This window comes from Paraburkholderia sp. RL18-085-BIA-A, assembly GCF_046027075.1.
Classification (GTDB): domain Bacteria; phylum Pseudomonadota; class Gammaproteobacteria; order Burkholderiales; family Burkholderiaceae; genus Paraburkholderia.
This window is the reverse complement of the sequence record NZ_JARESU010000010.1, coordinates 55225-170567: the sequence shown is the minus strand read 5'-3', so window position 1 is coordinate 170567 and position 115343 is coordinate 55225. Positions and strand designations below refer to the sequence as shown.

At 63.4% G+C, this 115343-nt stretch carries 97 protein-coding genes and 3 pseudogenes (1 of these 100 running past the window's edge); 56 read left to right on the top strand and 44 right to left on the bottom strand.

Going from position 1 to position 115343, the window contains the following annotated elements; genetic code table 11:
- Window positions 1-103 precede the first annotated feature (103 nt).
- From P0D89_RS10135 to P0D89_RS10115, 5 genes are all read right to left on the bottom strand, one after another.
- Entirely contained in the window at window positions 104-2785 is a 2682-nt protein-coding gene (locus P0D89_RS10135) for a beta strand repeat-containing protein (RefSeq protein WP_408376499.1), read from the bottom strand.
- An 818-nt stretch (window positions 2786-3603) separates the two neighbouring features.
- Window positions 3604-3990 (bottom strand): hypothetical protein, encoded by a 387-nt coding sequence (locus P0D89_RS10130; RefSeq protein WP_408376498.1) that lies wholly within the window; start codon window positions 3988-3990, stop codon window positions 3604-3606.
- A 395-nt stretch (window positions 3991-4385) separates the two neighbouring features.
- Entirely contained in the window at window positions 4386-5855 is a 1470-nt protein-coding gene (locus P0D89_RS10125) for a TolC family outer membrane protein (protein ID WP_408376497.1), read from the bottom strand.
- A 1-nt stretch (window position 5856) separates the two neighbouring features.
- Window positions 5857-7176 (bottom strand): HlyD family type I secretion periplasmic adaptor subunit, encoded by a 1320-nt coding sequence (locus P0D89_RS10120; RefSeq protein ID WP_408376496.1) that lies wholly within the window; start codon window positions 7174-7176, stop codon window positions 5857-5859.
- Between the two features lie 59 nt (window positions 7177-7235).
- Window positions 7236-9017: a type I secretion system permease/ATPase gene (locus tag P0D89_RS10115; RefSeq protein ID WP_408376495.1), complete on the bottom strand. Its 1782-nt coding sequence runs from the start codon at window positions 9015-9017 to the stop codon at window positions 7236-7238.
- A gap of 209 nt (window positions 9018-9226) precedes the next feature.
- Here P0D89_RS10115 and P0D89_RS10110 point away from each other — a divergent pair, with 209 nt between their 5' ends.
- Genes P0D89_RS10110 through P0D89_RS10085 form a run of 6 tightly spaced genes read left to right on the top strand, consistent with a single transcriptional unit; the run spans window position 9227 to window position 17273 of the window.
- On the top strand, window positions 9227-10432 hold the full coding sequence (locus P0D89_RS10110; RefSeq protein ID WP_408376494.1) for a glycosyltransferase family 4 protein: 1206 nt from the start codon (window positions 9227-9229) through the stop codon (window positions 10430-10432).
- Window positions 10378-11259 carry an ABC transporter permease gene (locus tag P0D89_RS10105; RefSeq protein WP_408376493.1) on the top strand — a complete coding sequence of 294 codons (882 nt, stop codon included), beginning with the start codon at window positions 10378-10380 and terminating at the stop codon, window positions 11257-11259. Before P0D89_RS10110 ends, P0D89_RS10105 begins: the two co-directional genes overlap by 55 nt.
- The gene (locus tag P0D89_RS10100; protein WP_408376492.1) at window positions 11256-12509 is read left to right on the top strand and encodes an ABC transporter ATP-binding protein; all 1254 of its coding nucleotides are present in this window, start codon (window positions 11256-11258) and stop codon (window positions 12507-12509) included. Before P0D89_RS10105 ends, P0D89_RS10100 begins: the two co-directional genes overlap by 4 nt.
- Window positions 12506-13810, top strand: a complete 1305-nt coding sequence (locus P0D89_RS10095) for a methyltransferase domain-containing protein (protein WP_408376491.1) — start codon at window positions 12506-12508, stop codon at window positions 13808-13810. Before P0D89_RS10100 ends, P0D89_RS10095 begins: the two co-directional genes overlap by 4 nt.
- Complete coding sequence (locus P0D89_RS10090; RefSeq protein ID WP_408376490.1) at window positions 13807-14838, top strand: glycosyltransferase family 4 protein; 1032 nt, start codon at window positions 13807-13809, stop codon at window positions 14836-14838. The genes P0D89_RS10095 and P0D89_RS10090 overlap by 4 nt, the downstream gene beginning before the upstream one ends.
- An 11-nt stretch (window positions 14839-14849) precedes the next feature.
- A complete protein-coding gene (locus P0D89_RS10085; protein ID WP_408376489.1) occupies window positions 14850-17273 on the top strand; it encodes a glycosyltransferase family 4 protein in 2424 nt (807 codons plus the stop codon).
- 55 nt (window positions 17274-17328) lie between these two features.
- On the opposite strand, the gene P0D89_RS10080 is transcribed toward P0D89_RS10085, so the two are convergent.
- The 4 genes from P0D89_RS10080 to P0D89_RS10065 form a co-directional block, all read right to left on the bottom strand.
- The gene (locus P0D89_RS10080) at window positions 17329-17562 is read right to left on the bottom strand and encodes a hypothetical protein (RefSeq protein WP_408376488.1); all 234 of its coding nucleotides are present in this window, start codon (window positions 17560-17562) and stop codon (window positions 17329-17331) included.
- A gap of 59 nt (window positions 17563-17621) precedes the next feature.
- Window positions 17622-18935: a tetratricopeptide repeat protein gene (locus tag P0D89_RS10075; protein ID WP_408376487.1), complete on the bottom strand. Its 1314-nt coding sequence runs from the start codon at window positions 18933-18935 to the stop codon at window positions 17622-17624.
- A complete protein-coding gene (locus P0D89_RS10070; protein ID WP_408376506.1) occupies window positions 18922-20694 on the bottom strand; it encodes a CHASE2 domain-containing protein in 1773 nt (590 codons plus the stop codon). The genes P0D89_RS10075 and P0D89_RS10070 overlap by 14 nt, the downstream gene beginning before the upstream one ends.
- Before the next feature lie 80 nt (window positions 20695-20774).
- Window positions 20775-22037 (bottom strand): FecR family protein, encoded by a 1263-nt coding sequence (locus tag P0D89_RS10065; RefSeq protein WP_408376486.1) that lies wholly within the window; start codon window positions 22035-22037, stop codon window positions 20775-20777.
- Between the two features lie 246 nt (window positions 22038-22283).
- Here P0D89_RS10065 and P0D89_RS10060 point away from each other — a divergent pair, with 246 nt between their 5' ends.
- From P0D89_RS10060 to P0D89_RS10040, 5 genes and pseudogenes are all read left to right on the top strand, one after another.
- Complete coding sequence (locus P0D89_RS10060) at window positions 22284-23063, top strand: Crp/Fnr family transcriptional regulator (protein ID WP_408376485.1); 780 nt, start codon at window positions 22284-22286, stop codon at window positions 23061-23063.
- A gap of 122 nt (window positions 23064-23185) precedes the next feature.
- A pseudogene (locus P0D89_RS10055) lies at window positions 23186-23503 on the top strand (ketoacyl-synthetase C-terminal extension domain-containing protein); the annotation flags it as partial.
- A gap of 237 nt (window positions 23504-23740) precedes the next feature.
- Window positions 23741-24208: pseudogene (locus tag P0D89_RS10050) on the top strand (GNAT family N-acetyltransferase); the annotation flags it as partial.
- A 162-nt stretch (window positions 24209-24370) separates the two neighbouring features.
- On the top strand, window positions 24371-25801 hold the full coding sequence (locus P0D89_RS10045) for a mannose-1-phosphate guanylyltransferase/mannose-6-phosphate isomerase (protein WP_408376484.1): 1431 nt from the start codon (window positions 24371-24373) through the stop codon (window positions 25799-25801).
- Between the two features lie 222 nt (window positions 25802-26023).
- On the top strand, window positions 26024-26416 hold the full coding sequence (locus P0D89_RS10040) for a carboxymuconolactone decarboxylase family protein (RefSeq protein ID WP_408376483.1): 393 nt from the start codon (window positions 26024-26026) through the stop codon (window positions 26414-26416).
- Between the two features lie 153 nt (window positions 26417-26569).
- On the opposite strand, the gene P0D89_RS10035 is transcribed toward P0D89_RS10040, so the two are convergent.
- From P0D89_RS10035 to P0D89_RS10020, 4 genes are all read right to left on the bottom strand, one after another.
- Complete coding sequence (locus P0D89_RS10035; RefSeq protein WP_408376482.1) at window positions 26570-26821, bottom strand: hypothetical protein; 252 nt, start codon at window positions 26819-26821, stop codon at window positions 26570-26572.
- A gap of 253 nt (window positions 26822-27074) precedes the next feature.
- Complete coding sequence (locus P0D89_RS10030) at window positions 27075-27752, bottom strand: HAD family hydrolase (protein WP_408376481.1); 678 nt, start codon at window positions 27750-27752, stop codon at window positions 27075-27077.
- A 158-nt stretch (window positions 27753-27910) separates the two neighbouring features.
- Window positions 27911-29353 (bottom strand): cytochrome-c peroxidase, encoded by a 1443-nt coding sequence (locus tag P0D89_RS10025; protein ID WP_408376480.1) that lies wholly within the window; start codon window positions 29351-29353, stop codon window positions 27911-27913.
- Between the two features lie 175 nt (window positions 29354-29528).
- Window positions 29529-31421 (bottom strand): phospholipase C, encoded by a 1893-nt coding sequence (locus P0D89_RS10020; RefSeq protein WP_408376479.1) that lies wholly within the window; start codon window positions 31419-31421, stop codon window positions 29529-29531.
- A gap of 393 nt (window positions 31422-31814) precedes the next feature.
- On the opposite strand from P0D89_RS10020, the gene P0D89_RS10015 reads away from it, so the two are divergent.
- From P0D89_RS10015 to P0D89_RS09990, 6 genes are all read left to right on the top strand, one after another.
- A complete protein-coding gene (locus tag P0D89_RS10015; protein WP_408368172.1) occupies window positions 31815-32135 on the top strand; it encodes a YXWGXW repeat-containing protein in 321 nt (106 codons plus the stop codon).
- 492 nt (window positions 32136-32627) lie between these two features.
- Window positions 32628-33188: an RNA polymerase sigma factor gene (locus P0D89_RS10010; protein ID WP_408376478.1), complete on the top strand. Its 561-nt coding sequence runs from the start codon at window positions 32628-32630 to the stop codon at window positions 33186-33188.
- Window positions 33185-33601 (top strand): hypothetical protein, encoded by a 417-nt coding sequence (locus P0D89_RS10005; protein ID WP_408376477.1) that lies wholly within the window; start codon window positions 33185-33187, stop codon window positions 33599-33601. The genes P0D89_RS10010 and P0D89_RS10005 overlap by 4 nt, the downstream gene beginning before the upstream one ends.
- Window positions 33598-34122, top strand: coding sequence for a periplasmic heavy metal sensor (locus tag P0D89_RS10000; RefSeq protein WP_408376476.1), 525 nt, complete (start codon window positions 33598-33600; stop codon window positions 34120-34122). The genes P0D89_RS10005 and P0D89_RS10000 overlap by 4 nt, the downstream gene beginning before the upstream one ends.
- A 73-nt stretch (window positions 34123-34195) precedes the next feature.
- Window positions 34196-35728: a DUF1800 domain-containing protein gene (locus tag P0D89_RS09995; RefSeq protein WP_408376475.1), complete on the top strand. Its 1533-nt coding sequence runs from the start codon at window positions 34196-34198 to the stop codon at window positions 35726-35728.
- Window positions 35729-35733: 5 nt separating this feature from the next.
- Window positions 35734-36879: a DUF1501 domain-containing protein gene (locus tag P0D89_RS09990; RefSeq protein WP_408376474.1), complete on the top strand. Its 1146-nt coding sequence runs from the start codon at window positions 35734-35736 to the stop codon at window positions 36877-36879.
- Window positions 36880-37156: 277 nt separating this feature from the next.
- Here the strand turns inward: P0D89_RS09990 and P0D89_RS09985 are convergent, their stop codons facing one another.
- Both P0D89_RS09985 and P0D89_RS09980 read right to left on the bottom strand, forming a co-directional pair.
- On the bottom strand, window positions 37157-37672 hold the full coding sequence (locus P0D89_RS09985; protein ID WP_408376473.1) for a flavin reductase: 516 nt from the start codon (window positions 37670-37672) through the stop codon (window positions 37157-37159).
- A gap of 87 nt (window positions 37673-37759) precedes the next feature.
- Window positions 37760-39154 (bottom strand): LLM class flavin-dependent oxidoreductase, encoded by a 1395-nt coding sequence (locus P0D89_RS09980; protein WP_408376472.1) that lies wholly within the window; start codon window positions 39152-39154, stop codon window positions 37760-37762.
- Between the two features lie 270 nt (window positions 39155-39424).
- Here P0D89_RS09980 and P0D89_RS09975 point away from each other — a divergent pair, with 270 nt between their 5' ends.
- Complete coding sequence (locus P0D89_RS09975; RefSeq protein WP_408376471.1) at window positions 39425-39994, top strand: helix-turn-helix domain-containing protein; 570 nt, start codon at window positions 39425-39427, stop codon at window positions 39992-39994.
- A gap of 141 nt (window positions 39995-40135) precedes the next feature.
- On the opposite strand, the gene P0D89_RS09970 is transcribed toward P0D89_RS09975, so the two are convergent.
- Window positions 40136-40510 carry a BON domain-containing protein gene (locus tag P0D89_RS09970; protein WP_408357555.1) on the bottom strand — a complete coding sequence of 125 codons (375 nt, stop codon included), beginning with the start codon at window positions 40508-40510 and terminating at the stop codon, window positions 40136-40138.
- A 419-nt stretch (window positions 40511-40929) separates the two neighbouring features.
- The gene (tnpA, locus tag P0D89_RS09965) at window positions 40930-41346 is read right to left on the bottom strand and encodes an IS200/IS605 family transposase (protein ID WP_408376470.1); all 417 of its coding nucleotides are present in this window, start codon (window positions 41344-41346) and stop codon (window positions 40930-40932) included.
- A 22-nt stretch (window positions 41347-41368) separates the two neighbouring features.
- Here tnpA and P0D89_RS09960 point away from each other — a divergent pair, with 22 nt between their 5' ends.
- The 3 genes from P0D89_RS09960 to P0D89_RS09950 are packed head-to-tail and all read left to right on the top strand — an operon-like array spanning window position 41369 to window position 43307.
- Window positions 41369-42586 carry an RNA-guided endonuclease InsQ/TnpB family protein gene (locus tag P0D89_RS09960; RefSeq protein WP_408376469.1) on the top strand — a complete coding sequence of 406 codons (1218 nt, stop codon included), beginning with the start codon at window positions 41369-41371 and terminating at the stop codon, window positions 42584-42586.
- 28 nt (window positions 42587-42614) lie between these two features.
- Window positions 42615-42803 (top strand): helix-turn-helix domain-containing protein, encoded by a 189-nt coding sequence (locus tag P0D89_RS09955; RefSeq protein ID WP_408376468.1) that lies wholly within the window; start codon window positions 42615-42617, stop codon window positions 42801-42803.
- Between the two features lie 15 nt (window positions 42804-42818).
- Window positions 42819-43307, top strand: a complete 489-nt coding sequence (locus tag P0D89_RS09950; protein ID WP_459252670.1) for an IclR family transcriptional regulator domain-containing protein — start codon at window positions 42819-42821, stop codon at window positions 43305-43307.
- 22 nt (window positions 43308-43329) lie between these two features.
- Here P0D89_RS09950 and P0D89_RS09945 read toward each other — a convergent pair whose 3' ends face one another.
- Window positions 43330-45135 (bottom strand): acyl-CoA dehydrogenase, encoded by a 1806-nt coding sequence (locus P0D89_RS09945; protein WP_408376466.1) that lies wholly within the window; start codon window positions 45133-45135, stop codon window positions 43330-43332.
- Window positions 45136-45400: 265 nt separating this feature from the next.
- Between P0D89_RS09945 and P0D89_RS09940 the strand changes: the two genes are divergently transcribed.
- The 6 genes from P0D89_RS09940 (at window position 45401) to P0D89_RS09915 (ending at window position 54356) form a co-directional block, all read left to right on the top strand.
- Window positions 45401-46174, top strand: a complete 774-nt coding sequence (locus P0D89_RS09940) for an SDR family oxidoreductase (RefSeq protein ID WP_408376465.1) — start codon at window positions 45401-45403, stop codon at window positions 46172-46174.
- 93 nt (window positions 46175-46267) lie between these two features.
- Entirely contained in the window at window positions 46268-47491 is a 1224-nt protein-coding gene (locus P0D89_RS09935) for an acyl-CoA dehydrogenase family protein (protein WP_408376464.1), read from the top strand.
- A gap of 180 nt (window positions 47492-47671) precedes the next feature.
- On the top strand, window positions 47672-49405 hold the full coding sequence (locus P0D89_RS09930; protein WP_408376463.1) for a long-chain fatty acid--CoA ligase: 1734 nt from the start codon (window positions 47672-47674) through the stop codon (window positions 49403-49405).
- Window positions 49402-50958 carry a class I adenylate-forming enzyme family protein gene (locus tag P0D89_RS09925; protein WP_408376462.1) on the top strand — a complete coding sequence of 519 codons (1557 nt, stop codon included), beginning with the start codon at window positions 49402-49404 and terminating at the stop codon, window positions 50956-50958. The genes P0D89_RS09930 and P0D89_RS09925 overlap by 4 nt, the downstream gene beginning before the upstream one ends.
- Window positions 50959-51050: 92 nt before the next feature.
- Entirely contained in the window at window positions 51051-51956 is a 906-nt protein-coding gene (locus P0D89_RS09920) for an SDR family oxidoreductase (RefSeq protein WP_408376461.1), read from the top strand.
- Between the two features lie 351 nt (window positions 51957-52307).
- Complete coding sequence (locus P0D89_RS09915) at window positions 52308-54356, top strand: putative Ig domain-containing protein (protein ID WP_408376460.1); 2049 nt, start codon at window positions 52308-52310, stop codon at window positions 54354-54356.
- Between the two features lie 441 nt (window positions 54357-54797).
- Here P0D89_RS09915 and P0D89_RS09910 read toward each other — a convergent pair whose 3' ends face one another.
- The 6 genes from P0D89_RS09910 to P0D89_RS09885 form a co-directional block, all read right to left on the bottom strand.
- Window positions 54798-55982, bottom strand: a complete 1185-nt coding sequence (locus P0D89_RS09910) for an ABC transporter substrate-binding protein (RefSeq protein WP_408376459.1) — start codon at window positions 55980-55982, stop codon at window positions 54798-54800.
- Window positions 55983-56061: 79 nt separating this feature from the next.
- Window positions 56062-56769: an ABC transporter ATP-binding protein gene (locus P0D89_RS09905; RefSeq protein WP_408376458.1), complete on the bottom strand. Its 708-nt coding sequence runs from the start codon at window positions 56767-56769 to the stop codon at window positions 56062-56064.
- Complete coding sequence (locus P0D89_RS09900) at window positions 56756-57520, bottom strand: ABC transporter ATP-binding protein (RefSeq protein WP_408376457.1); 765 nt, start codon at window positions 57518-57520, stop codon at window positions 56756-56758. The genes P0D89_RS09905 and P0D89_RS09900 overlap by 14 nt, the downstream gene beginning before the upstream one ends.
- Complete coding sequence (locus P0D89_RS09895) at window positions 57513-58523, bottom strand: branched-chain amino acid ABC transporter permease (protein ID WP_408376456.1); 1011 nt, start codon at window positions 58521-58523, stop codon at window positions 57513-57515. The genes P0D89_RS09900 and P0D89_RS09895 overlap by 8 nt, the downstream gene beginning before the upstream one ends.
- A complete protein-coding gene (locus P0D89_RS09890; RefSeq protein ID WP_408376505.1) occupies window positions 58520-59383 on the bottom strand; it encodes a branched-chain amino acid ABC transporter permease in 864 nt (287 codons plus the stop codon). The genes P0D89_RS09895 and P0D89_RS09890 overlap by 4 nt, the downstream gene beginning before the upstream one ends.
- Before the next feature lie 544 nt (window positions 59384-59927).
- Window positions 59928-61019, bottom strand: coding sequence for a porin (locus P0D89_RS09885; protein ID WP_408376455.1), 1092 nt, complete (start codon window positions 61017-61019; stop codon window positions 59928-59930).
- A 685-nt stretch (window positions 61020-61704) separates the two neighbouring features.
- On the opposite strand from P0D89_RS09885, the gene P0D89_RS09880 reads away from it, so the two are divergent.
- From P0D89_RS09880 to P0D89_RS09865, 4 genes are all read left to right on the top strand, one after another.
- On the top strand, window positions 61705-62019 hold the full coding sequence (locus tag P0D89_RS09880) for a hypothetical protein (RefSeq protein ID WP_408376454.1): 315 nt from the start codon (window positions 61705-61707) through the stop codon (window positions 62017-62019).
- A 627-nt stretch (window positions 62020-62646) separates the two neighbouring features.
- A complete protein-coding gene (locus P0D89_RS09875; RefSeq protein WP_408376453.1) occupies window positions 62647-63825 on the top strand; it encodes a quaternary amine ABC transporter ATP-binding protein in 1179 nt (392 codons plus the stop codon).
- Window positions 63818-64720, top strand: coding sequence for a choline ABC transporter permease subunit (choW, locus tag P0D89_RS09870; protein WP_408357544.1), 903 nt, complete (start codon window positions 63818-63820; stop codon window positions 64718-64720). The genes P0D89_RS09875 and choW overlap by 8 nt, the downstream gene beginning before the upstream one ends.
- A 7-nt stretch (window positions 64721-64727) precedes the next feature.
- A complete protein-coding gene (locus P0D89_RS09865) occupies window positions 64728-65726 on the top strand; it encodes a GlxA family transcriptional regulator (RefSeq protein WP_408376452.1) in 999 nt (332 codons plus the stop codon).
- A 22-nt stretch (window positions 65727-65748) separates the two neighbouring features.
- Here the strand turns inward: P0D89_RS09865 and P0D89_RS09860 are convergent, their stop codons facing one another.
- Window positions 65749-66831: a GlxA family transcriptional regulator gene (locus P0D89_RS09860; protein WP_408376451.1), complete on the bottom strand. Its 1083-nt coding sequence runs from the start codon at window positions 66829-66831 to the stop codon at window positions 65749-65751.
- Between the two features lie 322 nt (window positions 66832-67153).
- Between P0D89_RS09860 and P0D89_RS09855 the strand changes: the two genes are divergently transcribed.
- The 7 genes from P0D89_RS09855 to fdhA all read left to right on the top strand — a co-directional run bounded on the left by P0D89_RS09855 (window position 67154) and on the right by fdhA (window position 75600).
- Window positions 67154-68548 carry an L-serine ammonia-lyase gene (locus P0D89_RS09855; protein WP_408376450.1) on the top strand — a complete coding sequence of 465 codons (1395 nt, stop codon included), beginning with the start codon at window positions 67154-67156 and terminating at the stop codon, window positions 68546-68548.
- A gap of 64 nt (window positions 68549-68612) precedes the next feature.
- Entirely contained in the window at window positions 68613-69857 is a 1245-nt protein-coding gene (locus P0D89_RS09850; RefSeq protein ID WP_408376449.1) for a sarcosine oxidase subunit beta family protein, read from the top strand.
- A gap of 12 nt (window positions 69858-69869) precedes the next feature.
- Window positions 69870-70244: a sarcosine oxidase subunit delta gene (locus P0D89_RS09845; protein WP_408376448.1), complete on the top strand. Its 375-nt coding sequence runs from the start codon at window positions 69870-69872 to the stop codon at window positions 70242-70244.
- Window positions 70241-73243 carry a sarcosine oxidase subunit alpha family protein gene (locus tag P0D89_RS09840; protein WP_408376447.1) on the top strand — a complete coding sequence of 1001 codons (3003 nt, stop codon included), beginning with the start codon at window positions 70241-70243 and terminating at the stop codon, window positions 73241-73243. Before P0D89_RS09845 ends, P0D89_RS09840 begins: the two co-directional genes overlap by 4 nt.
- Window positions 73233-73889, top strand: coding sequence for a sarcosine oxidase subunit gamma (locus tag P0D89_RS09835; protein ID WP_408376446.1), 657 nt, complete (start codon window positions 73233-73235; stop codon window positions 73887-73889). The genes P0D89_RS09840 and P0D89_RS09835 overlap by 11 nt, the downstream gene beginning before the upstream one ends.
- 66 nt (window positions 73890-73955) lie before the next feature.
- A complete protein-coding gene (locus P0D89_RS09830; RefSeq protein WP_408357527.1) occupies window positions 73956-74219 on the top strand; it encodes a hypothetical protein in 264 nt (87 codons plus the stop codon).
- A gap of 181 nt (window positions 74220-74400) precedes the next feature.
- Complete coding sequence (gene fdhA / locus P0D89_RS09825) at window positions 74401-75600, top strand: formaldehyde dehydrogenase, glutathione-independent (protein ID WP_408357525.1); 1200 nt, start codon at window positions 74401-74403, stop codon at window positions 75598-75600.
- Window positions 75601-75728: 128 nt separating this feature from the next.
- Here fdhA and P0D89_RS09820 read toward each other — a convergent pair whose 3' ends face one another.
- The gene (locus P0D89_RS09820; protein WP_408376445.1) at window positions 75729-76724 is read right to left on the bottom strand and encodes a GlxA family transcriptional regulator; all 996 of its coding nucleotides are present in this window, start codon (window positions 76722-76724) and stop codon (window positions 75729-75731) included.
- Between the two features lie 468 nt (window positions 76725-77192).
- Here P0D89_RS09820 and P0D89_RS09815 point away from each other — a divergent pair, with 468 nt between their 5' ends.
- The 10 genes from P0D89_RS09815 (at window position 77193) to P0D89_RS09770 (ending at window position 89761) form a co-directional block, all read left to right on the top strand.
- Complete coding sequence (locus tag P0D89_RS09815) at window positions 77193-78467, top strand: serine hydroxymethyltransferase (protein ID WP_408376444.1); 1275 nt, start codon at window positions 77193-77195, stop codon at window positions 78465-78467.
- Window positions 78468-78485: 18 nt separating this feature from the next.
- Window positions 78486-79457: a dipeptidase gene (locus P0D89_RS09810; RefSeq protein ID WP_408376443.1), complete on the top strand. Its 972-nt coding sequence runs from the start codon at window positions 78486-78488 to the stop codon at window positions 79455-79457.
- 43 nt (window positions 79458-79500) lie between these two features.
- On the top strand, window positions 79501-80037 hold the full coding sequence (locus P0D89_RS09805; protein ID WP_408357517.1) for a DUF5943 domain-containing protein: 537 nt from the start codon (window positions 79501-79503) through the stop codon (window positions 80035-80037).
- Between the two features lie 69 nt (window positions 80038-80106).
- Window positions 80107-82170: an oxidoreductase gene (locus tag P0D89_RS09800; protein WP_408357515.1), complete on the top strand. Its 2064-nt coding sequence runs from the start codon at window positions 80107-80109 to the stop codon at window positions 82168-82170.
- A 2-nt stretch (window positions 82171-82172) separates the two neighbouring features.
- Window positions 82173-84122 carry a (Fe-S)-binding protein gene (locus tag P0D89_RS09795; protein WP_408357513.1) on the top strand — a complete coding sequence of 650 codons (1950 nt, stop codon included), beginning with the start codon at window positions 82173-82175 and terminating at the stop codon, window positions 84120-84122.
- Between the two features lie 4 nt (window positions 84123-84126).
- Entirely contained in the window at window positions 84127-85305 is a 1179-nt protein-coding gene (locus P0D89_RS09790; RefSeq protein WP_408357511.1) for an electron transfer flavoprotein subunit alpha/FixB family protein, read from the top strand.
- Window positions 85302-86093 (top strand): electron transfer flavoprotein subunit beta/FixA family protein, encoded by a 792-nt coding sequence (locus tag P0D89_RS09785; RefSeq protein WP_408357509.1) that lies wholly within the window; start codon window positions 85302-85304, stop codon window positions 86091-86093. The genes P0D89_RS09790 and P0D89_RS09785 overlap by 4 nt, the downstream gene beginning before the upstream one ends.
- Window positions 86094-86166: 73 nt before the next feature.
- The gene (locus P0D89_RS09780) at window positions 86167-87471 is read left to right on the top strand and encodes an aromatic ring-hydroxylating oxygenase subunit alpha (protein WP_408357507.1); all 1305 of its coding nucleotides are present in this window, start codon (window positions 86167-86169) and stop codon (window positions 87469-87471) included.
- A 33-nt stretch (window positions 87472-87504) separates the two neighbouring features.
- Window positions 87505-88758, top strand: coding sequence for an FAD-binding oxidoreductase (locus tag P0D89_RS09775; protein WP_408376442.1), 1254 nt, complete (start codon window positions 87505-87507; stop codon window positions 88756-88758).
- Between the two features lie 145 nt (window positions 88759-88903).
- On the top strand, window positions 88904-89761 hold the full coding sequence (locus P0D89_RS09770; RefSeq protein ID WP_408376441.1) for a glycine betaine ABC transporter substrate-binding protein: 858 nt from the start codon (window positions 88904-88906) through the stop codon (window positions 89759-89761).
- A 46-nt stretch (window positions 89762-89807) separates the two neighbouring features.
- Here P0D89_RS09770 and purU read toward each other — a convergent pair whose 3' ends face one another.
- Together purU and P0D89_RS09760 are read right to left on the bottom strand one after the other, a co-directional pair.
- Window positions 89808-90692 carry a formyltetrahydrofolate deformylase gene (purU, locus tag P0D89_RS09765; RefSeq protein ID WP_408376440.1) on the bottom strand — a complete coding sequence of 295 codons (885 nt, stop codon included), beginning with the start codon at window positions 90690-90692 and terminating at the stop codon, window positions 89808-89810.
- 139 nt (window positions 90693-90831) lie between these two features.
- Window positions 90832-91752, bottom strand: a complete 921-nt coding sequence (locus P0D89_RS09760) for a LysR family transcriptional regulator (protein WP_408376439.1) — start codon at window positions 91750-91752, stop codon at window positions 90832-90834.
- A 109-nt stretch (window positions 91753-91861) separates the two neighbouring features.
- Between P0D89_RS09760 and P0D89_RS09755 the strand changes: the two genes are divergently transcribed.
- Both P0D89_RS09755 and P0D89_RS09750 read left to right on the top strand, forming a co-directional pair.
- Entirely contained in the window at window positions 91862-92503 is a 642-nt protein-coding gene (locus tag P0D89_RS09755) for a glutathione S-transferase family protein (protein ID WP_408376438.1), read from the top strand.
- A gap of 33 nt (window positions 92504-92536) precedes the next feature.
- Complete coding sequence (locus tag P0D89_RS09750) at window positions 92537-94588, top strand: pyridoxamine 5'-phosphate oxidase family protein (RefSeq protein ID WP_408376437.1); 2052 nt, start codon at window positions 92537-92539, stop codon at window positions 94586-94588.
- Between the two features lie 51 nt (window positions 94589-94639).
- On the opposite strand, the gene P0D89_RS09745 is transcribed toward P0D89_RS09750, so the two are convergent.
- The gene (locus P0D89_RS09745; protein ID WP_408376436.1) at window positions 94640-95554 is read right to left on the bottom strand and encodes a LysR substrate-binding domain-containing protein; all 915 of its coding nucleotides are present in this window, start codon (window positions 95552-95554) and stop codon (window positions 94640-94642) included.
- 242 nt (window positions 95555-95796) lie between these two features.
- Between P0D89_RS09745 and P0D89_RS09740 the strand changes: the two are divergent.
- The 4 genes and pseudogenes from P0D89_RS09740 to P0D89_RS09725 all read left to right on the top strand — a co-directional run.
- Window positions 95797-96210 (top strand): annotated as a pseudogene (locus P0D89_RS09740) (integrase); the annotation flags it as partial.
- A gap of 540 nt (window positions 96211-96750) precedes the next feature.
- Window positions 96751-98484, top strand: coding sequence for a pyrroloquinoline quinone-dependent dehydrogenase (locus P0D89_RS09735; protein WP_408357491.1), 1734 nt, complete (start codon window positions 96751-96753; stop codon window positions 98482-98484).
- Window positions 98481-99101 (top strand): c-type cytochrome, encoded by a 621-nt coding sequence (locus tag P0D89_RS09730; RefSeq protein ID WP_408357489.1) that lies wholly within the window; start codon window positions 98481-98483, stop codon window positions 99099-99101. Before P0D89_RS09735 ends, P0D89_RS09730 begins: the two co-directional genes overlap by 4 nt.
- Before the next feature lie 15 nt (window positions 99102-99116).
- Window positions 99117-99779, top strand: a complete 663-nt coding sequence (locus tag P0D89_RS09725) for an ankyrin repeat domain-containing protein (RefSeq protein WP_408357487.1) — start codon at window positions 99117-99119, stop codon at window positions 99777-99779.
- Between the two features lie 46 nt (window positions 99780-99825).
- Here the strand turns inward: P0D89_RS09725 and gph are convergent, their stop codons facing one another.
- The 5 genes from gph to P0D89_RS09700 form a co-directional block, all read right to left on the bottom strand.
- Window positions 99826-100521 carry a phosphoglycolate phosphatase gene (gph, locus tag P0D89_RS09720; protein WP_408376435.1) on the bottom strand — a complete coding sequence of 232 codons (696 nt, stop codon included), beginning with the start codon at window positions 100519-100521 and terminating at the stop codon, window positions 99826-99828.
- Window positions 100515-101333 (bottom strand): HAD family hydrolase, encoded by an 819-nt coding sequence (locus P0D89_RS09715; protein WP_408357482.1) that lies wholly within the window; start codon window positions 101331-101333, stop codon window positions 100515-100517. The genes gph and P0D89_RS09715 overlap by 7 nt, the downstream gene beginning before the upstream one ends.
- A 145-nt stretch (window positions 101334-101478) precedes the next feature.
- A complete protein-coding gene (locus P0D89_RS09710) occupies window positions 101479-101901 on the bottom strand; it encodes an ExbD/TolR family protein (protein WP_408357480.1) in 423 nt (140 codons plus the stop codon).
- The gene (locus P0D89_RS09705; protein ID WP_408357478.1) at window positions 101892-102653 is read right to left on the bottom strand and encodes a MotA/TolQ/ExbB proton channel family protein; all 762 of its coding nucleotides are present in this window, start codon (window positions 102651-102653) and stop codon (window positions 101892-101894) included. The genes P0D89_RS09710 and P0D89_RS09705 overlap by 10 nt, the downstream gene beginning before the upstream one ends.
- Before the next feature lie 35 nt (window positions 102654-102688).
- Window positions 102689-103486, bottom strand: a complete 798-nt coding sequence (locus P0D89_RS09700; protein WP_408376434.1) for an energy transducer TonB — start codon at window positions 103484-103486, stop codon at window positions 102689-102691.
- A gap of 162 nt (window positions 103487-103648) precedes the next feature.
- Between P0D89_RS09700 and P0D89_RS09695 the strand changes: the two genes are divergently transcribed.
- Window positions 103649-104746 carry a YVTN family beta-propeller repeat protein gene (locus P0D89_RS09695; protein ID WP_408357474.1) on the top strand — a complete coding sequence of 366 codons (1098 nt, stop codon included), beginning with the start codon at window positions 103649-103651 and terminating at the stop codon, window positions 104744-104746.
- Between the two features lie 24 nt (window positions 104747-104770).
- Here the strand turns inward: P0D89_RS09695 and P0D89_RS09690 are convergent, their stop codons facing one another.
- Window positions 104771-107122 (bottom strand): TonB-dependent receptor, encoded by a 2352-nt coding sequence (locus P0D89_RS09690; RefSeq protein ID WP_408357472.1) that lies wholly within the window; start codon window positions 107120-107122, stop codon window positions 104771-104773.
- 181 nt (window positions 107123-107303) lie between these two features.
- Here P0D89_RS09690 and P0D89_RS09685 point away from each other — a divergent pair, with 181 nt between their 5' ends.
- Complete coding sequence (locus P0D89_RS09685; protein ID WP_408357470.1) at window positions 107304-108353, top strand: histidine kinase; 1050 nt, start codon at window positions 107304-107306, stop codon at window positions 108351-108353.
- Here P0D89_RS09685 and P0D89_RS09680 read toward each other — a convergent pair.
- The 9 genes from P0D89_RS09680 to fhcD form a co-directional block, all read right to left on the bottom strand.
- Complete coding sequence (locus tag P0D89_RS09680) at window positions 108323-108985, bottom strand: response regulator transcription factor (protein ID WP_149672070.1); 663 nt, start codon at window positions 108983-108985, stop codon at window positions 108323-108325. The genes P0D89_RS09685 and P0D89_RS09680 overlap by 31 nt on opposite strands.
- Window positions 108982-110229, bottom strand: coding sequence for a pyrroloquinoline quinone biosynthesis protein PqqE (pqqE, locus tag P0D89_RS09675; protein WP_408357468.1), 1248 nt, complete (start codon window positions 110227-110229; stop codon window positions 108982-108984). Before pqqE ends, P0D89_RS09680 begins: the two co-directional genes overlap by 4 nt.
- A 4-nt stretch (window positions 110230-110233) precedes the next feature.
- On the bottom strand, window positions 110234-110524 hold the full coding sequence (gene pqqD / locus P0D89_RS09670; protein WP_408357466.1) for a pyrroloquinoline quinone biosynthesis peptide chaperone PqqD: 291 nt from the start codon (window positions 110522-110524) through the stop codon (window positions 110234-110236).
- Window positions 110521-111279 (bottom strand): pyrroloquinoline-quinone synthase PqqC, encoded by a 759-nt coding sequence (pqqC, locus tag P0D89_RS09665; protein ID WP_408357464.1) that lies wholly within the window; start codon window positions 111277-111279, stop codon window positions 110521-110523. Before pqqC ends, pqqD begins: the two co-directional genes overlap by 4 nt.
- A gap of 64 nt (window positions 111280-111343) precedes the next feature.
- A complete protein-coding gene (gene pqqB, locus P0D89_RS09660; RefSeq protein WP_408357462.1) occupies window positions 111344-112282 on the bottom strand; it encodes a pyrroloquinoline quinone biosynthesis protein PqqB in 939 nt (312 codons plus the stop codon).
- A complete protein-coding gene (locus P0D89_RS09655) occupies window positions 112279-113295 on the bottom strand; it encodes an alpha/beta fold hydrolase (RefSeq protein ID WP_408357460.1) in 1017 nt (338 codons plus the stop codon). The genes pqqB and P0D89_RS09655 overlap by 4 nt, the downstream gene beginning before the upstream one ends.
- Entirely contained in the window at window positions 113292-113858 is a 567-nt protein-coding gene (locus tag P0D89_RS09650; protein WP_408376433.1) for a cytochrome b, read from the bottom strand. Before P0D89_RS09650 ends, P0D89_RS09655 begins: the two co-directional genes overlap by 4 nt.
- Before the next feature lie 59 nt (window positions 113859-113917).
- A complete protein-coding gene (locus P0D89_RS09645; RefSeq protein WP_408357456.1) occupies window positions 113918-114763 on the bottom strand; it encodes a formylmethanofuran dehydrogenase subunit C in 846 nt (281 codons plus the stop codon).
- On the bottom strand, window positions 114760-115343 hold the 3' portion of the coding sequence (fhcD, locus tag P0D89_RS09640; RefSeq protein ID WP_408357454.1) for a formylmethanofuran--tetrahydromethanopterin N-formyltransferase. Its footprint extends 376 nt past the window's final position; only the last 584 of its 960 coding nucleotides appear in the window; its start codon lies beyond the right edge, outside the window; its stop codon occupies window positions 114760-114762. Before fhcD ends, P0D89_RS09645 begins: the two co-directional genes overlap by 4 nt.

Here is a 115343-nt window from a genome sequence, read left to right as displayed (position 1 = left end):
TTTTCATTAAAGCGAAAAACCCCGCCTCCTTGTGAGAGACGGGGCTCATCCTGCTTTCACCGACACCGCTCACTTACGCGAGCGGTGCATTCGGGAATACAGGTTAGGCGATATGCAGAACGCCAGCACCTGCTGCCGTGCCAATCGACGAAGCACTCACGCCAACCAGTTCGACAACGTGCGTGGAAGCTGCACCCAACGTGCCGCCGTGCGTCGATTCGACCACGTAGGTATTGCCACCGTTGACGAACGCTGCAACCGTGTCGATAGCGCCGACCACAACCTTCTCTGCTGCGCTGATGAGCTGCGCAACCGTCGCCGTCGAAAGTGCCGAGCCTGCGAACGTAATCAGACCGCTCGAGGTTGTCGCCGTCAGGTTTGCCACGCCGGTTTGCGCTGCGGTGAACGTGGTGGCCGTTGCAATCGTTTCAGTACCGGTGCCACCCGCTGCCGAGAACTTCAGGATGTCAGACGTAGCAGCAGTCGCGCCGACCGCGAAGTTGTTCACCAAGGTGAACGCGCCCGTACCGCCGTCGACGAAGGCACCGTCAGCAATGCTGATGGTGTCGGCGGCAGCGTGAGTTCCCAGCGTGATGGTGGCGTTGCCCGTGGTCGCAGTAGTCAACGCACCGGTGGTAATAGTGCTGCCACCCTTCGTGTTGGCCGACAGGTCAATGACGTCACCAGCAACTGTAGAGTTCTGCAGCGTGATGGTGTTCGCGCCAACCGAACCCTTGACCGCGATGGCATTCGTCGTTGCGAGCGATGCATCCAGCGTGAACGTGCCCGACAGGCTGTGAGCATCGATGACGGAGTTAGCGATCGGGGTCACTGCACCCGTCGCCATCGAAGCGGAACCAACGCCGTCGAACGTGATGCTCGATGCCGAGCCCATGTGGGTCAAGTCGGTGATATTCAGAGTGTCGCCAGCATTGGCCACGTGGAACGCAACGTTCTCGACGCCTGCAACCGTCAGCGAACCCAGTTTCACGACGGACGAACCGGCAACGGCACCTGCCGAGACGCTGTCGTTCACCGTCACGTTGAGCGTGTCGATTTGACCGACCGTGGTCGCACCCTTGATGCCGAGCGTCAAACCATTGGCCGAATAGTCAATCGTGCTGCCTGCACCGGCCGTAGCGTTTGCAGAGTTCCCGATGGTTACGCCGACGCCCGAGGCCAGGTTGGTCAACGACGTAGCCGCAGCAGCACCAACCGTATCATTCACGACAGCGGCCGTGATGGTATTGGTCGCAGCCAGCAGGCTCGCGTCCTGGGCAACACCGCTCTCGACTTGCAAGGTGTTAAAGCCTGTGTACAGCTTTGCGAGCGCTGCAGTGGCGATGTCAGCGGTATTGGCAACGTCCAGCGTGTTGCCCGTACCCGTGCCTGCGTTGATAGATGCGCCCGTGGCGGACAGCACGCCACCGGTCGTCACGAAGTTGTTTTTCGCGCCGCCGACAAACGTAGTGAACGTGGTAGGGTTGGCGAGGGTGACCTTAACGCCGCCCGCAGTCATGCCGGAAGCGTCAACCTTTGTAACTGCGGCGCCAAAACCGCCGGAGATGTCAACCTGGGCCGCAGCACCCGTAACGGTAATCGTTTTCAGAGCCGCATCGGTAATTGCACCAGTGGTCAGGTTCGTTGCGGCGTTGATAGTGAGCGCCGTATCGGTCGCTGCCAACGTCAACCCGCCCAGCTTGTTAGCTGCGCCGGTCGAATTCACCGTCGTCGACGTAATACCGGCGCCGTTAATGGTGGCAGTGCCCGCTTCCTTCACGCCACCCGAAAGATTCAACGTAGCGGCCGTAGCGCCAGCAACATAAGTTGCAATCAACGTCCCGTTGGCAAGCGTACCGTTACCGACGATACCAGCGCTCGCACCCGCAGCCAGGTTTTGAACAACGACGTCACCAGTGCTGGTTGAGTTGACAGCCGTTACACCAGCGATTTTCGATGCATCGAGAGTCGTGGCGTTAGTACCCGAGATACCCGTGTTGCGGATGTTGACCGTTTGGATACCCGAAATTTGGGCGCCTGCGGTAGCGTCAAGGGTTGTACCCGTGTTGGTAATGTTCAGCACGTTACCGGTGCCGTTGCCCTGGATGATGTCAGCCGATGTAAGCGTGTCACCGGTAGTGCCGGGCGTGGCGGTCGCCGAGAAAGCGTTGAACACGGTGTTTCCAGCCGCTGCGCCAACGGCGTTATCCACACCCGTAGTGAGCGTGACCGTCTGTCCGACCGTGCCCGTACCGATGTTCGCGATCGTCGTCGGCAGAGCGGCCGTTGCCGATGCTTCCGTCGTGGTGTCGACAACCGCCGCCACTGCCGCACGAGCGTTGTTCGATGCTGCGGTGCCCGAGTAAGCGATCTCACCAGCAGCCGACTGGCTCAGCGCCGTGGTGAACGCGTCAGCGTAGCCCAGCTTCGCGGCCAGTTCCGTCGCATCCGTACCGGTCGCGCCGTTGTAGATGTTCAGAGCGACCGAAGCCAGCGTGAATGTACCGTTGACGATGCCGTTCACATAGAAGTTCAGGCCGGTCACGTCAGCAGAACGACCGAACAGCGTTTGATAGATCGCGTTGACTTGCGCTGCGGTGCTCGAGCCGCCATACAGAGCGGTCGACTCAGCCGAGTTGCCAAATGCATTGATGATCGTGTTCAGGTTGCCGTTAGCAGCGGTCAGCTGGTTGACCCAAAATTGCTGACCTGCCGGGTCAGCAGGGCGGCCATAGTAGGCCAGATATGCTTGTTGTACTTGTTCAGCGAAGGACAGTGCGGCCATTTGAACATTCCTTAAATAGTTGTCTAATCACACGTGTGACGCGTTGGCAGATCTATGCAGTGGCCGGGGCGACTTACCTACAATTGGCAATAAGCCTTGGCCACCGCACACTGACAACGCACGGCGGATTTTCCATGCCCCGAAGCAAGCAATGTGTGATGTGGCTCACAAATTTGCAAATAGGTAAGAAAAGTTGCGTGCGTAACGTATGACGTCATCAAACGAAGGAAGTCCAGGCGGGAAGATGCCCCATCCTGAGAGGGATGCAGGCCTGCAGAGTGGGGAAGCGGCAGGAAAGTACGGGGGAGAAGTAGGGAGCACCACCAATCTGATGTGAACAAATTGATGGCGGTGCTACAGGGTTCCACCAATCCAAGCTGGAGATCAAATTGGCAGGGATACTGCTATGGCCGCTTGTATCCTGACAAGCAAAGCTACGATAACGTATCCAGCAAGGACGAATTGTGACCGTTATCACATTTCGAAAGGTCGCGACTATTCCTGTTCGTGCGTCAAATCCTTTAGCCAGGCACATCGCCGAAGCGGGGCTGCCTTGCCGCTACTCAGGCCGCCGGTGGCAACAAACTGTCGCCGCGTGCAAGGCAGCAGCAGCCAGGAACCGGCTGAGGATCGATACGCCGACAGAAAGACATCCAACAACGCGTCCCCCTCGTCAGCGTCATCGCGCAGCGTCGCGCGTGCGAGGCGATGCAGGGTATGCGGTGACGCCTTACCAATGAACGAGGGAAGGCCGGAAGCTAACGGATCCTGCCTGGCGCGAGAAGCGATGGCTTAACGAAATTGCCTGTCGCGCGATGTTAGTTGCCGACGAGACCATAAGCACCGAGGAAAAAGTGGCTCGACAGCTCCGGTGCGTCCTTCTCGGCAGCGTCTGGCCTGGAGGCATGCTCCGCGGACACCTGTGAGCCGGCCGTCGGCGCCTGCTCTTCAAGCGCCTGGCTCGCTTGCGAGTGTTCCAGCGCGCCCGCGAGCTCGCGGATCAGGTCCACTATCCGCTCCTGCTGCATCAGGTAGTGTCGGGTTGTCGATGAGCAGACGCTATGGTCCGACTCGTCAGCCACGAACAGGGACAGGCTCACATGGCTCGGTTCGGAGGCCGGCTCAATGGTCCAGTCGACGATCCAGCGTCGGGGACTGTATCGCTTTCGGGCCGCCTTTGCCTTCCTGTTTGACGGGGATGTCATAGATCTAGTTCGGTGAGTGCGTGGCAGCCGACTTGTGAACTGTTCAGTTGCCGTGCCAGGACATCACCTAATTTAGTGCAGATACCGACGGAAGATTGTGCGGGCAAGCACAATCTTCAAAGTTAATTGGAGAAGCATCGGTTCAAAGAAGCCAAGGAGGCCGCTTGTGTCTGCTTGTGTCTGACTGGCGGGCGCAGAATGTCACCCGATCAGATGAGGGATGAGCGCAAGAGTAGCAGATCGACATCGTCGCCGATCAGTTCCGCCTGCTGGTTGTCAATGGGGCCCGCCTCAACGGGCGCCTGCCTCATTAGCCTCGAAAGGCGGGCCGCGCTGGCAGGCGCATTGCCAGAAACCGTCTCCCTGCGTGACCTGGGGGATACGGTTGTCACTATTCAGTGTATGAGCGGCATCGGATTGGCGGCGTTCGCAAGCTGGGCAGTGGGAACAAACCACTGCGCAATTCCGTACAGATCCTGCGGCGACAATATCCCTGCTGCACGTTTGAGTTGCAGTTCGGCCAGCAGGAACTGATAGCGCGTGCGCGCCAGATCCCGCTTGGCCTGGTAGAGCTGTTCTGTCGCCGTCAGTACGTCCAGGTTCGTGCGCATGCCGGCCTGCACACTTTTCTGGGTCGCCGTAATCTGCAGGGTTGCGGACTCCACCGCGCTCCTGAGCGCATCGATGCGTGTCATGCTGCTGACGCACGCGTTGTACTGCTTGCGTAAATCAAGTAGCACCTTGTCGGTCTTGTCCTGCAAGTCGAACTGCGCCCGTTCGTAGTTTGCCTGCGCTTGTTGCGACGACGCCTGCACAAGTCCGCCCGAATACAGCGGTATTGTTATTTCCACTCCGACCGCTTTGGTCAGATAACGCGTGCCGATGGCATCCAGTGTGCTGGACTGGCTCTTCCCTATACTGGCGACAAGGTCCACGCGCGGATAAAAGCCCGCACGTACAATTTTTACCTGCTGCCCCGCTGCCTCAACAGAGTGCCGTTCAGCGATCAGTTGGGCATTATTCTCAAGGGCAATATCCCGCCATTCGTCGAAGCCGAGGGGCGAGGGTAGCGTCGGTTGATAGTTATCCCTGAGCCGGTCAAGGCCGGCGATGTCCAGCGACGCGGGCAAGCCTGTCAGCGCCTCAAGCGTATGCGCCGCGTTGTCGACATTGTCTTGCGCGTCGGCCACATCTGCCTGTGCCAGCTCCGCCTTCGACTTTGTCTCGAGGATGTCGGTGCGCGTGCCTTCCCCGTTTCTGAACATGGCTACGTTGCCCGCGAACTGCTCATCAAATGCCTTTTTCTGGGCAGTAGCAAGTAACAGCTGCTCCTGAGCAAACACGGTGTCCGTATAGGCGCCCAGCACACGTACCAGCAGTTCCTGCTTGCGGTCATCAAACGTCGCATCGCCAGCCAGTGCGGTTGCCTTGCCGTATCGGTAACGCGCAATGCCTTCGAAGTTGATCAGGGATTGCCGCAGCGAAACACCCTCGGAATACGACCCGTAGATCTGATGGGAGAAGTCGAATGGTGGCGGCTGTCCGAGATTCGTTGTATTGGTCACATCGCGGTATTTCGAATAATTCGCCGACACGTTCGGTAGCAGGTAGGAGCGGCCGATCGCAACGTTCGCGTCATCGGCTTCCTTCTGCTTCGCCGCTGCGGCGAACACAGGATCGTGGCCTAGCGCTGCCTCATAAACTTCAGCGAGACCAAGCGCGTGCGCCGCCTGCGGCGCGATGAGCGCGGCGCCGAGCGATATCGCAAGCGCGATGGCGTGCAGTCGTGGGCCGGTGCGGGTAACCCGGCGCGAACCGGCGGAGAACGACCTGCTCCCCAGCAGGGCTATAAGTACACCTTGCACGTCAGTCCTCCGACAATGCGGTGTGCGACCGATCGATGATCGGCTTGAGCAGATAACTCAGCATCGAGCGCTGGCCAGCGTTGACGAACATTTCGACTGGCATGCCAGGCTTCACGTTCAGGTTCTGTAATAGTTTCATGCCCTGCGGCGTGACCTTCGCGCGCACCCGGTAGTAGGGGGCGCCCGTGTGATCGTCCACCAGACGGTCGGCGGAGACGAAGGTCAGCATCCCGGGTATTTTTGGCGTGCTGTTCTGGTTGAATGCGGTAAACATCATGTCGACCGGCATGTCCTTGTGAACCTTGTCGATCAGGTTGACCTGCAACTGGCCTTCGACTTCCAGCGGCTCGCCACTTGGCACCACCTCCATGAGCTTTGCGCCCGCTGCGACCGTGCCTCCATTGGTGAAGACGTTCACGCCCACAACTGTTCCGTCGACGGGAGAGCGGACCTCGGTGTTGGCAAGTTCGAACTCGCTTTCTGCGAGACGACTTTTCAGCGCCTCTGTATCGCGCTGCACCTCACTGAGCTGCGTGCGTACGTCTTTCATATAGTCTTCCTGCAACTGCGTGATGTGCAGGCGTGCTTCGGCCATCTGGCTCGCCAGCTGTCCGGTGCTACCGGTCTGCCGGGAAATGTCGCTGTTGAGCGCGGCTTCCTGGCGTTCAAGATCCTGCAGTTTGCTGCGTGGCACGTAGCCTTCGCCCGCGAGCCGCCGTACGCCGGCCAGTTGATCCTGTAGCGTTCTGCGCTCGGCCAGTTGCTGTACCTGTGAGTCGCTCTGACCAGCCAGCTGTGCACGATAGCCGGCAATGTTCTCGAGCAGCGCGCCGATTGACGCCTTGAGTGCCAGTCGGCGTGAAATCAGCAGTTGCTGCTGTAGCCTCACGTCGTCTTCAGCTTCCTCGTTATGGGCCGCCACCCGGTCCATCAGCTCGGGCGGAAATGCGATGTCCTTCATATTCGTCGCCTCGGCGACGAGGCGCGCTTTCGTTGCCAGCTCCGTCAGATATTGCGCCCAGATGGTGGCGGCCTGGGACCTCGTCTGGACGTCGTTCATCCTGACGAGCACCTGCCCGGCCTTCACTTCGTCGCCATCCTGCACGAGAATGTCGCGAATGATGCCGCCGGTCGGATGCTGGATTGTCTTGCGGTTACCTGCAACGACAACTGTTCCCTGAACTGCCGTACCTTTGCTAAGGGGCGCTAATGAGGCCCACAGGAGCGAACCTACAACGCCCACCAGAACGACGGTCCAACCGAGTTTGACGTATCGGGATTCATCGACATCGACAACGGGCGGCAATGCGGTGCCGAGCACCTCGACAGCAGGCACCGCCGCTTTCTTGCTTGAGAAATTGAACATGGAAACCCTGCGGGTCAGACTGTTTCGTTCGCCGTTTCGGCGGCGGACGGTTGATGGTTGTCGGGCTGAGCCGTTCTCGCAGCGGCCGGTTCTGCGGCGGCTGATTGTGCCGGGGCGTTCTGCAACGCCGCGAGCACGTGCGGGGTCGGGCCGTACATCCTGAGCTGGCCTTCTACCAGAAGCAGCAGCTTGGTGGTTGCCGCAATGATGCTCGTGCGATGGGTAATCAGTACAACTGTCTTACCGGCGTTGTGCAGACGCTCAATGGCGTGCTTGAGTGCTGCCTCGCCTATCTCGTCCAGATTTGAGTTAGGTTCATCGAGGACGATAAAAGATGGATCGCCATATAGCGCACGAGCAAGACCGATACGCTGTTTCTGACCTCCGGAAAGCCCCGCACCCCGGTCGCCAACCAGCGTGTCGTAGCCCTGCGGCAAACGCAGGATCATCTCGTGAACGCCCGCGAGCTTCGCCGCTTCGATGACTTTCTCTGATTCGATCTGGCCAAAGCGCGCAATGTTCTCGGCGATCGAGCCGCCGAACAGTTCAATGTCCTGCGGGAGATAGCCGATGTGCGGTCCAAGCTGGTCCTTGTCCCACTGGTAGATGTCGGCTCCGTCAAGCCGCACCGTCCCGACAGCGGCGGGCCATACACCCACCATGAGCCGCGCAAGCGTTGACTTGCCGGACGCGCTCGGCCCGATCACGCCCACGATGTCGCCCGCGTCGATCGTGAAAGACAGGCCATGCACGACAGGCAGACGTGAGCCCGGCGCCGCCGCGCTCACTGCCTCGAGTGTCAGGCGGCCTGCCGGGGGCGGCAGGCTCATGCCAATACGGCGCGCCGGATTGTTTTCGAGCAGTTCCACGAGCCGGTCGTACGCGCTTCTCGCGCCACTCCACTGGCGCCAGACGGAGATCACCAATTCCAGTGGGCCCAGCACCCGGCCCATCAGGATCGAGCCGGCGATCATCATGCCAGGCGAGACCTTGCCGTCGATCGCAAGCAGCGCGCCAACTCCCAGCACAAGCGACTGCAGGGACAGGCGGACGAATTTCGTCACATTGCCCACCATCGCTGCTTTCTCGCTGGCTTCAGCCTGCCTTGCCAGAAATCCGGCGTTGAGTACCGACCACCGGGACATCAGGTTGGGCAACATGCCCATTGCTTCGATGACTTCGGCGTTGCGCAGGTTCGCAGTGGCAAGCGAACTGGAGCGGATCGACAGGGCGGTTGCTTCGGCCAGCGGACGGCGTGAAACGCGCTCGTTGGCGATGGCGAGCGCAATGAGAACCACCGAGCCGGCTAGCGCAAAAACGCCGAGCCATACGTTGAAGATGAAAATGACGGCCAGATAGATTGGAAACCACGGGGCGTCGAAGAACGCAAACAATGCGTTGCCCGTCACGAACTGCCGGATCGTGGTCAGATCGTTTAGCGACTGGCCAGCGTTGACTCCCTGCTGTTTAAGGTTCGTTTCAAACGCAGCCGTATACACGCGGCTATTCAGATGCATGTCAAGCTTGCCGCCCACCCGGATCACAATAAAGCTGCGTACATACTCGAGCACGCTTGAGAACGCATACATCCCCAGCATGATCAGTGTCAGCATCGCCAGCGTGACGCCGTTTCGGCTGGGCAGGACACGGTCGTAAACCTGCAGCATGTAGATTGACGGCACGAGCATCAACAGGTTGATGAGCATGCTGAAGATACCGATAGTGCGGAACACGCGACGGTAACCCAACAGCGCCTGAATGATCTCGTTCGACGGTACCCGGACTTTCTTTGTCATTTTTATGTTGTCGCGCTGGCTGATCGCGACACCTCTCGACTGGTCTGCTTTCTGATCTGTTAGCTATTCGACACCACTGCGTCGACCCCTTGCGACGGCGCTCATTCTGATCGATCAAGACCGCGAAAAATGTGATGGCCGTCACATCATTTTGGGAAAACAAGCCGGATACTTGCGCTGCTTCCAGAATCCCCTATTGCAGGCAGTAGATGCTCCAAAAACATGACTCTGACGCCCAGCTCGATATTGCGATGGGTGGGCGTGCGTTACTCACGCCACTGACCGGTATCGGACAATATGCGTCGCATCTCGCCCGCGAATTCGTTGAGCGGGGGCACAACGTGCGGTTTTTCTATGGGACGCATTGGTCTGCATCGCGTGAGGCGGGCGGTACCTCTCCATCCGCCGAGGTGATGGGAGCGAGGTCGTGGCGTACGGTGGTCGCCGGGAACGCCAAGCGCTTTGCGCGCAGATTTGTTCCCGGCATCTACCGTTTCATGCCGCATGTCGAACAGCATCGCTTCGATTCAGGCATACGACGGCAGCGTGCCCCGCAGGTCTACCACGATCCGAACTTCATACCGTTCCGGTTTCGCGGTCCCACTGTTATCACTGCGCACGACGTATCCTGGGTGCGCTATCCCGAGTATCATCCGGCACCTCGCCTTGCGCTTCTGCGCGCAAACTTTCCTAGGGCTCTCGAGCGAGCGGAAAGGGTTATCGTCGTATCGGATTTTGTGCGGGATGAATTACAGACCTGTTTTCCGGTCGCACGCGAGAAAATCCGAGTGGTGCATAACGGCGTTTCGACGCGCTTCCGGCCGCATTCGTCGGAGACGACCCGCGACGTGCTGGCGCGTCATGGCCTCGTGCACGGGCAGTACTTTGCGGCAGTGGGCACGCTCGAGCCGCGCAAGAATCTGAATACTGCGCTCGCCGCACATGCACGCCTGCCAGCCAAGGTGCGTTGCAAGTTCCCGCTTACCCTGATTGGCGTGGAAGGGTGGCTGACTGACTCCCTGCACGCCGCACTCGACCACGGATTGCGCGAGGGCTTCGTACGCAAACTAGGCTATGTATCCGACGATGAGCTTCCGCTCCTGATCGCGGGCGCACTCGCGATGGTGTATCCGTCAGTGTATGAGGGGTTCGGATTGCCAGTCGTTGAGGCCATGGCGTCCGGCGTCCCGGTGCTGTGCTCGACGGCTCAGGCTCTGCGGGAAGTGGCGGGCGAGGCTGCTATCATGCGCGACGCAGCCGATGTCGAGGGGTTTACCGAGGCCATGCAGGCATTGATCGACGATGGCGGGCTGCGCGAACGGCTAATCGCAGCCGGAAGCGCCCGTGCGCGCTGCTTCAGTTGGCAACGTACCGCCGACGAAACCTTGGCCATTTATCGTCAGATCATCGCCTGAGAACTTCAGACAGCGCAGGTGTCGGGTCCACTTCCAATCTGTTCATGCATACATTAAGAACCAGCCTCGCGCATGTGCTGCTCCTCTCGCGCCAGGATCTCATAGACCGGCACCGCGAGAATGCGCTCGGCGCCGCGTGGCTGCTGATCCAGCCTTTGACGTTTGTGGTGCTGTTCAGCACCGTGTTTTCCCGCTTCATGCGCACTCGAATTGGCGCGGATGCGGATCCCTATCTGTATACGGTCTATCTGATTGGCGGTCTTCTCACGTGGAATCTCTTCGCCAACCTGCTGAACCGGCTTACGCCTGTCTACGGCTCAAAGGCACACCTGATCCGCAAGATCAGCGTGGACTTGTGGGTCATGCCGCTTCATATCGTGATTGCGGAGTGGGTGGTGTACGGCATCACCATGGCATTTTTCGCAGTATTCCTGATGATTATCGGTCACCCGATTGGCGTGCAATGGCTGGCACTTCCCTTCATCGCGCTGTTGCTCAGCGCATTTGCCTACGGAGTCGGCATCATTCTGGGTACGCTCGACGTATTCATTCCGGACATAAAGAATGTCCTTAACGTGCTCCTGCAGTTTGCTTTCTGGCTGACACCAGTCGTCTACCTCGCCTCGATCCTGCCGCCCTGGGCCGCGAGGGCGCTGCACCTGAGTCCCATCTTCTGGGCTATCGATGCCGTGCATGGCATCATCGTGTGGCATCAGTATCCGCCGGTGAAGGAACTGATCGGGCTCGCTCTGGCCGCGTGCGCCAGTCTGCTTGCGAGCCGGCTGTTGCTGCGCCGTCTGCAATCCGAACTGAGGGATATGCTATGACAGTTCGTGTGCAGAGTGGGTTGCCGGTGCTGGAGGTCCAACGGCTATCGAAGCGTTTTAAAGTCTACAACCGGACCGCCGATCGCCTTGTTGAAGGCCTCTTCGGAAAGGCGCGGCATCGCGTGCACGTTGCACTCGAGGATGTTTCGTTTTCGCTCGGACAGGGGGAGGCGATTGGCGTGCTCGGACAGAACGGTGCAGGCAAATCGACCCTGCTCAAACTGGTGAGCGGTGTGCTGATGCCCGATGCGGGAACGATCGCGCGCCGTGGGCGGATCGCGGGCCTGCTGGAGCTGGGTACCGGTTTTGACGGCAGACTGTCGGGTCGCGAAAATATCGCGGTGAATGCACGACTGATCGGCATGACCAGTGCGGAAATCGAGGAACGATTCGACGCGATCGTCGCTTTTTCGGAACTCGCCGGCTTCATCGATGCGCCGCTGCGGACCTATTCTTCCGGAATGATCATGCGGCTCGGGTTTGCGGTGGCCATTCACGCGGACCCTGTCTGCTTCATTGTGGACGAGGCGCTGGCAGTGGGCGATGCACGGTTCCAGCAGAAATGTCTGAAGCGCATCCGGGAGTTCCGCGATAGTGGCGGGTCCATCCTTTACGTGTCTCACGACATCAATTCGGTGAAGCTGCTCTGCGATCGGGCAATTTTGCTCTCGGACGGTAGGATCGCCTTTGACGGCTTGCCTGATGAGGCCGCGCAGATCTATTACCGGTTGATTGCGGGCATCGACGACGAGACGCCGCACACGGATGAGTCGACGCCGGATTCGTACGGGGCGTTGCGCACCCGCATCCGGAACGTGCTGCTGTCAAACCGGTTCGGACCCGCCATGCGTTTTGCGTCGGGTGAAGAGATCACGATCGAGCTCGAATGCGAGTCAAGCCAGACTGCCCAGCTTTCGGTAGGCATCCTGATTCGCGATCGTTTCGGTCAGGACGTGTTCGGCACCAATACGGCCCTGTTGCGCAAGGACGCGCAGTTCTCGGCGGGCAATAGTGTTTGTTGCCGCTTCTCGTTGCCGTTGAATTTCGCTCCCGGCAAATATACGGTGACCGTCGCATTGCATTCGGATGATACCCACGTGCATGACTGCCAACACTGGTGGGATGCCGCCGCGGCCTTCGAAATTGCTGGTTTCAGCGACGTGCCCTTTTCCGGACTGTGCTACGTGCCGGTCCGCTTTGATCAATACCCCGTACGGGATTTCGCAGAACCCACGTTACAAGAACCATGACAAACGCAGTACTTCAAGATCTGATTGCGCGTGTCAAGGCCGAGGCAGCCGCGCATGCTTCTCCTGATGACACGGGCGTCACGCTCACCATGGATCGTCCGATCTACGAATCTGAACCAGCGCCGGATGCCGCCGATCTTGCCGATAGGGGCGCCATCGAACGCCTGTTCGTCGTCGACAACCCTGAGTTTGTCCGCGCCGCCTATCGGCTTCTGCTAGGGCGGGAGGCTGACGAAACAGGCCGCGCCAATTATGTGAGCCAGCTCGCGCGCGGGGCGAGCCGGCTCGTCGTGCTGGGGCGCCTGCGCATGTCGCCAGAGGGGCGTCGCGCTGCTGTGCCGGTGACGGGGTTAAAGGCCGTCGTCGCGGTGACGGCGGCAGATCGCCTGCTGCGCCGCGCGGGATTGGGGGCAGTCGCCTTGCGTGTCGGGCGATATGCCGACGGACTGTACGCGCGGTATGTGGTCAGGCGTTCGCTGCTCGCATGGCGAGGCCGCTTCGAAAACACCGTCGGGGTTGTGCTGCGACATGGCCAGCAGGTCGAGCAGCTGTCGCGGCGTCTGATCGATATACGTGAGGAACTGGTACCCACGCCCGTGGTGTCGCCAGAAACAATCGACACCTATTACCTCGCGTTCGAAGACGCCAATCGTGGTAGTCGCGACAGTGTGCTCGCGAAACTCGCGATTTATAGCGACTGGCTTGCGACATGTGTGCCGCATGCAGAGGGATTGACGCATCAGATCGTGGATATCGGCTGTGGCCGGGGTGAGTGGCTGTCGTATGCACGGCAGAACGGTCGCGACGCGATTGGCATTGATGTCAACCGAGTGATGGTGGATGCCTGCCTCGCACAGGGACTGAATGTACGGTGCACGGACGCACTCACGTACCTGCGCCGCCTGCCCACCGGGTCGGTCGCCGCGGTCACCGGCTTTCATATCATCGAGCACCTGCCGTTTGACTATCTGTTCGCCCTCGTGCAGGAGAGCTACCGCGTGCTGGTGGAGGGCGGCTCAGTACTGTTCGAGACGCCGAATCCGGAAAACGTGCTGGTGGGTAGTCACACGTTCTATCACGACTTCACGCACCGCAATCCGGTCACGCCGAGCGCGATCTCGTTCCTGCTGAAGTATCACCGCTTTGAAGCGATTGACATCATCCGCAGCAGCCCTTACCCGGAAGAAGCGAAGGTGCCAGGTAATGATCCCCTCACGGAGCGCGTCAATGGGCATCTGTGCGGTCCGCAGGACTTTGCAGTCCTGGGGCGCAAGCAGTCCGCAGCAGAGGTTCAGGCGTGAAGATTCTAGTGACGGCCAACCTCGTGCCGTTCATGCACGGGGGCGCTTCATATCACATCGCCGGCGTGGTCCGTGCGTTGCAGCAGGCAGGGCACGATGTTGAGCTGCTACGCCTGCCGTTCCGGTTCTCGCCAGAACAAGACATCGTGCGAGCGATGGAACACGCGGCATCGCTTGATTTTGTACGCCCTAACGGCGTCACAATTGATCAGGTCATTAGTCTGCAGTTCCCAGGCTACGGGCTCGCGCATCCCGATCACCGGGTATGGGTGATGCACCAGCACCGCGCCGTCTACGAACTGTACAACGCCTCGCAAGCCTCAACTGAGCTGACCCGGCTGCGTGAACAGGTGATCGCGTTCGATAACGTTGCACTCTCTCGTGCGAATCGCGTGTTCGCCAATTCGCGGCGCGTCGCCGCGCGGCTGCACGATTTCAACAGGATTGCCGCGACGCCGCTCTACCATCCGCCGGCGCAGGCTGAGTCGTTCCGGTGCGAAGCCGCGTTGCCCTACGTATTCTTTCCGAGCCGTCTCGAAACCCTCAAGCGCCAATCGCTACTGATCGAGGCGGCACAGCGCATGCGCTCGTCGCTGAAAATCCTGCTTGCCGGCGAAGGTGGTCAGCGCGATGCGCTCGCCGCGCTTATCGAACGCCACGGTGTCAGCGATCGCGTATCGCTGATCGGGCATGTTACCGAAGCCGAAAAGCGTGCCTTTTACGCGCGTGCGCTGGCCGTCGCGTTTCCGGCTTTCGACGAAGACTATGGATACATCACACTGGAAGCCATGCTGTCGTCAAAGCCTGTCATCACGTGCACCGACTCTGGTGGCCCGTTGGAGTTCGTTCGCCATGGCGACACAGGCTGGGTAGAAACGCCGGACGCCGACGCACTTGCAAAACGCCTCGACTGGCTCGCGGGGCATCCGCGTGAGGCCGCCGATGCGGGGCTTCGTGGCCGCGAAGCTTACCGGGCGGCGGATATCTCGTGGCGTCACGTTGTCGACGCGCTTACCCAACCTCTTTGACCCGGTTTTCCATGAGAATTGCCATTGTTGCGCCGAGCCCGGTCCCCTTTGTGATCGGCGGTGCAGAGAACCTGTGGTGGGGCCTGCTCGATGCGCTGAACGCGCGCCCGGGGATTCAGGCGGACCTGCTGAAGGTGCCAAGTCCCGAGCGAAGCATGGGCGAGCTGCTGGCCAGCTATCGTCATTTTTCCCGGCTCGACCTTAGCCACTTCGACCTGGTCATCAGCACCAAGTATCCGGCATGGGCGATCCGGCACCGGAATCATGTGCTGTATCTTCAGCATACGCTGCGTGGACTGTACGACTGCTACCCGCCCGGCATGGCGACGCACTTCGATCAGGACGTCCTGCTCTCACTTGGCATGCCGGTGCGGATCGTAGACGCACTGGCCAACTGTCGTGCAGCAGACGTCGAGTTTGACGATCTGCTCGATGCGCTCGACGCGGCCTGGCAACGCTCGCCGCAAACGCCGTGCTGGGCTTTTCCTGGCCCTGTGACGCGTGCGGCCATCCGTCTGCTTGACGCAGTGGCAATGCGGCCCGACCGGATCGTGCACTATGCGGCGATCTCCCGGGTCGTCGCGGCGCGCGATGGCTATTTCCCGGCGGGTGTGAAGGTTGCGGTACATCATCATCCGACCAGCCTTAAAGGTCTCGCACCCGGGCCACAGCAGACCCTGTTCAGCGCAAGCCGTCTTGATCCGGCCAAGCGGATCGATCTCATCATCAAGGCCTACAGGCAGAGTGGGGTAGACATGCCGCTCCACATTGCAGGCAGCGGACCCGATGAAGCACGGCTGCGCGAGGCGGCGGCCGGTCATAGCGGTATTCGCTTTCTCGGGCGGGTTCCTGACGCAGTGCTGGCGCAGGAGTACGCGCGGGCAGTCTGCGTGCCGTTCGTGCCACGTGATGAAGACTACGGTCTGATCACCCTCGAAGCGATGCTTTCGGCAAAACCGGTCATTACCACAACGGATTCAGGCGGTCCGCTCGAACTGATCGAGCATGAGCGCTCCGGGTTCGTCGTCGAGCCCGACGCCGAAGCGCTGGCGGGAGCGATGCAGCGTGTCTGCGGTGATCTGCCTCGGGCACAGGAAATGGGGCTGGCTGCCCGCACGCGCGTGGCGCACCTGGACTGGAACAGCCTGTGCGATACGTTGCTCGCGGCAGGGCGGCAACCCGCCTCAGGCAACCAGAGAGCTGGCGCCGCGACACAGGCTGCGCCCAGCGTTGTCATCCGGCGTGCCAAGCCCATTCTCGGGGTCCTCAATACCTATCCCATTGCGCCGGTGATCAGTGGCGGCAAACTACGCCTGCACGGACTATATTCGCGTGTTGCCGAACAGTTTCAGGTGCAATTCGTCAATCTGGCGCCATCGCATCTGCGCGGCGTGCGCAGCCTTGCTGCCGACTTCAGCGAGGAACTGGTGCCGAAATCGCAGGCATTCGCCGAGGCCGAGCAACAACTGGAGAACGCGCTCGGTGCTTCCGTTGAAGATCTGGCGGCGGCGCTGCATCCGGGCACAGCGCCCCAATGGCTCGACGCCATTGATGCCTTGGCACGTCGCGCCGACCTGATCGTGTGTTCCCATCCCTACACCATGCCGGCGTTGCGAAAGGTCTCGTCCCGGGCTTTTGTCTACGAAGCGCACAACGTCGAAGTGGATCTCAAGGCGGATATTTATGGCTCGCATCGCTGGGCGATCGATCAGGTGTCGGCGCTGGAACGGCGCGCCGTGCTCGACGCGGCACTCGTGACCGCATGTTCGGCCCAGGACCGCGAGCGCATAGTTGGACTCTATGGGGTAGAAGACGATGGCGCGAAGCTGATTGTCGTGCCGAATGGGATCGATGTCACCGCAACGCGTTTGCGTACTGCCGCGCAGACACAGAGTCGCCGCTCGGCGCTTCGCGTGGCGCACCCCCTCGCGCTCTTCATGGGTAGCGCTCACGGTCCGAATATCGATGCCGCTCGCCTCGTCATCGAAGCGGCCGCACAGTTGCCCTCGGTCCATTTCGTGTTGCTGGGTTCGGTCTGCCACGCCGTCGAGGCATGGGAGCGGCCGGCGAACGTCGGCCTTCTGGGCGTCGTAAGCGATGCGGAAAAAGCCAACTGGCTTGCCATCTGTGACGTGGGTCTGAACCCGGTGATTTCAGGATCAGGAACAAACCTGAAACTGCTCGAATATGCAGCAGTCGGCCTGCCTGTGGTGAGCACCGAGTTTGGTGCACGCGGCCTTGGTTACTGCGCCGGCGAAGAATATGTGTCGGCTGATGCAGATGCTTTCGCGGAAGGCATCGATGCGATGTTGCAGCTGACGCAGGCAGAACGCGATTCCATGGTGCATAACGCCCGCCGTCGCGTCGAAGCGCAGGGAGACTGGGCCGCCATTGCCGCAGCCTATTCGCAGACGCTCGCGCAGATTCTCGAATAGGCACGCAGAGCAGACGGGTCGGGACCGTTACCCGACCGGTCTGAAGTGTTGCTCTTTACAGCAGATAGTGGCTCAACGGCAGCAGCCCGTCAGGCTGGCCGACCACCGCAATTTCTACCGTGGCTGTCGGACCTGTGGACTGCGCCAGGGCCGCGTGGGTGACCTCGTGCAGCAGGCTGTCGACCGAGTCATACGACTGCTGGTGAAGCAATCCTTGCCATTCCAGGCAAACAGACCGGTCTTCGGCGGTGGCCGCCGGTGTCTGCAGAACGCTGATCGAGCTTTTCATGGAGGAGATGTGACGATAAAGTTGCCGCTATTCTAGCGATTCCCGCAGCGATTGTCGCGTCAGTACGTCCAGGACAGACCGAGCGAGCCGTTGTACACGGTATAGGCGAACAGCGAAATCGAGTCGGAAACTCGCTGTGCCGAGACCTGCGCATAGAGCGACCAGCCGCGAATCACCGGATAAGTGTAGCGCAGCGCCGCTGCGTGTACTGTCTGGTGCTGGGTGAGACTGCCAAAAAATACCGGATCGTAGGCGGTCGCGTCATTCAATGTCCGTTGTTGCAGTATGCCTTCGAGATGGCCATGACGATCCATATCGTAGTCAAGTGACAGCCACGCTGAATAGCCGCGCTGCGTCCCACCCGGGCGGCCGCCATGCGGCCTGTCCCACGCTGGCCCGACAAACAGTTGTATCGATGTGCGTTCGCCCACCTGCGCCTGGAAGGCGGCACGCACTGCGAAGTACATGGCATCGTAAAGTGAATTGCCGGGATAGACGGAGTCCACGACCGTCAGGTCCACTCCGCTGCGCGCGAGCACCGGCCGCCATGCTGCCGGTGGCAGCCAGAAGCCACCGTGCCATCCCATGTCACGCTGATAGAGGCGCGTGCCGAGCCACAGCATGTTCGTCGTGAGCTGGTTATACAACTCGCCTTGCCGTAAACTCTTTCTGTCGGCGACCCCGACTGTCACCGCGCGCTGGTCGAAATTGTGCAGACTGCGGTACTGGCGGTCTGAAAGTCCCGCGATCAGTTCCAGGCCCGGCACTGCCGCAATGGGCAACTCGCCCTGCACGGCGGATTCGATGTACTGGTCACTGTGTGGGAGGCTTTCTGGCGCCAGGCTAAGCGAGCTCAATGGTGCGTCCGGCGCGAAGGTCACGATTGGATCTGATGGCCCGAAGTTCGCGTTCGACGTCACGCCGGCTCCGACGCTTGCCGTTAGCTGCGGCCGTGGTCCCGCCGGCGTGCAGGTGTTCGCCTTGTAGTAGGTGATCAGCTTTCCGATTGCGGGCGGCACCTCATATTGCGCCTCGATACGGGCGAGTGTCCTGAGCGACAGGGTCCGTTCCCCCAGTTGGCAATACAGTATTGCAGCATCGAGCAACGCGCCCGCCTGGCGGGGATCACGCTGCACGAGTTCGTTCAGCAACGCGAGTGCGCGCTCCCGATGGCCGTCGCTGATCGCGGCCTGCGCCTGGGCCTGCAGATCGTCGTTGATGGTCTGCTCAAAGGTGTTCCCAGGCGTTTGTGCTATCGCGTGCGGCGCAAACAGGCCCATTGCGGCGCAGATTGCACAGACTCCCAGCGCGAGGATTGCGCGCCCTGCGCGGCCCGGTGGCAGCGCAGGGATGCGCTGCCTAGTGAATGGCATGGAGCTCGCCTTCGTGCTTCGTATAGAGCTGCTCAGCAGCATTGCGTCCGCGCAGTGTTGCCTGGGCGCATGCCTGCAGGCGATGACGTCCCGTCTGTCGTGCCGTTTCCTGTCCGATCAGCAGACTGGTTTCCAGGGTCCTGGCGTATTCCTGGAGTCGTGACGCTACGTTGACCGTATCGCCAATCGCGGTATATGACTTGCGGAACGTCGAGCCTATTTCACCGACCACGGCCATGCCACTGTTGACCCCGATGCGCACCCGGATCATCCTGCCGTCGAGGACGGGCGGTGCACTGCGGTTAAGCTCCTTCATCTCGCGCAGCATCGCCATTGCGCAATCGAGCGCACGATCGGCGTGGTCAGACTGGGCTAGAGGTGCCCCCCAGAATGCCATCAACGCGTCGCCCATGTATTTGTCCAGCGTTCCGTGCGTCTGATGTACGCAATCAGTCAGGCGGGTCAGAATGACATCGGTCATCGTGGCGAGCTGCTCGGGAGGCATCTGCTCGGCAAGGCGCGTGTAACCTTCAATATCGACAAACAGCACCGAGATCTGCCGGCGCTCAGGTTTGAAGGTGGTGAGACCGCGTTGCCGGATAATTTCGCGCAGCACCGTGGGGGGCAGGTAACGGCTGAAGCGACGTTCGAACGAGCGTATTGCCGCCTGAGAAGAGATCCATTCAACGGGCGCCTGAACGAGCAGGAATGCCGCGGCGGGAACCAGCGGCAACGCTGCCAGGCCCGCAGGCACGGTGCGCGTCCAGGCGAGCAGCACAAGCCACAACAACGTTGCCGTAACCAGTGCGACAAGCGCGATGCTCGCGCGTTGCACCCGGAACAGCACCGCAAACGCGACAATCGAGCAGGCAGTCCATGCCATCGGGAGCCATGCTGCCGGCGGCGGAGCGCCTTCGCCTGATCCGAGATCGAGCATTTCGCCCAGCAGTTCCGCATGCACGATGACCGCAGGCAGCCACGGGTCGATTGGCGAGGCGACGTGGTCTGTGAGTCCGAGCGCCGACGAGCCGACCAGCACATAACGTTTCGCGAGTAGTGCGGACGGGGCCGTCTGGGCGAGCACATCGTAAGCGGATACCACGTCGAGTGACTGGACCGGATGTCTGAACGGGACGTGCATCAATCCATGCGAGTCGACGGGCAACCTGCCGATCGGCATCACGGCCGACTGTCCACCAGCGCGGCAATGCATCAATTGCCACGCAAGCATCGGGTAGACTGCGTTCCCATACCGGATCAGCGGGGCAATGGAACGTACTACGCCGTCGAGACTGGCGTGTGGCGTGACATGGCCGACACAGACATCGGTCGCGTCAAAGAAGTTGCCCACAAAGCCCGAAGCTATCGGTGCGTGCGCCGCTTGGGCACCTGCAGCGAGCGCGCCACCGATGTGGCCTGCATGAGGCGCATCGGCGTCGCCGGACAGGGCGAAAGCCTGGGCAAAGACGAGCGGAAACTGATGCGCGACAGCGAGCAGCGCGTGGTCGCCCTGGGGCGATCCCGCTTCAGGAAACATGACGTCCAGGCCAACGGCTTTGGCGTGATACTGCACGAACAGATTCTGTGCAAGCCGCGCGATGACAGCGCGCGGCCACGGCCATGGCCCGATCGCCTCCAGCGAGCGCTCGTCGATGTCGACGACCGCGATGCGCTGGTCGGGTCGGGCGCTAAGCAATTGCACCTGCCGCCAGTCGTCAATCGCGTACCCGAGCCGGCGGTAAAGCTCGGGCGACCACACGCCGCTCGCCAGCAGACACGCTGTCAGTGAAACCAGTCCGAATATCGTGAGGCGGATGCGGTCAAGCGTGGTCAGGCCTGCTATCGAGACCACTGCGTCGCTCCGACCGCGGTATTCTTCCCGTCCAGAGCCTGCAGGAACAGGTACCCGGCCTGCGTTGCATTCCTGCCTGCGAGCGCGCCCAGAATGGCAGCCTGCGAGCCATAGTCGCTGCGCAGCGTGCCATCAGGGCCCACGCCACCGTGTGCCGAAATCCCATAGCTCGTGCCGTTCGCACTGAGACTAAGGTTCGTCTGGAAGGTACCGGCGCCGAAATTGATCGACAGGAACGGATTGCTGATCTGCGCCTGGGTCGCTGCGCCCGTTGCGGTATTCATCACATAGGCACTGGACGCCTGCAGACCAAATGTAAACGTGCCGTACGCGGGCATCACCATGTCCGTCTGCGGGGTGCGTGTCATGGCGAAAGGTGCAATCAGACCCACCTGATCGCTGCCTTGCTGGAGCAGGGCGGCCAGTGTCGTATCCGCCTGTGCGGAGGCAAGCGGCGCAAAGCGCCCCCAGAAGATCTGCTGTGACTCGGGCGGTTGGACAGGAGCAGGGGCGGGTGGCGGTGCGACGGGCACGGGCGCCGGTGCCGTCGGGGCGACGGGCGCTGTCAGCTGAAAGTTCAGCTCTGCCGGCGCAACACCGGGATTGACCGGCGGCTGCGTGGTTGCCGCGCGCGCGCTGTTTTCCTCACTCTTCAGTGCGGTGGCCGCCCCCTCCGGCATCAGCCCCGGGAGTGCCGAATCAACCACGACGGGGCGAGCGCTGCCGCGGTACACCTGCAGCATGGCGTTGGGCTGCCCGGCGAACAGTTGTGCCGCAGACGCTCCCTCGCACGGGCCAGTACCCGTTTCTGCGCAGCTGGCACCGAGTGGCGTCATCACAATGCCTCCGCTACGCACGTCGGCGCGTGTCACGTTGGCGTCGGTAAACACCGTAAAATCGGTGCCTCGCACACCAAGCGCAGCAACCGGCGTATTCATCCGGTAGTGGTCGCGGGCCGCCTGAGCGCCCGTGCCGGATATCTCCCTCACCACGCCCTTATGCAGCGACAGTTTGATCACTGTTTTGTGCGCATCCGCAGGGTCATATTCGTATCGCTCGAACGTTAACGACGAATCCGGCCGCACGCTGATGAAGCCGTGATCGACCGTTGTGATATACACGTACCCATCTGCGCCCGTCTCGACCGTATCGCCCTCTGCAATGGCGGCACCCCTGGCAAGAGACACGCAGCTGGTCTGCGCGTGTTGCGCACACGCCTGGCCAATCACGACAACTGCATTGCCCAGCATCGCAGGCTCCGCGTATGCGGCTCCCTGCAGGAAAAAAGCTGCGCCCAAAACGAATTGCAGTGCGGCCGCTTCCGGCCCCCGTATCATGCGTTTATGCATCTATTTTTTTCCCGATATCCGCCATGCAGTGCGGTCGGCGCAATCATCAGCCATATTTTGTCTGCAAGATGTGACGGTCGTCACAGATATCCATGCAAAGTGCGCCTATTGTCTGTCCGAGTCTAAGCCGGGGAAAACAATCAAGAGATGTCGACAGAAGATGGAACGATCAACAATGGCCCGTTAAAGGCAACCGACCTCCTGAAACAACAGAAACTGCTACGCAACGTAGCAGACGATGTCATTGAAGAGACCAGCCGCCATATCCGCTATCGCCGCTTCAGCAAACGGGAATTCGTCGTCCATAAGGGCGATGCGGGTTCGTCCCTGCTGATGTTGATGTCAGGCCGTCTGCAGGTCATTGCGCTCTCGGAAGACGGCCGGGAGGTCGGACTGAATTTTGTTGAGCCAGGCGACTACTTCGGCGAACTGTCAATTATTGACGGCGGTCCCCGCTCGGCTTCGATCATCGCGACGACCGAATCGGTCGTGGGGTTTTTGCCAAAGCCTCAGGCACAGGAACTGTTTTACCGCAACCCGGCTGTTGTGGAGGCGCTTTTGCAACGGTTGTGCCGCACCATCCGACAGGCATCGAACTACCGGTCGATGCTCGGTCTCACCCGCGCGTATTCAAGGGTGTATTCGGTGCTGGAAGCGTCGATGCGAAAAAGCGCTGGAGACCTGCTGACGATCGAGAATCTGCCAAACCAGCAGGCGATAGCGATCATGGCGAATGTGAGCCGCGAAACGGTATCGCGAGCCATCCGCTCGCTTATCGACGGACAGGTGGTCGAACGTGACTATCGACGCCTGATCGTGCGCAATGCCGCCATGCTCGCCAAGCTTGCAAGGGGAGAGGCGGAGCTGCAACTGCGTGCGAAAGCGATGGGCGAAGGCACGGACGCCCAACAGCAGCCCATATCATGAAAGCACGGAGACTGTCCCGGATGGTATCCGACCTGAAAAAACGACACCTCCAACAGATGCCTTTCGAGTGACAGACGTGATGCACGTTTCACAAGGCGATTCTGTGCCTGAATCACCGCGCGGTGCCGAAGACGCTGCGTTTCGAAACGCCCAATCCGGCGATAGATTTCGTCGGCGGCCGACTGCGCGTCGTCGATCGTCTGACTTCGCTCGATAACGACGGACAGCAACTCGTGATCGGCGTCAACTCGTTTGGCTTCAACGGCACGAATGCACATATCGTGCTGCGCGAACCGCCGGCAGCTGCGACTGGGGCCGGTGCTCACGCCATGGCAGCCGCAAGCGAAACGGCACTGCTGCCCCTCATCCTCTCGACCCGTTCCGCAGCCGCGCTGCCGCAAACCGCGGCACGCTATCTGCCTTCGCTCGACAACGGCACGCCATGGAATACGTTGGCCGCCAATGCGGCGCATCGGCGCCAATGGCTCAAGCATCGCGCAACCGTCGCGCCGTCGACGCTGCCCGAAGCACGCGCGGCACTCGGCGCGCGGGTTGCGCCGGCGACGGATCACACAGAACCGGCACTCATGCAAGGCGATACTCTCGGCCACGACACACGTCTCGTGCTGGTGTTCTCCGGCAACGGCTCCAGTGGGCAGGCACGGGCAAGCAGTTGCTCGTATCGGCGCCACCGCGCTGCTGTTGCCGGCGACGATCAGGTGGCCGCGGTACTCGCGGTGCACGACGGCCGTCTGACCCGGTTCGACGATCCTCACGTCGCGCTGATGCTGCTGCTGTTTTTTGGTGTGCGCCGCACCGTTCGCATGCTGTTGCGCGGGCTTGTGCTGGAGAGCGAATTGCCGGCGCCGAAGTCGTCGCAATCGCTGATCGCCCATTGCGCGACGCGTGAGCCGATGCGCGGCACCGGGGTGTTTAGTGCGCTTTTCACCAACGCGTTGCATGCAGGCTCAATGGATGGCGACGGCGGCCGGCAGATCGTATTGGATGTGCTGGTCAGCAATACGCGCGCATACGATCTGTATCGACGTTTGGGGTTTGTCGAATTGCCGCGCCGTGGCCCGGTTTCGCCGCGATTGCCGCGTGAACTTGAATCGGTACGGATGGGGTTTGTGGGAAGGGGATGAGCGGTGGTTCGAGGTTAAGCCTGGTCAATGTGATTCAGAAATCGGCGTGCGAATAGAAGATGTAATGCCGGTACGGTTCGAGAGGCTCCGTCAGCAGAAGTAGTGCCGTCGGAGTGATGTACCAATGTCCGTTAAAACAATAGGTAGAAAGGAAGTTAGACGATGCACATTCATCCGGTGATTCTTTGCGGTGGAAGCGGGACGCGACTGTGGCCGATGTCGCGCGGTGGCTACCCTAAGCAGTATCTCAAGTTGACGAGCGAAAATACCCTGATTCAGCAGACCGCATTGCGCCTGCGAGGAATCAACGACAGTTCATCTCCGATCGTCGTTACGAATACTGAGCAGCGCTTTCTGGTTGCCGAACAGTTGCGTGAGGTCAATGTCAAGTCGTCGGCGATCGTACTTGAGCCGGTGAGCCGCAACACGGCGGCAGCTATCGCGGTGTCGGCGCTTCTTGCCATGCGCGACACTCCCGATTCATTGCTGCTCGTTTTGCCGTCCGATCACGTGATTGCTGGCGAAGCGGCCTTTGTGAAGGCGGTCGAGACAGGCGCGCAGATCGCGAAAGATGGCTACCTGGTGACCTTCGGCATTACTCCGACTGAACCGCACACAGGCTACGGATACATTCGTGCGGGCGCCGAACTCGTCACAGGCGCAAAGACGTTTGCGGTCGATACATTTGTCGAAAAGCCGGATGCGGCGACGGCGGAGCGCTTCCTTGCAGATGGCGGATACTACTGGAATAGTGGCATGTTCATGCTGAAGGCCTACACGTACATGGAGGAACTGCGCCGCCACGAGCCCGAAATCGCTGCACAGGCGGAGCTTTCACTCGAGGCCGGTCAGCACGACAACGACTTCGTACGCCTCGATGCGCAAGCCTTCTCCGCCTGCCCGAACATCTCCGTCGATCATGCAGTGATGGAGAAAACGAAGCGGGCGGCGGTCGTTGCGGTAGCTGATCTTGGCTGGAATGACATCGGCTCCTGGACCGCGCTTGCTGACATTGCGGAGCGCGATGCGCAAGAAAATGCATTGATCGGCGATGTGTTGACGGATGCCGTGACCAATTCGTACATACGCGCGGAACATCGCCTCGTGGCGGCGATCGGTCTGGATAACATCGTTGTCGTTGAAACTGCGGATGCTGTGCTCGTCGCGCATCGCGACCAGGCGCAGGATGTGAAGAAGATCGTTGCGCAATTGAATGAAATGGGGCGCCACGAATCCGTCACGCACCGTCGTGTGGTGCGCCCATGGGGTTCGTACGAAGGCATCGACAGCGGCGACCGCTTCCAGGTCAAGCGCATCGTCGTCAGCCCAGGGGCGCAATTGAGCTTGCAGATGCATCATCATCGCGCGGAACATTGGATCGTGGTGAAGGGCACCGCACTCGTCACGAACGGCGACAAGGAAATCATCCTGACCGAGAATCAGTCGACTTACATCCCGGTGGGAGTTACGCATCGGTTGCTGAACCCGGGCATGATTCCGCTGGAGTTGATCGAAGTGCAGTCGGGCGCCTATCTGGGCGAGGACGACATTGTGCGTTTCGAAGACACCTATGGACGTGTAGCCAAGGCTTAACGGAGTTCGCTTCACTCGTTTTCGTAGGTTTAGCATGCTTACCGAGGCCACCCGTCGCAAGACTGGTGGCTTTTTTACTCCCCGGCATTTGCCATGCGTATTTTCCGCCAAACACAACCCAACCCACACCCGCTAAACTGAACGACATCCTAGCCCGCAATAGCCGGCCGCAGCCTACCTACGCATAATGCCGCTATTTCCCATCCCCCGATCGGAGGACCCATGACCCAGCCCAAAGCCGTCGAATACTCCGCCGCACCGCCCGAAGTCAAAGCCGTCTACGACGACATCAAGCGGACCCACCAGGTCGACGACGTCAACAACTTCTGGAAGTACATCGCGCAGCATCCACCGACGCTCGCGCGCACATGGGACAGTTTGAAAGACGTGATGGCGCCTGGCGCACTCGATCCGTTGATCAAGGAACTGCTTTACGTCGCGGTGAGCGTGACGAACAACTGCGGCTACTGCGTCGCGAGTCACACGGCCGCCGCACGCCGCGCGGGCATGACCGACGAGATGTTCAGCGAGCTGATGGCAGTAGTTGGGATGGCTAACGAAACCAATCGTCTCGCGGTTGGGTATCGCGTGCCGATCGACCCGGCTTTCGAGTAAAGCCACGATCGCAAACTCGCCAACGGCGTGCGCCGCGAAGCAAGACAAGCAAAAGCAAACCAGAACAAAGCAGGCACCCGCCGAAGATCGGAAGCGCCATAAGCGGAGCCTGCTTCGCAACTTTCACATACCGAGGTGTCGAGTACGCGCCGCTCACATCGGCGTAATCACTCCCACCGGATACACAGGCGGGTGCCCGTAAGGCTTCAGCACCGGGCCGCAACCGACGTGAACCGGCGGGTACCCGCCCCAGCCGGGGTGGACGAAAACCGGCGGCACGACACCGCCGTTGCATCCCTCGGGGGCGCCACGCGTGATGTAGGCAATGCCGCCGCGCACGGATTGCGACGCCGCATGGTCGAGTTCGTCGAAGCGGGACAGGTCTTTAAGGATCATGGTTGTCATGGTGGATCTCCTGGAAGGTTGGATTGGCAACGAGCCCGGGCAATGCCGCGCTCACGCATTCCATTCGCACACACCATGCCATGCGCCGCAAAAGCGGCGCGGGCTTCACTCAACGCAAACGTGCGCGCGCAAAGTGATAGCCACGAACCAACTTGCGAAGCGCCGGTGTCGTGACGGCGCCGACATTTCTTCTCACGATTCTCACGAACGCTGAACCGCGCGCTCGATTCCACACATCAAAGAGCGTTCGACCTCAGCCCGTGGTGAGCCCGCGCCATTGCGCGAGCAATGCGGGCAATTCGGCCATGTCCTGAAAGACGTGCAGCGCGGTCGCGCTGCTATGGCCGAGTTCCGCCGGACAATAGCCGAACACGGTCGCGCCGGCAGCGACGCCCGCGGTCGCGCCCGTCACCGTGTCCTCCACCACCGCACAACGTTTCGGGTTCACGCCCAACGCGGCGGCGGCCGCCAGATACACATCGGGAAACGGCTTGCTGCGAGGCAATTCGTGACCGCTGAAGATGCGTCCTTCGAAGCAGTCGAGAATGCCGGCCTTGGCCAGCTGCAATTCGACCTTGATCCGGTCGGCGCCGGACGCGACCGCGATGCGTCCGTCCAGCACGCTATGAAGCGCTCGCACCGCCGACGCCGCGCCCGCAATAGCCGGCAACTCGTGATCGAGCGCCGTATTGCGGCGCTCGCGAAACTGCATGAGCCAGTCGGAGGTGATCGCAAAGCCGGTGCGTGCCTCGATCAGCGGCGCTTCGTCCTTGACCATCTTGCCGACGAAAATGCGCATCGTCTCTTCGACGCTCAATTGCCAGCCCAGCTCGCCGAGCATCTCGGTCAGCACGCGGTTGGTGATGGGTTCGGAGTCGACGAGCACGCCGTCGCAGTCGAAGAGTACGGCGTCGAAGGGGAAATCGGCCATCGGGCGGGGTAGGGATAGAGGTCGCGGAACCGGCAAGGATACCTCACCGGCTCGCGCGCCGCCGCGCCAAGGCTATGCGATCGCCACACCAAGGCCACGCAAAACCGCGCGAAGGCAGCGCAATGACAACGTAACCCCGCCTTCACGCGATCACATCCTCATTCCTTATACCCGTCGCTCAGCGTCTTCATGAATGCGATGATGTCCTGAATATCCTGATCGGTCATCGCGGGTTGGTCGCCGAACTTGCGGTCCAACGGTGCGTCTGCGGAATCGATGTTGGCCTGATACTGACGCGGCAGATCGTTGTACTTCTGCACCTTGCCCGACGCATCGCGCGGATAGATCTTCTCGGGCTCCGTATTGCGCAGGTTGTAGAAGTCCATCACCTGCTTGAGGTCGTGGTACACGCCGTTGTGGAAGAACACGTGGCGCGTGGCGACGTTGCGCAGCGTTGGCGTCAGGAACATGCCGCAGTATTGTGTGAGGTCCTTCACGTCGGAGCGGAATGGGCCGCACACGCCCATGTCGTAGAACTTCGGATCTTTGTTGAGCGGGAGGTTGCGGTTGCGCGGCACGCCGAGCGCTTCGTATTGCGTATCGGTGAACAGCGGCGGCAGGCGGTCGAGGGTCGGCTTGCTCAGGTGGCAGCCGGCGCAGTTTGCCTTGTCGGGATCGTTGAACAGGCGGAGTCCGCGCAGCTCGGCCTGCGTCAAGCGCGCGTGGCCTTGCAGCCAGTAGTCGTACTTGCTGGTGAACTGGTGGAACGACGCGTCTTCGAACTGGTAACGGCCCACGGCGAACATCGCTTCTTCAACCAGCATTCCGGGCCGGTTCACGATCGAATCGCCAAAAAGTTTCTTGAACTGATCCAGATACGGCGCATTTTCCAGCTTGCGCGCGACATCCGCGACGCTCGGGTTGGCCATTTCGACAGGATTGGTCAGTGGACCGATCGCCTGGTCCTGAAGGGTGCTCGCACGACCGTCCCAAAACAGGCCGCCTTGCGGCACCATCGCGGGCGCCGCCGGCGCGACGCCGGCCGTCTTTACCGCGCGCTGCACACCCGTCGCGCTTGCCGCGGCCTGCTGTAGCGTAACCGGCGCGGCGTCCATATCGCTCGCGTCGGGACCAATGCTGAACGGTGCCTGCCGGTACAGGTAGGCAAGCGATGGTGGCGGCCGGTAGCCCGCTTCGGTCATATGCGGACCGCCGAGTTGGACTGCCAGGTTGTTCGGCGGGCCGTAGGCATGTTCGGGGCTATGACACGACGCGCACGACTGCTTGCCCGATGCGGACAGTGACGCATCGTAGAAAATGTTGCGGCCGAGCTGTGCAACGGCGCTCAAGGGCGCGGGCGGGGGAATCAGTAGCTGAACCGGCTGTGGATTGGCGCCGGTGATGTCTTCGACGATGGTGCCGATCGCGAGCGGCATACGCTCCGGATAAGTTACCGCGTAAGCGGCAAAGGCGGCGCATCCTGCCGCGAGGACGGCGACTGTCCATCCCACGGCGCGGCCTGGCGATCGCCTGGCGGCGCTGGCGTTCGAATCGTTGCCGGCGGGCAGGGTAGGCGGCAGGGTGTTCGGGCGAAGGCTCATGGCGATTGTGACAACAAGGGATAAGGCCATAAAAAAATGTCGAGCCGGTACGGTTTGCGTACGGGCTCGACACGAGTTACGGCTTGGGGCGCTTCCCGCGCAGTGGTACGGCATGCACGGCACACAAGGGTGCCGCGCCCCGCGTGCTACGGGAAGCCTGTTTCATGACTGCCGGTCAGTTCGCCGGTGCTGCGGCGAGCTTGGTGCCGAAAGTCGGATCGAGGAACACCGTCGGTGCGTTGCCCGTACCGGTCAGGTTCAGCATGCTGCGGATATCGCCTGCAGTTGCATCGAACGATGCGTTGCCGAGGCGCGTGCCGCCGAGCCAGTTGTCTTCGATGAACTTGACGACAGACGCCTGGGTAATCTGCGTATGGTCGACGAAGTTCGTCTTGGCCCAGGGCGACACCACCACGAACGGCGTACGCGTAGCCGGGCCGCAGCGGCCGTTCACAGCACCGCCATTCACACCGAGTGGCTGCGTGGCGCCAGCGCCGTTACACTCCCCCGCGGCGGTCAACTGGTCAGCACCCTGGAATACCGGCTTGGTCGTCGCGCCGCTGTTGCTCGCCGTGATCGCCAGCGACTTGTCGAACGACGAGTTCAGGATCTTCGGCGCCTGGTGGTCATACCAGCCGTCCGAGTCGTCGTAGGCGATGATGACAGCGGTGTTCTTCCAGTCCGGCTGTTGTTGCAGGAAGTTGATCACCTTCACGACAAATTGCTGTTCGTCGAGCGGGTCCGAATTGCCCGGGTGGCCGTCACCAACAGCGGGGGCCTTCAGGAAACTGACCGACGGATAGTTGCCGGCCTTCACCGCGGTGAAAAAGTCATCCACGTCGTACTGGTGGTGAACCGGCGTTGCCGTGTTGTCCAACGTCGGCTCGGTGAAGCCGATCATCGCCGTGGACGTCGGACGCTGGTGCGTCGGGTTGGCGGTCGACGGGAAGTACTGGAACCACGCGTGATGCTGAACGTAGTCGGCCGGGGAGCTGTTGAGCACCGACGAGAACGTCGAGCGTTTGCAGCTCGTCGTGCCATTCGGGTTCATGGTCGACAGGTTGAAGCCGCCCATGAAGCCGCCCCACGTGATGTTCTTCGTGTTCAGCAGGTCGCCGATATTCTTGACTTTAGGCGAGAACTGCGCCGCCACTGTGCCCGTGCTGTCGGATTGATTCGTACAGAGGTCGCCAGCCGGGTCGAGGTCACCGATCAGCGTGAAGCCGCCTTGACCGTCGATGATCGCATTGCCGCTCGGTGACGAGCTGGTGCCCGAAACGGCGGTGCCGGGGGTCGTATCCGTCGTCGACGTGGTCTTGAACATCTGGATACCGTTGTTCTGGCCAGAGACCACCTCGACCGCGCCGGGCGTCGACGGACCGAACGTGTCGGTCCACGCGTTATCGCTCATCGCGAAGTTCTGGGCGTAATTCCACATCCCGGTGACGGTATTGCCGTCGAAGTAGCCGAGCACCTGCGCGGCGGAGCCGAAGGCGCCGGTGCTGCCGCCGACGACGGTGGCGGCCGACGTGAACAGCGGGAACCCGTCCATCTTGTCGTTGTCGTCAGCCAGCTGTTCCGGGCCGTAGCTGTGGTTCTGGCTCTTCGTATTGGCTTGAGTGCGGTCGAGGCGGAACGGTTGCGCCAGGGCGGAGGTCAGCGTGACGCCGCCAACGTTCGGCGGCGTCGTCGCCACACCGTTGACCGTCGCGTTCGCGACGTTCGGTGACGTGGCTGCCGCATTCGGATTGGCGGTGGTCAACAGGCCGGCGTGCGCGAGCGTATTGATGTCCGTCTGCGTGTTCGCGGCGGGGGTGAATTGCGGTTCACCGTTGCCGGTCGGGGCGTTCGGGTAGGTCGCGAAGTAGTGATCGAACGAGACGTTCTCGCCGAAAATCACCACCACGTGCTTGATCGGCGTGGCCGTTGCGACAGCGTCCTGCGCCGAGACGGCCGGCGTCGATGCGCCGGTCGGCGCGGACGCGGTCGAGCTGACGCTATTGCTGCCGCATGCAGCGAGCGTGAGCAGCGCGGCAAACGGAATGGGTAACAGGGTTCTACGGAACATGTGACTGGCTCCAGATTCGACTTCGCCGTTCAGCGTTTCCATCGACAAGCGTGTGGATTGCGCTGGGGGGATATTGTTAGAAATACAGCTAGTGCTTTTACCGCTTAAAACTGCGCGCATTGAACCATTCAATGGTGAATATTTCGGGGCGTAAACATTACGTTGGCTCTCGTTCGCCATTCATTTGTATAACCCTTGCTGTCGTTACGCTGACGCGGGTTCATTCATCGGGTCTCTCATCGGCTCATTCGGCAAGCCTGTTTTCGCCGTCACGCAGCGCGTATTTCCACGCGTTTTCTTCCAGCGCCAATCGCAGCGACGGATTTTTTCCGCTGCTGCGTTCAAGAAGAAACGGAGCCGCTTCGGGCTTTGCATCTAATGGGAGAAACCAATATGAAATCGAGTCGACCGCTTCGCTTTCTGGGCTCCATGCTGGCCGCCTCGCTGTGGGGCGCCGTCATGCTGACGGCCGCGCCCGCGCTGGCTCAGGCCGTGATCGTCGCGCCGATGGCGCCGCCGACGCCGCGTGTGGAAGTCGTCCCCGCGCCGCGCGCCGGCTATGTGTGGGATCAAGGACGCTGGCGCTGGGAGCACGGCCGTTATGTGTGGGTGCAGGGACACTGGCAGCCGGTGCGCATCGGCTATCACTGGGTGCCGGGGCACTGGGCGCAGCGCGGGCCGAACTGGCGCTGGGTGGAAGGGCATTGGGCGTGAACGGGGCGTCCCACGACGCCGTGCGACGCGCTTTGGCGCTTTGCATCACGCTTCTCGTCATTCAACCAGGCAGGCTGCCGTGAAAATGCTCGCAATGATTCTGCTGGCGGTCTCGCTCGCCGGCTGTGTGGTCTACCCGGCGCGGCCGGCCTACTATCGGCCGGCGGTCATCGTATATTGATCGCGACTGGCGCAGCGCGTAGTGCTCTGCGACTCGCCGTTCGCGTGTGCCGTTCGATGCGGTGCGCCTGCAACGATCTGTTAGAGGTGAGACCAACGTGAGTTGCATCGGAAGGAGCCGCGGCAAGTGAACCACGTTCGTTCCATGAGGCGACGCGTCGGGGCGGTCCGGTGCGAGCGCGCGCGAGTCATGCGGCCATGGCCTCGGCTGCATGGGTTCGGGGCGCGCGGGTTCGAGCTTCGGCAACCCGAACCGCAACGCCCGAGACCATCCACCCGCCGCCCCCCACTCGCGCGCTGGAGCGCCACGCCTTGAGCGATCGCGATCCCGACGCCGAGCTGATCGAGCGGGTCGGCCGCCAGGACCCGGCTGCGGTGCGTTCGCTCGTCGCGCGTAAGTTGCCGCGTCTGCTCGCCCTCGCGATGCGCATGCTGGGCGACCGCATGGAAGCGGAGGACGTCGCGCAGGAAGTGTTCGTGCGAATCTGGAAACAGGCGTCGCTCTGGCGCGAAGGCGACGCGAAATTCGACACCTGGATTCATCGCGTCGCGCTCAATCTCTGCTACGACCGTTTGCGCGGCCGGCGCGAAGACCCGCGCGACGAACTGCCCGAAGAGGCCGATCCCGCCGCGCCGCCCGACGCCCGTCTCGAAGCGCGCGCGCAGGACGAACGGGTGCGCGCCGCGCTCGCCGCATTGCCGGCGCGGCATCGCGAGGCACTCGTGCTCAGCTACTACCAGGAGATGTCGAACATCGACGCCGCGGCCCTGATGGGCATCACCGTCGATGCGTTGGAAAGTCTGCTGGCCCGCGCGCGCCGCAATCTGCGCGCTCAACTGGCCGGCAGCGGCCTTAGCAAGGACAAGTCATGACGCCCGAAAGATTCCATCAGATCGTTCAAGCCTACGGTGCCGATCCGCGTCGCTGGCCGTTGCAGGAGCGCGCGGCGGCAGAAGCCTGGGCGAGCTCGCATCGCGCGGAAGCAGACGCGGTGTTGAGCGACGCCGCCAGCATCGACGCGTGGCTCGCAGCCGACAACATCGATCCGCCGGGCATGGCGTTGCAGCAACGCATCGTCGAGCGCGCGCCGCTGCGGCGGCCGGCGGCGCGGCGGCGGCTGTGGTGGTCGGGCGCGGCGGTCGCCGGTGTCGGGCTGCTGGGCGGCGTGGCCGGCGCGTTCGCGGTGTCGTTCTTCGTGCTGACGGAGAACGCGCTGCCGCTGCACGAATCCTCTTATTTAACTTCGAGCTTCGGTGGCACGTCCGCCGATTGGAGCGGCGAATGAACGGCCGGTCGTGGAAAGTCGTACTAGTGGCGTCGCTCGTGCTCAATGTGTTCTTGCTGGGCGCGATCCTCGGAGGTGCTTATCAATGGTACGCAGCGCACGGCGCCAACGCGCCGGTGCTCGCGCAACAGCGCGCGCTGCGCTTCGCGGCGCAGACGTTGTCCGCCGAGCGGCAGCAGAACTTTATCGACGGCCTGAAGAATGCGCGCCGCGAAGGGCGGCAGTTTGCGCGCGAGGGACGCGATGGGCGGCGCGAGGTGCTGCGCGTGCTCGCGGCGCCGCAACTCGATCGCGCGGCGCTGGATGCCGCGCTGGCCCGCACGCGGGCGGCCGACAGCAGTCTGCGCGCGCAGATGGAAGGCAGCGTGGCGGATTTTGCAGCGACGCTGTCGCCCGAGGAGCGGGTGCGGTTCGCCGAGAGCCTGAAGTTGCGCGGGCAGTGGCGTGAGCCGGCGGCGGGCAATGCGCAGAATCAGGCTAGCCGGGCAAAGCCGGCGTCGGGCGAAACTTCGGGTGATTGAAAAAAGACGCACGGGCGCGACGGATTATCGACGGGCGGCCGTTTAACACATATCCGATGCCGAAGAGGGGGGTATGGCTAACTCACCGAACCTGAACGCAGCGGCGATTGCGCTGAACCGCTTCGGCCTCGGCGCGCGTGCCGACGACGCGCCGCCCGCCGATCCGAAGGGCTGGCTGCTCGCAGAGTTCGAGCTATATCAGCCACGGCCGGCCGCGTGGGCGAGCCAGCCCGACTCGGTGGCGTTGTCGACCGAACTGGCGCAGCAGCGCATGCAATTCAGTCAGCAGGCGCGGCAGAATCCGGCAGAGAGCGCGGGTGTCAATCAGGTGGGAGCGGCGAGCAGTGCGTCCGCGGCTGCGCAAACCAATGCTCAGATCAGCGCACAATCCAATGCCCAAACCGCGAAGCAAGCCGAACGAAAAGCCCTGCGTGGCGAAATACTCGACATGTACCGCGCGTCGGTGAATGCGCGCGTGGCGAGCGCGTTGACCACACCGGCGCCGTTCGTCGAACGCCTCGTGCATTTCTGGTCCAACCACTTCGCGGTCTCCGTCGAGAAAGCCGGCGTCGCCGCGCTGGCCGGCTCGTTCGAAGCGGAGGCGATCCGCCCGCACGTGCTCGGCCGCTTCGAGGACATGCTGGTGGCGGTCGAACGTCATCCGGCCATGCAAGTGTTTCTCGATCAGACTCGTTCGGTCGGGCCGGACAGCATGGCGGCGCTGCGCGCGGCGCAACGCAACCCCGAGCGCAAACGCGGTCTGAACGAAAACCTCGCGCGCGAGATCATGGAACTGCACACGCTCGGCGTGCGCAGCGGCTATAGCCAGGACGACGTCACCGAATTCGCGCGCGCGCTGACCGGCTGGAGTCTCGCCGGCAATCCCGGCAATGCGGGCAACCTCGCCAACCCAAACCGGCGCGGCATCGAGCAGAACGCCGCGCCCGGCAGCTTCGTGTTTCGCGCGGCGCTGCACGAGCCCGGTTCGCGGACCATCATGGGACGCAGCTACGACGAACCCGGCGAAGCGCAGGCGCTCGCGATCCTGCACGATCTCGCACGCGCCCCGGCGACGGCACAGCATATCGGCGTCAAGCTGGCGCGCCACTTCGTCGCCGACAATCCGCCGCCGGGCGTGAGCGAACGTCTTGCGAATGCATTCGAGCGCAGCGGCGGCGATCTGCCGACCGTGTACCGCGCGCTGCTCGATACGCCGCAAGCGTGGTCGCCGACTGCGGTGAAGTTCAAGACGCCGTGGGAGTGGACCATTTCTTCGATGCGCGGACTCGGCTGGCAGGACCTCGGCAATCTGCAAAGCGCGCCGATTCTCACGCAGCTCGGCCAGCCGGTGTGGCGCCCCGGCTCGCCCGCCGGTTACGACGACATCGCGGCGAGCTGGGCCGCGCCCGATGCGCTGGTGCGCCGGGTGGAAATGGCGCAGCGTTTCGCCGCGCGCGTCGGCGACCGGCTCGACGCCCGCTCGCTCGGGCAGACCTTGCTGGCCGGATCGCTGGGTGAGCCTACGGCCACGGCTGTAGCACGTGCGGAAAGCGCGTCCACGGCGATCGCGCTGCTGCTGGTCTCGCCGGATTTTCAACGGAGATGAATGCCATGCTGTCACGCCGCAGTTTTCTGAGCGTCGCCGCCGCTGGCGCCGGCGCATTGCTCGTGTCGCCGCGCATCGCGTTCGCGAGCGTCGCCACCGATCGCCGTTTCGTGTTCGTCATTCAGCGTGGGGCCGCTGATGGGCTGAACATCGTCGTGCCCTACGCCGAACCCGCCTATGCGACGCTGCGCGGTGCGCTCGCGATCGATACGTCGAACGCAACCAGGCTCGACGGCACCTTCGCCTTGCATCCGGCGCTCACGCAGACCGCCGCGATGTACGCGAACCGGCAGGCGCTGTTCGTGCACGCGGTGGCGTCGCCTTATCGCGACCGCTCGCACTTCGACGGGCAGAACGTGCTGGAGACGGGCGGCGCATCGCCGTATCAGGTCAAGGATGGGTGGCTCAACCGGCTCGTTACGCAACTGCCCGCCACGCGAGAAAACGCGATAGCCTTCGCGCCGACCGTGCCGATGGCGCTGCGCGGAGCGGCGGCGGTGACGTCGTATGCGCCATCGGCATTGCCGCAAGCGCCCGACGATCTGCTCACGGGGGTCTCGCAACTCTACGAGCAGGACGCGCAATTGCGCCCGCTGTGGGAGTCGGCGATGACGGCGCGTGGTCTCGCAGGCGACGCCAGTGCGCGTCAGGACCCGGCGAGCCTCGGCAAGCTCGCGGCCGGCTTTCTGTCACGCGACGATGGTCCACGGATCGCGATGATCGAAACCGGCGGGTGGGATACGCACAGCGCGCAGAATGCGCGCCTCGCGAATCAGCTGAAAGCGCTCGACGCGATGCTCGCGGCGTTGCGTGACGGCATGGGCCCGTTGTGGAACCGCACCACCGTGCTGGTGGCCACCGAGTTCGGCAGGACTGCCGCGGCCAACGGCACGGGCGGCACCGATCACGGTACGGCGTCGGCGGCGATGGTGCTGGGCGGTTCGGTGCAGGGCGGACGCGTGATCGCCGATTGGCCGGGTCTTGCGTCGCGCGAGCTTTACGAAGGGCGCGACCTGAAGCCGACGACTTCGCTCGATGCGTTGATCGCCGGCACCGCGAGCGAGAGTCTTGGGCTCGATCCTCAGCGCACCGCGTCGGCGCTGTTTGGGAAAGCAGGGGGAACGCCGCTGACGGGTGTTGTGAGCGTGTGATGGTGGTGCGTGGAGTGTGATGCGGGTAGGGTCGCGGCTGATGGAAACTGGGTGGACGGGTGGCGTCGTTTTCCGATTTCGGGTTTTACGGCCTGTGGTTGTCGGCGAATGTGATCGAAGCTGCGCAAGCACTGACAAGCACAACTCCACCTTCAACATGTCCGCGTAGCGCATCCGCAGAACGAAAAGTAAACGCTTCTAGCAGAACAATTACGTCACGCCGCTAACGTGGCCTTGCCTTTGAATCAACCACGATTTCAACGGCAAGCGCCCCACTTCAGCCGCACGCATGATGCGTCGCATGCACCGAACGCTCGCCAACCCGGTGATAGCGCCGCCCAAAATAAATCAGCCCATCGCCAGCGCCATGCGTATGCGCTGCTCTTACCGCGCAGAAGAACACCGTATGCGTGCCTACCTCCGTGACCGATTCAATCTCGCAGTCCAGCGACGCAAGCGCGCCATGTAGCACCGGCGCGCCGGTCACGAGCCGGTCCCATTGCGCGGCGGCGAAGCGTTCCCCGATCGGCAGCTTGCTGGTCGCGAAGTGCGCGGCGAGCGTCTGCTGTTCCGCGCTCAGCACGTGCACGCAGAGCTTGCCGTTGCGTCGGAAAGCCGCGTTGTTGCGGCTGCTGCGATTGATGCAGACGAGCAGGGTAGGCGGCTCGTCCGTCACGCCGCAAACCGCCGACGCAGTGCAGCCGGCGAGACCCGCGTCGCCATCGCTCGTGATGATGTTGACGGCGGTGCCGAGCCCGGCCATGGCGTCGCGGAAGGTGCGCTTGTCAAGCATGGGAAGCCTCTGCTGAAAGATCGGCGTGTCGTTGCGACGTTGCGTGCCGCACACACGACACAAAATTAAACATGCGCGGCAACGGCATCAGTTCGATACGTCGCCCGTTGCGGCCTCGGCGCAAGCCGGCGAGCGAAACCGCGCCGCCGTGTGAGTCGACGGCAAACGCGGGTGGCCGAACAGCTTCTCGCGCAACGTGCCGTCGCGATACGCGCGCTTGTACGCGCCGCGTTCCTGCAGCAGCGGCACGACCAGTTCGATGAAATCCTCGAAGCACTCGGGCGCCACCGTGCGCGACAGATTGAAACCATCCACGCCGGTTTCCTCGGTCCACGCGATCAACTCGTCGGCGATGCGTTCGGCCGACCCGACGAGCGGCGTCTGCCGGCTGCCGAGCACCATCTGTTCGAGCAACTTGCGTTTGGTCCACTGCGGACCGGCGGCGCGCGTCATCGCTTCGACGTTCGACACGATCGCCTGGCTCTTGCCGGTTTCGATCGGCTCGTCGAGGTCGTAGCGCGCGAAGTCGATGCCGAGCGACGCCGCCGCATGCACGAGCGCCGCTTCGGAGCTGACATAGCGCCGGTACTCCTCGTACTTCTCCTGCGCGTCGCGCTCGGTGCGGCCCGTGATGACCGTTTGCCCGAGCAGCACCTTGATGTCGTCCGCGCGCCGGCCGCCCGCGACCGCGTGGGCGCGAATGTCGTCGACGATCGCTTTCACCGCGGGCTTCGCCTGGCCGTTGACGAACACGCACTCCGCGTGCGCCGCGGCGAACCGTTTGCCGCGCGCCGACGAGCCGGCCTGATACAGCACCGGCGTGCGTTGTGGCGACGGCTCGCTCAGATGCAGCGCGTCCACGCGGTACTGCTTGCCGTGGTGATGAATCACATGCACCTTCGCCGCGTCCGCATAGACGCCGCGCACTTTGTCGCGCAGCACCGCGTCGTCTTCCCAACTGCATTCCCACAGTTTGTAGACCAGCTCCATATATTCGTCCGCGAGGTCGTAGCGGTCGTCGTGCGCCATCTGCCCGGTCAGGCCGATCGCGCGCGACGCGGTGTCGAGATAGCCCGTCACGATGTTCCATCCGACCCGGCCGCGCGTCAGATGATCGAGCGTCGACATGCGCCGCGCGAACAGATAGGGTTGCTCGACCGAGAGGTTCGACGTCACGCCGAACGACAGATGACGCGTGACCGAGGCCATCGCCGGAATCAGCAGCGTGGGGTCGTTGACCGGCACCTGCACCGCGCCGCGCAGCGCCGCGTCGGGGCTGCCGCCGTACACGTCGTAGACGCCCACCACGTCGGCGAAAAAGATGCCGTCGAACAGGCCCGCTTCCAGCGTGCGGGCGTAGTCGGTCCAGTACTGAAGGTCCGTATAGCGAGTGGACTGATCGCGCGGATGGGTCCACAAGCCTTGCTGGATGTGGCCTACGCAGTTCATGTCAAATGCGTTGAGTACGATTTCCTTCGGCATGGTGTCTTCCGGCTGAATGGACAAATCATTACGATTTGCCTACGAATTGACGAATGATGGTTTGCCCGCGGCGCTGAGCAGCGCTTGTGCGCCGAGCTGGTTCGTTTAATATAGTGGACGAAAAATCACTATGCAAGACACAGTTTCGTCTTCTGCGCGCGATGCCTGAGGGATACCTGCCTGATGCCTGAGCCCCGGCGAGCCGCGCATTAAAAGCCGCACCGCCTCGATATAATTTTGCGGTACTCACTTGTTCTCGACGACCCTCTCATGTCCGAATCCACCGCCATCGATCTGACCCAGGCCATCTCCGCGCGCGTGAAGACCGAGCGCGAAGCGCGCAACTGGTCGCTGAGCGAACTGGCGGAGCGCTCGGGCGTGTCGAAGGCGATGATCAGCAAGATCGAGCGCGGCGAGGCGAGCCCCACCGCGACGGTGCTCGGGCGTTTGTCGGGGGCGTTCGGGCTGACCTTGTCGACCTTGCTGGCGCTCGCCGAACAAACCGGCGAGCGGCTCGTGCGCCACGCGGATCAGTCGCTCTGGCAGGACCCCGAAACGGGCTACACGCGGCGGCGCATTTCACCGCCTACCGGCGGCGTGCTGGAGTTGCTGGAGATCGAATTGCCGGTGGGCGTGAGAGTGCCTTATCCATCGGATGCATTCGTGTTTCAGCATCAGCAGATCTGGGTCACGCTAGGGGTGTTGACGTTTCGCGAGGGCAGCCAGACTTACCGGCTCGAAGCGGGGGATTGTCTGCAACTCGGCGCGCCGGTCGAGTGCGAGTTCCTCAACGCGGGCGATGAGGTGTGCCGCTATGTCGTCGGCCTCGTTCGACGCTGAGGATTTCAACTATCGGGAAAATCGGCAAAATCAGCCAGATCGGGAAAGCGGGCGGCGCCCTATGTTCGCGGTTCGCGATGTACTCTTCGCAAGCCGCGACTCGCGGCGCCACCCGAGGTCATTCAATCGACCGTTGCGCGTTCAACCACCACCACCGCCGCCCTGCACGCCAAGCGTGATCTTGTTGCTCACCGACGTCACGCCGGGAACGCCTCTCGCCACGTCCGCCGCCTGCTGAATCATTGGGCCTTCCGGCACCGATCCGGTCAAGGTCACCGCGCCGCCGCGCGCTCGCACGAACACGTTCGATACGTTGAAGCCCTGCGTTCTCGACAGCGCGCGCCGCACGTCACGGCCTAGCTTGCGGTCGGATGCACGAGTCGATTTGGCATTGGTGGCCGGCGCAGCCATCGCGCCCGACGCCGCCATGGCGTCGCTGGTCTGGGCATAGGCGCTGGAGGCGGTTGCCACACACAACGCGATACCGAGCGCCTTCAAAAGATTGACTGTTTTCACGTTTTTCCCATCCTCGATAAGTTGATGTCGCTTCGTTGCATGCAAAAAAACGCGCGCTTGCGAGCAAGTCGTGGCCCACGTGGAGCGTCCGTCTTATAGAAGAGTGATGCCTCCGCGCTCCCGGCGCGCTTAAACAATACTCCAGCCAACGCGCTCACGCTGGAAAAACTGATGCGGGTGTTGCATCGACAGACATGCCGGTGCTCGCGCACTTCAGTCGTCAACAGTCCGGATTAAATGTGTTTCAAGTTTCAGACTATAATTCCGCAGCCCGGATCAGCCTCGATCCGGCCTCACGGTTTGTCGTTCAGATGCAACCGTTTCGCGGGAGCGCGTTCCGTTTTGAGCACGTGCGCGGCAACCTTCTCCCTTCAGGGGAGGAAGGATAGCGCGGACGCCATAGGCGTCCTTCTTGGGCCTTAGTGCGGCGTTCGCTGTTGCTCGATGTACTGGCGGATGACATTGATCGGCGCCCCGCCGCAGTTACCGGCGAAATACGACGGCGACCAAACCGCGCCGCCCCACAGCTTGCGCCGGATGCTCGGGTAGTTCTTCTTCCGGATCATACGACTCGAAACGCCTTTCAGGCTGTTCACCAGTGCCGATACGGCGACCTTGGGCGGGTAGTTCACCAGCAGGTGTACATGGTCGTCTTCGCCATCGAACTCGACTAGCGCGGTTTCGAAGTCGGCGGACACACTCGTGAAGACGCTGCGCATATCGTCGAGGATCTCTTTCGTAAAAACGCCACCCCGGTACCTGGTGACAAAGACCAAATGCACGTCCATCAAGAACACGCAGTAGCGTCCGTGTCGAATATCGTTGTCTGTGGTCATAGCCCCAATTATGATCGTGTCTATGGAACGACTCCAGGCCTTCAAATTCGAATTGATGCCGACCGCCGGGCAGGTGCGCAAGATGCGCCAGTTCGCGGGCGCGTGTCGGTTCGTCTATAACAAGGCGTTGGCGCTCCAGAAGGAAAACCACGCGGCCGGTGGAAAGTTCATCGGCAAGTTTACGATGAAAAAGTGCTTCACTGAATGGCGCAACAGCACGGCTACTCCGTGGCTCGCGGATGCGCCGCGCCATCCTGTCGACGAGGCGATTCTCGACCTTGATCGTGCGTTCCAGAACTTCTTTGCTAAACGCGCCGACTTCCCGCAGTTCAAGCGCAAGGGGAAGTCATCCGACAGTTTCCGCTATCCCGATCCCAAGCAGATCAAACTGGATCGCGAGAACGGCCGCATTTCGCTGCCGAAGCTCGGCTATATCCGCTACCGCAACAGCCGCATGGTACTCGGCGGGGTACGCAGCGCGACGGTATCGCATCGCGCCGGCAAGTGGTACGTGTCGATCCTGACAAAACGCGAGGTCGCGCAGCCGGTGCCGCACGGCGCGGCGGTCGGTATCGACGTCGGCGTGGTTCGCCTCGCGACCATGAGCGACGGCACGTTCATCGCACCGCTCGCGAGCTTCAGAAAGCACGAGCAACGCCTCGCGAAATATCAGCGCCGCATGTCGCGCAAGGTCAAGGGCTCGTCGAATTGGAAAAAGGCGAAGGCCCGCGTGCAGCGTATCCACGCTTGCATCGCGGACGCCCGCAAAGACTTCCTGCACAAAGCATCGAACACGATCAGCAAAAACCACGCAATGATTGCCGTCGAAGACTTGCAGGTGCGCAACATGAGCAGATCGGCGAGCGGTACGCTCGACGCGCCGGGGCGCAATGTCCGCGCCAAAAGCGGGCTCAATAAGTCGATTCTGGATCAAGGCTGGTTCGAGTTCCGCCGCCAACTCGAATACAAAACCGCATGGCGCGGCGGTTTCTTTGTCGCCGTCCCAGCGGCCAACACGAGCCGCAGGTGCCCATGCTGCGGCCATGTGTCGACCGACAATCGGCGCACGCAAGCCCTGTTCGCGTGTGTGGGCTGCGGTCATGAAGCAAACGCCGATCACGTCGGCGCGATCAATGTTTTAGAGCGCGGACAGCGCTTGTTAGCCTGTGGAGAAACGGCGCAGTCAGGCCGCTCGAAGAAGCAGGAACCCGCCGAAGCAGCCAAAGCCATTGCGGCTTAGATGCAGTAGGAATCCCCGTCCTGAAGGCGTGGAGGATGTCAACAATCAGGAACTGGCCTTGCGTTGCCGGCTGCCCAAGTCGACAGTCTCGCGCCTTACTCACACGCTGACGCTGCTCGGCTACCTGATTCAACTGAAGGAGAGCGGCAAGTACCGGCTCGGCACCGCGTCGCTCGCGCTCGGCAGCGCGATGCTGGCGCGTCTGGACGTGCGCTAGATCGCGCGGCCGGTGATGCACGAGCTGGCCGGCGTGTCCGGCGCGACGGTGTCGCTCGGCACGCGCGACCGGCTCTCGATGATCTACGTGGAAAATTGCCGTGGCTCGGTGGCGCTCACGCTGACGCTCGAAGTCGGCTCGCGCATTCCGGTGGCGACCTCCGCGATTCGCCGCGCGTGGGTCGCGGCGATTCCCGAGCACGATCGTCTGAACTTCATGGAGCAGGTGCGCGAGCTCGACCACGTCGCGTGGCCAAAGACGCGGCGCGGCATCGAGAAGGCGTTCGATGATTACCACACGCTCGGCGTGACAACCTCGTTCGGCGACTGGCAGAATGACGTGAACGGCATTGCGCGCGCGTTCCAGCCGGGCGGCGAACTGCCGATCATGGCGATCAACGTGGGCGGGTCGTCCTTCAAATTCTCGAAAGAGTTTCTGCTCGAACAGGTGCGGCCACGCCTGATCGACGTGATCACGCAACTCGAAATCGCGCTGTTGCATTGAGCGGCCGCGCGATCTTCATCTTCTAGAACCACTGCGGCGCCATCTCGAGCGTGGTGTCGTCGAGACTGCGCAGCGTCGCGAGCATCAACGCGACACGCGGCAACTCCCAGCGGAAGAACCATTGGCAAGCGTGCAGCTTGCCGCGATAAAAGTCCGCGTCTGTTTGATCGCGCGCGCCGGGCAGGGCGGCGCTCGCGACGATCGCCTGTTTCAGCCAGGTCCACGCAATCACGATATGGCCGAATGCTTCGAGAAAGGCGTTGGCGTTCGCTAGCGCGCGTTCGGTTTCATGAGCCAGCGTGGGCACCAGGGCTTCGACCGTCAGGCTCAGATCGCGCCACGCATGGTCGAGCGCTTGCGCATGAGCATGCAGCGGCGCGTGGCTGCGCGCCGCGTCGAGCGTGTGCTGGATATCGCGCGCCAGCAGGGCGAGCGCGGCGCCCTGTTTCATCACGACCTTGCGGCCCAGCAGGTCGATCGCCTGAATGCCGTGCGTGCCTTCGTGAATCATGTTCAGCCGGTTGTCGCGATAGAACTGTTCGACCGGGTACTCGCGCGTATAGCCATAGCCGCCGTGAATCTGGATCGCGAGGCTGTTCGCTTCGAGGCACCATTGCGACGGCCAGGATTTGACCACCGGCGTCAGCAGGTCGAGCAGCAGCGCCGCGTCGGCGCGCGCGGCGTCGCTCTCGCCGGTGTGCTGTTCGTCGACGAGACGCGCCGCATACAGGCAGAGCGCGTAAGCGCCTTCCACATAGGCCTTTTGTGCAAGCAGCATGCGGCGCACGTCCGCGTGTTCGATCAGCGGCAGTTGCGGATCGAGCGGATTCTTGTTGTCGGGGCGGCGGCCTTGCGGCCGCTCGCGTGCGTAGTCGAGCGAGGCCAGGTAGCCGCGATAGCCGAGCATCACGGCGCCAAGGCCCACGCCGATGCGTGCCTCGTTCATCATGTGGAACATGTAGGCGAGGCCGTGATGCGGTTCGCCCACCAGCTCGCCGACGCATTCGCCATGTTCGCCGAACGACAGCATGGTCGATGTCGTGCCGCGCCAGCCCATCTTGTGAATTAGCCCCGCCAGCGCCACGTCGTTGCGTGCGCCGAGGCTGCCGTCGTCGTTGACGTGGAATTTCGGCACGGTGAAAAGCGATATGCCCTTGACCCCCGGCGGCCCGCCGGGAATGCGCGCGAGCACCAGATGGACGATGTTCTCGCTCAATTCATGATCGCCGGCTGAAATGAAAATCTTGTTGCCGCGAATCGAATAGGTGCCGTCTTCGTTCGGCGTGGCGGTGGTGACGAGATCGGACAGACTCGAGCCCGCTTGCGGTTCGGTGAGCGCCATCGTGCCGAATGCGCGGCCTTCGAAAAGCGCTTGCAGGTACTTGCGTTTTTGCGTAGCACTGCCAAAGAGTTCGATCACGTTCGCATTCGCGGTGGTCAGCATCGCGTAAGAGGACGCCGCGATGTTGGCGCTCTTGAAGAGCGACAGGCACGCAAACGAAATCAGCGACGGCAGCTGCATGCCACCCCATTCGTAGTCTTTCCCCGCGGCGAGAAAGCCGGTGCCGCGCAACGCGTCGAGCGCCTCTTTCACTTCATCCGGCATCGAGACCCGTTGCCCGTCGAATTGCGGTTCGTGCTCGTCGAGCAGGCGGTTGTGCGGCGCGAACTTTTCGACGGCCACCGCATGCGCGGTTTCGAGTGCGGCGCTGAAGGTCTCGCGGCTGTGGTCGGCGTGGCGCGCGCGCCGTGTGAGCGTCTCGGCCTCGAGTACCTCGAATAGCTGGAAATCCAGATCACGCGTGTTGATGATCAGCGCATCTTGCATGGAAGTCGACCTCGTCCAAAGTTAAGCCGCTATGCAGAACAACTGCGCGAGGCACAACAAAACGTGGGCTGAGACCCGGCACAGTTCGATTGAACAAGCGCGCTATGCGGGTAATCCCGATAAGCCACACAGCGGCGATGCGTGTCAGTTTATATTGAAATCGAATGATCGTGCTTTTATTTACACGCGAAATTTCGGCACGTATGATGGTCGACAAATATGGAATCCGAATCTGCATAGCAGAACACACTGGAGGAGCGACGCGATGTCTGTGAAAGACCTGTTTCAGCTGGACGGCAAGGTTGCCTTGATTACCGGAGGTTCACGCGGACTCGGTCTGCAAATGGCCGAAGCGCTCGGCGAGATGGGTTGCCGCGTCGCGATCACCGCGCGCAAGGCCGATGAACTCGCCGAGGCGAAAGCGCATCTGCAGGGTCGTGGCATCGAGGTGCTGACCGTGGTGAACGATCTCCAGCGCTTCGAGGGAATACCCGGTCTCGTCGACGAAGTACTAGGCGTGCATGGCCACATCGACATTCTCGTGAACAATGCGGGCGCCACGTGGGGCGCGCCGGCCGAGGACTATCCCGACGAAGCGTGGCATAAGGTGATGAACCTGAACGTGAACGCGCCGTTCTTTCTCGCGCGCGAAGTCGGCAAGCGCAGCATGATCCCGCGGCGCGCGGGCAAGATCGTCAACATCGCGTCGGTGGCGGGGCTCAAGGGCTCGCCGCCGGGCATGAACACAATCGCGTACAACACGTCGAAGGCCGCGGCGATCAATTTCACGCGCGCGCTGGCAGCCGAATGGGGCAAGTACAACATCAACGTGAACGCAATCTGCCCGGGCTTTTTCCCGTCGAAGATGTCGGCGGGGCTGCTCGACAAACTCGAAGACACGATCGTCTCGCGCACGCCGTTGCAGCGTCTGGGCGGCGATGAGGATCTCAAGGGTCCGGTGGTGTTTCTCGCGAGCGAAGCGTCGCGTCACATTACTGGCCAGCACTTCGCGGTGGACGGCGGGTCGATCATCGTCTGAGGCGAGGCGTACCGTTTCAGATCGCAGTGATCGCAGCGACTAACGCGCAGCGTGCCCGCGCTGCGCTTACGCAAAAAAACCAGGAGACGCCGCATGGATTTTCAGCACTCGGACAAGGTCAAGAGTCTGCAGAAACGCCTGAATGCTTTCATGGACGAGCATGTGTATCCGGCCGAAGCGGTTTTCGACGCGCAGATGGACGCCGCGCGCGAGTCCGGCAACCGTTGGCAGCCTGCGCCGGTGATCGAGCAATTGAAGGAGAAAGCGAAGGCCGCCGGTTTGTGGAACCTGTTTCTGCCCGAGTCGAAATACGGCGCGGGTCTCACGAACCTCGAATACGCGCCGCTGTGCGAAATCATGGGGCGCTCGCACATCGGCGCGGAACCGTTCAACTGTTCCGCGCCGGACACCGGCAATATGGAAACGCTGGTGCGTTACGCGAGCCCCGAGCAGCAACAGCAATGGCTGCTGCCATTGCTCGACGGCACGATCCGCTCCGCGTTCGCGATGACGGAGCCGGAAGTGGCGTCGTCGGACGCGACCAATATCGAAGCGCGCATCGTGCGCGACGGCGATCACTACGTGATCAACGGCCGCAAGTGGTGGACCTCGGGCGCGAACGATCCGCGCTGCCAGATCCTGATCTTCATGGGCAAGTCCAATCCGGATCATCCGAACCGGCACCAGCAGCAGTCGATGATCCTGGTGCCGATGGCAACGCCCGGCGTCAAGGTGCTGCGCCACCTGCCGGTGTTCGGCTACGACGACGCGCCGCACGGCCACGCCGAAATCGCTTTTGAAAACGTGCGCGTGCCGGCGAGCAACATGCTGCTCGGCGAAGGGCGCGGCTTCGAGATCGCGCAAGGGCGGCTCGGACCGGGCCGCATTCACCACTGCATGCGGCTGATCGGGCGCGCCGAACGCGCGCTCGAAGCGATGTGCCGCCGCTCGCTCGAACGTGTCGCGTTCGGCAAGCCGCTCGCGGATCAGGGCGTGACGCGCGAACGGATCGCCAACGCGCGCATCATGATCGACCAGACGCGCTTTCTCGTGCTCAATGCCGCGCACAAGATGGACACGGTCGGCAACAAGGACGCGCGCCAGGAAATCGCGATGATCAAAGTGGCCGCGCCGAACATGGCTTGCCAGGTGATCGACTGGGCGATGCAGGTGCACGGCGGCGGCGCGGTCAGCGACGACTTCGGCCTCGCGCGCGCGTACGCGAGTTCGCGCACGCTGCGTTTCGCCGACGGCCCCGACGAGGTGCATCGCAATGCGATCGCGAGCATGGAGCTGGGGCGTCATCTCGCGCATTGAACGCGCGTGAAATCCATCGGCGCCGTACATGGCGAGCCGATTGTAGAGCTGTATCCAGCGCAGAACCTGGAGCGCAGCGCCGAATCACGCACGAAATCCAGTGCGTCCGCCCGCGTGGCGGACGCGAACGAAGCGCGCGGCAACCGAGAAGCGCGCCCGACAGTCAAGCAGGAGACGCCTATGAACGAACGCCATCATCCCCATTGGCCGCCGCAAGTGCCGTTGCATCTGACGCTGCCGCAGACCAACATTTTCTACAACGCCGAAGTCTCGGCGGCGCGTTTTCCCGACAAGCCGTTTATCGTCTTTTACGACACGCCGGTTTCGTTCGCCGAGTTCAAGGACGAAGCCGAGCGGATCGCGGGCTTCCTGCAGCACGAGTGCCACGTGAAGGCGGGCGACCGTGTGCTGCTCTACATGCAGAACAGTCCGCAATGGATCATCGCCTACTACGGCATTTTGCGGGCGAACGCGGTCGTGGTTCCGGTCAATCCGATGAACATGAGCGTCGAGCTGGCGCACTACGTCGAGGACAGCGGCGCGACCACGATCATCGCGCCACAGTGCCTGTTCGCGAACGTCGAACCGCTGATCGGCAACGGCCCGGGGCAGGGGCTCGAACACGTGATCGTCGCGACATATAGCGATTACCTGAAGCGGCCGTCGCCGATTGCCGTGCCGGAGTTCGTCGCGGCGCCGCGCAAGACCTTCGACATCGACGGCGTCACGTCGTGGCAAGCCGTGCTCGAACGTCGCATCGCGCCCGGCCCGCTCACCACCGGCGCCGACGATCTGTGCGTGATGCCTTACACATCGGGCACCACCGGCAAGCCGAAAGGCTGCATGCATACGCATCGCAGCGTGATGAGCACGCTGCTCGGCGGCTGCGTGTGGTTCTCGGCGCCGCCGGACGGCGTCTATCTTTCCGTGCTGCCGTTTTTTCACGTCACCGGCATGCAGGGCGGCATGAACAGCGCGGTCTTTTCCGGAGCCACGATCGTGGTGCTGGCGCGCTGGGATCGCGACGCGGCCGCGTTATGCATGCAGAAATATCGCGTTACCGCGTGGCAGTCGATCTCGACGATGATGGTCGACTTTCTGTCGAACCCGCGCCTCGCCGAATACGATCTGTCGAGCCTGTCCGGTGCGCGCGGCGGCGGCGCGGCGATGCCGGACGCGATCGCCAGAAAGCTCAAGGCGCTGACCGGGCTCGATTATGTCGAGGGGTACGGCATGTCCGAGACGATTGCCGGCACGCACATCAATCCACCGCATCGTCCGAAGCCGCAGTGTCTTGGCATTCCCGTGTTCGACGTGGACTCGCGCGTGGTCGATCCGATCACGCTGCAGGAACTGCCGCAAGGCGAAACGGGCGAGATCGTCGTCAACGCGCCGCAGGTGATGCAAGGCTACTGGCGCAATCCGAAGGCGACCGAAGAAGCGTTCATCGAACTCGACGGCAAACGCTTTCTGCGTACCGGCGACCTTGGGCATATCGACGAGGACGGCTATTTCTTCATGACCGACCGCCTCAAACGGATGATCAACGCGTCCGGCTACAAGGTCTGGCCGGCCGAGGTCGAGGCGCTGATGTACCGGCACCCGGCAATTCAGGAAGTATGCGTGATCGGCGTGAAGGACGAGAAGCGCGGCGAGACCGTCAAGGCGCTAGTGGTCCCCAACGCCGCGCATGCCGGGACGATCGGCGCTCAGGAGATCATCGACTGGGCGCATGAGCAGATGGCGGCGTACAAGGCGCCGCGCATCGTCGAGTTCGTCACGTCTCTGCCGAAGTCGGGCAGCGGCAAGATCCTGTGGCGCATCTTGCAGGAAGAGGACGCGGCGCGCACAGCTGCGGCGAGCGGCGGCAATCAAGGGAATGCGGGCAACAGCAGTGGAGGCGCGGCGCGATGACATGGCTCGAACCCTTGCTCGACGAACCGTTCGTCTGCATCACCGACATGTTGCGCCGCTTCGCCAAAGAGCGCGCTGTGCATCCGGCGTTGATCTGCGGCGGCGAAGTCGTCACCTACGCGGCGCTCGATGCGCGTGTCGACCGGTTTGCCGCCGCGTTGCAGCGCGACGGCATTCAGCCGCGCGACGCGATCGCGCTGTGCGCGGCCGCGTCGGTCAACTACGTGGTGGCGTTTCTCGGCGGCTTGCGCGCGGGGGCGGCAGTCGCGCCGCTTGCGCCTTCGTCGAGCGCGGCGAGTCTCGTCAGCATGATCGGCAACTCGGGCGCGCGGCTCTTGTTCATCGACGCCGAGGTCAAGCGTCTGCTCGAACCAGTCGCCGTTGAAATCGGCGCGGTGCCGGTCGCGCTCGACGGTCACTCCGGCAACACCGCGCTCGACGCGTGGCTCGCGCCGGACCGCGCAGCGCCCGCAGCGGTGACGATCGATCAAGCGTGGCCGTTCAACATCATCTATTCGTCCGGCACCACCGGCACGCCGAAGGGCATCGTGCAATCGCACGGCATGCGTTGGGCCTACGCGGTGCGCAGCATCCAGCGCGGCTACGGACCCGATGCGACGACGCTGATCTCCACACCGCTGTATTCGAACACGACGCTCGTGAGCTTCATGCCGACGCTGACCTTCGGCGGCACCGTCGTGCTGATGCCGAGGTTCGAGGCCACGCGCTATCTGGAACTGGCGCAGCAGCACCGCGTCACGCACACGATGCTCGTGCCGGTCCAGTATCAGCGCCTGATGGCGCATCCGGATTTCGACCGCTACGACCTGTCCAGCTTCCGGGCGAAGTTCTGCACCAGCGCGCCGTTCGCGGCCGGCATCAAGGCGGATGTGGTGCGCCGCTGGCCCGGCAAGCTCACCGAGTACTACGGGATGACCGAAGGCGGCGGATCGTGCCAACTGGAGGCCGACGAATGGCCGGCCAAGCTGCATACGGTCGGGCGGCCGATGGAAGGGCACGACATCCGCCTGATCGACGAACTCGGCAACGAGGTGCGGCCCGGCGAGGTGGGCGAGGTCGTCGGCCATTCGCCGGCGATGATGACCGGCTACTACCGCCAACCCGAGAAGACGGCGGAAGCGGAGTGGCACGACCCGAGCGGCAAGCGCTTCATTCGCACGGGCGACATGGGCCGCTTCGACGAGGACGGCTTTCTGACGCTGCTCGACCGCAAGAAGGACATGATCATCTCGGGGGGCTTCAACGTGTATCCGAGCGATCTCGAAGCCGAAGTGCGCCAGCATCCGGACGTCGCGGATGTGGCGGTAATCGGCGCGCAATCGGAACAATGGGGCGAGACGCCGGTTGCCTTCGTAGTGCGCCGTCCGCACGCGCGAATCGACGCGGACACGCTGCTCGCGTGGGTCAATGCGCGGCTCGGCAAGATGCAGCGTCTTTCCGCGCTGAGCTTTGTCGACGGCTTTCCGCGCAGTCCGATCGGCAAGGTACTGAAGCGGGAATTGCGCGACCGGTTCTATCCCGTCGCGCGCTAGCCGTACTTGTCGCACCAGGCGCACTGGTGCAAATCACCTGCGCGCAATCGCAAGAAAAACCCACACCAACCTAAACATTGGGACGACAACGCATGGACGATTTTGCAGGCAAGGTCGCGGTGATCACCGGCGCGGGCTCCGGCTTCGGGCGCGCGTTCGCGAGGCTCGGCACGAAGCTCGGCATGCGGCTCGTGGTGGCCGACGTACAGCAGGACGCGCTCGACGAAACCCTCGCCGAGGTCAACGCGGCCGGCGCGCAGGCGATCGCGCGCCGCGTGGACGTGGCGAAGGGCGGCGAGGTCGACGCACTGGCGCACGCCACGCTCGACGCGTTCGGCAGCGTGCATCTGGTGTTCAACAACGCGGGCGTGGGCGGCAGCGGCGGGCTAGTGTGGGAGAACACCGAGCGCGACTGGCAATGGCTGCTCGGCGTCAATCTGTGGGGCGTGATTCACGGCGTGCGCGCATTCACGCCGCTGATGCTGGAGGCCGCGAAACGCGATGGCGGATATCGCGGGCACATCGTCAATACGGCGTCGATGGCGGGGCTGCTCAATCCGCCGATGATGGGGCCGTACAACGTGTCGAAGCATGCGGTGGTGTCGCTGACGGAATCGCTGTATCAGGATCTCTCGCTTGTAACGCAGCAGGTGGCGTGCTCGGTGCTGTGTCCGTACTTCGTTCCGACCGGCATTGCCAAAGCGCATCGCAACCGCCCGGCCGAACTCGCCAACGATACGCCGCCGACTTTGTCGCAACGCGCGTCGCGCGCACTCAGCGAGAAGGCGGTGAGTTCGGGGAAGATCAGCGCGGAGGAGGTCGCGGCGATGGTGTTCGATGGGATTCGTGCGGAGCAGTTTTATATCTTCTCGCATCCGAATGCGCTTGGCGCCGTGAAGACGCGTGCGGAGGATATCATGACGCCGCGTAATCCGACTGATCCGTTTGCTGAGCGGCCACAGGTGCGGGAGCAGATTGTTGAGGCGTTGAAGGGGTGAGAGGAAGGGGGCGGGTGGAGTTCGTTCGGATTCGGCGGTTGACGCTCGCAATGCATGCCGCATCGCGGGAATCGTGCTTGTGAGGCATTGGCGAGGCATTGGACGCATGTCGACCCGAACGGACGGTGGGCCGGGCGCGACCTGATCGGCAGCTTTTAGCCATTCGGCGACGCCTGGTTTAGTGCGGCGCGGGTAGGCGTTTTCAATGGTTTCGATCGCACAGGTGTTGACTGCATGATTCAGGGAGGGGCGCCAGGACCGAGTTTCGCTAATAGTATGAAAAAAACTTCCCTCGGAGGTGAATTGACTGACTATTCTTGGTAAGGATAGAGGGATGGGAGGGAAACAGAAATGAAAACCTCAAGCACCCGAGCACTGGTCGGCAGCCTCTTCCTTCTCATTGTGGCCCTGTTCGTCACCCAGTTTTCCGGCTGCAGTGGGGATGAGTTGTCTAATCCAACTCAGCTCATTCGGCCTTTTGCACTCCGGTATGCCGATGGCTCCGTGGTATATCCGGTAGGCCAGCCCATCATTCCGAACGAGCCCAGTGTACGCGGACAGGCGGTTTCATACTCCGTTGAGCCCGCACTCCCACCCGGCCTGACGCTCGACCCTCACACGGGTGTCATTAGCGGGACTCCCTCTTCCGCTACTGTGGCGACCATTTACGTCGTGAAGGCCACGAATTCACAAGGGTCAGCTACCGGACGTCTCCAGATCGAGATATCTGACCACGTACTCGCCCCGGATGGCCTGAGCTATCCTGTCGTGTCTGCAATCTACGAGGCACACCAGGCGATCCTCCCGAACACGCCTGTCACTACTGGAGGGGCGATCACTGAGTTCACTGTTAATCCGGGCCTCCCATCGGGCCTTTCATTGAACCCTCAGACCGGTGTCATCAGTGGGACACCCTTGGTCGCCCAACCGGCAACGCAGTACACGGTAACCGGCGCCAATTCCGCGGGAAACGTTCAAACGAATATCTCCATTGCGGTTCAGCAACAGGTGGTGCCTCCCACAGAGCCTCCCTCATCGGCGGTGCCTCCCACAGAGCCTCCTCCCGTGCAGGTGGTGCCTCCTTCCACGGTTGCCTATACCGATGCTGTGTACGTCGTGGGTCAGCCCATTGTGCCTAATGTGCCGACGCTCACGGGTGGGGTGCCCACACAGTTCGCGGTCAGCCCGACCCTCCCTGCCGGTCTCGACCTCGATAACGTGACCGGTGCTATCACGGGTGTGCCGACTGCCCCGCAAGCCGCAACCCAGTACACGGTGACGGCGTCCAACCCGGCAGGTCAAGCCCAGACCACCCTGAGCCTGACTGTGACAGCTGCTGGTACGTGGACGCCTTCCGGCAGTCTGAATAATCCCCGCGTGACACATACAGCATCGCTGCGACTTGACGGCACAGTGCTGGTGGCAGGCGGCTTCAACACCGGCACCTCACGCGCCCCACAGATACTGGGCGCTGTGGAAAGCCGCACCCTGGCAGGAATTTGGCTCAATGCCCAGGCAATGAGAGCACAGCGCTTCCTGCACACGTCTACCACGCTTCAGGATGGCCGAGTGCTAGTCGTGGGTGGCGCGGGAGCCAGCGGCAGCGGAGTGACCTCGGTCGAAATCTTTGACACGCAATGGAGCATAGCGGCCCCCACAACAGTAGCCCACGTGAGTCACACCGCAACCCTTCTCAAGGATGGTCGGGTCCTTGTTGTAGGGGGGAACAATGGGAGCAGCACTACTACTGCCGTGGCTGAACTCTACAATCCCGGCACAGGCACCTGGACACAGGTTGCTTCCCTGAACACGGCCAGGGCCGCCCACACGGCAACCCTGCTTGCGGACGGCCGTGTTCTCGTCGCAGGTGGGGAAAACAACACTACTGGGAAACTGGCCTCTGCGGAAGTGTATGACCCGATCGCCAATACCTGGACGGCAGTACCCGACATGAGCCAGGATCGTGCATTCCACACGGCATCATTGCTCGCCGATGGCACCGTCCTGGTTGCGGGCGGCAGCTCCGGCGCTTCCGGATTCCCGACCAATCAGGTGGAGTTGTTCAACCCGCAGACCATGAGCTGGCAACCCATGCCGCCCATGGTGACCCGTCGTGACTCACACACCGCTACCGTCATGCAGAATGGCCAAGTCGTCGTTGTAGGTGGTTCAGACCCCATCTCCGGTGCCGTGCCGTCAGTGGAGATCTTCGACCCCGCCAGCGGACAATGGCTGGCTGCGGCCTCCATGGCAAACAGCCGCACCGCTCACACTGCGACGCTCCTGCCTGACGGCCGCCTGCTCGTCGTAGGTGGCAAGGGAGCCGATTTCCTTGCCAGTTCGGAAGTGTTCGACATTTCTCAGAGTGGCACGCAGGCCGCCGCAAACGTGGGCCCTTAAGGACGGTCTGCTCCGCGCAAAGTGATGCTGAAAAGCGTCGACGATTCAACGACGATCGAGATATGGACGCAATCAGCCAGATCCGTTGGTTGGGAGTAAGCGAACCCCCGTAGCAACCGGACGTTCCCGATCGCGTGGCCGCACACAGAGACGTGCGTCCGGTCGAGCCAGGACCCAACCCCCGTCGTTCACGCGGGGACCGATATCTGCCGAGGCCGACATTTAAATGTCCGCGTGGGAGCGCGAATGAACGACCGCAGATGGCCCGTGGGCATCTTGCGATCGTCAATTGTTCCGCACAGCAACTGTTGCATCGCCAGAGCCGAAATCGACCGCAGAATCCGGATATCCGTTTCGCTTCAGGTTTCAGAGGCTCACGCGTCAAACAAAAACAGGCGCCGTGACCACCATGGCGCCTGTCTTACACACCACCCCAAACCCTCACTTCGCCGCAGTCAACGAACTCAACGCCGCCTGCTTCAACTGCCCACCCTGAATCACCGCCGCAAGCGGATTGCCGATCACGAAGCCGCCGTGGTCATCCACACCCGTCACGCTTTGCGGATTGTTCTGCGGCGGCAGCGCCTTCACGGCCTTGTCGAACTGATTGCGGATCGCGGTCGCGTCGCTGACGCTGCCGGCCAGTTTCATCGCAAGCGCGGTCGCGTAGACCGCCGTGTAGTTCAGCGCCACTTCCTGGCTCGGATCGCGTCCGCCGTGAGTCTTGCGGAACCGTTCGACGAAGGCCTTCGCGTTCGGCGTCTGATCGTCGGCGAGCGGCAGCACGCCGATCGCGCCGTTCAGCGGCGCATAGCCGCTCGTCACCTTGGCCACCTCATCGAGCTTGGCCTGATCCATCACGATGAAGCCGCCCTTGAAGCCCAGTTCGCGCGCCTGCTGCGCGACCAGACCGGTCGGCTCGGACGGTCCGCCGATGAACAGCACATCCGGTTTGGCCGCGAGCACGCGGCTCACGCCGCTGTAGAAATCGGTGGCACGGTTATACGACATCGCGTTGTCGGCGACGACCGTGCCGCCGGCCGCTTCCCATGCGGGCTTGAACGCGGCAACCCAGACCTTGCCGTAGTCGGTGTCGGTGGCGGCCAGCGCGACCTTCTTGCCGTAGGTCGCCATTTCATACTTGATGAACGAGTTCAGATACGACGTGAACGCGGGCGGAATGCGCACGGTCAGCTTGTTGCCGCGTTCGCTGATCTGCGGGACGCTGGTGTATGACAGCAACAGCAGCTTCTGCTGCTCGTTGCTGGTCTGCACCGCGAAGCCGCCGCCCGAATGCGGTACGAGCACCACCGCAGCCTGCTGTTCCTGCGCGAGACGCCGCGCGTTGATCGCGGTTTCGCTGGGGTTGTACTTGTCGTCGAGCGGCACGATCTCGAACTTGATCTTCTTGCCGGCCACCTCGATGCCTGCCTGGTTGACATCGGCTGCGGCCATCTGCATGCCGTCGAGGACTTCCTGGCCGTACTTCGCCGCGCCACCGCTCAACGGGCCCGAGAAGCCGATGTGCACCACCTGCTGCGCCATCGCGGCGCCCGCGCTCATCAGCGCGGTCGTGGCGACGGCCGCAACCAGTCCGGCGCGACCGCACAAGCGTTTGATCGTCATATGTGTCTCCTTGAGAAGGTTCGAATGCTGGAATGCACCGCGCGGCAATGCGACGAATGCATCGAATGCATATAAAGCGTCAGCCGCCGACGTACGCGCGCCGGATCGCTTCGTTCTTCATCAGGCTCGCGTGATCGCCTTCTAGCACGATGCGGCCGTTCTCGATCACATACGCGCGGTGGGCGATCTTCAGCGCCGCGAACGCGTTCTGTTCGGCGAGCAGCACGGTCGTGCCCGCGCGGTTGATCTGCTGGATCACGTCGAACACCTGCTTGACCACCAGCGGCGCGAGTCCGAGCGACGGCTCGTCGAGCAGCAGCACCTTGGGCCGCGCCATCATCGCGCGGCCGATCGCGACCATCTGTTGCTGGCCGCCGGACAGCGACCCGGCCGCATGGTCCCGGCGCTCGGCGAGCAGCGGGAACAGCGCGAACACCTGGTCGAGATTGCGCTGATTGCCTACCTTGTCGCCGCGATGCACGTAAGCACCGAGCGTGAGGTTCTTCAGCACCGACATGCCGGGGAACAGCTTGCGTCCCTCGGGGCACTGGATCACGCCGCTGCGCACGATCTGCGCGGGCGTCATGCCGAGCAGCTCGCGATTGCCGAAGCGCAGGCTGCCGCCCGCCGCGCGGCGCAAACCGCTCGTCGCCAGAAAGATCGAGCTTTTGCCCGCGCCGTTGGCGCCGAGCAGCACGACCAGCTCGCCGTCGGCGGCGTGCAGATTGATGCCGTCCAGCGCGCGAAAACTGCCATAGTCGAGCGACACGTTGTCAAACTTCAGCATGCTCGCTCCCCAGGTAAGCGTCGATCACGGCCGGATTCGCGCGAATCTCGACGGGCGTGCCCGCGGCGATTTTCTTGCCGTAGTTCAGCACCATGATGCGGTCCGCGAGCTTCATAATCATGTTCATCTTGTGTTCGACGAGGCACACGGTCACGCCGTGTTTCACCAGCTTGCGGATCAGTTCGGCGAGGCCTTCGGTCTCTTCGGGATTCACGCCGCCGGCCGGTTCGTCGAGCAGCATCAGGCTCGGTCCGGTGGCGAGCGCGAGCGCGACGGCCGCTCGCTTGCGCTCTTCCTGCGAGATGTCGCCGGCCATTCTTGTAGCGATCGCGGACAGGCCGACGAAGTCGAGCGCCTCGCGCGCCTTGTCGCGGCACACGCGTTCCTCGTGCTTCAGTCGCTGCGAATGCGTGAGCACGTCCCACAGCCCCGAGCGCGTGCGCAGACGGTGGCCGACGATCAGGTTGTCCAGCACGCTGGCCCGGTCGAACAGCGCGGTGGACTGGAACGTGCGCGCGACGCCGAGGCGCGCCATCTGGTCGGCGCCGAGCTTCGTCACGTCCTGGCCTTTGAAGCGGATGCGGCCCGTGCTCGGCAGGTGAGTGCCGCTGATCAGATTGAAGAAGGTGGTCTTGCCCGCGCCGTTCGGCCCGATGATCGCGTTGATCTTGCCGGCTTCGATGTGCGTGCTGACGTCGTCGACCGCGACGAGGCCGCCGAAGCGTTTGCTGAGCGAATCGATTTCAAGCATGACCGTCGCCTCCCGTGGGTTGCGGCCGGCGCGCGGCCATGTCGCCCGAGGGCGCCGCGCGATGCGCGCGCCGGACCTTGCGCGCCTGATACAGACCGACGATCCCGTTGGGCAGAAAGATCACCAGCACGATCAGGATCGGCCCGAACACGACGAAGCGGTACTCCTGCAAAAACTGCAGATACTGCGTGAGCCACGGGATCATCAGCGCGCCGAGCAGCGGACCGGCGAGCGTGCCGATGCCGCCCACCAGCATGTACATGGTCATGTCGAACGTGTGTTCGACGCCCGCCAGATCCGGGCCGAGAAAGCGCACCGCGCCCGCGTACAGTCCACCCGCGAACCCCGCATAGACGACCGACAGCACGAAGGCCAGCACCTTGTTGCGCATCAGGTTGATGCCGAGCGATTGCGCGAGCCCGTCGCTATTGCGGATCGCCATGAAGGTCCGCCCGAGCAGCGAGTCGACGATGCGATGCATCAGCCATATGCCGAGCACGAGGAAAGCGAACACCAGGTAATAGAGCGCGCGCGGATTCTCGAATGAGACGAGGCCGAAGCCCGACGGCGCCGGAATGCCGATGATGTCCGCGACGCCATGCGTGAGCCCGTCCCACTTCTCGATCACGAGAAACATGATGTAGCCCACGCACAGCGTGAAGATCGAAAAGTAGTGACCGCGCAGCCGCAGCGATACGAGGCCGACCAGCGCGCCGAGCACCGCGACCACCACGCCGGACGCGATGAACGCGAGCCAGAACGGCACCTGATGATCGACGGTGAGAATGCCGACCGTGTACGCGCCCACCGCCATGAAACTGCCGTGCGCGAGATTGAACTGCCCGGTGTAGCCGGTGATCAGATTCAGCCCGACGGTAGCCAGCGCGAAGATATACGCGGTGGACATCACGGTCAGCATGTAGTCGTTGGTGGCGACGAACGGAAATGCCAGCCCGAGCACGAACAGCAGCGTCCACCCCGGTTTGCCCTCGAGTAATTTCATGATGCGCGCAGTTCCCTGGTGAAGAGCCCCTGAGGACGAACCGACAGAATCACCACCAGCAGCACGAACGCGATGATGTCCTTGTAGTCGGTCGAGATGTAGAACGCGCCGAAGCTCTCCGCCATGCCGATGATCAGCCCGCCGACGATCGCGCCCGGCACGCTGCCCATGCCGCCGAGAATGATGATGACGAAGGCCTTCAGGATCACCAGTTGGCCCATGGCCGGATAGACCAGGTTGATCGGCGCATAGAGCGTGGCGGCCACCGCCGCGAGCAGGCCCGAGATGCCGAAGGTGAGCATGGTCACCCGGTTCGCGTCGATGCCCATCAGCGACGCGCCTTCGCGGTCCTGCGCCATCGCCACGATGCTCGCGCCGATCACCGTGAACTTGAGGAACAGTTGCAGCAGTACGACCAGCGCGAACGCCGCGCCGATGATCAAGAGCCGCTGGAACGGCGCGCTCACGTTCCCCAGTTCGACGATGCCCGCGTAAGGCGTGGGCATGCGGTGAAAGCCGGCGCCCCAGATCGCTTGCGCGCCGGCTTCGAGAAACAGCAGCAGGCCGATCGCGGCGATCATCGGATGCAGTTCCGAGGACTTGCGCAATGGATGGAACACCAGCCGCTCGGCGAGGATGGCGAGCAGCGCAACCGCGAGGCCGGAGCCGATCATCGCCAGCCAGTAGTTGAGGCCGAGCCGGTTCATCAGGTAGAACGACACGAATGCGCCGACCATGTAGAACGCGCCGTGCGCGAAGTTCGGCACCGCGAGAATGCCGTAGACCAGCGTGAGGCCGAGCGCGACGAGGCTGTAGATGCCACCGAGCGTCAACCCGTTGAGGACCTGCTGCAAGAACATATCCACGCTTTGACACCTCCAGCCAGGCACACGGCGTGAGCACGGCCCCGGCTTCAGGGGATGCCGCGCGCCTGATTTGCGGACGGGACAACAGCCGCTGCTCGAACCAGACGACGGTTGCCGACGGTTGAAAACACGCCCAGGGGGCGCTGACTTTTTAGACGCGATGTGCGGTGGTGCGGGACAAATTTGGCACGGGCGTTCTCTTTTCGTCAATAGGGTTTTGCATTCGCTCGTTCTGCATTGCAGATTATTAGGGAAGTCACTGAGACGGAGGATGAGGTGCGTGGGAGGGTTGATGCGAGTTGCCTCAATGTTGGAAGAGGCGCGCGGGGATTTGCTTTCGGCGCATATCGACGTTCTGGAAAAGGGTTGCGGGAGAACCTTGGGCAATGCCGAGAGCGTGCTGGCCAATTTCTTTGAGCGCATGTCACGGTTCTGCCATGCAGAAGCTCAACCGGCTCGCCGCTTCACGCTTCGCCGCCCGCATCACGCGATGCGCCGCACGCGCGGCCCACCACGTGCCTCATGCGCTCGCCAGCAACTAGAACGTGTGGCGGATGCCGACGTTCGCGCCTGCCGTCGTGCCGGTCGGCAGATTCAGCGCGTTGTTGACCGAGAGTCCGTTGTGCATCGCGCCGTGATTGGTCACGAAGCCGACCTGCGCATACGTGATGGTGGCCTTCGACAGCGCATACGTCATCCCCGTCGATGCCAGCACCGAATTGTTCGACGAGTCGTTCCCGTCGCGCGTGACCCACACGCCCGCGTCGACGTTCAGCGCCGGTGTGATCCGGTAGCTCGCGCCACCCGAAAAGACGCGGCTGTTGAACGAGCCCGCGACCTTGTATTGCACATACGACGCTTTCACCGTCAGGTCGTTGAACACGTAGCTCGCACCGAGCGCGCGGCCGTTGAATTCGACCACGCTCGGCACCGGGATCGACGCGGCGCCGCCGCCCGCGTTGCCGCTATAGAGCGCGGCATCGAGGGTCAACGAACCGAGGTGGTAGCGCAGGCTCGCCGAGTACTGGCGGCCGGCCTGGAAGTCGCCCGCGGCGCCGCCGAGCGCCAGCAGCGCGCTGGCTTGCAGCCCGGCAATTTCCGGCGAGGTGTACGAGATGCCGTTGGGGTTGAAGAGGCCCGTAACAAAAACGTTGTTCAGGTAGGTGACGAGTCCGCTGCCGAAGTACGCCATCTCGCGCGGGTCGAAGTCGTAGACCGCAAGGAAGAACGGCGAGAACTGCAAGCCGGCCTTGACCGTGCCGAAGCGGCTTTCCACGCCGACATAGGCGAGGCGGCCGAACAGGTTGCCGTTCGAATTGCTGAACGCGCCGTTCGCGACGCTGAAGCCGCTTTCGAGCTGGAAGATCGCGCGCATGCCGCCGCCGAGATCTTCCGCGCCGCGCATCCCGAAGCGCGAGCCGGACATGCCACTGTCGGTGAACGAGTACTGATGACCGGCGCTCTCGCCGGTCGTGGTGTTGAGCGTTTTATTGGTGTAGAGCAGCGACGCGTCGACGATACCGTACAGCGTGACGCTGCTCTGCGCATGCGCGCTGTGGGCCGCGCCCAGCGCGCATACGCCCATCAATCCGAGAATGGCTCCAACCCGATTGCGATGACTTGCCGGCATGCTGCGTGTCTCCTTGTTTTTTGGATTCGACTGGGCAATCTGTTGCGAGCTGCGGTTTCAATGGACAACAGCACGCCCTCGCAATCTGATAAGGGATGCGAAATATCGGCGATGCTGGTTTGTACATCTGTTGAATGCGCCGCGCGCTCGTGTCTCCCTTCAAGCGGCGCCCCAGTGCTGCGACGCGCTCATTGCCTGGATATTCGCGCACTGAATGCAGGCGCAATTTGGCACGACCGTTCGTACTATGTCAACGGGGTAGATCACGATTCGGACTGCAATGCAGTCGAGAATAGGGAAAACACCTGGCGCACACCTTTGACGCTTATTTGTTTGGATAAGCGCTTGTAATAAAGGGAATAGTTGGGAAGGTGGCGTTTGGCGAAGGTGTTGTCGGGTATTTGGTAAGTTCTGCATTGCAGAACTTCTGCCGGGCAGGCAGTGCACGCCGAATAACACGACCAGGACCACTTCTTGCACATCGCAACTTGCAGTCTGCCGCCAATCTCGCGGCGATATATTCAATCAAGCAGAACGTCCAATCTGTTCAGTTGCGCTCGTCCGATTTGCCTGTAAGCTCTTGACGACGAGCCGTGCTCACGTTCGCGTCGCGGCTCGTCGTGGCGAACGGAGATTCGCAGTCAGGCTTCATTGCATTGTCAACTTTTCGCAAGGGATATCAGATATGAAGAGCTTTGCCATTAAACGAATCATGCTCGGGGTTTCGGTCCTAGCACTGGTGGCTGGTGGCATTCCGCTCGCCGCCGCACAGGACGCAAGCGAAGTCTCGGCTTCCCCTGCGGGCAAGACGGCGAGCGCTGCGAAACCGACCAAAGCAGAGCGCAAGGAGGCCCACAAGGAGGCCCGCGCGAAGAAGAACGCCGAGTTGAAGAAGCTCGAGGACGCAGGCTATCAACCGGCCGCGAATGACCCGAACTATCCGGCCAAGCTGCAGCAGGCGGAGAAGAAGGCCGGGGCCGGCGCGGCCGCAAGCCAGTAACCGTTGAGCGCGGAGGCCCGGCGCGCTGCCACCAGACTCAGCGCGCGCGCGCCGGGCGTTTCACGCGGCGTGTCGACGAACGCGTCGACATGCATCCTTCTTTGTCACTGCCGCGGATACATGGCTTAACTGTCCGCGCCCGGCGTTTTCCGCCCCGCGCGAGCCCCACTTGCTCTAACGCGACATCGGCGGCTGGCCTCGCCGGTACCTGCCAAACCCTTGTCCCACAACGCTCTTGCCATGCGCCGCCGCTTCGCGCGCCGCGCAGGTGTCGCATTTCCTCATGTGGTTGTCGCAAATAGTCGGCAACCCGCACTTTTTTCTGGCAACTATGTAGGCACAGCGCGGACGGACGTCTGCCCCCGTCAGCAACTAGCTTGCGTGGGACCGGAGTAAGTGCTTCGCATGGGACTGGAGTAAGTGCTTTGCATGGGACTGGAGTAAGTGCTAAAGCGCCAACTCCAGTCGACAGCTAAAGCGCCAACTCCGGTCGACAGCTAAAGCGCCAACTCCGGTCGACCGCAATGTCTTGCATGGGACCGGAGTAAGCGCTATGGGACCAGAGTAAGCGCTAAAGCGCCAACTCTGGTCGACACACCAACTCCGGTCGACAAAGGAGAGCATTCGATGGATTCCCCCAAAGTCGTGGTCGAAGGGCTATGCAAGGTGTTCGGCGCCAGCCCGCAACAGGCGGTCGCCATGCTGGCAGGCGGCGCGACGAAGGAGGACGTGTTCGCGCGCACCGGGCAGATCGTCGGCGTGCACAACGTGTCGTTCGAAGTAAAGGAGGGCGAGATCTTCGTGCTGATGGGCCTGTCCGGCTCCGGCAAGTCGACCCTGATTCGCCTGATCAATCGGCTCGTCGAGCCGACAGCCGGCAAGGTGCTGATCGACGGCCGCGATGTGGCCAGCGTGCCGCGCTCGGAATTGACGGCGCTGCGCCGCAAGGACATGAGCATGGTGTTCCAGTCGTTCGCGCTGATGCCTCAGCGAACGGTGCTGTCGAACGCGGCGTTCGGGCTCGAAGTGGCGGGAGTCGGTCGCAAGGAGCGCGAGAAACGCGCGCTCGCCGTGCTCGAACAGGTCGGCCTCGCACCGTTCGCGCAGAAGCTGCCCGCGCAACTGTCGGGCGGCATGCAGCAGCGCGTGGGCCTCGCGCGGGCGCTGGCGGTCAACCCGTCGCTGATGATCATGGACGAGGCGTTCTCCGCGCTCGATCCGCTCAAGCGCAAGGAAATGCAGAACGTGCTGCTCGAACTGCAACGCGAGCAGCAACGCACCATCCTGTTCGTGTCGCACGATCTGGAGGAGGCGATGCGCATCGGCACGCGCATCGCGATCATGGAAGGCGGCCGCGTGGTGCAGATCGGCACGCCGCAGCAAATCATCACGAATCCCGCCGACGATTACGTGCGGGCGTTCTTCGAAGGCATCGACACCAGCCGCTATCTGACCGCCGGAGATCTGATGCAGACCGACGCCGTGCCGTTGATGCAGCACTCGTCGCGGCTCGACGCATCGAGCGTCGCCGCCACCCTCAACGGCAGCGCCGACTACGCGTTCGTGCTGGACAGCGAGCGCAGGATTCGCGGCTTCGTGTGCCGGGATGCGCTCGGCAGCGCGTCGCCGCAGATCAACCAGATCGAATGCATCCGCCGCAGCACGCCGCTCGACGACGTAGTGGAGCGCGTGGTGGCGAGCCGCGCGCCGCTGCCGGTTGTCGAAGCGGACGGCTCCTACTGCGGGTCGGTCAACAAGACGAATGTGCTGCACGTTCTCACGCGCCATCGAGGTTCCCATGTCTGAAGTCATTCCACTTGGCGCCTGGGTCGATCACGGCGTTCACTATCTGCTCAACCACGACGCCAAAACATTCGACTCCATCGGCAAGGTCATCGAGAGTTTTGCGGCGATGGTCGAGCACGGTCTGCAAGCCGTGCCGATGTGGGCATTGATGGCGTTCTTCGTGGGCATCGGCTTGTGGCGGGTGGGCTGGCGCTTCGCGCTGTTCACGCTGCTGGCGCTGCTGCTGATCTACGGCACCGGCTTCTGGGATCAGATGGTGATCACGCTCGGCCTCACGCTGTCGTCGACGCTGATCAGCCTGCTGCTCGGCATCCCGCTCGGCATCTGGACCGCGAAGAGCCGCACCGTCGAGATGATCGTGCGCCCGGTGCTCGATCTGATGCAGACCATGCCCGCGTTCGTCTACCTGATTCCGGCCGCGATGCTGTTCGGCCTCGGCCGCGTGCCGGGCATTCTGTCGACGGTGATCTTCGCGATGCCGCCAGCCGTGCGGCTGACCTCGCTCGGCATCAAGCACGTGAACCGCGAGATCGTCGAGGCGGGCCAGGCGTTCGGCTGCACGCCGTGGCAACTGCTCTACAAGGTGCAGTTTCCGAACGCGCTGCCGTCGATCATGACCGGCGTGAACCAGACCATCATGATGGCGCTGTCGATGGTGATCATCGCTTCTATGGTCGGCGCGGGCGGTCTGGGCAACGACGTGCTGGCGAGCATTCAGCGACTCGATATCGGGCTCGGCTTCGAAAGCGGCCTCTCGGTGGTGATGCTCGCGATCATTCTCGACCGCATCACGGAGAGCTTCGGCCGCGCGCCGGGGATGGCGCGCGCGCCGTTGCTGTCGGGCCTGCGCAGCGTGATGAAAGTGCGCCGCGCGCCGGCCGCGCAGCACGGCTGAGCCGCCGATGAAGCGCGACGCGCTCACCGCAGCCGGACCCCAGGCCGATTCACCGCTGGCGGGGCTCGCGCACTTCGGCTTTCTGACGTTGCCGAACTTTTCGATGATCGCGTTCACCAGCGCGGTCGAGGTGCTGCGCATGGCCAACTATGTAGGCCGCGCGCAGCACTACCGCTGGTCGGTCATCACGCCGGACGGCGAGCCGGCGCGCGCGAGCAACGGCATCACCGTGAAGCCCACCACGACACTTGCCGAGGCCGGCATGCCGGATGTGCTGTTCGTCTGCGCCGGCTGGCACGTGCGCGATTACGTCGACCAGACGGTCATCGCGTTGTTGCGCGAGGTGGCCGCGCAGGGCGTTCCGCTCGGTGGCACCTGCACGGGACCGTATGCGCTGCTGGCCGCGGGCCTGCTCGACGGCTATCGCGCGACCGTGCATTGGGAGGACATGTCGCCGTTGCACCAGCGCTATCCGCACGTGCGTTTCGCCGACGAACTGTTCGTGATCGACCGTGACAGGATGACCTGCACCGGCGGCACCGCGCCGCTCGATCTGATGCTGAAGCTGGTCGGCCTGCGGCTGGGGCCCGCGGTGGCGGCGCAGGTGTCCGAGCAGTTCATCGTCGAGCGGATTCGCGGCTCGACCGACTATCAGCACATTCCCGTCGACGCGCGGGTCGGCTTCTCGCGCGCCGAGTTGATCGAAGTGGTGCGGCTGATGGAAGCGAATATCGAGGAGCCCTTATCGCTCGACGAACTCGCGCGGCTCGTGCAACTGTCGCAACGGCATTTGCAGCGTATGTTCAAGATGTTCCTGAGCGTGTCGCCGACGCACTACTATCTGACGCTGCGATTGCGGCGCGCGCGCGAATTGCTGCGCAACACGGATGCGTCGATTGCGCGGGTGACGGCCGTGTGCGGCTTTCATTCGCCGTGTCATTTCAGCAAGGCGTATCGCGCGCAGTTCGGCCATGCGCCGAGTGTGGAGCGGCGCTTGTCGGCGTGAGGCGAGGCAAGGCTCGCGCGCGTCAGATCGCCTGCGCCCGGCCCGGAAAAGTTTCGTCGTAACCCGAGCCGTCGTCCGTCTGCGCCGCCGTGCCGCGTTGCTCGCGATACATGACGGGCGGCAAGCCGAACTGCTTGCGGAATTCGCGGCCCATATGCGACGCGTCGGAAAAGCCGCAACTCGATGCGATGTCCGCGACCGTCTTGTCCGAACTCGTCAGCAGCCATGCGGCGGTGCGCAGGCGCACCTGCTTCGCGTAGGCCTGCGGCGCTTTGCCGGTTTGCGACTTGAAGAGCCGTTCGAGCTGGCGCGGCGACAGGTCGAGCTTGCGCGCCAGCTCGTCGAGCGGCAGCGAGCGGCCCACGTGCTGCTCCATCAGCAGGATCGCGCGCTTGACCTTCGGATGCGCGGCGGGCGCAAGGCCCGGCGGATGCGGCTGCGGCGCATTGCCTTTCTGCATGTCGTCGACCAGCAGGATGCGCAGCGCCTTCTGCACGGTGGCGGTTTCGAAATGACGCAGCAGGATCGCCGCCGCCACGTCGATCGACGCGCGTCCGCCAGAACACGTAATGCGCCGGCGGTCGATCACGAACAGCCGGTCCGCGACCAGCGCTTCCTCGTTCACCGACGGAAAGCGCTCGATGAAATCCCAGTAGTGAAACCAGCTCACGCAGATGCGATGGCCGTCGAGCACGCCCGCGCGCATCAGCGAGAATACGCCGGTGCACATGCCGACCAGCGTCGCGTCGGTGGCGGCGGCGCGGCGGATGAACGCGAGCGTCGCGTCGCTCGCGGCGGGCCCCGAATGCAGCAGGCCGCCGACCACCACCACGTAGTCGAACGGCTCGGCGTTGTCGAACGTCTCCCACGGCGTGATCTGGATGCCGCAGCTCGCCCGCACCGGCGCGAGGGTTTCCCCTAGCACGCTCCACGAACAGCGCACCGGCTTGCTGAAGTCGCCTTCGTCCGCCGACAGGCGCAGCAGGTCGACGAAGCCGGAGAACGCCGTCAGCGTGAAGTTCGGCAGCAGGATGATGCCGAAGCGGATGCGTTGCTTCGTGGCGCCGTCGACGGATTGAGGGGGAAGTGGTTCAGCGGAATTCATGCAGGCGGCCGGCAAGGAAAGGGGGAAATCGGGCAGGGCGGCGGGTTGAGACACGTTTCAAGCGGAGATCCAGCAGCGCGGCAGCGAGCCATGTCCATTCAGCGACGCCAACGCCACAGCCGCCACGCCAGCATCGCGAGCTGTAGCCGCGACGCCTGTCGCAAATGCGTCAGAACTCATCGCAAATGCGCCGCCACCCTTGGCCAGTGGGCCGCTTGACGCCACTATCCCACTGTCATGCCGTTTTTATTCTAGCGGTTCAAACCGCCGTGCGGTGCAATAGCGACACTTCCACTCGACGCACTCACGCACAAGGCACGCCATGAACGTCAGCGTCTTCGATCTGTTCAAGATCGGCATCGGTCCTTCAAGCTCGCACACGGTCGGGCCGATGATCGCCGCCTGCCGCTTCGCCTCGCATATCGAAGATGCGAACCTGCTCGGCTTCGTGCGGCGCGTGAAGGTCGATCTGTTCGGCTCGCTAAGCGCGACCGGCAAAGGGCACGGCACCGACAAGGCGCTTTTGCTCGGACTCGAAGGCAATCTGCCCGAACTGATGGAGCCGGATCTGATCGAGCCGCGCTTGCGGTCGATCCGCGAGACGAAGCAATTGGCGCTGCTCGGCAAGCATGCGATCGGCTTCGACGAGCGCGAGCACCTCGGCTTCTTTCGCAAGCTGATGCCGGGCGCGCCGGGCTCGGGCATCGTGCATCCGAACGGCATGCGCTTTCAGGCGTTCGACGAACACGGCCAGTTGCTGGTGGAGAAAGAGTATTACTCAATCGGCGGCGGCTTCGTCGTCAACCGCGAAGGCGATCGCGTGAACGGCCTGCGTGCCGGCGCGGAAGTGCCGCATCCGTTTCGCACCGGCGCAGACCTGATGCGCGTGTGCCGCGAAACCGGCCTGTCGATCGCGCAGGTGACATTGCGCAACGAATGCGCGGCGCGCACCGAGCCCGAAGTGCACGAAGGTCTGCTGGCGCTCTGGCGCGCGATGGCCGCCTGCGTCGAGCGCGGCTGCACGGTGCGCGGCGAGTTGCCCGGCCCGATGCACGTGAAGCGCCGCGCCGCCGATCTATGCGCGCAACTGCGCGCGCGCTCGGAAGAGTCGCTGCGCGATCCGTTGTCGATGCTCGACTGGATCAACCTGTACGCGATGGCCGTCAACGAGGAAAACGCCGCCGGCGGCCGGGTGGTGACCGCGCCGACCAACGGCGCCGCCGGTGTGATTCCGGCAGTGCTGCATTACTACGTGAAGTTCATGCATGCGTCGAGCGACGCGGGCATCGTCGACTTCCTGCTGACCGCCGCCGCGATCGGCGTCATCTACAAGGAAACCGCGTCGATCTCCGGCGCCGAAGTGGGCTGCCAGGGCGAGGTGGGCGTGGCATGCTCGATGGCCGCCGCGGCGCTCGCCGCCGTGATGGGCGGGACGCCCGCCCAGGTGGAGAACGCCGCCGAAATCGGCATGGAGCACAACCTCGGCATGACCTGCGATCCGGTAGGCGGGCTCGTGCAGATTCCGTGCATCGAGCGCAACGCGATGGGCGCGATCAAGGCGCTGAACGCGGCGCGCATGGCGATGAAGGGCGATGGTCAGCATTACGTGTCGCTCGACAACGTGATCAAGACGATGCGCGAAACCGGCGCCGACATGAAGACGAAATACAAGGAGACGTCACGCGGCGGGTTGGCCGTGAACGTCATCGAGTGTTGAGTCGCTACGAAGCACGTTACGACGTATCAAGCAGCAGTAAAGACAGCATTGACAAGGACCCACGATGAGCCGCTATTCGATATTCAGCCTGTTGCGCAACGGGATGTCGTATCACGAGAACTGGGAGCGACAGTGGAAAAGCCCCGAGCCCAAACGTGAATACGATGTCGTGATCGTCGGCGGCGGCGGGCATGGTCTCGCCACCGCGTACTACCTCGCGAAAGAGCATGGGGTGCGCAATGTCGCCGTGCTGGAGAAGGGCTGGATCGGCGGCGGCAACACGGCGCGCAATACGACCATCGTGCGCTCGAACTACCTGTGGGACGAATCGGCCGCGCTGTACGAGAAGGCGATGAAGCTGTGGGAAGGGCTCTCGCAGGATCTGAACTACAACGTGATGTTCAGCCAGCGCGGCGTGATGAATCTCGCGCACACGCTGCAGGACGTGCGCGACACCGAGCGCCGCGTGAACGCGAACCGCCTGAACGGCGTGGACGCCGAGTTTCTCACGCCCGCGCAGATCAAGGAGATCGAACCGACGATCAATCTGAACAGCCGCTATCCGGTGCTCGGCGCATCGATCCAGCGGCGCGGCGGCGTGGCCCGGCACGATGCGGTGGCCTGGGGTTTCGCGCGCGGCGCGGACCAGGCGGGTGTCGACATCGTGCAGAACTGCCAGGTGACCGGGATTCGCCGCGATGGCAGTCAGGTAGTTGGCGTGGATACCACGAAGGGTTTCATCAAGGCGAAGAAGGTCGCGGTGGTCGCGGCGGGCAACACCTCGACGCTTGCCGACATGGCGGGGATCCGCCTGCCGCTCGAAAGCCATCCGTTGCAGGCGCTGGTGTCCGAACCGATCAAGCCGGTCGTCAATACGGTGGTGATGTCGAACGCGGTGCACGCGTACATCAGCCAGTCCGACAAGGGCGATCTCGTGATCGGCGCGGGCGTCGATCAGTACACGGGGTTCGGTCAGCGCGGCAGTTTCCACATCATCGAAGGCACGCTCGAAGCGATCGTCGAAATGTTTCCGGTGTTTTCGCGGGTGCGGATGAACCGGCAGTGGGGCGGCATCGTCGACGTGTCGCCGGACGCGTGCCCGATCATCAGCAAGACCGATGTGAAGGGGCTCTACTTCAATTGCGGCTGGGGGACGGGTGGCTTCAAGGCGACGCCGGGTTCGGGCTGGGCCTATGCGCACACCATCGCGAGGGATGAACCGCATCTGTTAAACGCGCCGTTCTCGCTGGAGCGTTTCTATACCGGCCACCTTATCGACGAGCACGGCGCCGCCGCTGTCGCCCACTAACGGAGAACCTGGATGCTGCTGATCGAATGCCCGTGGTGCGGACCCCGCGCCGAAACCGAATTTTCCTGCGGTGGCGAAGCGGATATCGCCCGTCCGCTCGACACCGACAAACTCACCGACAAGGAATGGGGCGACTACCTGTTCATGCGCAAGAACCCGCGCGGCGTGCATCGCGAGCAATGGATGCACACGCAAGGCTGCCGCCGCTGGTTCAAGGCGCAGCGCGACACGGTGAGCTATGAGATCCAGGGCTACGAGACGTTCGAGCGTCCGCTGCTGTCGATGGACGGTACGGACGTCAACGGACCAGGCCAGACACAAAGCCAGACGCAAAGCCAGACACAGGGCAAAGCAGGAAGCAACGCACAAGAGGGCACCGCATCATGAGCCAGAAAGACCGATTGCCCAGCGGCGGGCGCATCAACCGCGCGATCGCGCTGAGCTTCACGTTCAACGGCGTCAAATACGAAGGCTATCAGGGCGACACCTTGGCCTCCGCGCTGCTCGCGAACGGCGTGCACTTCGTTGCGCGCAGCTGGAAGTATCACCGGCCGCGCGGCATCGTGACGGCGGGCGTCGAAGAACCGAATGCGGTCGTGCAACTGGAGACGGGCGCATACACGGTGCCGAACGCGCGCGCGACCGAAGTGGAGCTGTATCAGGGACTCGTAGCGGCGAGCGTGAACGCGAAGCCGAGCATCGAGAAGGACCGCATGGCGATCAACCAGAAGATCGCGCGCTTCATTCCGGCGGGCTTCTACTACAAGACCTTCATGTGGCCGCGCAAATTCTGGCCGAAGTACGAGGAAGCGATCCGCGACGCGGCCGGTCTCGGCAAGGCGCCCGAGCAGCCCGACGCGGATCGCTACGACAAGTGCTTTGCGCACTGCGACGTGCTGGTGGTCGGCGGCGGCCCGACCGGCCTCGCGGCCGCGCATGCGGCGGCGTTGTCCGGCGCGCGCGTGACGCTGGTCGACGATCAGCCGGAACTCGGCGGCTCGCTGCTGTCGTGCCGCGCTGAGATCGACGGCAAGCCCGCGCTGCAATGGGTGCAGAAGATCGAAGACGAATTGCGGCGCATGCCCGACGTGAAGATCCTGAGCCGCAGCACCGCGTTCGGCTATCAGGATCACAACCTCGTCACCGTGACGCAGCGCCTCACCGAGCATCTGCCGGTGTCGCAGCGCAAGGGCACACGCGAACTGCTGTGGAAGATCCGCGCGAAACGCGTAATTCTCGCGACCGGCGCGCATGAACGGCCGATCGTGTTCGGCAACAACGACCTTCCGGGGGTGATGCTGGCGTCGGCGGTCTCGACCTATTTGCATCGTTACGCGGTGCTGCTGGGACGCAACGCGGTGGTGTTCACCAACAACGACGACGGCTACCAATGTGCGCTCGACCTGAAGGCGGCCGGCGCGCAGGTCATGGTGATCGATCCGCGCGCGGGTGAATCGAAAGGCACGCTGCCCACGCTCGCCCGCCGCCATGGCATCAAGGTGATGAGCGGTGCGGTCATCACGGCGGCGCATGGCAAGCTGCGCGTCGCATCGGTCGACGTGGCGTCGTATTCGAACGGACAGCTCGGTGCGAAGCAGGGCGAGTTGCCGTGCGATCTGCTCGCGATGTCGGGCGGCTGGAGTCCGGTGCTGCATCTGTTCGCGCAATCGGGCGGCAAGGCGCACTGGCATGACGAGAAGGCCTGCTTCGTGCCCGGCAAGGCGATGCAGCCGGAGACGAGCGTCGGCGCGTGCGCGGGCGACTTCACGCTGGGCCAGGGCATCCGCTTCGCCGTCGATGCGGGCGTCGAGGCGGCGCGCGCGGCCGGCCACATCGTCGCTCGGCCGAGGCCAGTGCAGGTCGCCGAGTTGACCGAGGCGAAGCTCGCGCCGCTGTGGCTGGTCGGCGGGCGCGAGCTGGCCACGCGCGGGCCGAAGCAGTTCATCGACTTCCAGAACGACGTGTCGGCCGCGGATATTTTCCTTGCCGCGCGCGAGGGCTTCGAATCCGTCGAGCACGTGAAGCGCTACACGGCGATGGGCTTCGGCACCGACCAGGGCAAGCTCGGCAACATCAACGGCATGGCGATTCTCGCGCAGGCGCTCGGCAAGACGATTCCCGAAACCGGCACGACGACCTTCCGGCCGAACTACACGCCGGTCACGTTCGGCACGTTCGCGGGCCGCGAGCTGGGCGAGTTCCTCGACCCGGCGCGCAAGACGGCGGTGCACGAATGGCACGTGGAAAACGGCGCGGCGTTCGAGGATGTCGGCAACTGGAAGCGTCCGTGGTATTACCCGAAAGCGGGCGAGGACATGCATGCGGCGGTTGCGCGCGAAGCGCTCGCGGTGCGCACGAGCGTCGGCATACTCGACGCGTCGACCCTCGGCAAGATCGACATTCAGGGGCCCGACGCGGCGAAGCTGCTGAACTGGGTCTACACGAATCCGTGGAGCAAGCTGGAAGTCGGCAAGTGCCGCTACGGCCTGATGCTCGACGAAAACGGCATGATCTTTGACGACGGCGTGACCGTGCGGCTGGCCGACCAGCACTACATGATGACGACCACCACCGGCGGCGCGGCGCGTGTGCTCACGTGGCTCGAACGCTGGCTGCAAACGGAGTGGCCCGACATGCGCGTGCGGCTCGCGTCGGTCACGGATCACTGGGCCACGTTTGCCGTGGTCGGCCCGAACAGCCGCAAGGTGTTGCAGAAGGTCTGCCAGGATATCGACTTCGCGAACGCGGCGTTTCCGTTTATGAGCTATCGCGAAGGCACGGTGGCCGGCGCGGCGTCGCGCGTGATGCGCATCAGCTTCTCGGGCGAACTCGCTTATGAAGTGAACGTGCCGGCGAATGTCGGGCGCGCGGTATGGGAGGCGCTGATGGCTGCCGGCGCGGAATTCAACATCACGCCGTACGGCACCGAAACGATGCACGTGCTGCGTGCGGAGAAGGGTTACATCATCGTCGGCCAGGATACGGACGGCTCGATGACGCCGTACGATCTCGGCATGGGGGGGCTCGTCGCGAAGTCCAAGGACTTTCTCGGCAAGCGTTCCTTGACTCGCTCGGACACCGCGAAGGCGGGGCGCAAGCAACTGGTCGGGTTGCTCGCGGACGATCCGTCGTTCGTGATACCCGAAGGCTCGCAGATCGTCGCCGGTCCGTTTCAGGGCGACACCGCGCCGATGCTAGGCCACGTCACGTCGAGCTACTACAGCCCGATCCTGAAGCGCTCGATCGCGATGGCGGTCGTCAAGGGCGGCCTCGACAAGATCGGCGAAACGGTCACGATCCCGCTTGCGAGCGGCCGGCAGATCGCCGCCAGGGTCACCAGTTCGGTGTTCTACGACAGCGAAGGAGCACGTCAACATGTGGAATGAAACAGTCGGGAGGGTGTCGGTCGTGGATCGCACCGTCGGCGGACAAACGGGTGTGTGGCAGGAGTCGCCGCTGGTGGGCGTGGACGCGTTGCTGAAACAGCATCAGGCGGCGGCGTCCGCTGCGTTCAGGTTGAGCGAGCGGCCGTTTCTCGAACTGGTGAACCTGCGTGGCGACACGCGCGATGCGGCGTTCATGCAGGCGGTGCATAGCGTGATCGGCTGCCGGCCGCCGGAGAAGCCGAACACCGTGGCGCGCGGCAACGGCTACGACATGGTGTGGCTCGGCCCCGACGAGTGGCTGGTGCGCTCGGCCACCGCGCACGATGCCGCTCGGACCGCGCCGTTGCAGGCGAAACTCGGTACTGCGTTGAGCGGCGTGTTCGCGTCGGCAGTGGATGTCGGCAGCGGTTATACGGTGCTCGAAATCAGCGGCACGCGCACGCGCGACGTGCTGGCGCGCGGCTGCCCGCTCGACCTGCATCCGAAACTGTTCGGCGAAGGGCAATGCGCGCAGAGCCACTATTTCAAGGCGCCGATGACTTTGCTGCATACCGGCGCGGACAGCTTCGAGATCGTCGTGCGCCGCAGCTTCGCGGATTACTTTGTCCGCATCATGCTCGACGCGGCCGGGCCGCTGATGTCGTAACGCGTGGCGAGCGGTGGTCACACGTATCGCTCGCGCCATCTTCGACACCAGCGCCCACTGACCGCCATGCCGTCGACGCGACTAGCCACCGCGCGCCTCACCGAGCGCGCGTGCCACGAAGGTGACGCCGACGCCGCGCTCGCGCTGCTCGATCAGAGCATCGCGCTGCGGCACCGGCGCATCGCGCTGATCCGCTATCTGCTCGCGCAACAGCTTGGCGCGCCGTTGCAGGCGCGGCATCACGAATACGTCGAGAAAATCGCCGCGCGGCTGAGTGCGGATACGATCGCGCGCCTGGCAGGCGCTGCGCGTGCGCGCTTGCGGCCGTAACGCTGCGAGGCCACGGCGGTGGTTTGTGTCCACCCGTCGCTCGCCGAAAAGCGGTTCTGTCGGTTCCAGCCAAACTCATGTCGTGTTCGCTGCCTATGCTTCGCGGCGGCGGTTGCTACGCTCGTTGAACGGCGTGCCCCGCAAAGTCGGGCGCGCCGCTCACAAGACATGGAGACAGACAATGAGCAGCAATCGCGGCGTCGTGTATCTCGGGCAGGGCAAGGTGCAGGTTCAGTCGATCGACTATCCGAAGATGGTCGATCCACGCGGCCGGTCGATCGGCCACGGCGTGATCCTGAAGGTGGTCAGCACGAATATCTGCGGCTCCGATCAACACATGGTCCGCGGCCGCACGACCGCCGAAGTCGGCCTCGTGCTGGGTCACGAGATCACCGGCGAGGTGATCGAGGTGGGCCGCGACGTCGAAACGCTTCAAGTCGGCGATCTGGTTTCGGTGCCGTTCAACGTCGCGTGCGGACGTTGTCCGACCTGCAAGGCGCAGCATACCGGCGTGTGCCTGAACGTGAACCCGTCGCGTGCGGGCGGCGCGTACGGCTACGTGGACATGGGCGGCTGGATCGGCGGCCAGGCCGAGTACGTGCTGGTGCCTTACGCGGACTTCAATCTGCTGAAGTTTCCCGACCGCGCGCAGGCGATGTCGAAAATCCGCGACCTCACGTGTCTGTCCGACATTCTGCCGACCGGCTATCACGGCGCGGTGATGGCGGGCGTGAAGCCGGGCGCGACGGTTTATATCGCGGGCGCGGGGCCGGTCGGCATGGCGGCGGCCGCGTCGGCGCGATTGCTGGGCGCGGCCTGCACGATCGTCGGCGACATGAACGAAGCGCGTCTCGCGCACGCGCGCAAGATGGGCTTCCAGACCATTGATCTGTCGAAAGACGCGACGCTCGGCGAGCAGATCGAGCAGATCCTCGGCAAGCCCGAAGTGGATTGCGCGGTGGACTGCGTCGGCTTCGAGGCGCACGGCCACGGCAGCAGCGGCTCGCATGAAGAAGCGCCGGCCACGGTGCTCAATTCGCTGATGGAAATCACCCGCGCGGCCGGCGCGATCGGCATTCCGGGTCTGTACGTGACCGACGACCCCGGCGCCGCCGATGCCGCTGCGCGCAAAGGCAGCCTGAGCATCCGCTTCGGACTAGGCTGGGCCAAGTCGCATTCGTTCCATACGGGGCAGACGCCGGTGATGAAGTACAACCACAATCTGATGCAGGCGATCTTGTGGGACCGCTTGCCGATTGCGGATATCGTCAACGTGACGGTGGTGTCGCTGGATGATGCGCCCGAGGGTTACCGGCAATTCGACGGCGGCGCGCCGAAGAAGTTTGTGATCGACCCGCATGGATTGTTGAAGGCGGCTTGACGAGGAACGGAGGCGTAAGCGTGATGCACGCAACCGGGTTGCGATAGTTACCCACGCGCTGAACGGAAATCCGTTTAGCGCGCTTATTTTTTTGTTGCGAAGAAAAACGCCCGGGCGGACCGCGCGCCTCAAGCCACCAGACTCGGCACCGCGGCAAGCGACGGGGTCTGCTTGCGCCTCTCACGCGTGGGCGCCGTGCCGAACGCGTCGCGATAGCTCTTCGAGAAGTGGCAGGCGGACTGGAAGCCGCAAGCCATCGTGATGTGCATGATCGACATGTCGGTCTGCAGCAGCAATTCGCGCGCGCGCCGCAAACGCAGCGTCAGATAGTAGTGCGTGGGCGTCATCCCCAGATGTTCGCGGAACAGCCGCTGCAATTGCCGTTGTGACATCCCCGCGAGCCGCGCGAGTTCTTCGCGCGACAGCGGCTCTTCGATGTTGTTCTCCATCAGCGAGATCACTTCGAACAGCGACTTGTTGGCCGAGCCGAGCCGCGCAACGAGCGGCATTTTCTGTTGCGCGCTGGTGTCGCGCACATGTTCGACGATGAACTGTTCGGCGATCTGCGTGACGCGCGCCGTGCCGACGCGCGGCGCGATCAGGTTCAGCATCATGTCGAGCGGCGCGACGCCGCCGGTGCAGGTGACGCGATCGCGGTCGACTACGAATAGCTCTTTCAGAAAGCGCGTGTCGGGAAACTCTTCCTTCAGCGCCGACATGTTCTCCCAGTGAATCGCGCACGCGTAACCGGCCAGCAAGCCGGCGCGCGCGAGCGCATACGTGCCCGTGCACAGGCTGCCGAGCAGGCTGCCCATGCGCGCGAAGCGGCGCAGCGCGGACAGATGGGCGGGCGTGGTCGCGCGCTGCACGTCGATGCCGCCGACCACGAACACGATGTCCGGCTGGCCGACGCATTCGACGGGACCGGTGTCGACCGACAGCCCATTGCTCGCGGTAACCGGACCGCCTTCAGGACTCACGATCGACCAGCGGTAAAGCGTTTGCCCCGTCAGATAGTTCGCCATGCGCAGCACTTCGATCGCGTTGGTGAACGCGATCATCGTGAAGTTGGGAACCGGCATGAAGGCGAAGTGCGACAACGACGCAATGCGATCGGTGGACATGGGGGGAGTGATTCCTTCGAATCTGTAATGTCGCGTCGCCGTGGGGAGCGGCGACTGCTGCAATTCTGAGCAGTAGTGCAACTAGCATGCCATCAGGCTAAACCCTCGGTTGCCGGAGAAACAGCTTGGATAGCTAAACAATCGGCACCAGAACGGCGCTACCCGATGCGTGTCGCGCACTTCAACCGCGCACGGCGATCAGTCGCAGTGCAGCAAATACGCGGCGTTTATTGAGCATTTCATTCGTTGTATCGGCTCGCGCGATTCGTCACGCAAAGCGCTTGCGCCGCGGCTCGTTCATGCCGATTTGTCGAAAAATGACCCGTATGGCGGAAAAGGCAAAGAACACGTCTGAATTCGTAAATTGGCGCGCGGGGCGAACGTCAAGAATAGACGCAATGCAGACCGGCGAAGGCAATGCGCCAGACGCCGCTACCGGCCTTCCGTCAACCACCCCACGGACCTTCCATGTCGAACCCGAATCCTTTCTTCGAAGACTCGCTGGCCGCGCGCGATGCGGCGGTGCGCGGCGCCATTCTGAAAGAGCTGGAACGCCAGCAGTCGCAAGTCGAGTTGATCGCGTCGGAAAACATCGTGTCGCGCGCGGTACTCGAAGCGCAAGGCTCGGTGCTGACCAACAAGTATGCGGAAGGGTATCCGGGCAAGCGTTACTACGGCGGGTGCGAATACGCGGACGTGATCGAGACGCTGGCGCTCGATCGCATCAAGCAGTTGTTCAGTGCGAAGTTCGCCAACGTGCAGCCGCACTCCGGCGCGCAGGCCAACGGCGCGGTGATGCTCGCGCTGCTCAAGCCGGGCGACACGGTGCTTGGCATGTCGCTGGACGCGGGCGGCCACCTGACGCACGGCGCGAAGCCTGCGCTGTCGGGCAAGTGGTTCAACGCGGTGCAATACGGCGTCAAGCGCGAATCGATGCTGATCGACTACGAGCAGATCGAGGCGCTCGCGCAACAGCACAAACCGGCATTGCTGATCGCCGGCTTCTCTGCCTATCCGCGCGCACTGGATTTCGCACGGCTGCGTGCAATTGCCGACAGCGTGGGCGCGAAGCTGATGGTCGACATGGCGCACATAGCCGGTGTGATCGCGGCGGGGCGTCATGCGAATCCGGTCGAGCATGCGCATGTGGTCACATCGACCACGCACAAGACCTTGCGCGGCCCGCGCGGCGGCTTTGTGCTGACGAATGACGAAGACATCGCGAAGAAGATCAACTCGGCGGTGTTCCCCGGTTTGCAAGGCGGCCCGCTGATGCATGTGATCGCCGGCAAGGCGGTCGCGTTCGGTGAGGCGCTGCAGCCCGGCTTCAAGGCCTACATCGACAACGTGCTCGCGAATGCGCAGGCGCTGGGCGAGGTGCTGAAGGCGGGCGGCGTCGACCTGGTGACGGGCGGCACCGACAACCATCTGCTGCTGGTCGATCTGCGGCCCAAGGGCCTGAAGGGCAACCAGGTCGAGCAGGCGCTGGAACGTGCGGGCATCACCTGCAACAAGAACGGCATTCCGTTCGACACCGAAAAGCCCACGGTCACGTCGGGCATCCGCCTCGGCACGCCGGCGGGCACGACGCGCGGCTTCGGCACGAGCGAGTTCCGCGATATCGGGCGGCTGATCGTCGAGGTGCTCGACGCACTGCGCGACCACCCGGACGGCCATCCCGCCACCGAACAACGAGTGCGCCGCGAAGTTTTCGCGCTGTGCGAGCGTTTCCCCATTTACTGAGTACGCCTGGAGCAAACGATGAGCACTTTGCACGACAACAGCATCATCATCGACGGTCTGAACATTTCGAAGTTCGAGCGCTCAGTGTTCGAGGACATGCGCAAGGGCGGCGTGACCGCGGTGAACTGCACGGTCTCGGTGTGGGAGAGCTTCCAGAAGACCGTCGACAATATCGCGGAAATGAAGCAGCAGATTCGCGAGCACGGCGAGATTCTCACGCTGGTGCGGACCACCGACGACATCTTCCGCGCGAAGAAGGAGAACAGAACCGGCATCATCTTCGGCTTCCAGAACGCGCACGCGTTCGAGGACAACCTCGGCTATATCGAAGCATTCAAGGACCTCGGCGTGAACGTGGTGCAGCTTTGCTACAACACGCAGAACCTCGTGGGCACCGGTTGCTACGAGCGCGACGGCGGCCTGTCCGGCTACGGCCGCGAAGTGATTCAGGAGATGAACCGCGTCGGCATCATGGTCGACCTGTCGCATGTGGGCGGCAAGACTTCGTCCGAAGCGATCGCCGCGTCGAAGAAACCGGTGTGCTATTCGCATTGCTGCCCGTCGGGATTGAAGGAGCATCCGCGCAACAAGAGCGACGAGCAACTGAAAGAGATTGCCGACGCGGGCGGTTTCGTCGGCGTGACGATGTTCTCGCCGTTCCTCAAGCGCGGCCCTGATGCGACCGTCGACGACTATATCGAGGCGATCGACTACGTGGTGAATCTGATCGGCGAAGACCAGGTGGGCATCGGCACTGACTTCACGCAAGGCTACAGCACCGAGTTCTTCGACTGGATCACGCACGACAAGGGCCGTTACCGCCAATTGACGAACTTCGGCAAGGTCGTCAATCCCGAGGGCATCCGCACGATCGGCGAGTTTCCGAATCTGACTGCCGCGATGGAGCGCGCCGGCTGGAGCGAAACGCGCATCAAAAAGATCATGGGCGAAAACTGGGTGCGAGTGTTCGGCGAAGTCTGGAAAGTCTGAGCGTTCAGCTACCCAATCAAGCACATAAAAGCGGAGTTCCCACATGCAACCCCAACTGCCTATCGACGTCGACGCGAGTACCGGCGTCTGGACCACCGACGCGCTGCCGATGCTCTACGTGCCGCGGCATTTCTTCACGAATAATCACACCGCTGTCGAAGAAGCGCTCGGCCTCGACGCGTACGCGGAGATTCTCTACAAGGCTGGCTACAAGTCCGCGTATTTCTGGTGCGACAAGGAAGCCAAACAGCACGGCATCACCGGCATGGCGGTATTCGAACACTACCTGAAGCGTCTGTCGCAACGCGGTTGGGGCATCTTCACGATCACCGAAGCCGATCCGTCGGCTTCGCGCGCGCGCATCGAACTGCATCACTCGTCGTTCGTGCTCGCGCAGCCGGGCAAGGTCGGCAAGCTCTGCTACATGTTCGCCGGCTGGTTCGCGGGCGCGATGGACTGGGTCAACGACACCGCGCCGAACGCCGCGCGCAAAGGGCCGCCGTCGCATTCGAGAGAAGCGCGCTGCGCGGCGGAAGGCCACGCGCATTGCGTGTTCGAAGTGTCGCCGCTCGCGTCCTGACGACTTATCCCGAAGCGCATACAGGCACGACAGAGCGCAACAAGCCTATCCATTCCGAGGTCGATCGCGATGCGTTACCCGAACCTTTTCAAACCGCTCACGCTGAACAAGCTGACCTTGCGCAACCGCATCGTCAGCACCGCGCATGCGGAAGTTTATGCGGAGCCGGGCGGCTTGCCCGGCGACCGTTATATCCGCTACTACGAGGAAAAGGCGAAGGGCGGTGTCGGGCTTGCGGTGTGCGGCGGCTCGAGCCCGGTGTCGATCGACAGCCCGCAAGGCTGGTGGAAGTCGGTGAATCTGTCGACCGACAGAATCATCGAGCCGCTCGCACGGCTTGTCGAAGCGATGCATGCGCATGGCGCGAAGATCATGATCCAGGCCACGCACATGGGACGCCGCTCGGCGTTTCACGGCGAGCACTGGCCGCATCTGATGTCGCCGTCGGGCGTGCGCGAGCCGGTGCATCGCGGCAACGCGAAGATCATCGAAGTAGAAGAGATTCGCCGCATCATCGACGACTTCGCGGCAGCTGCGAAACGAGTGAAGGACGCGGGCATGGACGGCATCGAAATCTCCGCCGCGCACCAGCATCTGATCGATCAGTTCTGGAGCCCGCGCACCAATTTCCGCACCGACGAATGGGGCGGCTCGCTCGACAACCGTCTGCGTTTCGGCACGGAAGTATTGAAGGCGGTGCGTGAGGCGGTGGGCGCGGATTTCTGCGTGGGCCTGCGCATGTGCGGCGACGAGTTCCATGAGGACGGACTCGATCACGAACAACTGAAGGAAATCGCCCAGGCGATGAGCGAAACAGGGCTGATCGATTACCTCGGCGTAATCGGCTCGGGCGCGGACACGCACAACACGCTCGCCAACTGCATGCCGCCGATGGCGCTGCCGCCCGAGCCGTTCGTGCATCTTGCGGCCGGCATCAAGTCGGTGGTGAAGCTGCCGGTGATGCACGCGCAAAGTATTCGCGACGCGGGCCAGGCCGAGCGGCTGCTGGCGAACGGCATGGTCGATCTGGTCGGCATGACGCGCGCGCAGATCGCCGATCCGCATATGGTCATCAAGATCCGCGACGGCCGCGAGGACGAGATCAAGCAGTGCGTGGGCGCGAACTACTGCATCGACCGCCAGTACAACGGGCTCGACGTGCTGTGCGTGCAGAACGCCGCGACCTCGCGCGAAGCGACCATGCCGCATGTGATCGCGAAGACGCGCGGGCTGAAGCGCAAGGTCGTCGTGGTTGGCGCGGGGCCGGCCGGACTCGAGGCGGCGCGCGTAGCGAAGTCGCGCGGCCACGACGTGGTGCTGTTCGAGAAGAACGACTATGTGGGCGGCCAGATCATGCTGGCCGCGAAGGCGCCGCAGCGCGAGCAGATGGCGGGCATCGTGCGCTGGTTCGACATGGAGACGAAGCGCCTGGGCGTGGACAGGCGTCTCGGTGTCGCCGCCGACGAAAAAACCATCATGGCCGAGAAGCCGGACATCGTCGTGCTCGCGACGGGCGGTTCGGCGTTCACGTCGCAAGTGGCGGCGTGGGGTGTCGCGGACGGCCTCGCGGTGAGTTCGTGGGACGTGCTGTCCGGCAAGGTCGAGCCGGGCAAGAACGTGCTCGTGTACGACGGCGTCAGCACGCATGCGGGCGCGGGCGTCGCCGATTTCATGTCGAGCCGCGGCTCGAACGTCGAGATCGTGACGCCCGACGTGAAGGTCGCCGACGACGTCGGCGGCACCACGTTCCCGATCTTCTACCGGCGGCTCTACGCGCAGGGCGTGATCCATACGCCGAACTACTGGCTCGACAAGGTCTACGAGGAAGACGGCAAGAAGATCGCCGTGATCCGCAACGAGTACACCGAGGAACAGGAAGAGCGCGCGGTCGATCAGGTGGTGATCGAAAACGGCAGCACGCCGAACGACCAGCTTTACTGGGCGCTCAAGCCGGAGTCGTTGAACCGCGGGCAAGTGGACGTGCACAAGCTGTTCGCGTCCGAGCCGCAGCCATCACTCAGCGAAGAACTCGGCAATGGCCGCTTCCTGCTGTTTCGCGTGGGCGACTGCATTTCGATGCACAACATTCACGGCGCGATCTACGACGCGCTGCGCCTTTGCAAGGATTTCTGACGATGAGCCCCGTGTTTGTCATCACCGTCCTGCTGTGGATGTCGATAGCCGGTCTCGCGTTCGCACTCGCAAGACGCGCCGCCTACTGGCGCGAAGGCCGCGCGACCGCGGCGGGCGCCTATGGCTGGACCAATCTGCTGTCGATTCCGAAGCGTTACTTCGTCGACCTGCATCATGTGGTGGCGCGCGATCCGTACATCGCGAGAACGCACGTCGCCACCGCTGGCGGAGCGATCCTCGCGATGGCGCTGGTGTTCGTCAACTACGGTCTCGCGATCTACTCGCCGTGGCTCGACAAGCTGATCCTGCTGGCCGCGCTCGTGATGCTGGCAGGCGCGGCGTTCGTGTGGCGTCGCCGGCATGGCGCGAAGGCGGTGCCGGCACGGCTTTCGCGCGGGCCGTGGGATCAGTTGCCGCTGCTGCTCGGGTCGTTCGCGCTCGGGCTTGCGCTGTTCATCGTGCTGCCTGCTGCGGCGATGTCGGGCGCGCTCGCGGCGGTTGTCGCGCTGCTGATCGCGGCGGGCGCCTTCACGATGACGTTCGGCGCGGCGCGCGGCGGTCCGATGAAACATGCGCTTGCGGGCCTGCTGCACCTCGCGTTTCATCCGCGCCAGGAGCGCTTTGCCGATCATCACGAACGCCATGATCGCAGCGAGCGAAGCGGCCGCACCGGCCACGATACGGTGCCGCCTACCGCATTGAAAACGCCGCTGCTCGACGCGAAGGAATACGGCGTCGGCAAGCCGGTCGAATTTCGCTGGAACCAGTTGCTCGGTTTCGACGCGTGCGTGCAATGCGGCAAGTGCGAGGCGGCATGTCCCGCGTTCGCCGCCGGCCAGCCGCTGAATCCGAAGAAGCTGATTCAGGATCTGGTGACAGGCATGGTCGGCGGCACGGATGCCGACTATGCGGGCAGCCCGACGCCCGGCATCGCGATCGGCAAGCATGCCGGCGCGCCCGGCAAGCCGCTGATTTCGAGTCTGATCGAAGCGGACACGCTATGGTCCTGCACGACCTGCCGCGCGTGCGTGCAGGAGTGCCCGATGCTGATCGAGCACGTCGATGCAATCGTCGACATGCGGCGCAATCAGACGCTGGTCGAAGGCAGGGTGCCGGGCAAGGGGCCGCTCACGCTTGCGAATCTGCGCGAGACCGGCAGCGCGAACGGCTACGACATCGGCGCGCGTTACGGCTGGGCGGTGGATCTGCAAGTGCAGGTCGCACAGCCTGGACGTCGTGTGGACGTGCTGCTGATTGCCGGCGAAGGCGCGTTCGACATGCGCTATCAGCGCACGCTGCGCGCGCTGGTCAAGGTGCTGAACCGCGCGGGCATCGACTACGCGGTGCTGGGCGGCGTCGAAACCGATACCGGCGACACGGCCCGGCGTCTCGGCGACGAAGCGACCTTCCAGCAGCTCGCGCACAAGCTGATTGGCACGTTGGCGCAGTTCTCGTTCGGCAAGATCGTCACCGCCGATCCGCACGTGCTGCATAGCCTGCGCAACGAATATCGCGCGCTGGGCGGTTTCTACGAAGTGCAGCATCACACTGCGTTGATCGACGAACTGGTCGCGGGCGGCAAGCTGTCGCCGCGCGCGGTCGCCGCGTTCACGGAGCGCAAGATCACCTATCACGACCCGTGCTATCTGGGCCGCTATAACGGTGAGACGGAGGCGCCGCGCCGGCTGCTCAAGAGCATCGGCATCAAGGTGGTGGAGATGGAGCGCAACGGCATGCGCGGGCGCTGTTGCGGCGGCGGCGGTGGCGCGCCGTTGACCGATATTCCTGGCAAGCGGCGCATTCCGGATATTCGCATCGACGACGCGCGCGCCACTGGCGCGGAGATCGTCGCGGTGGGCTGCCCGAATTGCGCGGCGATGCTCGAAGGCGTGGTGGGGCCGCGTCCGGAAGTGCTGGACGTCGCCGAACTGGTTGCTGCGGCGCTGGAGTGACGCAATGGACACGCTCAAACGAATCGACCCGCGCCGCCCGTTCACGGTGACGGCGGACGGACTCAAGCGGATCACGCTCGGCGTGACCCACGCGAGCGGCGTGGCGGATGCGCTGCAATTCACTGTGTCCGGCGACGCGCATCGCGAACCACCGAAGCCACGGCGCACGACGGCCGCGCCGCAACGCGCGCTGCTGATTGCGGCGCACGCGGACCGTGGCGCGCTCGACGAACACGCGCGCCAGACGCTGGCCGGCGCCGCGCTGATCGCCGACGCGAACACCGAAGTCGTGCTGCTGGTGTTCGGCGAATTCAGTGGTGACGCAGCCGCGCTCGGCGCCGACAAACTGATCGCGCTGCCGGGGTTCGACCGCCGCGCGTTCGCGCCGCTCGACGAATTGAACGCGCTGGCCGCATGTGTCGCGGCCTATGCGCCAATGCATATCTTCCTGCCCGACAACGCAACCGGCGACGGCGACCTTGGCCGCCGTTACGCGGCTGCCGCCAATGCCAGCGTCGCGACGCATGTCGTCGAGCTGGATGCCGCGCACGTGGCCGCTTATATCCACGCCAATACAGCGCTCGCGGTGTGCGCGTTACCGGACGTAGTGCTGCTCGCGCCGAATGCGGTCGAGCCGAAACTGCCGTTCGTCGGCGCGGGCGAGCGGGTCGAGTGGCGTTTCGATGACGATGCCGCTGCGTCGCGGATCTCGGTGCGCGATCTCGGCATTGAGGAAATCGACGCGGCGCAACTGGCGCTGGAAGAGGCGGACTTTATCGTGTCGGCGGGCAACGGCGTGAGCGACGTGCCCGCGTTCGAGCGGCTGGCCGCCACGCTGGGCGCGGCGATCGGCGCGAGCCGTGTCGCAGTGGACGATGGCAGGTTCACGCGCGACAAGCAGATCGGCGCGACCGGCAAGACCGTCGAGGCGAGCGTGTATATCGCGTTTGGTATTTCCGGCGCGGTGCAGCACCTGCAAGGCATCAAGAGTTGCCGCCATGTGATTGCCGTGAATCTCGACGCCAGCGCGCCGATCGCCAGGCGCGCGAATCTGACCGTGATCGCCGACGCGCAGGAAACCATCGCGGCGCTCAACGAGGCAGCGGCCGCGGCGCGCAGCGCGCGCGGAACCGGTGCTGTGTTGCTCAATTCAACCGCCGTTGCTGAAGGAGCGCTCGCATGAAGATCGCCGTGCTGGTTTCGGTGGGCCGTCATCCGGTGAGCGGCACCGCGCGCTACAGCCGTAACGATGCGGCCGCGCTCACCATCGCGCTGTCGCTCGCGAAAACGCACGGCGCGACGCTCGATGTGCTGCACGCGGGCGATGCGTCGAACCCTGCGTTGAGCGAGTATCTGGCGCTCGGCGCGCGCGCGGTCGAGGTGCTTGAATTTCATGACAGGTCCGCATCGCAGGCCGACGTGGCGACGTTGCTCGCCGCGCGTCTGCGAGGCTACGACCTCGTGCTGACCGGCACGCGCGCGGAAGGCGCATTCGACAGCGGGATGCTGCCGTATCGCGTCGCGCATGCGCTGGGGATGCCGCTGGTCGGCGCAGCCGTCGATCTGAGCTTGCGTGACGGTTGCGCGGAAGTCCGGCAATTCATGCCGAAGGGCTTACGCCGGCGCGTCGAAGTGCAACTGCCCGCGCTGATCGCGATGCATCCATTGGCCAATGCCGCGCCGACCTATGCGTATGCGCGGCTGCGCGAAGGCGCAATCCGCGTGAGCGCTGCGCAAACCGCAACAAGTCCGCACGCAACCAACCCCGACGACCTCGCGTGGACCAGCCGTCCCACGACCGCGAAACCGGTGCGCCTCGCCGCCGCCGAGAAGCGTTGCGGCCACGCCCGCATGCTCTCGGCGACGACGACCGAAAGCCGTGGCGGCAGCGTCGTAATAGAAGGGAGTTCCGTCGAAAAAGCACAAGTGATCCTCGCGTATTTGCGCGAGCATCAACTGGTGGATTACTGAATTCCGGTTCGGGCCAGCATGCGTCCAGGAGGGCCTGGCGCGGCGCCAGACGTGACATGCAACGGAGCACACGATGAAAGTTTCGGCAGACGTTCGCGCGATGATCGAACGCCGCAAAAAGAATTACACGCTGGAAGCGCCGTTCTATACGAGCGAGGACATCTTCGCGCTCGACATGGATGCGATCTTCCGCCACCACTGGATTCAGGTCGCGGTGGAACCGGACGTGCCCGAGCCGGGCGACTACGTGACGGTGGAACTCGACCACGATTCGATCCTGATCGTGCGCGACGACGACATGCAGGTGCGGGCGTTTCACAACGTCTGCCGCCATCGCGGCGCGCGCCTGTGCAATACCAGCAAGGGCTCGCTCGGCAATATCGTGTGCCCGTATCACAGCTGGACGTACAGCCTGAACGGCGATCTGATGTTCGCCGAGCACATGGGCGAGCAGTTCGACCGTTGCAAACATAGCCTGAAGGCGGTACATATCGAGAACCTCGCGGGGCTGATTTTCATCTGCCTCGCCGAGCGTCCGCCGACCGACTTCGCGGTGATGCGCGCCGCGATGGAACCGTATCTGCTGCCGCACGATCTGGCCGGCTGCAAGATCGCGGCGTCGATCGACATTATCGAAGAGGGCAACTGGAAGCTCACGATGGAAAACAATCGCGAGTGCTATCACTGCGTCGCGAACCATCCGGAGCTGACGATCTCACTGTACGAATACGGCTTCGGCTATCAGCGCACGCCCGCCAACGAGGAAGGCATGGCCGCGTTCGAAGCGACCGTCGCGCGGCGCACCGCGCAATGGGAAGCGATGCAGTTGCCGTCGGCGGAAATCGACCGGCTGGCCGATCTAGTCACCGGTTTTCGCACGCAACGTCTGCCGCTCGATCGCGACGGCGAATCGCAAACGCTGGACGCAAGGATCGCGTCGAAGAAACTGCTGGGCGGTTTCGAGCAGGCCGATCTTGGCGGGCTGTCGTTCTGGACCCAGCCGAATTCGTGGCATCACTTCATGAGCGATCACATCGTCAGCTTTTCGGCGATTCCTCTTGCGGCGGGCAAGACGCTGGTGCGCACCAAGTGGCTCGTGCATAAAGACGCCCGCGTAGGCATCGACTACGACCTCGACAATCTGACCGCCGTATGGCGCGCGACCAACGATCAGGACCGCGCGCTCGTCGAGTATTCGCAGCGAGGAGCGACAAGCAGCGCGTATGAGCCGGGGCCGTATTCGCCGTTCACCGAGGGCCTCGTCGAAAAGTTCTGCGAGTGGTACATCGGCCGTCTCGCGGATTACGGCAATGCGCCGCAAACGCTCGACACCGAGCCGCTTTCGCACGGCGAGAAAGTCGTGTCCTTCATGCGCTGAGCGCGACACCGCAACCACGAGCGGGAGAGAACAATGATGCGCGATCAGGCGACGTTTCAGCTGAGCACCGAACCGGCCCTACCGCGCGCCGCGAGTCGCGTCACTCAGCCGCGCTTCTGGGAGACGCTGCCCGCGCGCTGGAACAGCGATGCGGACGACACGCTGGTGTGCTGCCACGTGCGCGACGAAACGCACGACGTGAAGAGCTTCTTCTTCCGCGCGCCGTCCGAACGGGCGTTCGTGTTCGAACCGGGGCAGTTCATTACGCTGGAGTTGGAGATAGACGGCGAGGCGATCAATCGCTGCTATACGATCTCGTCGCCGCCGACGCGGCCGCATACGATTTCGATCACCGTGAAGCGCGTGCCGGGCGGCAAGGTGTCGAACTGGCTGCATGACCATCTGCACGCGGGCATGCAGGTGCGCGTGCTGGGGCCGTCCGGCGAGTTCACCTGCGCGCGGCATCCGGCGCGCAAGTTTCTGTTTCTGTCGGCGGGCTCGGGCATCACGCCGCTGATGTCGATGAGTCGCACGCATCACGAACTCGGCGAGGACAGCGACATCGTGTTCGTGCATAGCGCCCGCACGCCGGACGACATCATCTTCGCGCGCGAGCTGGATCTGATCGCGTCGAATCAAGCGCATTTCCGCACGGCGTTCGTTTGCGAGCGCGTCGGCGCGCGCACCAACTGGCCTGGCGTGACCGGCTTTCTGAGCTTGCCGCTGCTCAAGCTGATCGCGCCGGATTTTCTGGAGCGCGAGGTTTTCACGTGCGGGCCCGCGCCGTATATGCAGGCGGTGCGCAAGTTGCTGGACGAGGGCGGTTTCGACCGCAGCCGCTATCACGAGGAAAGTTTTTCGTTTGAGACCGTCAGCGAAGTGGCCACGCAATTGAGCACGGTGCATGTCGCCGATGTGTTGCAGCACGCGGACGCGCCCGTGACTGCCGGGAGCTTTGCCGAGGCGCTTGAGGAGGCAGCGGGTTTTGAACCACTGCCCGCGCCCGCGCCGGCCGAGACGGAAACGCGTTTCAAGGTGAGCTTCGTCAAAAGCCACCGCGAGATCGAATGCGCGGGCGGCCAGCACGTGCTCGACGCGGCGAAGAAAGCGGGCGTGCGGCTGCCCGCGTCGTGCACGCAAGGCATGTGCGGCACCTGCAAGGTCAAGCTCGTGTCCGGTGAAGTCGCGATGAAACACGCGGGCGGCATTCGCCAGCGTGAGATCGATCAGGGCATGGTGCTGCTGTGCTGCAGCAAGCCATTGAGCGATCTCGTCGTCGATAAGTAAGAAGTAAGGGGAAATCGCATGCGCAATAGCGGCCGAAGTCGCATGCGGACAACTGGATGTCGCAAATCAACGCTACCCGGTAATTCTGGCTGGCGATTCTAAATGTTCAATGGGTGGTTTGTCGAAGGCAAACGGGAGAACGGCGATGAGACTGATCAGAAAGATATTCGTGGCGAGCGCGTTGGGCGCAGCGCTGGCGGCAAGCACCGTGAGCGTGTCGGCCGATACGAAACCGACCATCAAGATCGGCTACGTGGAAGGCTGGGACGACAGCGTCGCGACCTCCAACGTGGCCGCGCGCGTGATCGAAAAGCGTCTCGGCTATCAGGTCCAACTCGTGCCGGTGGCGGCCGGCGTGATGTGGCAGGGCGTGGCGCGCGGCGACCTCGACGCGACGCTGTCCGCGTGGCTGCCGGTCACGCATGGCGCTTACTGGAACAACTTCAAGGACAAGGTGGTGGACCTCGGCCCGAACTTCAACGACGCGAAGATCGGTCTGATCGTGCCGGACAACGCGGATGTGAAGACGGTCGGCGATCTGGAGGCGAAGAAAGCGGAGTTCGGCTCGCGCATTGTCGGCATCGACGCCGGCGCGGGCGTGATGCAGAAAACCTCCGAGGCGATCAAGGCCTATGGGCTCGATTATCAGTTGATGCCGAGTTCGGGCAGCGCGATGACGGCGGAACTGGCGCGCTCGGAAGCGGCGAGCAAGCCGATCATCGTGACCGGATGGAAACCGCACTGGATGTTCGCGAAGTACAAGCTCAAATTCCTGGACGATCCGAAGAAGGTGTTCGGCGAGGCCGAGCACGTGGACAGCGTGGTGAACCCCGATCTGGCGAAGAAGGCGCCGCCCGTCGTCGCGTTCCTGAAGAAGTTTCAATGGAAGCCGGGTGAGATCGACAGCGTGATGCTGGCGACCCAGAACGGCGAAAAGCCGACCGCCGCCGCCGATGCGTGGATCAGCGCGCATGGCGATCGGGTGGATAGCTGGGTGAAGTGATCGCGTTAGCCGGGTGAACGGAGCGCCGCTTTTCAGCGGCGCTTTTTTATTGCAGTACCACGGTCCGATCGCCGTTGATGAACACCCGCCGTTCGACAAACGCCTTCACCGCTCGCGCGAGCGTCAGGCACTCGACATCGCGTCCCGTCGCGAGCAGCCGTTCCGGGCTGTACGAATGATCGACGCGTTCGACGCTCTGTTCGATGATCGGCCCTTCGTCGAGATCGTCGGTGACGAAGTGGGCCGTTGCGCCGATCAGTTTGACGCCGCGCGCATGCGCCTGGTGATAAGGCTTCGCGCCCTTGAAGCCGGGCAGGAACGAATGGTGGATGTTGATCGCCCGCGCGGAGAGCGCGCGGCTCGTCGCGCCGGATAGAATCTGCATGTAGCGCGCGAGAATCATCAATTCCGCGCCCGACGTCTCGAACAGATCGAGTAAGCGCGCTTCCTGCTGCGGCTTCGTGTCGGGCGTGATCGGCAGATGATGAAACGGCAAGCCGTGCTGTTGTGCGAGCGGTTCGAGATCGCGATGATTCGAGCCGATGCCGACGATATCCATCTTCAGTTCGCCCATGCGCCAGCGGAACAGCAGGTCGGCAAGACAGTGCTCCAGCTTCGAGACCATGATCAGCACTTTGGGCCGCGTGCCGACATCGTGCAACGCCCACTTCATCCTGAAACGCTCCGCGATCGGCGCGAATTCGCGCTCGAGCGCGCCGACGTGCAGCGTTTCGCCGCTATCGGTACTATCAGCGCCATGAAAAACACAGCGCACGAAGAAGCGTTCGCTGAGTTCGTCGTCGAACACGGTCAGTTCGTCGATATAGCAATGGTGCCGGTCGAGAAAGCCGACGACGGCGGCAACCTGGCCCGCCGCGCTCGGACACGCGACGGTGAGGACCAGTTGAGCGGGACGGGAATCGGCGGACATGCGCTCTCCAGATAACAAATGGCGACGCCGCGACGCGCGGCATCCTGCATCGAAGTAGAGCAAAACGACAGCCCGCGCGGATAGAAGTTAAGCGCCGTTGCGCTGGAACGGCAGCGTCAGCGCCGCAGCCGGCCGCGCTTCATGACGCGCCCGCGAGCCGCTGCTTGAGCGTGTCGATCAAGGCGCGCACTTTCGCCGGCGGATGACTGGTGGGCGGAAACACCGCCTGGATGCTCGCGAATTCGGTCGCCCACTGGGGAAGCAGACGGATCAGCCGACCGGCCGCGAGATCGCCGCCGCACGAAAAGTCGGTCAACAGCCCGAAGCCGCCGCCCGCGAGCGTCGCCGCGCGGCAGGCGTCGGCGGTGTTCGTCAGAAACGCGTTTTCGCAGCGCACGCTTTGCGTTTCGCCGTCGCCGTCGCCGCCGTTGCGGCGCAGATCGAGCGTCAGTGGGCGCGGCAGCACCGTCAACGCGCAGAAAGGCAGCGCGGGCAAGTCGGCGGGCGTGCGCGGCGGACCCCATTTGCCGATGAACTCCGGACTCGCGACGACCCATTTGACGAAACTGCCGAGCTTCACCGCGCGGTAGTTGGAATCCGCCAGCCGGCCGAGGCGGATCGCGACATCGATGCCGTCCGCGATCAGATCCACGTATTGATCGGTGCACAGCAATTCGACGTCGAGTTGCGGATGCGCGCGGCGCAGTTCGACCAGGGCGGGCGCGACCACCAGCGCGCCGTAGTCGATCGGCGAACTGACGCGCAACATGCCGCGCACCGGCGACGCTTCTCCGCTCACCGCGTTCAGCGCTTCTTCGGCCGCGCGCAGAATCTTCACGCTGGCTTCGTAGAACGCGCGTCCCGCCTCCGTGACGCCGAGCCGCCGCGTCGTGCGCACCAGCAGGCTCGCGCCCACTTCGGCTTCGAGCCGCTGCATGTGCGTGCTGACCATCGTCTTGGCGAGCCCGAGCCGGGCTGCGGCGGCGGTCAGCGAGCCCGCGTCGACGACCGCGACGAAGATCGCCAGGCGGTTCAGGTTTACGTCGCGTACGTCGGCCATGGTGGATTGTCCATCTTCGATTGAATGTGTTTCCCGGATTATCGGTCTTCCGCCGCAGGGCGCGTGCGTCTATCCTCGTTACACACCTCACCGAACCCCGGAGTCCGACATGCCCGCTGCCAAACCCGCTCAGCCGATCCGACTGCATACGACCCAGCTTTCCGGACATGGGCACCGGGTGAAGCTGTTCCTGTCGCTGCTCGACCTGCCGTTCGAAGTCGTCGAACTGGACATGCAAGCCGGCGACAACCGCAAGCCGGACTACCTCGCGCTGAACCCGTTCGGCCAGGTGCCGACGATCCAGGACGGCGAGCTCACACTGTTCGATTCGAATGCGATTCTCGTCTATCTGGCAAAGCGGTATGGCGACGCCTCGTGGTGGCCGGACGACCCGCTCGGCGCGGCGGCCGTGCAGCGCTGGCTTTCGCTCGCCGCCGGACAGATCGCGTACGGCCCGTGTGCCGCGCGGCTGGTGACGGTATTCGGCGCGCCGCTCGATCATCAGAGCGCTAAGAACATCGCGGTCAAACTGTTCGACGTGATCGAACAGGAACTGGCTGGCAAGCCGTTCGCGGCAGGCAATCACGTGACGATCGCCGACATTGCCGCGCATACCTACATTGCGCACGCGCCGGAAGGCGGCGTGTCGTTGCAGGCGTATCCGAACATTCGTGCCTGGCTGGGCCGGGTGGAGGCGTTGCCGCGCTTCATCGCGATGCCGTCTACGAAGGCGGGGCTGCTTGCCGCATAAGCTGCGTTTTTCTTTTCTGGCTGGAGTCCGATCATGTCTACGTTTATCCCGCTGGATGGCTGGGGCGCCGAGGCTTCGCCGTTTCATGCCGGCGAGCTGGCCGTGCAGCAGCGCGCCGGGGTAAGTAGCCAGGCGGAGTCGATGGGACGCCGGGGGATTCGCCGTTACTTGCCGGAGCAGCATCGGCGGTTTTTCGCCGAGCAGCCGTTCATGGTGTTCGGTGGCGTCGATGCGCAAGGGCAGCCGTGGGCGACGCTGCGGGCCGCCGCGCCGGGGTTCGTATCGGCGCCGGATGCGCGAACGCTTCGCATCGAAGGTGGCGTGTTGCCCGGCGATCCGCTTGCGGGGCGCTGGCAGACCGGCGCGATGATCGGCGGTCTTGGACTGCAGCCGCAGACCCGGCGCCGCAACCGGATCAACGGCGTGGTGAAGTCGGCGCAAGGGGATACGTTACTGGTCGACGTGACGCAAAGCTTCGGGAACTGTCCGAAGTACATCCAGAGCCGCACGCCGACTTTCATCGAGCGGAACACGGGTTTGTCCGTGGAACCTGCGGAAGTGGCGACGCAACTCAGCGATGCGGACCGCGAGCTATTGGCGCACGCGGACACGTTTTTTATCGCGAGCGCGAATCTCGGGGAAGAGGCAGGCCTCGCGCGCGGCGTCGATGTCTCGCATCGCGGCGGTGCGCCAGGGTTCGTTCGTGTCGACGACGCGAACACGCTGACGACCCCCGACTACAGCGGCAACCGCTTCTTCAATACGATCGGCAACCTGATCCACGATCCACGGGCCGGCTTGCTGTTCATCGACTTTGTGACGGGCGATCTGGTCTACCTCGCGGTACGGGCCGAAGTGGTGTGGGAGGGCGCCGAACTCGCGGCGTTTGAAGGCGCGGAGCGGCTCGTGCGGTTTCATATCAACGAAGTGCGGCGCAGCCGTGGCGCATTGCCGTTCCAGTGGTCCGAGGCCGAACTGGCTCCGCAGTTTGCGTCTGCAAGGCGTGAGCCGGTGAGTCCGTCGTCGTGGCAGAACTTGAAGGTTGTGGCGCTCGCCGACGAAACGCCGTCGGTCCGTTCGTTTTACTTCGAACCGATCGACGGGGTGCCGTTGCCGCCGTTTCAAGCAGGGCAGTTCCTGCCGATTCGCGTGCCGGTATCGGGTGCGGATGCGCCGCTGCTGCGCACCTATACGCTTTCCGATTCGCACGACGCGCGGCGCTACCGGATCAGCGTGAAGCGCGAGGGCGTTGCGTCGAACTGGCTGCACGATCATCTGGTCGTGGGTGCGCAGATCGAAGCGAGAAGGCCGGCCGGCACGTTCATCTACGACGAACACAGCCGGCGGCCAGCCGTATTTGTATCCGCCGGTATCGGCATCACGCCGATGATCGCGATGCTGCATCATGCGTTGCGCTCGTCGGGAGGCGACGAAGCGCATGGCGCGTCCAAGCGCCTGTTCTTTATCCACGGCGCGCGTCGCGATCAGGAGCGGCCTTTCAGTGCTCATTTGAGAGACATCGCGACGGATCATCCGGCGGTTTCGCTGCATCTGTTTGACAGCGCCGCAGAAGGGCGGCCGGAAGGCGTATCGGCTGGGCGAGTGAGCTTCGACGCATTAAAGCGCGTGTTGCCGCTCGATGACTACAACTTCTACCTGTGCGGACCCGAGCAGTTCATGCGGAACATCTACGAAGGACTGCGCAGCTTGAATGTCGCAGACGAGCGGATTCGCTTTGAGGCATTCGGTCCGGCAAGCGTGAAGCGCACGGCCGCCCCGCGGGACGCACCGGCAGCGGACTCAAAGGCGCGCGACGCTAACGCGGTGACGGTGACGTTCGCTCGTTCGGCACGCACCGTTGCGTGGTTGCCGCGCGACGGCAGTCTGCTGGAGTTCGCAGAAACGCATGGCGTCGACGCGCGTTCCAGCTGCCGTTCGGGCATGTGCGGCACGTGCTCGGCGCGTCTATTGTTCGGCAAGGTTCAATATGACGGTGAAGTCGAGGCGGATATCGAGCCGGGTCATGCGCTTATCTGCATGGCGCGTCCAGTGTCTGCTGATGCGGCCGTAGTACTGGACTTGTGAGCAAGGACAAGCTGCAAGCAAAGCTTACGCAGTGAAAACTCGTAAAACTAACTATATCAATGGCTGCGCAGATATCTCGCTCGTATTCACGATGCAGCGAATGAAATAGTCAGCGGGGCGCGTCAGAATCGCGCCGTCGCGCCGCATCAATTGCAGCTTGGCGCGCTGTGATGTCTCGATGAATTCGAGTTGGCGGAACTGGCCATTCGCGTTCGCCAGCTCGAGCGTGTGTGAGGCCCATGCCATCACCGCGTCGAGCGAAATCGCCAGGCTGTAAAGCAGCGATTGCGATGTGCACCGCGTAATACGGCGCGGCGCCGGCAAGCCGGCTTCGCTGAACAGTGTGGCGACGAACTGCGGATACGCATTGGTCGTGTCGGAATGGATCCATTCGGCGTCGCACAGATCCGCGAGCGAAGTCGCACCGGCGAGCTTGCCACTCTTGCGCACGGCAAACGCCATCGGAATCGTCAGCACTTCGGTGGTCTCGATCGACGGGTCGGTCACGCCCTCGTACGACGCGGCCAGCGCGAAGTCGAGCGAGCCCTGGCGCAGGCCGTCCACGAGACGCGTGGCCGACTGTTCGAGGAACTCCACGCTGACCTGCGGCATATGCTTGCGAAAGCGCGCATACGCATCCGGCAGCAGCGTCAGCGCGGCGAGCGGCGACACGCCCACTGTCACCTTGCCTTCCAGAGCGCCCCTCTCCGTCGCCATCTGCTGCTCGGCGCGTTCCAGCTCACAGACGATCAGCCGAGCGCGCAGCAAAAGCGATTCCCCGCTCGGCGTCACCGTGACACCGTTCACACTGCGGCCGAGCAGCGTGATGCCGAGATCGGACTCCAGTTCACGAATGGCCTTGGTGACGGCCGGCTGACTGACGAATAGCGCCCGCGACGCGCCGATCACGCTGCCATGATCGGCGACCGCCACCAGTGCACGAAGTTGATGCAGCTTGATCGCCACTATTACCCTAGGGAAAATGCTAGATATGTGTAAAGCTCAATTGTCCGAAAAGACGCGCCTCACTGTCTCCAATCCTGCCGCCTCGAACCCAACCGATCTTCCCGACCTACTGGCTGCGCAACGCGCCTTGTACGCTGGACTGTCGTCGCCCGCAGCCGTAGCCCGTTATCTACCGGGGCGCACCGGGTCGAGCGGTGTTTGCCGGCGCGCGCGCTGGTTACGAGCGGCGAACGGGCAGCACCGTTCCGTGGGAAAGTCTGCGCTTGCCGCACGAGGTCGATGGCTCGCCGGGCACGTTCCGCGCGCCGCGTGCGAGTTTCACGCTCGATGCGGACAACGACCATGAGGCCGTGCAAGCGTGGCTGTCGCGGCACGAGTCGGCGGCAACGCAGCGCACGGATCGCGAGGAAGCCGAGCGGCGAATCCTGTGGGCGATCGTCGAGCGGGGGCGCGCGTTATCGTCTCGGATCACCGAGGATGCCGTGGCCTATCGCGCGTTCCTGCGGCGTCCCACTCCACGCGAGAGCTGGATCGGGCCTCTGCGGCCGCGCAGTTCGCCGGACTGACGTCCGTTTGCCGGTGGCATCTCGGCGCAATCGGCCGCTCATGCGCTGTCGTTTCTCGGCGCGCTGTTCCGCTGGCTGATCGAGCAACGCTAGCATTCGGCTCCAGAAAATGGCGGGGCGCGGAACGTGGACCGTTGTATTCGAAAGGTGATTCCGCCCGTCGCGGATCGTCGAGACTTTCGTTCAGTAAGGTTTTAGAAATCTTCGTGCAGCGGGTTTCCCGCCTGCGTGAGCAGCCTTACTCGTCGCACACCAGCAACGCGCAACATCGCTGCGCGCGCAATCATTCGGGTGCCTGAATGATTGCGAAATGGTTGCGCCGCCCTTGTCGCACCGAAATCATCATACGTATGAAATCACGGATTCTAAAATGCGCATCGGAAGTCTAGAAAATGTGATGCGCATCGCCTACGCTTAATCGAGCCGGCCTTTTGGGAACAGATGCCCCAACTCTTTTCCCATCTGCGGAGCCGACCCGTCCTGACGAAGCGATCAACGGTTCGAAATCGTACGCTTTTGGTGATTGTGAGGGTTGCGCCATCCTGCTTTTCCACGCCATCGACCGCGTGGATGAATGTCGCACTCCTGCGCTGAAATGCTTGAAAGCAATAAAAAGCCAAGGAGACATTCATGCCATTCAACCGTATTCAAGGTGCAGTCGGCCTGCCGCTGCTTGCCGTCGCGTTCGGCTGGCCAGCGGTGTACGCCGCAGACGAAGTTCAGAGCAGATCGACGACCACGACCTCGCCGGTGCCATCGACGCTACAACCGGTCAGCCAGCAACAGCTCGACCGCGCCGCCGCCACGCCGGCCGACTGGCTGCATTCGAACGGCTCTTACGCGCAGACGCGCTATTACCAGGGTACGCAGATCAACAAGACGAACGTCTCGAAGCTCAGACCGGCCTTCATCTTCCAGACCGCTGTCAACGAGTCGATGGAAACGGCGCCGATCGTATCGAACGGCGTGATGTTCATTACCACGTCGTTCAACCACGTGTACGCACTCGATGCGGTAACGGGCAAGGAGTTCTGGCATTACAAGCACAAGATGGGTCCGGTCACGACGTTCTGTTGCGGGCCCAACAATCGCGGCGTGGCCATATCGGGTGACCGGCTCTATATGGGCACCCTCGATGCGAAACTCGTCGCACTCGACGCAAAGACGGGCAACGTAGTGTGGCAAAGCGAGATCGCGGACCCCGATCAGGGCTATTCGGAAACGATGGCCCCGACGGTCGTCGACGGCAAGGTGCTGATCGGCACGAACGGCGGCGAATATGGCATTCGCGGGTTCGTCAAAGCGTTCGATGCGAATTCCGGCCAACTGCTGTGGACCTTCTACACGATTCCGGACACCGGCCAGGAAGGCGTGTGGGCCACAAAAGACGCAACTGGCCGCGACGAAAAGCGCGACATCGATGCGGAGAAAAAGCAGCTTGCCGCGAAGGGTGGCGACTTCTACAAGACACTCGGCGGCGGAGTCTGGATGACGCCCGCAATCGACCGCCAAACGCATACGGTGTTCTTCGTCGTGGGCAATCCGTCGCCGGATCTTTATGGTGCGATCCGGCCGGGAGACAATCTCTATACGGACTCGCTCGTCGCGATCGATCTGGACACCGGCAAATACAAATGGCACTACCAGTACGTGCCACATGACGTGTGGGACCTGGACGCAGTGAGCCCGCCGATTCTTATCGACGTGCGCGACAACGACGGCAAGATGATTCCAGGCATCGTGCATGGCGGCAAGACCGGTCACGTGTACGTTCACGACCGCGCCACCGGACGGCTGATCCGCTTTTCGCAGGCAATGATCCCGCAAGAAAACATGTGGACGTTGCCGACCGCCGCCGGCGCGCGCATGCTGCCGGGCGCGAACGGCGGAGTCGAGTGGTCGCCGATGGCGTTCGATCCGCACACGCGCCTCGTCTACGCGGCCAATCTGCATCAACCGATGACGTATCAGGTCGAGGACGCAGCCTATCCGGGCGGCAGCAAGCTATGGCTGGGCGGTGCGTTCAAGGTGATTCCGTCCGAGCAGCAATGGGGCAAGCTGTCCGCTGTGAACGTCGACACGGGTAAGGTCGCGTGGGACTACAAGACCGAGCAGCCGCTCATCGGCGGCGTGCTCGCGACCGCGGGAGGGCTCGTGTTCAACGGCGAAGGCAATGGCCTGTTCCGCGCATTCGACTCGGCGACCGGCAAGAAGCTCTGGGAGTTCCAGTGCGGCGCGGGTGTCAATGCGCCCGCCGTGTCATACACGGTGCACGGCAAGCAGTACATCGCGGTCGCGGCGGGCGGCAATACGCAGATCGACTTCAAGCGCGGCAACAGCGTGATGGTGTTCGCGTTGCCATGAGGGTAGGGGCGCGGCGGGGAGCGCGCGGTTCGACGCGCCGGGCATGGGTGGCCGTTCTATGCGGCTGGTTCGCGGCCGCATGGCTGCCGTTGCACGCGCGCGCCGACGCCGAGGCGGGCAAGGCGAAAGCGCAGGTGTGCGTGGCCTGTCATGGACCGATGGGCAATTCGACCGATCCAGACTGTCCTATTCTTGCAGGTCAAAATGCGCGCTACATCTACCTTCAACTGAGGGACTACAAGGAAGGACGGCGCAGCGATCCGCGCATGTCACCCGCGGCGGCCAACCTGTCGCGCGAGGACATGCAGGATCTTGCCGACTACTTTGCCGCGCAAAAGCTCGTGCCCGTTCGGTTCAAAGCGGATAACGCCAGCATCGAAGCCGGAAGGAAGAAAGCCGCCGAAGTACTTTGCACGATGTGCCACCAGGGAGGCTTTTCCGGCCAGAACGAGATTCCGCGCGTCACCGGTCAACCGTATCCGTATATCGTCAAGCAATTGCAGGACTTCCGCTCGCACACGCGGACCAACGACGCGGGCAACATGGCCAGTGTGACGCGCAATCTGACCGACGAAGACATCCGCAATCTGGCCGCCTACATTAACAATCTCCAGTAACCCGGAGGAGACACCATGAAAGGGACGCTCACGCGCCGTATCGCGGCTGCCGTTCTGCTTGCGGGCGCATTCGGCGTGTGCCTGCCGGCGCTGGCGCAGGGAGATGGGGAAACAAACCGGCAGCTGCTTGCAGCCGCGAAAGACGGCGACCAGCAGTCGCTTCTCTCGGCACTCCAGCGCGGCGCGTTAGTCGACTCGATGAACCGCATCGGCGACACGGCGTTGATCACCGCGTGCAAAAAAGGCGATGCGGCGATGGCGCGCACGCTGATCGAACGCGGCGCGAACGTCCAGCACGCGAGTGCGCCGGGCGTCACGCCATTGATGGCTGCGGCATACGGCGGCTTCGATGAGATCGTGACGCTGCTGCTCGGGCATGGTGCGGACCCTCTCGCGACGGATCGCGTCGGCAAGACCGCGATGGAGTACGCGGCCGGCCAGGGTCAAACGAAGGTCGTGAGTCAGTTGCTCGATGCCGGCGTCGACGTGAACCGGACCTACAAGAACGATCTCACTGCGCTGATGTGGGCCGCGGGATACGACCGCGCGGAGACCGTCCAGCTGCTGCTCGCGCGCGGCGCGAACCGGTCGTTGAAGGACAACCGGGGAATGACGGCGAAAGATATCGCGGTGCAGACGAAATCGGATCGGGTTGCGGGGCTGCTGTCCGTGGGCTAGTGATGACAGTTCTGCAAGGTTGGAACATGGCGTTGAAACGTCGCCGTTATTTCGCGTCTGTGAGGTCCCGCTCCTGCGCGAGAATCGCCGGTAACGCTTCGAACGAGTCGATCAGCGCATCGCAGCGCAATGCTTCGGCGCCGCCCTGGCCGGCATAGCCATAGCTGACGATGAATACCGGCAGGCCGGCTGCTCGCGCCGCGGCGACGTCGACAGGAGAATCGCCGACCAGCGCGCAATGCCCGGGGTCGACATCGAGCAGGCGGCACGCGTGCCAAAGGGGCTCGGGCGAGGGCTTCATGCTGGCTAACGTGTCGCCCGCGACCAGCACGTCCAGATAGTCGGCGAGGCCAGTCCTCGCCAGTAGCGAGGCGGCCAGCGCCTGGGGTTTGTTGGTCACGCAGGCGCTGCGGTAACCTCGCTCCCGCAATTCGCGCAGCCCGGCTCGCACGCCGGGGAATACCCGGCCCAGTTGTCCATTCGTATCGGCATAGTGCTGTTCGAACACGCGCTGGGCCTGCTCGATGTCGAACCGCTGGTCGATGCCCGCCGTTTCCAGCGAACGTCGCACGAGGTTACGGACGCCGTTGCCGATAAAGCCGGTCACCTTGTCGAAAGGCAGCGGGGTTGTGCCGAAGTCCTCCAGCATTCGGCTGACGGCGGCGACAATGTCCGGTGCGGTGTCGACCATCGTGCCGTCCAGGTCGATTAGCACGGCATCGAAGCGGCAGCCCGCTACCATGGCGAACTTGCCTCCGATTGATCCGTGTCCGGCGCCATGCACGGAGTTAAATCGGCCAGCGGCGCAGCGTCCCGATGCCAGCGGCGCAGCGTCTGCAGATCCAACCAGCGATGCTGTTCGCCACGCACCGGCTGAAGGATCGGCGTCCGCGGATCGCCGAGGTGAGGCAGGACGGCCAGCGCGCCTGCAAAGCAGTCCTGCGATGTGTACGCGGTCGGCGTAACAACGGTCGGAACATGCGCGGCGCGGGCCGCAAGCAGACCGTTGCGGGAGTCCTCGAAGGCAAGACATGCAGCGGCAGGCAGACCGAGTTGCTCCAGCACATGGTGATAGACGTCGGGGGCGGGCTTTTTTGCCCGCGTGGTGCCGGCGTCACCAATTGCCGCGAAACGCATGCGCCAGGCCGCGCCGAAATGGACTCGCAGCAGGGCGTCCAGATTGGCGGGTGTCGTGGTCGTCGCGATGGCCACCTCGATGCCGGTCGCTCGCGCTTGCGCCATCAGACGCGCGATGCCGGGGCGCAGCGGCAAGCCGCTAGTGCTCACCCGTTCGGTGTAGTGGCGGGTCTTGATCGCGTGGACCGTCTCGACGACTGCCAGCGCCTTCGCGCCATCGGCTGCGTCCCGCTCGACCATGCGCCAGTAATGGAGCAAACGTTCCTTGCCGCCGGCCACCTTGAGAAGACGTATGTAGAGCGCCTCGTCCCAGAACCAGTCGAGCCCCGCCTCCGCAAAAGCGGCATTGAAGGCTTGCAGATGAGCGGTCTCGGTGTCGGCGAGCGTGCCGTCGACGTCGAAGATAAGGGCTTGCATCGTGCGGTCCTCGCCAGGGTGATATGCCGTTCAGACACGCATCACGATAGCGGAGCCACAGGCCGATTTGAATTCAAAGATTCTTTCGCCGCCGATAAACCACTCTTTAGGTTCTCACGCCGGGATGAGCCTGCGAGCCACCGCGCTATTTTCTTGGCTGAGGGTTGGTCACAAATCCGATTTTCGTCAGACCGCCAGTCTGGGCGGCCGACATCACCTCCGCGATCCGCTCATAAGGCACTTTCCGGTCGGCACGCAAATGCAGTTCCGGCTGAGGCGTTGCGTGGGCGGCCTGCGCGATCCGCGCGCGCAAGCCGTCGTCGGTCACGGCATGACCGTCCCATAGTATCGAGCCATCCGCTTCCACCGCGACGTCCACGTGCGCGGGTTTGACCGCTTCCGGCTGGCTGCTCGCCCGAGGCAGATCGATCCTCACCGCATGTTGCATGGCGGGAATGGTGACGAGAAAAATGATCAGCAGGACGAGCATGACGTCGACGAGCGGCGTCATGTTGATCTCGTTCATCAGACCCTGTTCGTCGTCGTCGGAGAATGGGCTCATTGCCATCTGAAGTCTCCATCACGGGTTGCGCTGCCGCTGCGCGGCACGACGCGCATCTCCGGACCGGCGCTCGAAGGCAATTGCGACCCGGTCACGAAGTACGCGTGCAAGCCGTGCGCAAAGCGCTTCAGGCGGGCGACGATCGATCTGTTCGCGCGAGTCAGCCCGTTGTAGCCGAGCACGGCGGGAATCGCCACGAAGAGCCCGAAAGCCGTCATGATCAGCGACTCGCCAACTGGTCCCGCCACGTGGTCGATGGAGGTCTGGCCGGTCTCGCCGATCAAGATCAGCGCATGATAGATACCCCAGACGGTGCCGAAGAGCCCGACAAACGGCGCCGTGCTGCCGATCGACGCGAGGATCGCCAGGCCGCTTTGCAGGCGCGCGATCGTTTCGTCCATCGTGTCCTGCAAGCGCCGCGTGATCCAGTCGGATACGTCGATACGGTCGTGCAGATGCTGCTGGGTCTGCCGATGGTGCGTCGCCGCTTCGTGGCCCGCGAGCGCGAGCGCGAGCAGCGGATTGTCGTGCGCTGTCGACCCGGGGTGGCCGAGACTGCGCAACCCATCATCAAAGCGGTCCGCGCTCCAGAAGCGCGCGTCGCTCTGCCGGGTTACGCGCCGCAGCCGCATCACCTGCAAAAGCTTGATGATGATGACCGTCCACGACATGACCGACATGATCACGAGCACGCTCAGAATGCCCCGTGTGACGAGATCGCCGGATTCCCAGACATTTGCGAGTCCGTAATGTTGCATGGTCGTTTCCTCGGTCCTTTGATTCGGTGGCGGGGTTAGTCGGTCAGTCCGAAGACGAACGACTGTGAGTACGCGGCGCGAACCACCGCGCCGTTCTCGCTATAGGGTCGGCAGACGCTCGCATGGACAGCGGCGAGCGCAGCTTCATCGAGCCGCGCATAGCCGCTGCTCTTTTGCAATTGCACTGTCTCGATACCGCCGCCAAGTCCCACGACGAACCGCACGATCGCGGTGCCGCTCTCGCTACGCCGCTTCGATATGTCGGGATAGTCCGGCCTCGGGATCGTGCAATCGATATGCGAGACGTTTCTCGGCGCGGTCGATGCGGGCGTCGCTCGTTCGGCAGCAGGCGCGGACGCCGTCATGGGCGCTGCGGGCGAAGGTATCGCGGGAGCGGGGGCCGCTTGCGTGGCGGCAGGTGGCGCGGCGTTCTGGGCCGGTGCCTCCGGCGCAGGCGTTGCGACGCTGCGTGGCACACGTGGGTGCGGCTGCGGCTGCGGCTGCGGCGATGGTTTGACGCGAGCGGCAGGGTGGGCGGGCGCTGCCGGCGGGACAACAGCGGCGGGCGCGGCAGGTGTGACAGGTGTGACAGGCGTCGCGGGCGTAGCAGGTTCGGGCTCGGGGCTCAACAGCAACGCGGTGATCGTTCGCGGTTCGACGGGCCGCTCGACCGTGATGTCGCGCGCCGTCAGCGCCAGGGCCAGCAAAACCAGATGCGCAACGATCACAGCGCCCAGCACGATCGCACCGCGACGGTAGCGCCTCGCGGCAATCGTTGGGTGTTCAGGGTTCGCCATGGCAACTTGCAGCATCACCGCTACCTCCGCATTCATTGTCCTCCCGCGCCCAGGGTTTTAGAACCAGCGGCGGCCGGCATGGATCAATTCGGGAAATTCTCCCGCCCAATGTTCGTTGTCAAACAATCGACCGGTGGGATACTTTGAATGGATGACGCGAGCTATCGCGGCGCAGCGATTTCACCACGGAGTACAACAATGCTGGAGACACGGATTCCCATCAGAAGCCCACGCCGTTGCGTCGCGCTGGCTGCCGCGCTCATCGTGGCCGCGAGCGCCGCGCACGCCGCCGCGCCGCTGGCCTACGTGACTAGCGAGAAGGCCGGTGTCGGCGTGATCGATCTCGATCAGATGACGCTCGCCAAAACGTTTCCGGTTGGCGCGGACGGTCCGCGCGGCCTGAGCCTGAATGCGGACGGCACACGTCTTCTGGTCGCCAACAAGAACACGGGCGATCTGTCGGTGATCGACACGGCATCGGGCAAGGTCGTCCAGCGCGTGAAGATCGGCAAGAATCCCGAGTATGTGCGGGTGCACAACGGCTACGCGTATGTGACGTACGAACCCGGCGAGGACGGCGGCCCGCCGGGAGCCAAAGCGGACGGCAAGCCTGGCGGCAAACCGGACGGAAAACCCGGCGCGGACGACGACGCCAACAAGCCGCCCGCGGAAATCGCGATCATCGATATGAAAACGTGGCGCGTGATCCGCTCGGTGACGAGCGGTCACGAAACCGAAGGCATCGAATTTTCGCGCGACGGCCAGACGATGCTCGTCACCAACGAAGGCGACGATACGGTGTCGGTCTATCACGCGCGCACGGGGGCGCCGATCAAAACGGTGAAGCTTGCGGCCGGCGGCCGCCCGCGCGGCATCCGTCTGTCCCCCGATGGCAAGCACTATGTGGTCACACTGGAGTCGCTCAGCAAGTTGGTCGTGATCGACGCGCACACTTTCCAGGTGGTCAAGACCGTCGATACAAAACTCGGACCGTATGGCGTCGCGTTCGGCCCGGACGGGCAGAGGCTGTTCGTTGCCGCGGCGCGCGACAAGACGGTCCAGGTGTTCGACGGCCATACCTATGAGCACGTCGCCGACGTGCCTGTCGGGCAGCGTTGCTGGCATTTCAGCTTCACGCCGGATGGCGCGAAGCTGATGGTGGCGTGCGGGCGCTCCGATTCGGTCTATGTACTCGACGCGAAGACCTATCAGCCGATCAAGCAGATCGGCGAGCTGCCGCTCGCATGGGGCATCGTCACGTATCCCCACAGCGACGGCTCGATCGAATCGCATTGAGCGCCGCTGTCTTGCGCGGCGGCGCTATTTCCACGCATAGCGCAACCCCACCCACATGCCTCTCGGCGCACCCGGACCGACGAACTGCTCGTTGACCGGGTTCGCGCCGTCGAAGGTATGGTTCGGCCCGTTGAAGAAGTTCTGACCGAGTGCGCCGAAACTGGCGTAGCGCTTGTCGAGCAGGTTCGTCACCGAGGCGAACACCTGCAACTGCTTCGTCACCTGGTAGGACGTGTCCATATCGATCAGCAGATAGCCGGAGATCCTGCCGTTCGCATCCTGGTTGTTTTCATCGCCCTGCGCGTAGATGCTGCCTCGCCATGTGAGGTTCGTCCCGATCCGCCATTTTGCTGTGGCCGAGTAGTCGAGCCGCAGCTTGACGGTGGTCGCGGGAATGCTCGGAATGTGATTGCCTGGCCTGACGGTGATATTGCCGTCGGCGTCGGCGCTGGAATTGCTCGGGCTGCTTTCAGTCCAGGTCGACTGGTAGGTCGCGTCGACGTAGCTATAGCTCGCGATCACGGCGAGCGGACCGAACTTGGTCTGGCCCGCCAGTTCGACACCTTGCCGGCGCGTGCGGCCGACGTTCTGAAAAAAACCTAACGAACTGCCCGCGCCATTGCTGCTGATGAACTGGATATCGTTGTCGAGCGTCGTGCTGTACGCGGCGGCGCTCCAGGTCGTGGACGCGCCGATCCGGCCACGCGCGCCTATTTCGTAGGTCTTCGAGATCACCGGCTTGAGATCGGGGTCGGAGATGAAGTCGTTCGGCAGCGAACACGGCGCGGCCGGATCGGCGCAGGCCAGCTCGATCGCGGTCGGCGAACGCATGCCTTCGTTATAGGTGGCGTAGGCCGTCAAAGCCGGCGTCGGATTCCAGTTGATGCCAATGGCCGGGTTGAAACGCGAAAACGTATGGTGGCCGTCCAACCCGGGTTGCACGCCGCTCTCATCGCCGATCGTGGCTTCGGCCCAGTTGTAGCGCCCCGCGAGCGTCAACGACCAGTGCGGCGTGAGCGACAGCGTGTCCGACAGATAGATGCCGTAGTTGGTGTTGTGCGTTCTCGCGTCGGTCTGCGGCTCGAAATCGCCGATGCCGACCGTGGCGCGCGAATCGGTGAAAGCCGCGTCCTGTGACGACTGCGTGAAGTGCGAATTGGCGGCATCGACGGCCATGCCCGCGATCAACTGGTTTTCCATGCCGCCGAGTTTGCCGAGCAGCGTGAGTTGCAGGCTCGCGCCATAGCCGTCGGTCGATATGGTCGACTTCTCGTTGGTCGCCTGCAACGTGTCGACGTTGCCGTCTTCGTCCACCGAGCCGAAATCATCGTTGACGTTGCTGCTGGTATTGGTGTTGCGGAAGTGCCGGTAGTACGCGTTGCCGCTCAGTTCGACATGGTCGTTGAAGTAATGGTCGCCCGAGAGCGTCACGTAGCCGACGCTGTTCTGATTCTGGTCGGGATAGGTGTAGGGCTGCTTGAAGTTGTTGAGGAACGAGCGTGGAATGGTTTGCGTGCCATGCAGATCGTTATCGGCGCCACCCGCGGACAACGATAGCGTGGTATCGGCGTCGGTATAGCGCAGTTTGCCGAACACCTGCCTTATCCGGCTCGAGTTCTGCTCGGCCCAGCCGTTGTCGTTCGCGGCGTTGGCGGTGAAGTAGTAGTCGAGGTTGTGGCCGGCGGTGCCGGCCTGTTCGATCTGCGCGGTCTTGCGGCCCCAGGAGCCCCCGGACACTTCGGCCTCGCCGACGGGGTTGTCCTTGCCGTTTTTCGTGGTGATCGAGATCGCGCCGCCGAGCGTGTTGAACCCATAGGTCGGATTCGAGCCGGGAATCAGCTGGATCGTGTCGATGGCCTGCTGCGGAATCAGATCCCAGTTCACCACGTCGCCGAACGGCTCGTTCACCCGCACGCCGTCGACGAACACCGACAAACCCTGCGGCGTGCCCAGCAGCGGCGACGCGGTGAAGCCGCGATAGGTGAGGTTCATCTGATACGGATTGCCCTGCGCGTCGACGACATCGACGCTCGGCAGATTCTTCGCGAGGAAATCGGTGATCGTGCTGCGATGCTGGAGGGCGAGATCCGCTGCGTGAACGGTCTGCACGTTGGCCGGCACTTGCGTCAGTGGCGTGCCGATGCCGAGCAGCGGCGTGGTGCCCACCACGACGATCGGCGCTAGCGTCGTGACCGGAGCAGCGTTGGCCGCGGCGGCATCGGGCGCTGAGCTTGCGGGCGCCGATGCCGCCACAGGCGGCTCGGCTTGCGCCCATGCTGCCGCGCACAGGCCGGCGAGGGCGCTGCCAACACAGAGTGAGATGCCGGTGCGCCGCTGAAGGCGGCGTTTGCGGCGTGCTTGTGATCGCATGCTCATCTTTTGTCTCCTGCCGGCTCGATCTACTCGCGCGCGCAGCGCGTTCTTTGATGTGTGTGTAAAGCTTCGCATACGTGGCTGTAAGCCGCGCGGGAGCTTTTCCCGATCTGCCGGGGAAGCGTTCCCAAAAGCCGCGCAAAAGTCCGCTGCGCGTGAGTTCGCTGGGTAGAATGCAAACGTCATGTCAAGCGACCCGATCCACTCATCCTCTGCTGGCCGCATGTCGCAACGTTCATCGCCACATTCATCGCCAGATTCGCCGCCACATTCGACGATATGGCGCGATCTCGCGTGGGTCGTCGCCGTGACCGCGCTGGCGGCGGTGCTTGGCGCCAGGTTCGATATCAGCGAGCGAGCCTACCGGCTCACGCGCGGCATGGAGCGCTTCCAGCTCGACGAATTGCCGGGCACGCTATGCGTGCTTTCGATCGCCCTTGCCTGGTTCGCGTGGCGCCGCTACCGCGACGCGCGGCGCGAGTTGAGCCATCGCCGCATGCTGGAAGAGCAGGCCGAACGGCTGTTGGCCGACAACCGGCGTCTCGCCAATCAGGCGCTGCAGGCGCAGGAACTCGAGCGCCGTCATATGGCGCGCGAACTTCACGATGAACTGGGCCAGTATCTGAATGCCATTTCGCTCGACGCCGCACGCATCCGCGACCTGTCCAGCGGGCGCGAGCCGGAGATCCACCGTGTCGCTTTGGGTCTGATTCAGAGCGCGAGCCACGTGTACCGGGAGATCGGCGACATGATCCGTCGCTTGCGGCCTATTGGCCTCGACGAGTTCGGCTTGCCGAGCGCACTCGAACATTGCGTCGACGGCTGGCGCGAGCGGCTGCCTGATGCTTCGTTCTCTTTGACGATAGAAGGGGATTTCAGCGGTCTTAGCGAGGCGCTCACGATCACGCTCTACCGGCTCGTGCAGGAAGGGCTGACCAATGTGTCGAAATTCGCGCGCCGCTCACGCGTGGAAGTGTTCATGGTGCGCGCGCCGCGAGAAACGCCGGGCGCGGACGCGGCGCAGGGGCTGATCGACGAAATCGTCGTGACGATGGCTGACGACGGTCCCGGCACGGATCTCTCGAAGCCGCGCGCGGGACTCGGGTTGATCGGCATGCGCGAGCGCGTCGAGGCGCTCGGCGGTGAATTCCATGTGGCGAGCAAGCCGCAAGGCGGTTTTCTGTTCTGCGCGCGCGTGCCCGCTCACGCAGGGCTGGCCGAACCCGTGAACTGAAGTCCGAGCCGGCTCGCCATCTGCGCGAGCTGCACGCCGTTATCGGCGCCGAACTTCTGCCGGATCACGGATTGATGGTTGGCCACCGTCTTCTGACTCAACCCCAGCTTCTCGGCGATGCTCGGCAGCGTATAGCCCTGCACGAGCAGACGCAGCACCTCGAACTCGCGGGCCGACAACTGACGCCCGGGCGGCCCTTCGTTGAAGGCCGTGCGCATCGCGAGCGCCTGCGAGACATCCGGGCTCAGATAGCCCGAGCGCCGCGCGATGGAGCGCACCGCTTCCACCAGCACATCGGGTGCGCTGGCCTTGGTCACATAGCCGAGCGCGCCGGCATCGAGCGCACGGCGCACGAAGATCGATTCTTCATGCACGCTGAAGATCAGCACGCGGGCGTCCGGCTCGCGCGCGAGCATGCGCCGCATCGCTTCGATGCCGCTCGCACCCGGCAACGAAACATCCATCACGACCACATCGGGCCGCAATGCGCAAAAGCGCTGATAGGCCTGCGCGGCATCGGCGGCTTCGCCGCACACCTGCACGTCGGAGTTCAGTTCGAGCAGACGCCGGTAGCCTTCGCGCACGACCGCATGGTCGTCGACGAGCAGGACGGAGATGGTTCCCGCAGTCATGGTTTGGCTCCGCTGCCGCCGGTGATGACAGTGACGTCGGGCTCGCGAGCGCCGGCCGCAAGCTTGCGCGAGTTGGCGTCGTTACGGAACAGGATGGGCTGTTCGCGCGCCACGCTTGCCGCTGCCGACGCCGAGGCCGCGCGTTGCACGACCTTGAGCACGGTCTCGTGAAACGGCGACTTGTCGCAAACGGGGTCGGCGTTCGCCGCGTCGCCCGTGAGCAGGTAGGCCTGGCAGCGGCAGCCGCCCAGGTCGCGTTCCTTTTCCTCGCAACTCCGGCAAGGTTCCTTGAGCCAGTGCAGACCGCGAAAGCGGTTGAACGCATCGCTCTCGTACCAGATCTCGCGCAACGACGTCTCTTTCACGTTCGGCAGCGTCAGGCCCGGCAGGCCGCGCGCGGCGTGACAGGGCAGGGCGACGCCGTCCGGCGCGACGCCGAGAAAGACCGCGCCCCAGCCGTTCATGCAACGTTTCGGTCGGCGCTCGAAGTAGTCCGGCACGACGAAGAAAATCTTGCAGCGCTCGCCGTGCGTGCGGCGATAGTGCGCGACTACCGCCTCGGCTTCTTCGAGCTGCTCGCGCGTCGGCATCAACTGCGCCTCGTTCGCGTGCGCCCAGCCGTAGTACTGCGTGTTGGCAAGTTCCAGATATTCGGCGCCCATCGCCAGCGCCATCTCGATGATCTTGTCGACGTGCGGCAGGTTATAGCGATGCAGCACGCAGTTGACCACCATTGGAAAGCCGTGCCGTTTGATCGAAGCGGCGACGCGCTGTTTCAGATCGAAGGTGCGCGTGCTGCTCAGGAAGTCGTTCAACTGCTGCGTCGAATCCTGAAACGACAACTGGATGTGGTCGAGACCGGCAGCCTTCAGATCGCCGAGCCGCTGGTCGGTGAGGCCGACGCCGGAGGTGATCAGATTCGTGTAGAAGCCGAGCTTATGCGCCTCCTCCACCAGCACTTCGACGTCGTCGCGCACGAGCGGTTCTCCGCCCGAAAAGCCGAGTTGCACCGCGCCGAGCGCGCGCGCTTCGCGTAGCACGTCGATCCATTGCGCGGTGCTGAGTTCGCGGCTGTGATCCGTGTAGTCGAGCGGGTTGTAGCAGAACGCGCAGTGCAGCGGACAGCGATAGGTCAGTTCCGCGAGCAGCCAGAGCGGCGGCGGCACGGTGGCGGTGTCCTCGGTCTGTGCGCCGGCAGCGGGCTGCGAGACGGGTTGCGAGACGGGTTGCGAAAGATCGGTCATCGCGCTACTCCAGCCAGCCGCGCGCGTGCGCGTCGGCAATGAAAGCCCGCACCTCGGTGCCGAGCCCGGTGGTGTTGAACGCCTGCTCCAACTCGGCGATCAGCGTGTCTAGGTCGCGTGTGCCGTCGCAGCGTTTGAGAATTTCCCCCGCGCTTTGATTGAGCTTCACCATCCCCTCGGGGTAAAGCAGCACATGCGCGTTCTGCGCGGGTTCCCACTGCAGCCGGAACGGCCTCGCGATCGTCAACGGAGTGGCGGCTTGCGTGGCGCCGCCGGCGCGTGTCACGTCGTTCATTGCGGGAAGGCCTTTTCGATCGAATCCAGCATGGTCCAAAGAATGTCGAGCTTGAACTGCAGGATCTCGAGCGCCCGTTCCTGTTGGTCGCGTCGCGTGAAATGCGCGAGCGTGACTTCAAGCCCGTGCTGCACGTCGCGTTGTGCGAGCGAAATGCGCGAGCGGAAATACGCGAGGCCCGCGGGTTCTATCCACGGATAGTGTTCCGGCCAGCTCGCGAGCCGGTCGCGATGAACCTGAGGCGCGAACATCTCGGTGAGCGACGAGCAGACCGATTCCTGCCACGGCGCGCGGCGCGCGAAATTCACATAGGCATCCACGGCAAAACGTACGCCCGGCGTCACGTGTTCGAGCGACCAGAGCTCGTCGCGCGACAGGCCGACTGCGTCCGCGAGACGCGCCCATGTTTCGATGCCGCCTTCCGCGCCTTCGTAGCCGTCGTGGTCGAGAATGCGCAGCACCCAGCGGCGGCGCGTCTCGCGATCCGGGCAGTTCGACAGGATCGCGGCGTCCTTCAGCGGAATGTTGATCTGGTAATAGAAACGGTTCGCGACCCAGCCACGAATCTGCTCGCGCGAGCAGCCGCCGCTATTCATCTTCACGTTGAAGGGATGATGGATGTGATAGGCGGTGCCTTTCGCGCGCAACTGGGCTTCGAATTCGTCACGGCTCCAGGCGGGCTCATCGGCGCCCGAAGTCCGGTTCGCATTCGCGCCGCGCATTGACGTCGTCTCATGGCTATCTTTCGCGTTCATGCCGTCTCCGTTTTTCTGTCGTTCACTGCCGCGCCTCGTCACTGCTCCTATGCACCTCAGCACTTCAAAGTTCGATGGTCATCCCGTCGTACGCCACTTCGATTCCGTGTTCAGTGAGCACGCGCCGCTCGGGGCCGTCCTCGATCAGGATCGGGTTGGTGTTGTTGATATGGATGAGCACCTTGCGGATAGCGCCTGCTTTGGCGGTGCGATCCGCGTCGAGCGAATCCAGCATTTCGATCATGCCGCCTGAACCTGTTTGCGGCAGATGTCCCATGTCGGCGGCCGTCTTCTTCGACAGGCCGAGGCGGATCATTTCATCGCCGCTCCACAGCGTGCCGTCCACCAGCAACAGGTCGGCCTCGCGCATGGCCGTCAGCACATGTTCTTCGATAGCGCCGAGTCCCGGTGCGTAGAACACGCGCTTGCCCGATTGCAGGTTCGTGAAGACGAGTCCGATGTTGTCGCCGCGCTCGGGCGCGTTGCGATGCGGCGAGTAGGGCGGCGCCTTGCTCGACAGCGGCAGCGCGTCGATCCGCACGCCGTTCAACGCATCCACGGCGAGCGGCGCGCCGTCGAGCGCAATGCGGCGGTGCTCGACGCCGCAATAGTGCGAAAGGATCGGCGCGACCGGAAAGCCGGAGCCGAGGTCTTGCCATACCGCATCGGTGGCGTAGAGCGGCAGGGGTGTGTCACGCTCGCGCAGCATCAGCAGGCCGGTGACGTGGTCGATCTGCGCGTCGATCACGAGCACGGCGGCAATGCCGCTATCGCGTGCGCGGCGGGCGGGCTGAAGCTCGGGATTCGCCGCGATCTGCGCGAGCAGATCGGGCGACGCATTGACGAGCAGCCAGTCCTCGCCGTTCGCGCTCACCGCGATCGACGACTGCGTGCGGCGCGTGGCCTTTAGCGTGCCGCGGCGCACGCCGTCGCAATTGCGGCAGTTGCAGTTCCACTGCGGAAAGCCGCCGCCAGCCGATGAACCGAGCACCTTGATCTTCATGCCGCGCGACGCATGCTGCGCCCCTCCTGAATGGTCGGGATGAACATCGCGGCGAGCACGTGCGCGACGCGTTCGTGAAGTGCCGGGTCGCTCGCCAGATGTCCCGCGCTCACCAGCTCGACTTGCGCAGCGGGAACCGCGCGGGCGAAGCGCCGGAGATTGTCGGGCGGACAGACTGGATCGCGCGAGCCATGCACTGCGGCAAGCGGAACGCCGGCCGCCGCCGCGCGCCGCGCCAGCGACAGCAGACGGTTTTCGCCGAGCCAGCAGCGATGCGCGAGGTAGTGGGCCTGAATGCGGTATTTGCCGATCAGTTTGCTGGTATGCCGTTGCGTGTTTCTTGTGCGAGGCTGCGCCGCGTGGCGGGTGGCGGCGCTCGCGAGCACCGCGGCCTCGTAGCCGCGCCATGCCAGCGCGACTTCACGTTGCCGCGTTTCATTCGCGCCGTATTGCAGGCCGGCGGCGCAGCGGGCCGCGAGACCCGCAGGCCGCTCGCATGCCGCCGCGGCGCGCAGCTTCGCCCATGCGCGCGGCGCGCGTTTGCGGGACGTGACGAACAGGCCGCGAACCTCCCGCTCCGACGTGAGGAACAGGCCGCGCATCACGACGCCTGTGACAGATTGCGGGCACTGCCCGGCATACGCGAGCGCCAACGCCGCACCCCACGATCCGCCGAGCAAGCCCCAGCGAGGGAAGCCGAGCCGCGCGCGGATCGCTTCGAGATCGGCGATCAGATAGTCGGTGCGGTTGTGGCGCACGCTGCCGTACGGGGTCGATGCACCGGTGCCGCGCTGATCGATCAGCACGACCCGGAAGCGGCTCAGGTCGAACAGCCGCAGCGCGCCCGTCTGACTGCCGCTGCCGGGGCCGCCATGCAGGACGGCCACCGGCACGCCGTCGGCCGCGCCGGCCACCACGAACGACACGCGATGACCGTCGCGCGTGCGCAGCGTGCCGGCTTCGAGCGGCGGCAATGCGTGCCGCGAACCGCGTTCCCGATGGCGCATCGTCATGGCAGCATCCTCGCGAGCAGATTGTCGCGATCGATCCATTGATGCTTGAGAGCCCCGGCCACGTGAAGCACGATCAGAGCGATCAGCACGTACGCGATGGCCTCGTGAATGCCGAAGAAAAGCTCGCGCAGATGCGCATCGTCCCAACCCCACTTCGGCAGCAGGATGCCCCAGAAGCGCGTGCCATAGCGGTTGAACGACGAGCCGAGATAACCGGCCAGCGGCATTGCGACCATGCCGACATATAAAAGACCCTGCGTAGGGCGCGCGGCGGCGCGTTGCCACGATGGCATCGGCGGCAGGGGCGGCCGGTGAAGGGCCGCCCGCGCCACGATGCGCAGAAGCACCAGCAGGAAAACCGTCAGCCCGAGCGACTTGTGCAGGTTGATCAACGTCGCTTTGACAGGCAAGCCCTTCGGCAATCCGACCATATAGAAGCCGACCGCCAGCAGCCCGATGATGCCAAGCGCGATCAGCCAATGCAGCGCGATCAACGAACCGGCATAGCGCGGCGCGCCAGCATTGGTGGCGTGCTTCACGTTCGGAGAATGCGCTGTCGTCATGCCTGTCTCCTTTTTTTAGTTGGCGTCTCTTGTCAAACACCCTTCCATCTGATCCACGCTTAGCCGGCGATCAGTATTTCGCCTCTACCATCAACCGCGAGGTCGCCCGCATAACGGACCGGCAAGCGGTCCGCGCGCCACTGCGAAAACGGAGCAATTTCATCCGCGAGGCTGCGCACGAGCAAAGACCAGAATACGTCGAAACCGTGGCCGCCGCCCGTGAATGTCGCGGGCAGATGTGCGGGCCTTCGCACGAGAAGCAGCGTGCCTCGCCTCATCCCATAGGCAAAATGCGGGCCCAGTTGGCCCGCGACGCCCACGGTTCCGGCCACCAGCCGCGAGGCCGCAAATTCGGCCGCGTTGCCGCCGACCAGCACCAGCCCACGACGCATCCGGTCGGCCAGCCGCGCGCCCGCGTTGCCATGGATCGTCAGCGTGCCGCCGGTCATGCCTTCCATGTCGCCAGCCAGCGCGCCGGCGGCGAAATCGCCGCTGTCGCCGGTCACCGTCAGCCGGCCGCCGCGCATTTCGCAACCGGTGAAATGCCCCGCGTTGCCGTCCACACGCAGCACGCCGCCCATCATCCTCAAACCGCAGTAGTCGCCGACCGAGCCATGCACAGCGAGGTGGCCGCCGTCCATCGCCGCGCCGACGCGGTCGAGCCACGGCGCGGCGCCGTCGATGACCAGCGTGACGGTGTCCCCATCAGCGTTCCATTGTGAGACAGTAGTTTCATTGCGCAACACCTGGAACACATCGCCGACAGCGCAACTGTCGTTGCCGGAGGGCAGAACGATGCGTTCGATCTCAGCCACGCTCATGCTCGCCAGCGATGCCGGTCGCAGCACAGAGGCATCGACGCGAAAACCCGGTGGCGTTTTCACGCGCAAGGTCGTCGTGCTCATGCGCGGCTCCCGTCGAGACTCGCCGCCAGCGCATGCAGATGGAAGTGGTACGGCCCGAGCTTGCCGCCGTAGTTGCCCGCGGAAATCCGCAGCACGCCGGCCGCGCGGCCAAGCCCGGCGGCCGCGCCGATTCCGGCCGTCATCGCCGCGCCGACATCGGCATCGGTGAGGCCGTCGATCACGATCTCCAGCACGCAGCCGACTTCCGCGCTGAGTTCGCTGCGCGCGGCCAGACCGATGAGGGTCGGACAGAACGCGTCGTTGGTGGCGGCGCTCGCGCCTTTGTACTTAGAGCCGATTTTCGAACCCGAGCGGACGATGCCGCCGGGAAACGGCATGATCACGTTCGGCAGCCGGCGCATCGCCGCGACGGCGGCTTCGGCCGCGGCGAGCGCGGCGCCGAGGTCGCTCGCGAGCAATAGCAGGTTGCCGCCGCCGACGGCTTTGACCGTCACCGCCGTGTCCTCGCAGACGAACTCGCCGTCCATCACCGGCACGCGCCAGTAGCGGGTGGTGCCGATCATCTTCGAGATCTGCCAGCCATCGCCGAAAAAGCGCAGCCCGCTGCCGAGCGCTGCCT

Coding starts and splice junctions, on each gene's coding strand:
- P0D89_RS10135 (WP_408376499.1), bottom strand. CDS start 2,785: ATGGCCGCACTGTCCTTCGCTGAACAAGTACAACAAGCATATCTGGCC.
- P0D89_RS10130 (WP_408376498.1), bottom strand. CDS start 3,990: ATGACATCCCCGTCAAACAGGAAGGCAAAGGCGGCCCGAAAGCGATAC.
- P0D89_RS10115 (WP_408376495.1), bottom strand. CDS start 9,017: ATGACAAAGAAAGTCCGGGTACCGTCGAACGAGATCATTCAGGCGCTG.
- P0D89_RS10110 (WP_408376494.1), top strand. CDS start 9,227: ATGCTCCAAAAACATGACTCTGACGCCCAGCTCGATATTGCGATGGGT.
- P0D89_RS10100 (WP_408376492.1), top strand. CDS start 11,256: ATGACAGTTCGTGTGCAGAGTGGGTTGCCGGTGCTGGAGGTCCAACGG.
- P0D89_RS10095 (WP_408376491.1), top strand. CDS start 12,506: ATGACAAACGCAGTACTTCAAGATCTGATTGCGCGTGTCAAGGCCGAG.
- P0D89_RS10085 (WP_408376489.1), top strand. CDS start 14,850: ATGAGAATTGCCATTGTTGCGCCGAGCCCGGTCCCCTTTGTGATCGGC.
- P0D89_RS10080 (WP_408376488.1), bottom strand. CDS start 17,562: ATGAAAAGCTCGATCAGCGTTCTGCAGACACCGGCGGCCACCGCCGAA.
- P0D89_RS10075 (WP_408376487.1), bottom strand. CDS start 18,935: ATGCCATTCACTAGGCAGCGCATCCCTGCGCTGCCACCGGGCCGCGCA.
- P0D89_RS10065 (WP_408376486.1), bottom strand. CDS start 22,037: ATGCTGGGCAATGCAGTTGTCGTGATTGGCCAGGCGTGTGCGCAACAC.
- P0D89_RS10060 (WP_408376485.1), top strand. CDS start 22,284: ATGTCGACAGAAGATGGAACGATCAACAATGGCCCGTTAAAGGCAACC.
- P0D89_RS10045 (WP_408376484.1), top strand. CDS start 24,371: ATGCACATTCATCCGGTGATTCTTTGCGGTGGAAGCGGGACGCGACTG.
- P0D89_RS10040 (WP_408376483.1), top strand. CDS start 26,024: ATGACCCAGCCCAAAGCCGTCGAATACTCCGCCGCACCGCCCGAAGTC.
- P0D89_RS10035 (WP_408376482.1), bottom strand. CDS start 26,821: ATGACAACCATGATCCTTAAAGACCTGTCCCGCTTCGACGAACTCGAC.
- P0D89_RS10030 (WP_408376481.1), bottom strand. CDS start 27,752: ATGGCCGATTTCCCCTTCGACGCCGTACTCTTCGACTGCGACGGCGTG.
- P0D89_RS10025 (WP_408376480.1), bottom strand. CDS start 29,353: ATGAGCCTTCGCCCGAACACCCTGCCGCCTACCCTGCCCGCCGGCAAC.
- P0D89_RS10020 (WP_408376479.1), bottom strand. CDS start 31,421: ATGTTCCGTAGAACCCTGTTACCCATTCCGTTTGCCGCGCTGCTCACG.
- P0D89_RS10015 (WP_408368172.1), top strand. CDS start 31,815: ATGAAATCGAGTCGACCGCTTCGCTTTCTGGGCTCCATGCTGGCCGCC.
- P0D89_RS10005 (WP_408376477.1), top strand. CDS start 33,185: ATGACGCCCGAAAGATTCCATCAGATCGTTCAAGCCTACGGTGCCGAT.
- P0D89_RS10000 (WP_408376476.1), top strand. CDS start 33,598: ATGAACGGCCGGTCGTGGAAAGTCGTACTAGTGGCGTCGCTCGTGCTC.
- P0D89_RS09995 (WP_408376475.1), top strand. CDS start 34,196: ATGGCTAACTCACCGAACCTGAACGCAGCGGCGATTGCGCTGAACCGC.
- P0D89_RS09990 (WP_408376474.1), top strand. CDS start 35,734: ATGCTGTCACGCCGCAGTTTTCTGAGCGTCGCCGCCGCTGGCGCCGGC.
- P0D89_RS09985 (WP_408376473.1), bottom strand. CDS start 37,672: ATGCTTGACAAGCGCACCTTCCGCGACGCCATGGCCGGGCTCGGCACC.
- P0D89_RS09980 (WP_408376472.1), bottom strand. CDS start 39,154: ATGCCGAAGGAAATCGTACTCAACGCATTTGACATGAACTGCGTAGGC.
- P0D89_RS09975 (WP_408376471.1), top strand. CDS start 39,425: ATGTCCGAATCCACCGCCATCGATCTGACCCAGGCCATCTCCGCGCGC.
- tnpA (WP_408376470.1), bottom strand. CDS start 41,346: ATGACCACAGACAACGATATTCGACACGGACGCTACTGCGTGTTCTTG.
- P0D89_RS09960 (WP_408376469.1), top strand. CDS start 41,369: ATGGAACGACTCCAGGCCTTCAAATTCGAATTGATGCCGACCGCCGGG.
- P0D89_RS09950 (WP_459252670.1), top strand. CDS start 42,819: ATGCACGAGCTGGCCGGCGTGTCCGGCGCGACGGTGTCGCTCGGCACG.
- P0D89_RS09945 (WP_408376466.1), bottom strand. CDS start 45,135: ATGCAAGATGCGCTGATCATCAACACGCGTGATCTGGATTTCCAGCTA.
- P0D89_RS09940 (WP_408376465.1), top strand. CDS start 45,401: ATGTCTGTGAAAGACCTGTTTCAGCTGGACGGCAAGGTTGCCTTGATT.
- P0D89_RS09935 (WP_408376464.1), top strand. CDS start 46,268: ATGGATTTTCAGCACTCGGACAAGGTCAAGAGTCTGCAGAAACGCCTG.
- P0D89_RS09930 (WP_408376463.1), top strand. CDS start 47,672: ATGAACGAACGCCATCATCCCCATTGGCCGCCGCAAGTGCCGTTGCAT.
- P0D89_RS09925 (WP_408376462.1), top strand. CDS start 49,402: ATGACATGGCTCGAACCCTTGCTCGACGAACCGTTCGTCTGCATCACC.
- P0D89_RS09920 (WP_408376461.1), top strand. CDS start 51,051: ATGGACGATTTTGCAGGCAAGGTCGCGGTGATCACCGGCGCGGGCTCC.
- P0D89_RS09915 (WP_408376460.1), top strand. CDS start 52,308: ATGAAAACCTCAAGCACCCGAGCACTGGTCGGCAGCCTCTTCCTTCTC.
- P0D89_RS09910 (WP_408376459.1), bottom strand. CDS start 55,982: ATGACGATCAAACGCTTGTGCGGTCGCGCCGGACTGGTTGCGGCCGTC.
- P0D89_RS09905 (WP_408376458.1), bottom strand. CDS start 56,769: ATGCTGAAGTTTGACAACGTGTCGCTCGACTATGGCAGTTTTCGCGCG.
- P0D89_RS09900 (WP_408376457.1), bottom strand. CDS start 57,520: ATGCTTGAAATCGATTCGCTCAGCAAACGCTTCGGCGGCCTCGTCGCG.
- P0D89_RS09895 (WP_408376456.1), bottom strand. CDS start 58,523: ATGAAATTACTCGAGGGCAAACCGGGGTGGACGCTGCTGTTCGTGCTC.
- P0D89_RS09890 (WP_408376505.1), bottom strand. CDS start 59,383: ATGTTCTTGCAGCAGGTCCTCAACGGGTTGACGCTCGGTGGCATCTAC.
- P0D89_RS09885 (WP_408376455.1), bottom strand. CDS start 61,019: ATGCCGGCAAGTCATCGCAATCGGGTTGGAGCCATTCTCGGATTGATG.
- P0D89_RS09880 (WP_408376454.1), top strand. CDS start 61,705: ATGAAGAGCTTTGCCATTAAACGAATCATGCTCGGGGTTTCGGTCCTA.
- P0D89_RS09875 (WP_408376453.1), top strand. CDS start 62,647: ATGGATTCCCCCAAAGTCGTGGTCGAAGGGCTATGCAAGGTGTTCGGC.
- choW (WP_408357544.1), top strand. CDS start 63,818: ATGTCTGAAGTCATTCCACTTGGCGCCTGGGTCGATCACGGCGTTCAC.
- P0D89_RS09865 (WP_408376452.1), top strand. CDS start 64,728: ATGAAGCGCGACGCGCTCACCGCAGCCGGACCCCAGGCCGATTCACCG.
- P0D89_RS09860 (WP_408376451.1), bottom strand. CDS start 66,831: ATGAATTCCGCTGAACCACTTCCCCCTCAATCCGTCGACGGCGCCACG.
- P0D89_RS09855 (WP_408376450.1), top strand. CDS start 67,154: ATGAACGTCAGCGTCTTCGATCTGTTCAAGATCGGCATCGGTCCTTCA.
- P0D89_RS09850 (WP_408376449.1), top strand. CDS start 68,613: ATGAGCCGCTATTCGATATTCAGCCTGTTGCGCAACGGGATGTCGTAT.
- P0D89_RS09845 (WP_408376448.1), top strand. CDS start 69,870: ATGCTGCTGATCGAATGCCCGTGGTGCGGACCCCGCGCCGAAACCGAA.
- P0D89_RS09840 (WP_408376447.1), top strand. CDS start 70,241: ATGAGCCAGAAAGACCGATTGCCCAGCGGCGGGCGCATCAACCGCGCG.
- P0D89_RS09835 (WP_408376446.1), top strand. CDS start 73,233: ATGTGGAATGAAACAGTCGGGAGGGTGTCGGTCGTGGATCGCACCGTC.
- P0D89_RS09830 (WP_408357527.1), top strand. CDS start 73,956: ATGCCGTCGACGCGACTAGCCACCGCGCGCCTCACCGAGCGCGCGTGC.
- fdhA (WP_408357525.1), top strand. CDS start 74,401: ATGAGCAGCAATCGCGGCGTCGTGTATCTCGGGCAGGGCAAGGTGCAG.
- P0D89_RS09820 (WP_408376445.1), bottom strand. CDS start 76,724: ATGTCCACCGATCGCATTGCGTCGTTGTCGCACTTCGCCTTCATGCCG.
- P0D89_RS09815 (WP_408376444.1), top strand. CDS start 77,193: ATGTCGAACCCGAATCCTTTCTTCGAAGACTCGCTGGCCGCGCGCGAT.
- P0D89_RS09810 (WP_408376443.1), top strand. CDS start 78,486: ATGAGCACTTTGCACGACAACAGCATCATCATCGACGGTCTGAACATT.
- P0D89_RS09805 (WP_408357517.1), top strand. CDS start 79,501: ATGCAACCCCAACTGCCTATCGACGTCGACGCGAGTACCGGCGTCTGG.
- P0D89_RS09800 (WP_408357515.1), top strand. CDS start 80,107: ATGCGTTACCCGAACCTTTTCAAACCGCTCACGCTGAACAAGCTGACC.
- P0D89_RS09795 (WP_408357513.1), top strand. CDS start 82,173: ATGAGCCCCGTGTTTGTCATCACCGTCCTGCTGTGGATGTCGATAGCC.
- P0D89_RS09790 (WP_408357511.1), top strand. CDS start 84,127: ATGGACACGCTCAAACGAATCGACCCGCGCCGCCCGTTCACGGTGACG.
- P0D89_RS09785 (WP_408357509.1), top strand. CDS start 85,302: ATGAAGATCGCCGTGCTGGTTTCGGTGGGCCGTCATCCGGTGAGCGGC.
- P0D89_RS09780 (WP_408357507.1), top strand. CDS start 86,167: ATGAAAGTTTCGGCAGACGTTCGCGCGATGATCGAACGCCGCAAAAAG.
- P0D89_RS09775 (WP_408376442.1), top strand. CDS start 87,505: ATGATGCGCGATCAGGCGACGTTTCAGCTGAGCACCGAACCGGCCCTA.
- P0D89_RS09770 (WP_408376441.1), top strand. CDS start 88,904: ATGAGACTGATCAGAAAGATATTCGTGGCGAGCGCGTTGGGCGCAGCG.
- purU (WP_408376440.1), bottom strand. CDS start 90,692: ATGTCCGCCGATTCCCGTCCCGCTCAACTGGTCCTCACCGTCGCGTGT.
- P0D89_RS09760 (WP_408376439.1), bottom strand. CDS start 91,752: ATGGCCGACGTACGCGACGTAAACCTGAACCGCCTGGCGATCTTCGTC.
- P0D89_RS09755 (WP_408376438.1), top strand. CDS start 91,862: ATGCCCGCTGCCAAACCCGCTCAGCCGATCCGACTGCATACGACCCAG.
- P0D89_RS09750 (WP_408376437.1), top strand. CDS start 92,537: ATGTCTACGTTTATCCCGCTGGATGGCTGGGGCGCCGAGGCTTCGCCG.
- P0D89_RS09735 (WP_408357491.1), top strand. CDS start 96,751: ATGCCATTCAACCGTATTCAAGGTGCAGTCGGCCTGCCGCTGCTTGCC.
- P0D89_RS09730 (WP_408357489.1), top strand. CDS start 98,481: ATGAGGGTAGGGGCGCGGCGGGGAGCGCGCGGTTCGACGCGCCGGGCA.
- P0D89_RS09725 (WP_408357487.1), top strand. CDS start 99,117: ATGAAAGGGACGCTCACGCGCCGTATCGCGGCTGCCGTTCTGCTTGCG.
- gph (WP_408376435.1), bottom strand. CDS start 100,521: ATGGTAGCGGGCTGCCGCTTCGATGCCGTGCTAATCGACCTGGACGGC.
- P0D89_RS09715 (WP_408357482.1), bottom strand. CDS start 101,333: ATGCAAGCCCTTATCTTCGACGTCGACGGCACGCTCGCCGACACCGAG.
- P0D89_RS09710 (WP_408357480.1), bottom strand. CDS start 101,901: ATGGCAATGAGCCCATTCTCCGACGACGACGAACAGGGTCTGATGAAC.
- P0D89_RS09705 (WP_408357478.1), bottom strand. CDS start 102,653: ATGCAACATTACGGACTCGCAAATGTCTGGGAATCCGGCGATCTCGTC.
- P0D89_RS09700 (WP_408376434.1), bottom strand. CDS start 103,486: ATGAATGCGGAGGTAGCGGTGATGCTGCAAGTTGCCATGGCGAACCCT.
- P0D89_RS09695 (WP_408357474.1), top strand. CDS start 103,649: ATGCTGGAGACACGGATTCCCATCAGAAGCCCACGCCGTTGCGTCGCG.
- P0D89_RS09690 (WP_408357472.1), bottom strand. CDS start 107,122: ATGAGCATGCGATCACAAGCACGCCGCAAACGCCGCCTTCAGCGGCGC.
- P0D89_RS09685 (WP_408357470.1), top strand. CDS start 107,304: ATGTCAAGCGACCCGATCCACTCATCCTCTGCTGGCCGCATGTCGCAA.
- P0D89_RS09680 (WP_149672070.1), bottom strand. CDS start 108,985: ATGACTGCGGGAACCATCTCCGTCCTGCTCGTCGACGACCATGCGGTC.
- pqqE (WP_408357468.1), bottom strand. CDS start 110,229: ATGACCGATCTTTCGCAACCCGTCTCGCAACCCGTCTCGCAGCCCGCT.
- pqqD (WP_408357466.1), bottom strand. CDS start 110,524: ATGAACGACGTGACACGCGCCGGCGGCGCCACGCAAGCCGCCACTCCG.
- pqqC (WP_408357464.1), bottom strand. CDS start 111,279: ATGAACGCGAAAGATAGCCATGAGACGACGTCAATGCGCGGCGCGAAT.
- pqqB (WP_408357462.1), bottom strand. CDS start 112,282: ATGAAGATCAAGGTGCTCGGTTCATCGGCTGGCGGCGGCTTTCCGCAG.
- P0D89_RS09655 (WP_408357460.1), bottom strand. CDS start 113,295: ATGACGATGCGCCATCGGGAACGCGGTTCGCGGCACGCATTGCCGCCG.
- P0D89_RS09650 (WP_408376433.1), bottom strand. CDS start 113,858: ATGACGACAGCGCATTCTCCGAACGTGAAGCACGCCACCAATGCTGGC.
- P0D89_RS09645 (WP_408357456.1), bottom strand. CDS start 114,763: ATGAGCACGACGACCTTGCGCGTGAAAACGCCACCGGGTTTTCGCGTC.